Source organism: Pseudomonas sp. JH-2, from assembly GCF_036231725.1.
Taxonomy (GTDB): domain Bacteria; phylum Pseudomonadota; class Gammaproteobacteria; order Pseudomonadales; family Pseudomonadaceae; genus Pseudomonas; species Pseudomonas delhiensis.
This window is the reverse complement of record NZ_JAZAQP010000001.1, coordinates 114,113-224,941: the sequence shown is the minus strand read 5'-3', so window position 1 is coordinate 224,941 and position 110,829 is coordinate 114,113. Positions and strand designations below refer to the sequence as shown.

Genomic DNA, 110,829 nt, shown 5'->3' with positions numbered 1-110,829 from the left:
GCCTGGGCATGCTGGGCAACGCCGACCTGATGGACACGCCCTTCAGCGTTACCAGCTACACCGCGCAGACCATCGAGGCGCAGCAGGCGCGCAGCGTCGCCGACCTGCTGGTGGCCAACGACCCGTCGGTGCGCGTCATCGGCGGCCGCGGCGACCTGGTGGATACCTACGTCATCCGCGGCTTCGGGGTGAACAACGCCGACGTCGCCTTCAACGGCCTGTACGGCGTGCTGCCCTACTGGCGGGTGCCGATCGAGTTCGCCGAGCGCGTGGAGGTGCTCAAGGGCCCCACCGCCCTGCTCGGCGGCATGTCCCCCGGCGGCAGCGTCGGCGGCACCATCAACCTGGTGCCCAAGCGCGCCGAGGACCAGCCGCTGACCCGCGTCAGCCTGGACTGGACCGACCGCTCGCAGGTCGGCACGCACCTGGACATCGGCCGCCGCTTCGGCGAGGGCAACGCCTTCGGCGTGCGCTTCAACGGTGTGTACCGCAACGGCGACACCGCCATCGACCACCAGAGCCGCGAGTTCCCGCTGCTGGCCCTGGGCCTGGACTTCCGCGGCGAGCGCCTGCGCCTGTCCAGCGACCTGCTGTACCAGAAGGAAAGCCTGGAGGGCGTGGTGCGCCCGGTGATCACCGGCACCGCCACCAGCATCCCCCACGCACCGGACTCCAAGACCCGCTTCGGCCTGCGCGATTCCTACCTGGACCAGGAGGACTACTCGATCGTCAACCGCGGCGAGTACGACCTCAGCGACCACCTCACCGCCTTCGCCAGCGTCGGCGGACGGCAGAGCGACTACGAGACCATCGCCGCCAACAGCATCCTCAACGGCAACCAGGGCGACGTCATCAACAGCCTGGCGCGCCAACGCGCCGACCGCCGCACCTACTCCGGCGAGGCCGGGGTGCGCGGCGACTTCGACACCGGCCCCGTGCGCCACGACTGGACCCTCAGCGCCAACCGCCTGCACGAGCGCGTGGGCATGGTCTACGTGTTCACCGGCATGCAGCCGGGCAGCCTCTACGAGACCTCGCCGCACACGCCGATCCCGGACTTCTCCAGCCTCGACGGCAACATCCCGAAGACCAACGAAACCGACCTCTCCGGCGTGGCCCTGGCCGACAAGCTGTCGATCCTCGACGAGCGCGTGCAGTTCACCGCCGGCGTGCGCCGGCAGACGGTGCAGTCGAAGAACTACGCGCCGTCCAGCGGCGAGCGCACCAACAAGTACGACGAACACGCCTGGACACCGATGTTCAGCCTGCTGGTCAAGCCGCTGGACGAGCTGTCGCTGTACGCCAACTACATCCAGGGCCTGAGCCAGGGCGACACCCCGCCCTCCACCGCGGCCAACGCCGGCCAGGCGCTCGCACCGTACAAGGCCGAGCAGTACGAGGTCGGCGCCAAGTACGACCTGGGCGGCTTCACCACCACCCTGGCGCTGTTCGAGATCAAGAAGCCCAACGCCTTCCTCGACGCCGACAACGTGTTCCGCGCCGACGGCGAGCAACGCAACCGCGGCATCGAGCTGAGCCTGTTCGGCGAACTGACCGACGACCTGCGCGTGCTGGCCGGCGCCAGCTACATCAAGGCCGAGCAGAGCAAGACCGCCAGCCCAACCAGCGAAGGCAAGGACGCCCCCGGCGTGCCGCGGCGCCAGGCCAACCTGGGGCTGAGCTGGGACACCCCATTCGTCCAGGGGCTGACCCTCGACGGCCGCTGGATCTACACCGGCGCGGCCTACCTGGACACCACCAACGACCTCAAGGTGCCGCACTGGAACCGCGTCGACGTGGGCGCCAGCTATGCCTTCCAGGTCGCCGGCAAGCCGCTGGTGGCGCGGGCCAACCTGGAGAACCTGCTGGCCAAGGACTACTGGACCGCCTCCAACGGCTACATGACCGTCAGCTCGCCGCGCACCCTGTCGCTGTCGCTGACCGCGGACTTCTGAGGCGCCCATGACCGCGAAAGCCCTGCGCACCTGGTACCTGGTGCACAAGTGGACCAGCCTGGTGTCCACGCTGTTCCTGCTGCTGCTGTGCCTGACCGGCCTGCCGCTGATCTTCCACGAGGAGATCGAGCACACCCTGGAACCGCACCCCGAGCTGAAACCGCTGACCGCCGAGTCGCCGCGCATCGACTACGACGACGTGGTGGCCCGCGCCCTGGCCGCGCGCCCGGGCGAGGTGGTGCGTTTCGTGGTGTTCGACCCCGACGAGCCGCTGGGCGCGGTGATCACCGCGCCCACCCTGGTGCCGCCGCCGGACATCGGCCACGTGCAGCCGTTCGACGCGCGCACCGGCGAGTTCTTCGACCCGGAGCCGCCGCCCGGCGGCTTCATGTACCTGATGCTCAAGCTGCACACCGACCTGTTCATGGGCCTGCCCGGCTACCTGTTCCTCGGCTTCATGGGGCTGCTGCTGTTGGCCTCGCTGGTGTCCGGGGTGGTGGTCTACACGCCCTTCATGCGCAAGCTCGACTTCGCCGCGGTGCGCACCAGACGCAGCCGCCGGGTGAAGTGGCTGGACCTGCACAACATGCTGGGCATCGTCACCCTGGCCTGGGTGCTGGTGGTGGGGGCTACCGGGGTGATCAACACCCTGGCGCTGCCGATCCTCATGCTCTGGCGCAGCGACCAGCTGGCCGAGATGACCGCGCCCTACCGCGACGCGCCGCCCATGGCCGACAACGGCTCGCTGCACAAGGCGCTGCAGACCGCCCAGGCGGCGGCGCCGGACATGACCATGAGCTTCATCGGCTTCCCCGGCACCCAGTTCAGCAGCCAGCACCACTACGCGGTGTTCATGCACGGCGCCACGCCGCTGACCAAGCGCCTGCTCAAGCCGGCCCTGGTGGACGCGCAGACCGGCGAGCTGACCGACATCCGCGAGATGCCGCTGTACGTGAAGACGCTGTTCCTCTCGCAGCCGCTGCACTTCGGCGACTACGGCGGGCTGCCGCTGAAGATCGTCTGGACGCTGCTCGACCTGGTGGCCATCGTCGTGCTCGGCAGCGGCCTGTACCTGTGGTTCGCGCGGCGCAAGACCATGGAGAAACGCCTGGCCGACCTGCAGGCCGGGCACCTGGCCGCGGAGGGCGAGGCATGAAGCGCAACCTGTGGATGGTGTTCCGCTGGCCCCTGGCGCTGGCCGTGCTGAGCCTGGTGGGGCTGGTTTCCGCGCTGGTCGGCGACGGCCCCTGGGACGCGCTGTCCTGGTTCGCCCTGGGCGTTCCCCTGGTGGTGATCCTGGCGGCGCTGGCCCGCGCCCGCAGGCCGTCGCCATGAACCCGATCTACAGCGACCGCGCCCTGCGCCTGTGCGGCTACGCCGGGCTGCTGGCCGCGGTGTTCTGGATGATCGGCGACGCCGGCCTGCTCGGCGCCCGGGCCAACCTCGCCGACTACCCGCCGCTGCAGGACTACCTGTCGCGGATCAGCTTCGAAGGCCTGGACTACATGCTGCCCAACAGCGAGCCGCGCCTGGCCTTCGGCGCCCTGGTGGCGGTGCTGGCCATGCCGCTCTACCTGCTCGGCGCCTGGCACTGGTTCCTGGTCGCTCGCGGCCAGGGCTGGATGGCCTGGACGCTGTTCGCCCTGCTGGTCTGCGGCAACGCCTACTCGCCGCTGGGGCACGCCGCCTTCTACCACCTGGGGATGGTCTACAAGACCCTGCTGCTGGTGCCGGCGGACGCCCACCCGGCGCTGCTGGCGCTGGGCGAGCAGTTCCATCGCCTGCTGATGATCGCCTGGGTGGCGGCGGTGGGCGGCCTGGTGGCCGGGCTGGGCGTGCTCAGCCTGGCCATCGCCTGTGGGCGCACGCGCCTGCCGCGCAGCAGCGCGCTGCTGCTCAACCCGCTGAGCCTGGGCGCGCTGGGCCACTTCGCCCCCGCCGTGCTGGCGGAGCCGCTGGGCACCTGGCTGCGCGGCGCCGGCATCAACATCGGCTGGTTCGTCGCCTACGCCTTCTCCAGCCTGTGGTTCGCCCGGCGCGGGGCTCAGAGGCTGTAGGGCAGGCGCACGCCGACGTCGTCGGCGGGGAAATCCCGGGTGTTGCGGGTGACCAGCAGGCGCCCCTGCACCTCGGCGCTGGCCTTGATGATGGCGTCCGGCAGCTTCACCCGCAGGGCCTGGCGCACCGCCACGGCACGCTCGGCGACGGACGCATCGAGCGGCACCAGGGCGAAGCTGTCGAGGAAGGCGCGGGTGGCCGCGGCGGTGGCGGGCGTTGCGCCGATCATCACCTCCATCCAGGTGACGATGCTGATGGCCGGGTCATCGTGGCGGCGCAACTCGTCGCGGGCCTGTTCGTGGCCGTTGAGGTAGTCGATGAGGATGTTGGTATCGAACAGCGCCTTCACCATTCCTCGCGCACCTTCCGCTGGTAGGCCAGGCCGTCGCCGGCGCTGCCGTTCCACAGGCCGAAGGCGGCCTCGGCATCCTGCCGGCGGTGCCGGACCAGGTACTCGGCGACCGCCTCGCGGATCAGCGCGGCGCGCGATTGCTGCTGTTGCTCGCCCAGGGCATTGAGCGCTTCGAGGTGTTCGGCGGGGATGTCGACGAGGGTGCGCATGGCGTCCTCCATATGTGATATCGATAACATATATCACACATCCCCGATCGACCAAGCCTCCGTTTGTATCAGCGTTTGCCCAGCACCTGGCGGTGGAACAGCACGCAGACCACCACGAACACCAGCAGCCCCAGCCACTGCGCGGTGTCCTCGAAACCGGCGCCGACCAGCGCCAGGGGCGCGTCCTTGCCGCTGGTGCCGATCAGCGCGGCGAGCAGGATGCCCATCAGGCTCTCGCCGACGATCAGCCCGGAAGCCAGCAGCACGCCGCGGCGGCGCGGCAGCTCGGCGTACTTCTCCTCGTTCACCCCGGCGGCCTGGGCGCGCTTCTTCAGCGCGCTCTCCAGCAGCCAGGCGAGCACCGCGCCCACCACCAGCGTCATACCGATGGTCGGCGGCAGGTAGATGCCCAGGCCCACGGCCAGCACCGGCAGGCTGGCCTTGCCGGTGCGGCGCAGGAGCACGTCGACGAGGATCAGGGCGATGCCCAGGGCCACGCCGATGAGGATCATGTTCCAGTTCAGCGCGTCGTGGAAAATCCCGCTGGCGATGGCGGTCATCAGCGTCGCCTGGGGCGCGGCCAGGGCTGCGCCGGGGTCCATGCCTGCGCGCGGCAGGGCGTTGGGGAAGCCGTAGGCGTTGTACAGCAGCTCCAGCACCGGCGGGATCACCAGCGCGCCCACCAGGCAGCCGACGATCAGCGCCACCTGCTGGCGCCAGGGCGTGGCGCCGACCAGGTAGCCGGTCTTGAGATCCTGCAGGTTGTCGTTGGAGATGGCGGCGATGGCCAGCACCACCGCGGTGGTGAACAGCGCCAGGGCGATCGCCAGCTTGCCGCCCTCGCGGTCGAGGAAGTCGGCCTCCAGCGAGCCGACGCCGAGGATCAGCAGCGACACCAGGATCACCGCGATGATGCCGATGCCGGAGATCGGGCTGCTGGAAGAGCCCACCAGGCCGGCCATGTAGCCGCAGGCGGCGGCGATCAGGAAGCCGAAGAAGAAGGCGAACACCACGCAGGTGGCCACCAGGCCCCAGAAGGCGAAGCCGGCGAGGTCCGGCGCGGCCTGGCCGAGGAAGTAGGCGAAGACCACGAACAGCGCCACCAGCAGGACCGCGGCGATGGCCAGGATCCAGGCCGCCGGCATGTCGCGCTCGGTACGCAGGTCGCTGGCCTCGGCGCGCCCGCTGATGGCGCTGAGCGAGGCCCAGACGCCCTGCACCATGGGCTTGAACAGGGTGGCCAGGGTCCAGAGCGCGGCCACGCCTATGGTGCCGGCGCCGAGGAAGCGCACCTGGCTGCTCCACAGCTTGCTGGCCAGTTCCGGCAGGCCCTGCCCGGCGGCCAGGGTGCTGTTCACGGTGAGCAGCGGCACCGCCACGCCCCAGGCGATCACCACGCCGATGAGAATGGCGATGCCGGCGGTGATGCCCATCAGGTAGCCGGCGCCCACCAGCGCCAGGGAGAAGCCGGTGGACAGGCGGAACGCCGCCTGGCCCGCGGTGAGCCAGAAGCTGAAGCCCTCGGCCAGCAGCTTGAAACCGCTGCTGAACAGGCTGAACAGCGCCGCCACCACGCCGCCGGCGAGGATGTCGCGCAGGCCCGGCTTGCCGGCGTCGCCCGCCTGCGGGTGCTCCTCCTCATGGCTGCCGACGCGGAGGATCTCCGCCGCCGCCACGCCTTCGGGGTACGGCAGGCTGCTCTGCACCACCATCACCCGGCGCAGCGGGATGGTGTAGAGCACCCCGAGGATGCCGCCGATGGAGCAGATGGCCGCCGTCTGCCAGAACGGGAAGCCGGCCCAGTAGCCGATCATCAGCAGGCCGGGGAGGATGAAGATGATCGAGGACAGGGTGCCGGCGGCCGAGGCCTGGGTCTGCACCATGTTGTTCTCGAGGATGTTCGAGCCCGAGAAGTAGCGCAGCACCGCCATGGAGATCACCGCGGCGGGGATCGACGAGGCGAACGTCAGCCCGACCTTCAGGCCCAGGTAGACGTTGGAGGCAGTGAAGACGACGGTGATGAGGGCGCCGAGGATGAGCCCGCGCAGGGTCAGTTCGGCCAGGTTCGATTCGTCCGGAATCCGTTCGAGCATGGAAGGCAGTCTCTGGAAGTCGACCTGCCAAGCTTAGGCCAGAGCGGCGCGCGCGCCCACGTCGCGGAATGTCGCCCAGGCGACGACACCCGCTTTTCGTAGGAGCGAGCTTGCTCGCGAACCGCCCTGGCACGAGGCGGTTCACGCCCACCACGCCGAATGCCGCCCACGCAACGGCCCCCGCTTTTCGTAGGAGCGAGCTTGCTCGCGAACAGCTTCGGCATGAGGCGGTTCGCGAGCAAGCTCGCTCCTACAAGGGCAAGGGTTGGCGTGCGGGGGTCAGAACGGCTTGTCGCCAAGGATGGTCGCGCGGTGCATCACCCGGCGCTGCGGGCGATAGTCGTCCACCGCGTAGTGCTGGGTCACGCGGTTGTCCCAGAAGGCCACGTCGTTCTCGCGCCAGCGCCAGCGCACGGTGAACTCCGGGCGGGCGACGTGGGCGAACAGCAGGTCGAGGATGGCCCGGCTCTCGGCCGCCGACAGTTCGTTGATGCGGGTGGTGAAGCCGTCGCTGACGAACAGCGCCTTGCGCCCGGTGACCGGGTGGGTGCGGATCACCGGGTGCGAGCGCGGCGGGTTCTTCGCCCGCGCCTCTTCCAGGCGCGCCAGGTCGGCGTCGGTGGCGCCGAAGCGCTCCTGGGGGAAGGACTTGCTGATGTCGTGGGTGGCGGTCAGCCCGTCGAGCAGCGCCCGCAGCGGCCTGGACAGCGCCTCGAAGGCGGCGATGCCGCTGGCCCAGAGGGTGTCGCCGCCGTAGGGTGGCAACTGCTTGGCGGCCAGCACCGCGCCCAGCGCCGGGGTTTCCAGGAAGGTCACGTCGGTGTGCCAGATGGCGTTGTCGCGCACGTCGGTGACGGCGGTGTCGAGCACGATCACCTCGCGCTGCTCGGGCACACTGGGGTAGATCGGGTGGATGTGCAGGTCGCCGAAGCGCGCGGCGAAAGCGGCCTGCTGCTGCGGCGTCAGGGGCTGGTCGCGGAAGAACAGCACCTGGTGGGTGAGCAGGGCCTGCTCGATGGCCTGTTGCTGGGCGTCGTCCAGGCTCTGGCGCAGGTCGATGCCGGAGACCACGGCGCCGAGGGCGGGGCTGAGGGGTTCCAGGGTCAGGGTGGTCATTTCTTTTCTCTCTCGTGTTCTGTGTGGGAAGAGCACCCTCTCCCCAGCCCTCTCCCTGAAGGGAGAGGGGGCCGTTCGGTGTATCCGTCGAGCGCCGAGCTAGCCGGCGACTCCGATCAGTCCCCTCTCCCGCTTGCGGGAGAGGGTTAGGGAGAGGGGCTCTTGCTCTGGCTCTACAGCCCTACTCCCAGGAAGCGAACCGCCGCTGCAACCAGCGCAGGCTCACCTCGAACGCCAGCGCGATCCCAGCAATCAGCAAAATCCCCAGCACCACCACATCGGTCGCCAGGAACTGCGCCGCCGACTGCACCATGAAGCCCAGGCCGCGGTTGGCGGCGATCAGCTCGGCGGCCACCAGGGTCGACCAGCCCACGCCCAGGGCGATGCGCAGGCCGGTGAGCACTTCCGGCAGGGCGCTGGGCAGCACCACGTGGCGCACCACCTGCCAGCGGTTGGCGCCCAGGCAGCGCACCGCCTGGATGCGCGACTTGTCCACGCGGCGCACGCCGGCGGCGGTGGCGATCAGCAGCGGGGCGAACAGCGCCAGGTAGATCAGCAGCACCTTGGACAGCTCGCCGATGCCGAACCAGATGACGATCAGCGGCAGGTAGGCCAGCGGCGGGATCGGCCGGTAGAACTCCACCAGCGGGTCCAGCGCAGCGCCCACCAACGGGTTGAGGCCCATGAGGATGCCCAGGGGGATGGCGGTGAGCACCGCCGCGCCCAGGGCCAGCAGCACGCGCAGCAGGCTGGTGCCGATGTGCTGCCACAGCGTGGCGTCGACGTAGCCTTCGGCGAGCACCCGCTGCAGCGCTTCGTAGAGCTGCTCGGGGGCCGGCAGGAACAGCGTGTCGACCCAGCCGAAATGGGTGGCGAACCACCAGAGCGCGGCCAGCGCGGCTATGCTCCCGGCGGCGGCCCAGCGCCTCGCGTCGCGCGGGCGGGCAGGCTTGGCGCGACGGCTGGCAGGCAGCTTGGCGCTGAGGGTGTCAGTGGGCATGTTCGGCCTCCGGTTCTTCCAGGAACTCATCCAGCAGCGCCTGGCGCAGGCGGCCGAATTCAGGGTCGGCCTTGATCGAGCGCACCGGCTCGCCGGCCGCGTAGCGCCGCGCGAAGTCCGGGCGCAGGCGCTTGACGATGCGCGCCGGCGGGCCGTCCATGACCACCAGGTCGGTAGCCAGGAACAGCGCCTCGTCGACGCTGTGGGTGATCAGGAACAGGCCCTTGCCGGTCTTGCGCCACAGCTCCAGGGTCAGCACCTGCATGCGCTCGCGGGTCAGCGCGTCGAGGGCGCCGAAGGGCTCGTCGAGCAGCAGGAAGTCCGGCTCCACCGCCAGGGCGCGGGCCAGGCCGAGGCGCTGGCGCTGGCCGCCGGAAAGCTGCGAGACACGGTAATGCGCATGCTCCTGCAGGCCGACCAGGGCCAGCACCTCGCGGGCGCGGGCCTCGCGCTCGGCGCGGCCCAGGCCGCGGATGCGCAGGCCCAGGGCGACGTTGTCGAGAGCATCCAGCCAGGGCATCAGGGCGTCGTCCTGGAACACCACGCCGCGTTCGCCACCGGGGCCTTCGAGGGTCCGCCCGTCGATCTGCACGCGGCCACGGTCGGGCTTCTGGAAACCGGCGAGGACATTGAGCAGGGTGGACTTGCCGCAGCCCGAAGGGCCGAGCACCACCAGGGACTCGCCCTTGGCCACGTCCAGGGTCAGTTCATGCAGCACGCGCCGGGTCTGGCCATGCTGCTCGAAGGAGAGGCTCACCGCCTCGGCCGTCAAACGGCTCATGTTTCTGCCCTCCGTAGGGTAAGAAGGAATGCTGGGCGCTTCGCACGTTGCGCTCTTCGCTCTTCGTAGGAGCGAGCTTGCTCGCGAACCCGCTTCACACCACACCTTCCCCGTCATCCCCGCGAACGCGGGGATCCAGAGTCTCTGGGTTCCCGCGTTCGCGGGAATGACGAGGTGGAGGAAGGTGCCGGGCTGTTCGCGAGCAAGCTCGCTCCTACAGGGAGATCGAGCAGGCCGGCGCGATCAGCGCTGCCCCACCTGCACGCTCTCCGCCTGGCGCACGTACTCCGCGCTGACGTAGGGCGAGTAGTCCTTGAGCACCGAAGGCACGCGCTTCTGTTCCTTCAGGAAGGCCGCGGTCCCGGCGATGTCCTTGGCGGTGCCGCCACCGAGCAGGGCGCTGGAGAGCTGTTCCTTCGTCTCCGGGAAGGCGCTGCCGGCCAGCAGCTCGGGCACGTCCTCGGGGGCGGCGCCGGTCAGCCGGGCGATCTTCTTCGCCTGTTCGGAGTCGGCGGTCCACTGGGCCTTGTGGGCGTTGTAGTCGGCGAAGGAGTCGAGGGTCACGCGGGCGAACTTGGCCAGCACTTCCGGGTGCTTCTCGGCGAAGTCCTTGCGGGCCACCCAGACCTCGAAGGTCGGCGCGCCCCACTTGCCCACTTCCGCGGCATCGGTCAGCACCTTGCCGCTCTTCTTGATCTCGCCCAGGGCGGGCGACCAGACGAAGGCCCCGTCGATGTCGCCGCGACGCCAGGCGGCGGCGATCTCGGTGGGGTTGAGGTTGACGATCTTCACCTTGGTGGGGTCGATCTTCCAGTGCTTGAGCGCGCCCAGCAGGCTGTAGTGCGAGGTGGACACGAAGGGCGTGGCGATGGTCTTGCCGACCAGGTCCTCGGGCTTCTCGATCTTGCTGCCGTTGCGCACCACCAGGGCTTCCGCCGCATTGATCTGCGCGGTGACGATGAAGGCCACGATCGGCAGGCCGCGGGAGGTGGCGGCGGCCAGCGGGCTGGAACCGAGGTTGCCCAGCTGCACGTCGCCGGAGGCGATGGCGGCGACCACTTCCGGGCCGCTGTTGAAGCGGCGCCAGTCGAGCTTCTCGCCGATGGCTTTCTCGTAGGTGCCGTCGGCCTGCGGGACCTTGGTCGGGTCCACGCCGGTCTGGTAGCCGAGGGTGATGTCGGCCTGGGCGATGCCGGCGACGCCGGCCAGGGCGAGCGCGGCCAGCAGGCGGCGCGGGGCGAAGGTGCGTTTCATGGGGTGCTCCTGGAAATGCATTCGGGGCGGCCGGCCGGGCCGTGACGGGCCGCCCCTCGCGGGGCGGCGGGAAATTCGGCTCAGTTGCGCGCCAGGTCCGGCTGCCAGACCTGCACCGCATGGGCGTCCACCGGCTTGGGCAGCAGGCCCTGGGCGTAGAAGGCGTCGGCGATGCGCTGCTGCTCGTCGAGGCCGTCGGCGCGCACCGGCTGCACGTCGTAGCTGCGGCGGGCGTTGGCCTGCTCCACGGTGGCGGCGTCGAGGTTGCCCCACAGCGGGCCGAGCACCTTGGCCGCGTCGGCCGGGTGTTCCTTCACCCAGCGCCCGGTCTTCTGCAACTCGGCGAAGACCTGCTTGAGCACTTCCGGGTGGGCCTTGGCGTAGTCGCTGGAGGCCAGGTAGTAGCGCTGGTAGCTGGCCAGGCCCTGGCCGTCGGCGAGCACGCGGGCGTGCTGCTGGCGCTGGGCGCTGGCGACGTACGGGTCCCAGGTCACCCAGGCGTCGACCTTGTGGTTCTCGAAGGCGGCGCGGCCGTCGGCGGGGGTCAGGTAGGCCGGCTGGATGTCGGAGAATTTCAGGCCGGCCTTGGCCAGCGCGGCGATCAGCAGGTAGTGGCTGCCGGCGGCCTTGGTCACGGCCACGCGCTTGCCTTTCAGGTCGGCCAGGGATTTCAGCGGCGAATCCTCCGGCACCAGGATCGACTGCGCGGTGGGCGACGGGGTTTCGCGGGCGAAGTAGGTCAGCTGCGCGCCGGCGGCCTGGGCGAACACCGGCACGGTGTCGGCGACGTCGGCGGACAGGTCGACGTTGCCGACGTTGAGCGATTCGAGCAGCGGCAGGCCGCTGGGGAACTCATGCCAGCTCACCTTGATGCCCTGCTTGCCCAGCTCGCGCTCCAGGGTGCCCTGGGCCTTGACGATGGTCAGCAGGGTGGAGGACTTCTGGAAACCGATGCGCAGGGTGCCTTCGGCGTGCGCACCCAGGGCGCCCAGCAGGGCGGCGGAGGCGGCGAGGCCGACGGCGAAACGGCGCAGGAACGGGCTGCGGGACATGGGTACGGCTCCTCGGGTACGGGGCGGCCGCCTGCAGAGCGAGGACGGACCACGGGACTGGGGTCAGGTGTTCTAGGTGAGTCCGGTGGTCCGGTGAAGTGAAGATTACAGCTATAAAAAATCAGAAATAAATAATTTTTAGTTCTTAACTAATATCGCCCGGATTCATCCCGCCATCAGTGCGCAGCCCCCAGCAGCCGGGCCCTCACGCCTTCCGCACGGAGGCTCGCCTGGGCCGCCTGGCGGGCCACCGCCAGGGCCTGGGCGGCGAGGTTGGCGAAGTGGCTGGCGCGGCCGAAGGCCAGCGCCGCGCCCGCCTCGATGCCCTCGTCCAGTTGCAGGGCGGCCTGCTCGCTGAGCACCAGGCCCAGGCCGAGCAGCCGCGACAGTTCCGAGGCCTCGGGCAGGTCCAGGCTGTCCGCGGCCTGCAGCGCCAGGCCCAGGGCGACGTTGGCCTGCAGCAGTTGCGCCAGGCCGTCGCAGAGCACGCGCCTGGGCGTGGCCGCCAGGCCCGGCGGCAGCAGGATGTCTTCCGGGTGCAGGCGCAGGCCCTGGCAGAGGGCGCCGGCGCGCAGCGCAAGGCCCGCCCGGGCGCTGGGCAGCGCAGCCAGCAGGAAGTCGCCGCTGGGCGCGTGCCAGGCGCGCAACAGCAGCCAGTCGGCCGCCTCGGCGGTGAAGGCGTCCCACTGCGCGCCGTTGACGCGGAAGCCGCCGCGCACGTGTTCTTCCGCCCGCAGCCGCTGGCCGTCGTCCTCGCCCAGGGCGCCCCACAGCGGCTCGCGCAGCAGGCTCAGGTGCAGCAGGCGTTGCAGTTGTTCGCGGCTGCCGAGCAGGCGCACGCGGGTCAGTTGCAGGTGGTGCACGGCGAACAACCGGGCCAGGCCGCCGTCGCGTTCGCAGAGGTCGCGCAGAACCTGCAGGACCTCGCGCCAGGGGCTGCCGCCGCCCCCCAGCTGGGCCGGCAGCGACAGCCGCAGCAGCCCGGATTCGCGCAGGGCGCGGGCCCAGGCGGCGGGGCCGGCGACGGCGCTCTGGAGGAACGGCTCGGCAGGGGCCTGCCGGGACGGGGCGACGCTCATGGGCACCTCGGGACGACGGGATCAGTGCCTGGGCGAATGGCGCGCGGGGAGACTGAAGCGAAGGGGTTCGGCAGCGCTCCGTTGCGCCGCGCGCGAGGCGCGGCCGGGGCGGTACTTAGAACCATATCCAAGCGGTACGGCAAGGTTAAATAACTTTTTTGCCTTAGCTGAGAACCGTCAGGGCTGCCGCTGGCCGACGGTGAGGTCGGCGGGCAGGTGGCGGGCCACTTCGGCGGCGCCGCCGGACAGGCCGAAGTCGAACGCCGGGGTGACGTTCAGCGCCTTGGGCAGCACGCCTTCGCCATGGAAGAAGTCGGCGGCCTTCTGCAGGGTGGCGGCGATGCGCTCGTCGAACACGATGGGGCTGATGCGCGCCTCGCCCACCCAGCGGCGGGTGACTTCCCGGGGCATGTTCAGGTCCTTGGCCAGGGCCGCGGCGAACTCGTCCGGGTGCTGCAGCGCCCAGACCTGGGCGCGCGCCAGGCGCGTCAGCAGGTCGGTGATGGCGGCCTTCTTGGCGGCGATGGCGGCGTCGCTGGCCAGGGCATAGGAATAGCCGGTCATGATGCCCTCGCCGTTGTCGATCACCCGCGCCTGGTCGAGCAGCACGGCGCTGGAAGTGTAGGGCTCCCAGGGCACCCAGGCGTCCACCGAGCCGCGCACCAGGGCGGCGCGGCCGTCCACCGGGCCGAGGAAGGAGAAGGTCACGTCTTCCGGCTTGAGCCCGGCACGGCGCAGCGCGCCCAGGGCCATGAAGTGGCCCCAGCCGCCGCGGTTGACGGCGATGCGCTTGCCCTTGAGCTCGGCCACCGAGTGGATGGGCGAGTCCTTGCCCACCACCAGCGCCACGGTCGCCGGGTTGAAGTGCCAGGCGCCCACGGCCTTGAGCGGCGCGCCGGCGGCGTAGACGAAGAGGAACGGGATGTCGCCGGTGAAGCCGATGTCCAGGGCGCCGGCGTTCAGTGCTTCGAGCACCGGGGCGCCGGAGGGGAAGGCGGACAGCTCCAGCTTGTACGGCAGGTTCTCCAGTTCGCCGGAGGCGCGCAGCGAGGCGTAGCGGTCGCCCTTCACGTCGCCCAGGCGCAGGGTGACGGGTTCGGCGGCGCTGGCGGCACCGGCCAGCAGGGTCGCGGCCAGCAGGCCGGCAAGGACACGCAGGGTTCGTTTCATGGGGCAATCTCCAGGCGGCTCCGCACGGAAGCCGGGGGTTGTCTTGGGCTATCCGTTCCGCCGGTGCGGTCGCCGATATTGCCGTCGTTTCCTTCAGGTAATCCCGGGGGTTCAGGGGCTCAGCGCCGCCCTCCCCGCCGCGATCCATACGCTGTCTTTCTGCGGGGTGTGCACGCGCCCGCAGAGCACGTCGCGGTAATGCCGCTGCAAGGGATTGTGGCGGCTGAGGCCGTGGTTGCCGGTCAGCTCCAGGGCTTTCTCGACCACCGCCACCGCGTTTTCGGTGACGCCGACCTTGATCAGCCCCGACTCGCTGGCCGTCAGGCGGTCGCGGCAGGCGGCGTCGAGCAGCAGGCGGTTCTGCAGCAGCAGGCCGTCGATGCCGCCAAGCGCCTCCTGCACCCGCGGCAGGCTCGCCAGCGGCGCGCCGAGGCTGGCCGGCACGCGCTCGCACAGCCAGGTGACGAGCCAGTCGCGGGCGGCCCCGGCGATGCCGTCGTAGAGTGCGCCGAGCAGCGCCGCGCTGGCCTGGGCGAAGTCGCGCAGCACGGCTTCGTCCGGCGCCGGCGGCTGGTCGTGGGGATACAGGCCGACGGCGTGTTCCAGTGGCACCGGCACGTCCTCGAAAATCACTTCATGGCTGCCGGTGGCGCGCATGCCGAGGTGATCCCAGCTTTCCACCACGCGAATGCCGGGGCTGTCGCGGCGCACCAGCCAGGTGCCCACGCGCGGCGTCGGCTCGTCGCTGCGCGCCCACACCGCCAGCCAGGTCAGGCCGGGAATGCCGGTGGTGTAGAGCTTGTGCCCGGACAGCCTCCAGCCGTCGCCTTCGCGGCGGGCCACGGTCTGCGGCAGGCCGCCGCGCGAGGGTGAGCCCAGCTCCGGCTCCACCCGCAGGCTGTTGATCAGCGCGCCCTGCTCCAGCGCCTCGCGGGCTACGCGGCGCTTCAGCGCTTCGGGCCAGTCGGGGTTGTCGGCCAGGCGCCGCAAGTGCAGGTACTGCATGCACAGCACCAGCGCGGTGGAAGGTTCGCCACGGGCCACGGCGCCGACCACCCGGCGCAGTTCGCCGAGGCTGGCGCCGGGGCCGCCGAGCACCTGCGGCAGGGCCAGGCCGAGCAGGCCGTGGCGTTGCAGCAGGGCGAGGTTGGCGTGGGGGAAGTCGCCGCTGCGGTCGTAGGCCTCGGCGCCCTCGGCCAGTTGCCGGGTGAGCACCGGCAGCAGGTCGTTGAGCGCCAGCGGCGGGGTCTGCGGGACGGTCATGGATTCAGGCCGTGGCACGCCGGCGCTCGCGCTCGGCGACCTTGGCGCGGGTCAGCGGGATCAGCTCGCGGCCGTATTCCACGGCGTCGTTGAGCGGGTCGAAACCACGGATGAGGATGCTGCGCACGCCCAGGTCGTAGTAGGCCAGCAGCGCATCGGCGACCTGCTCCGGGGTGCCGACCAGGGCGGTGGAGTTGTGCCCGCCGCCAACCAGCTTGGCGATGCCGGTCCACAGCCGCTCGTCGACGCGGTCGCCCTGCTCCACCGCCTTGAGCAGGCGCTGGGCGCCGACGCTCTGCGGCTTGCCCTTGGGAAAACCGGCCTCGCCCAGGCGCTCGCCGGCGGTCGCGCGGATCGCCTCGGCCTTGGCCCAGGCCTCTTCCTCGGTGCGCCCGAGGATCGGCCGGAACGACAGGCTGAACTCCACTTCGCGGCCATTCTGCCGCGCCTGCTCGCGCACCGCGGCGATGGTCTCGGCGGCCTGGGCCAGGGGTTCGCCCCAGAGCATGAACACGTCGGCTTGCTTGCCGGCGACCTTCAGCGCCGCCTCCGAAGAGCCGCCGAAGTACACCGGGATGTGCGGCTTCTGCTGCGGGCGGATGGCCGAGAAGGCCTGTTCCACGCGGTAGTGCTCGCCGTGGAAGTCGAAGGGCTCGGCGCTGGTCCAGGTGCGCTTGAGCACCTCGATGAATTCCTCGCTGCGGGCGTAGCGCTGGTCGTGGTCGAGGTAGTCGCCGTCCTTGCGCTGGTCGGCGTCGCTGCCGCCGCTGATGATGTGCACCGCCAGGCGCCCGTCGAGCAGGTGCTCCAGGGTGGCCAGCTTGCGCGCGGCCAGGGTCGGCGCGACGAAGCCGGGGCGGTGCGCCAGCAGGAAGTTGATCTTCGAGGTGGCCAGGCCGGCGGTGGCGGCCACCAGGAAGCCGTCCGGCTGGTCCGACCAGTAGCCGACCAGGATGCGGTCGAAGCCGGCTTCCTCGTGGGCGCGGGCGAAGGCGGCGATGTACTGCTTGTCGAGGATCGGGCCGGCCGGGGCGAGGGTTTCCGAGGCCAGGCGGTGGCCGATCATGCCGAGGAACTGGATGCTCATGGTCTGTGTTCCGTGCTCAGTGGAAGGCTTTGGCGAAGGAGGTGTCGATCACGCTGGCGGTGTCGAAGGCCTTGGGCAGCGCGCCGGTCTGCACCAGGAAGTCGGCGGTGCCCTGGTAGTCGGCGGCGGCCTGGCTGTCCACCGGGCCGACGCTCATGCCGGCCTGGCCGATCCAGTGGCGCGACACCGCCTGGTCGAGGTTGGCCTTCTTCGCCCAGATGTCGGCGTACTGCTCCTTGTGCGCCTCGACCCAGGCCCGGGCCTTCTGCAGGCGGCCGAGGAAGTCGGCGATCTGCGCGCGCTTGGGCTCGATGGAGTCGGCGTTGGCGGCGATGCTCGACAGCCCCGGCATCAGGTCGCGGGCGGTGAGGATCGGCCGCGCGCCGGAGAACACGATCTGCTGCGAGATGTACGGCTCCCACACCGGGAAGGCGTCGATGCTGCCGCGCGGCAGGGCGGCGGCGGCGTCGATCGGCATCAGTTTCACGAAGTCCACGTAGTCCTTCGGCAGGCCGGCCTTCTCCAGCGCCCGCAGGGTCAGCTGCTGGCTCCAGGCGCCGGGCCAGTATGCGACCTTCTTGCCCTTGAGGTCGGCGATGGTCTTCACCGGCGAATCCTTGGGCACCAGCAGGGCGATGGTGTCGGGGTTCTGCCGCGACACGCCGATCAGCTTCACCGGCGCGCCCTTGGCGGCCAGGAAGATGAACCCGGAATCGCCGAGGAAGCCCAGGTCCAGCGCGCCGGCCTGCAGCCCTTCGGCCACTGGCGCGGCGGACTGGAAGTGCTTCCAGTCGACCGTGTAGGGCGCGCCTTCGAGCACGCCCGAAGCCTCCATGGAGGCGCGCACGTTGTAGTAGTTCTGGTCGCCCACGCGCAGCGTCGGCAGGTCGGCGGCCTGGGCCAGGGGGGCGCCCAGCACGAGCGCGGCGATGGCGGCGCGCAGTTGTCGGGTGAACTTCATCGAGGGTTCCTCAGCCGGCGCGGCGCAATTGCGGCAGGCGGGCGACGTGGTCGTGGATGGCGGGAATCAGGCCCTGGCCGTAGCGCACGGCGTCGCCGAGCGGGTCGAAACCACGGATCAGGAAGGTGGAAACGCCCAGGCGGTAGTACTCGCCGAGGGCGGCGGCGACCTGCTCGGGGGTACCGACCAGGGCGGTGGAGTTCCAGCGCGCGCCGGTCAGCCGGGCCACGCCGGTCCACAACCGGGTGTCGAGCACCTCACCCTGTTGCGCGGCGGCCAGCAGGCGCTGCGAGCCGACGTTCTCGGGCTGGTGGTCGTTGAGCGGCAGGCCCAGGCGCGCGCGGTTCTCGCGCACCTGTTCGAGCACTTCGGCGGCGCGCTTCCAGGCGGCTTCCTCGGTGTCCGCGACTATCGGCCGGAACGACACCGAGAAGCGCGGGTCGCGACCCTGGGCCTGGGCGGCGGCGCGCACGCGGCGGATGTGGCCGTCGACCGCGGCCAGCGGCTCGCCCCAGAGCATGTAGGTGTCGGCGTGCTTGGCGGCGACCTCGATGGCGGCGTCGGAGGAGCCGCTGAAGTAGATCGGGATGTGCGGTTGCTGCCGCGGGCGCACGGCCGGCGAGGCGCCCTGGAAGCGGTAGAACTCGCCGGCGAAGTCCACCGGGCCGGTGGCGGTCCAGATGCGCCGCAGGGCAGTGAGGTACTCGTCGGTGCGGGCGTAGCGGCGGTCGTGGTCGAGGTAGTCGCCGTCGCGGGCCAGGTCCTCGTCGTTGCCGCCGCTGACCACGTTGAGGGCCAGGCGGCCGTCGCTGAACTGGTCGAGGGTGGCCAGTTGGCGCGCGGCCAGCGGCGGTGCGATCACCCCGGGGCGGTAGGCCAGGAGGATGCCCAGGCGCCGGGTGGCGGCGGCCACGAAAGAGCTGACCACGGCGCCCTCGGCGGCATTGCTGAAGTAGCCCACCAGCACGCGGTCGAAACCGGCGTCCTCATGGGCCTGGGCGAAGCGCCGGACGAAACCGGCGTCCACCGCGTCCCCCAGCGGCTGATCCACCTCGGAACTCGGGGTGGCGGTGATCATGCCGAGAATTTCCACGCTCACTGTGTTGCCCTCGCCTGGGCCGCTGCATAAGGTCGGCGGCTTTCGTTATAAGAAAAACGTCTTGGTGGACGTTGTTCTTAGAAGCTATAGGCAAGCACTTCATGATGGAAATTCATTTTTTGCATATCCTAATATGCTAATTACGCATATTCAGGGTTGAGCAAGTTGCGCGAGGGGGTTTTCGCTTTTGTAGGAGCGAGCTTGCTCGCGAACGGAGTTTTCCGGTCATGCCGGTGTCAGGCATGAGAGCGCCCTCTCCCTAACCCTCTCCCTGAAGGGAGAGGGGACCGTTGGGCAGATGCTGATGCTCTGGAATCAGCCGGCAACACCTAAATCTGCCGGCCGAAACCTGGACTTTTCTCGGCACGGACTGCCCCCTCTCCCTTCAGGGAGAGGGCTGGGGAGAGGGGACGGAGTCAACCTGGGGCGACAGCGCTGCCGGGGGAGTCTGTTCGCGAGCAAGCTCGCTCCTACAGGGGGGGGTAAGTGAGCAGATTCGAAAAACTCACCCCACCCGCATATCCAACCCGTCAGCCACCGCATTCCCAAACAACCGCGCCGGCGCCTCCAGGTTGCCGAGCAGGCGCGGGCGCACCAGCCAGAGCTGGATCAGCGGCTGGAAGTCGTCCAGTTGCAGCACCCGCAGCTGTTCGCGGTAGCGGCTGCGCGCCAGGGCCGGCGCCGGCACCAGGCCCAGGCCGCGGCCCTCGGCGACCAGGCCCAGCTGCAGTTCGCTGCCGAAGGTCTCCAGGTTCAACTGCAGGCCCAGGCCCTGGTCGGCCAGGGCGCGCTGCAGGCCGGCGCGGAAACCGCAGCCGTCGGGGTTGAGCACCCAGCCGCGCTGGTAGCAGTCGAGCAGGCGGCGGGCTTGCAGGTCGCTGTCGCGCGCCGCCACCACGCACAGGTCCATGCGCCCCAGGGGCGTGGCGCCGAGGTCGTCGGGGAACACCTTGCTCGGCGGGAACAGCACCACCGCCGCATCCAGCTCGGCGTTCTCCAGGCGCGCCAGCAGGTGACTGCCCCAGCCGCTGCCGACCTGGGCACGCAGCTCCGGGTACTCGCCGGCCAGGCGTCGCAGCGCCTCCAGCAGCACCACCTCGCCGATGCTCTGCGGCACGCCCAGGCGCAGCACGCCGCAGGGGGCGGTGTCGCTGGCCACCAGTTCGCGCAGGCCGTCCACCTCGCGCAGCACCCGGCGGCACTGCTCGTATACCCGCAGGCCGGCCGCGGTGGGCTTGAGCGGCTTGGTGTTGCGGTCCAGCAGTTCCACGCCCAGGGCCTCCTCCAGGCTCTGCACCCGGCGGGTGATGGCCGACTGGGTCAGGCCCAGGCTCTCGGCGGCCTGGCTCAGGGAAGCGTTGCGGATCACCGCGACGAAGGCGTCGATGTCATCGATCTTCATGGGACTGGCACCAATTGCATTTCTCGCATATTAGCTTAGATTCAAAATGCATTTCAGGAATAAAAACGCGTTTGCTACCGTACAGCCAGAACCTTCCGGAGTGAATACGCCCGCATGTCCGCCTCCCTGCGTCTCGACCGCCTGCGCCAGTTCATCGGCAACCTGGCCAGCCTGCTCGACGGCCATCCCGACGAAGCCACCCTGCTCGCCCGCGCCCGCCCGCTGCTGGCCGAACTGGTGCGCCACGACGACTGGCTGCCCGAGGCCTGCGCCCAGCCCGACGCGCAGCGCTACCAGCAATACCTGCTGCACGCCGATTCGCAACAGCGCTTCTCGGTGGTCAGCTTCGTCTGGGGCCCGGGCCAGCGCACGCCGGTGCACGACCATCGCGTCTGGGGCCTGATCGGCATGCTGCGTGGCGCTGAGTATTCGCAGCCCTTCGCCTTCGCCGCCGACGGCAGCCTGCAGCCGGCCGGCGAGGCGGTGCGCCTGGAGCCCGGCGAGGTGGAGGCGGTGTCGCCGCGCATCGGCGACATCCACCAGGTCAGCAACGCCTTCGCCGACCGGCCCTCCATCAGCATCCACGTCTACGGCGCCAACATCGGCGCGGTGCGGCGTGCCGTCTATACCGCCGAAGGTGAGGAAAAGCCCTTCATCTCCGGCTATTCCAACAGCCAGTTGCCCAACATCTGGGACCTGTCGAAAGAGAACCCCGCATGAGCCAGATCGCCCGCCGTACCTTCCACGACATCCGCACCGCCCTCCTCGCCCGCCGCGAGCTGGCGCTGCTGGACGTGCGCGAGGAAGACCCCTTCGCCCAGGCGCACCCGCTGTTCGCCGCCAACGTGCCGCTGTCCAGGCTGGAACTGGAGGTCTACGCCCGCGTGCCGCGCCGCGATACGCCCGTCACCGTCTACGACGACGGCGAGGGCCTGGCCGAAGTCGCCGCACAGCGCCTGCTCGACCTGGGCTACAGCGACGTGGCCCTGCTCGACGGCGGCCTGGCCGGCTGGCGCGACGCCGGCGGCGAGCTGTTCAAGGACGTCAACGTGCCGAGCAAGGCCTTCGGCGAGCTGGTGGAGGCCGAGCGCCACACCCCGTCGCTGGCCGCCGAGGACGTGCAGGCGCTGCTCGACGCCAAGGCCGACGTGGTGGTGCTGGACGCCCGCCGCTTCGACGAATACCAGACCATGAGCATCCCCACCGGCATCAGCGTGCCCGGCGCCGAGCTGGTGCTGCGCGTCGCCGAGCTGGCGCCCAGCCCGGCCACCCGGGTGATCGTCAACTGCGCCGGGCGCACCCGCAGCATCATCGGCACCCAGTCGCTGGTGAACGCCGGCATCGCCAACCCGGTGTCGGCGCTGCGCAACGGCACCATCGGCTGGACGCTGGCCGGCCAGCGACTGGAGCACGGCCAGGCGCGGCGCTTCGGTGAGGTCTCCAGCGCCACCCGCGCAGCCGCCGCCCAGCGCGCCCGCGCCGTGGCCGACCGCGCCGGCGTGGCGCGCACCGACCTGGCCGGCCTGCGCCAGTGGCAGGCCGAGGCCGGGCGCACCACCTACCTGTTCGACGTGCGCACCCCGGAGGAATACGAGGCCGGCCACCTGCCCGGCTCGCGCTCCACCCCCGGCGGCCAGTTGGTGCAGGAGACCGACCACGTCGCCAGCGTGCGCGGCGCGCGCCTGGTGCTGCTGGACGACGACGGCGTGCGCGCCAACATGAGCGCCTCCTGGCTGGCCCAGATGGGCTGGGAGGTGGCGGTGCTGGACGGGCTGTCCACCGCCGACTTCGGCGAGAAGGGCGCCTGGGCCGCCCCGCTGCCGCCGCAGCCGCAGGCCGAAACCATCGCCCCGCAGACCCTCGCCGAGTGGCTGCGCGAGCCCGGCACCCGGGTGCTCGACTTCACCGCCAGCGCCAACTACGTGAAACGCCACATTCCCGGCGCCGCCTGGGCCCTGCGCAGCCAGTTGAAGGAAGCGCTGGCACAGCTGGGCGCGGCCGAGCGCTACGTGCTCACCTGCGGCAGCAGCCTGCTGGCGCGCTTCGCCGTACCGCAGGTGCAGGCGCTGAGCGGCAAGCCGGTGTTCCTGCTCGAAGGCGGCACCGTAGCCTGGGTCGCCGCCGGCCTGCCGACCGAGGAAGGCGAGCGCCTGCTGGCCGCGCCGCGCATCGACCGCTACCGCCGCCCCTACGAGGGCACCGACAACCCGCGCGAGGCCATGCAGGGCTACCTGGACTGGGAATTCGGCCTGGTCGAGCAGCTCGGCCGCGATGGCACCCACGGCTTTTTCGTCATCTGAGGCGCCGCCACTCATCGACGTCTGTCGGTGAGTGGCGAAAAAATGACCACCTGTCGGCTGGCCGCGAAAGTGATGGGAATTTTGACGTTCTGAGGTGTCTTAGCCTGCGGAGGTGCCACCATGAACGTCACCCACCGCTACGCCATCCACTACCGGCTGCGCGAGCAGCCGCGCCGGCTGATCCACGAGTGGTCCGAGGAGCCCAACGAGTTCCTCGCCCTGCTCCAGGTCCTGCTGCACCTGGCGCAGGAGACCGGCGAGGACCCCACCGGGCTGACCGACGCCCCCCTGGACCCCAACCTGATCCCCAACCTGCGGCACAGCGCCGATCGCGTGGGGGTCACCCGCGTGCGCATCGTCCCGATCAACTGAGCCGGTTCAGGCCACCTCGCGCCGCCGCCACTGCGGCAGGCTGATCAGCACCACCGCCCCGATGATCACCGCCATCGCCAGCGCCTCCGGCCAGCCGATGTGCTCGCCGGCGAACAGCACCCCGAGCAGCACGGCCACCGCCGGGTTGACGAAGGCATAGCTGGTGGCCGCCGCCGGGCGCACGTTGGCCAGCAGGTAGACGTAGGCGCTGAAGGCGATGATCGAACCGAACACCACCAGGTAGCCCAGCGCCAGCCAGCCGCGCAGGTCCGGCAGCTGCTGCAGGTGCTCGCCGGAAAGCTGGCTGCCGATCAGCAGCGCGGCGCCGCCCACCAGCATCTCCAGCGCACTGGCCATGGGCCCGGCCGGCAGGTCCAGGCGCCGGCTCCACACCGAACCGAAGGCCCAGGCCGCGGCGGCGAAGAGGATCAGCGCGGCGCCCGCCGGGCTGCCCTGCAGGTTGGAGCCGAGGTTGAGCAGCACGATGCCGCACAGCCCCAGGCCGATGCCACCCCACTCCAGCAGAGTGTTGCGCTGGCCGAACAGGCGCGCGAACACCAGGGTGAACAGCGGCACCGTGGCCACCGCCAGGGCGGCGACGCCCGAGGCCACGCCCCAGTGCTCGGCCACCGTCACCCCGCCGTTGCCGCAGCTGAGCAGGAGCACGCCGATGGCCCCCGCGTTCAGCCATTGCCGGCCGCTGGGCAACGGCGCGCCGCGGTACAGCGCCCAGGCCAGCAGCAGCGCGCCGGCAATGACGAAGCGGCAGCCGGCCATGAGCATCGGCGGCCAGCTTTCCACGCCGATGCGGATCACCAGGTAGGTCGAGCCCCAGATGAAGTAGAGGGCGAAGAAGGCAGCGATCAGCGTCAGCGAGACGCGGGCTTTGGGCATGGGCATGACGGACATGGCAGCGGGCTCGACAAGTGGGTCGTAGCGCCTCATTTTATTAAGTGCTCCTGTGCCCTATAAGGCACAGAGAACGCATTATCTGGCGTAACACTTTTCTTTCGACGGATTTTCACCAGGAAAGCCATCGATTCCACAGACGAGAAAAACCGATGGACAAATACGACCGCGCACTGCTCGCCGCCCTGCTGGAAAACGGCCGCCTGTCCTTCGCCGAACTGGCCCGGCGCATCAACCTCTCGCCGCCGGCGGTGGCCGACCGCGTGGCGCGCCTGGAGGCCGAGGGGGTGATCACCGGCTACCACGCCAGCGTAGACCTGACCAAGCTCGGCCGCCCGATCCAGTGCCTGATCGAACTGCGCCTGAACGACCACCGCGGCGCCCTGCAGCTGCAACGCCTGACGGAAATCCCCCAGGTGCTCGACTGCTACCGGGTGACCGGCGAATCCTGTGTGATGCTGCGGGTGACGGTGACCAGCACCGCGGAGCTGGAAGAGCTGATCGATCAACTGGCGCAGCATGGGGCGAGCAAGACTTCGCTGATCCTCTCGACCACGCTGGATGGGCGGGTGCATCCGGCGATGTTGCAGGGGGGGTAGAAAGAGGCTGCAAGCTGCAAGCTGCAAGCTGCAAGCGAGCAGGATGGGGGCTCTTCGTAGGAGCGAGCTTGCTCGCGAACAGTGCTTGCCGGCGGGCTTGGGAGTTGGGCTGTAGAGCGCCCTCTCCCTAACCCTCTCCCTGAAGGGAGAGGGGACCGTTCGGCGTGCTTGGCTGTCATGGAGTTAGCCGGCAGCACTAAGGTTCTCAGCTGAAACCATTTGTTCTCTCGGCACGGACTAGCCCCCTCTCCCTTCAGGGAGAGGGCTGGGGAGAGGGGACGGAGTCGACCTGAGACGATAGCGCTGCCGGGAGAGGCTGTTCGCGAGCAAGCTCGCTCCTACAAAAAACAAAACGCCCTTACCAGCCACGCAAAAAAAGAGGCGGCGCCGCTCGCACGGCACCGCCTTAAGTCACGGAGTTGCTGTTACATCGTGGGCCGGCCAGGGCCGCCCGATGTATTGGATTACTTTTCCACGATCGCGGTCACACCTTGCCCGCCCGCGGCGCAGATCGAGATCAGTCCGCGCCCTTTCCCGGCCGCGTCCAGCAGCTTGGCCAGGTTGGCGACGATGCGCCCGCCGGTGGCGGCGAAGGGGTGGCCGGCGGCCAGGGAGCTGCCCTTGACGTTGAGCTTGCCGCGGTCGATCGAGCCCAGCGGCGCGTCCAGGCCGAGGCGGGTCTTGCAGTATTCCGCGTCTTCCCAGGCCTTGAGGGTGCACAGCACCTGGGCGGCGAAGGCTTCGTGGATTTCGTAGTAGTCAAAGTCCTGCAGGCCCAGGCCGTTGCGCGCGAGCAGCCGCGGCACGGCGTAGACCGGCGCCATCAGCAGGCCCTCGGCGCCCTCGCCGACGAAGTTCACCGCCGCCGCCTCGCCATCGCGGAAGTACGCCAGGATCGGCAGGCCGCGCGCTTTCGCCCAGTCCTCGCTGGCCAGCAGCACCACCGAGGCGCCGTCGGTCAGCGGCGTGGAGTTGGCCGCCGTCAGGGTGCCGCGCGGGCCCTTCTCGAACACCGGCTTGAGGGTGCCAAGCTTCTCCAGGTTGATGTCCGGGCGCAGGTTCTGGTCGCGGGTCAGGCCTCGGAACGGCGTCATCAGGTCGTTCTGCCAGCCCTCGGCGTAGGCCGCGGCCAGCTTGATGTGGCTTTCGTAGGCGAGCCTGTCCTGCTCGTCGCGGGGGATCTGCCAGGTCTGCGCCATCAGCTCGCAGTGCTCGCCCATGGACAGCCCGGTGCGCGGCTCGCCGTTGCGCGGGATGTGCGGCATCAGGTGGCGTGGGCGGATCTTCAGCAGGCTCTTGAGCTTGTCGCCGTTGGACTTGCCGCGGTTGGCCTCCAGCAGGATGCGCCGCAGCCCCTCGTTGACGCCGATGGGCGCGTCGGAGGTGGTGTCCACGCCGCCGGCGATGCCGCACTCGATCTGCCCCAGGGCGATCTTGTTGGCCACCAGGATCGCCGCCTCAAGGCCCGTGTCGCAGGCCTGCTGGACGTCGTAGGCCGGGGTTTCCGCGGCCAGGCGGGTGCCCAGCACGCATTCGCGGGTCAGGTTGAAATCCCGCGAGTGCTTCAGCACCGCGCCGGCCACCACCTCGCCCAGGCGCTCGCCATGCAGGCTGTAGCGCTCGATCAGGCCGTCGAGGGCACTGGTGAGCATCTCCTGGTTGCTCGCCGTGGCGTAGACGGTATTGGAGCGGGCGAAGGGGATACGGTTGCCGCCGACGATGGCGACCCGTCGGGTCTGGGTCATGCAAGGCTCCTTGCGGGCTGAGCGGGTTGTGGCGCACAGGCTAACCTTAGCCGGTCCCGTCGCATTGGCCGCCCCGCCATGGCGCAGGTCAGCGCGGTCAATTGCGCGGAACCGGTGCCTGCGTAGAGTGGTCGGCACTTCGAGTATCCGTGCAGGAGCCCCCGTCCATGACCGATCGCTACATCGCCTTCGCCAACTCCAACGTCGGCCGCCGCCTGGTCGGCGCCTTCGGCCTGCCCGCGCCGGTACGCCTGGAACGCTGGAGCGCCGGGCGCACCCGGCCGGTGGACGGCGCCCTGCTGCTGGGTGGGGTGGGCAACCTGGGCGAGGCCGTGCTGGGCTTCAGCCAGCGCCTGACCGACGCCGTGTACGCCGCCGTGGAAGGCCAGTACGGCCTGCCGCGCTGGACCGCCGAGCACGGCCCGAAGCTCAAGGCCATGGTGTTCGACGCCAGCGGCCTGGCCGGCTTCGACCAGCTGATCGAACTGCGCAACTTCTTCCAGGGCGCCCTCAAGGGCCTGGACCTGTGCCCCCACGTGGTCATCCTCGGGCGCGCCCCGGAAACCCTGAAGGACCCGGTCGCCGCCAGCGTGCAGCGCAGCCTGGAAGGCTTCAGCCGTTCCCTGGGCAAGGAAATCCGCCGCGGCGGCAACGTGCAGCTGCTGTACGTCGGCAAGGGCGCCGAGGACCAGCTCGAAGGCGCCCTGCGCTTCTTCCTCTCGCCCAGGAGCGCCTACGTTTCCGGCCAGGTGATCCGCCTTTCGGCCTACGCCGGGCAGGTGCAGGACTGGAGCCGCCCGCTGGTGGGCAAGCGCGCCCTGGTCACGGGCGCCGCCCGCGGCATAGGCGCGGCCATCGCCGAAACCCTGGCCCGCGACGGCGCCGAGGTGGTGCTGCTCGACGTGCCGCCGGCCAAGGACGCCCTCGACGCCCTGGCCGCGCGCCTGGGCGGCCAGGGCGTGGCCCTGGACATCTGCGCGCCGGACGCCGGCGAGAAGCTGGTGGAAGCGCTGCCCGAGGGCGTCGACATCGTGGTGCACAACGCCGGCATCACCCGCGACAAGACGGTGGCGAAGATGAGCGAGGCGTTCTGGAGCTCGGTGATCGACGTCAACCTCAAGGCCCCGCAGGTGCTCACCCAGGCCCTGCTGGACGCCGGCAAGCTGCACGACGACGGCCGCGTGGTGCTGCTGGCCTCCATCAGCGGCATCGCCGGCAACCTCGGGCAGACCAACTACGCGGTGAGCAAGGCCGGCCTGATCGGCCTGGCCCAGGCCTGGGCCCCGGCGCTGGGCAAGAAGGGCATCAGCATCAACGCGGTGGCCCCGGGCTTCATCGAGACGCAGATGACCGCGGCCATCCCCCTGACCATCCGCGAGGCCGGCCGACGCATGAACTCCATGGGCCAGGGCGGCCTGCCCCAGGACGTGGCCGAGGCCGTGGCCTGGTTCGCCCAGCCGGGCAGCGGGGCGGTGAGTGGGCAGGTGTTGCGGGTTTGCGGGCAGAGTTTGCTTGGGGCGTGAGGGCCGGCTCTGCCGGGGGCGCGGATGAGTCCTACGTTATTTCCAGGTGACCTGGGTGTTTCGGTCGAACTCCGCCCCTCTCCCTAACCCTCTCCCTGAAGGGAGAGGGGACCGTTCGGAGCGCTTGGATACTCTGGAGTCAGCCGGCTAGCACAGAGGTTTCCGGCGGAAACCATCACCTTTCTCGGCACGGACTAGCCCCCTCTCCCTTCAGGGCGGGGCGCGCAGCCGAGGGCTGGGGAGAGGGCGCTCTTCAAGGCAAGCACCGAAACCACCGGCAGAACAGCGTTCGCGAGCAAGCTCGCTCCTACGAAGAGCAGGTTTCGGCCAGCGGCCTCATGCCTTCCCGCGCTTGCGGAACTCCACCGGCGTCTCCCCCACCCAGCGTTTGAAAGCTCGGTAGAAGGTACTCGGCTCGGAGAACCCAGTGCGCTCGACGATCACCTCGATGCGCTCGTCGGTCTTCAGCAGCAGTTCCTTGGCCAGGCGGCAGCGGTAGTCGGTGACCAGGTCGTTGAAGCGCACCCCGGCCATGGCCAGGCGTTCGCGCAGGCGCCGGGCCGGCATGTCCAGGCGCGCGGCCACCTGCTCCAGGGTGGCGCCGCCGTCCACCAGCAGCTCGCCGATCAGCTCGCGCACCTTGCGCACCAGGTCCAGGCGCTCCACTTCCGCCAGCTGCCGGCGCGCCAGCGATTCGTGCATGCGCAGCAGCTCCGGCGCGGCGTGGCGCGAGGGCTTGTCCAGCACCGCGGCGTCGAACTCCAGGGCGTAGCGCTCGGCGCCCAGGCGCACCGGGCAGCCATAGACCTGTCGATAACGTTCGGCGGGGGCGCCCTGCTCGTGCATCAGCTGCACCTCGCGGGGCCTGAAGTCGCCTTCGGTGAGCGCGTGGAACAGGCGGATCACCGCGCCGGCGAGCATTTCCGGGAAGTGCCGGTTGGTGCCGGCGCTGTGGCCGAGCAGCAGCACGGCGCGCTCGCCTTCCACTTCCAGGCGGGCGTTGAGGGTGTCGGAGAGCAGGCGCACGTAGCGCAGGGCGTGGCGCAGGCCTTCGCCGAAGGTGGCGCTGGAGAGGAACAGGTATTCCAGCAGCAGGCCGTGGAAGGCCGGCAGGTGCCCGGCCAGGTACAGGCCGACGTGTTCTTCGCCGCATTCCTCGGCGGCGGCCTTCCAGAACAGGTTCTGCGCGCTATGGGGGAAGCGCCCGGCCGGCAGGGCGCCCGGCGGCAGGCCAACCCGGGCGAGCACACGGTCGGGATCGCTGCCGCTGGCGCGCAGCGCGTCGATCACCGGGCGCATCAGCGCCACATCGTCGGTCAGATCGTGCATGGTATTTATTCTGGTTATCCATGAAGCGGGCCCATCTTAGGCAGCTTTCCCACCGCCTCTCAAGTAACACGCCATGGCAGCGGTCGATTTATCCACAAGCCCCATGCCAGAGCCGCCGATTGACCGGCCTGCCGGCAGGCCGCCCCGCCCCGGCCAATGCCCGGCCGGGCCCGGCGGCTAAGCTGAAGGTAATTCCGCTCAGGAGATTGTCGATGCCCAAAGACTGGCTGGACCTGTCCGCCCCACCCGCCCTGCCCGGCCTGTTCCTGCGCGCCGCCGTACGCCGCGGCCTGCGCGGCCGCAGCCTGCCCACCCGCGGCGTGCGCGCGCCGGTGATGGTCGATGCCCGGCACCTGGAGCGCTATCGCCAGGTGTGCGGCTTCAGGAACGACCACCTGCTGCCGCCGACCTACCCGCACATCCTCGCCTTCGGCCTGCAGATGGGCCTGCTCACCGACGCCCGCTTCCCCTTCCCGCTGCTGGGCCTGGTGCACCTGGAGAACCGTATCAGCGTATTGCGCCCGCTCGGCGGCCTGGGCCCGTTCCAGGCCAGCGTGCGGGTGGCCGACCTGCAGCCCCACGACAAGGGCGTGACCTTCAGCCTCGTCACCCAGCTGCACGACCAGCTCGGCCTGCTATGGGAAGGCGACAGCCGCATCCTGTTCCGCGGCATGCGCCTGGAAGGTACGCCGCCGGAGCGCCAGGAGCCGCCCGAACTGCCGCTGGAGCAGATCGACCACTGGCTGTGCCCGGCGGACATCGGCCGGCGCTACGCCCGGGTGGCCGGCGACTACAACCCCATCCACCTGTCGGCGGCCAGCGCCAGGCTGTTCGGCTTCCCCCGCGCCATCGCCCACGGCCTGTGGAACAAGGCGCGCAGCCTGGCGGCCCTGGGCGAGCGCCTGCCGGCGGCCGGCTACCAGGTGGAGGTGCGCTTCCAGAAGCCGGTGCTGCTGCCCTCCAGCGTCACCCTGCTGGCCAGCGAGGTGGCCCCGGCCGGGCAGTTCGCCCTGCGCGGGGCGGACGGCCTGCCGCACATGGCCGGCGCCTGGAAACCGCTCGACGCTTGATGCGGCGGCGCCGAAGCCGGAAGCTATGGGGCTCCCAAGGAGCCCCCGATGAACCTCGACGAACTCACCGCGCGCCTGCACGCGATCCGCGACCACAACCACTGGAAGCGCTTCCACAGCCCGAAGAACCTGGCCATGGCCGCCAGCGTGGAAATGGCCGAGCTGGTGGAAATCTTCCAGTGGCTGACCGAGGACGAGTCGCGCCGCCTGCCGGCCGACAAGCTCGCCCACGCCGGCCAGGAAGTCGGCGACATCGTCCTCTACCTGCTGCTGCTCTGCGCCGAACTGGGCCTGGACATGGACCAGGTGGTGCGCGCCAAGCTGGCCGACAGCGAAAGGCGCTTCGTGCATGGCTGACCGGCATTTCGACGAGCTGGCCACGCGCTTCGCCGAGAAGATCTACGGCGGCGCCAAGGGCGCCATCCGCCTGGCCGTACTGCAGGCCGACCTGGCCGAAGCGCTGCCCGAGCGCCCGCTGCGCGTGCTCGACATAGGCGCGGGCCTGGGCCACATGGCGCTGTGGCTGGCCGAGCGCGGCCACCAGGTGACCCTCGCCGAACCCGCCGCGCCCATGCTCGAAGGCGCCCGCCAGCGCTTCGCCGAGGCCGGCCGCGCGGCCACCTTCATCGAGGCGCCCTGGCAGGAGCTGCTAGGCCGCCTCGACGAACCCTACGACCTGGTGCTGTGCCACGCCGTGCTGGAATGGCTGGCCGAGCCCCAGGCCATCCTCCCCGTGCTGCACCAGCTGACCGCCCGCGACGGCTGGCTGTCGCTGGCCTTCTACAACCGCGACGCGCTCATCTACCGCAACCTGCTCAAGGGCCACTTCCGCAAGCTGCGCAAGCAGCGCTTCGCCGGCGAGGGCCAGAGCCTGACGCCGCAGCAGCCGCTGGACCCGCGCGAGCTGGAAGCGGCCATGGCCGCCAGCTGGAACATCGAGGCACGCAGCGGCGTGCGGGTGTTCCACGACTACATGCCGCAGGAGTTCCAGCACAAGGCCGAGCCCCTGGACCTGGTGGAAATGGAACTGGCCTACCGCCGCCACCCGGCCTTCGCCGGCCTGGGCCGCTACCTGCACTGGCTGTGCCGCCCGCGCGAATAGGTGCACAATCGCCGCATCACCGTCGTCGCCCGTGCCCCGGCGCGGGCGGGAGCCCCGCATGTCGCCACGCCTGATCCTGCTGCCGCTGCTCGCCGCACTCGCCGCCTGCCAAAGCCAGAACCCCTACACCAGCCAGTCGCTGCCGCCGCCCCCGGTGCCGGCCCAGGCCAGCGCCCCGGGCTTCGACCCCGGCGCCTACCCGGCCGCGCCACCGGACTACGGGCGCTACCGCTCGTGGAACTGGACCGGCGCGCCCAGCGGCGCCACCACCTATGGCAGCTCGCTGCAGGACGCGGTCAGCGAGGGCCTCGACCAGGTCGGCCTGCGCCCGGCGCGCCCCGGCGCCGCGCCGGACCTGCGGGTGAGCGCGCGGGTCAGCAGCGAGCAGCGCACCCGCCAGGTCACCGACTACTATGGCGGCGGCTACTACGGCGGCTGGAACGATCCCCGGTACGGCGCCTCCATCCCGGTGACGCGGACCTACGTGGTGCAGGTCAACGTGGTGCGCATCGAACTGTACGACGCCCATGACAACCACCCCGTCTGGGACGCCTCGGCCGAATACGAGCCCAGCGGCAACCAGAGCGAGCAGGCCCGGGGGCTGCGCGAGGCGGTGCGCAAGGCGTTGTCGGGCTACCCGCCGCACTGACCGGACACCGGCCGCGCCGTCCGGCTTTGTTGCCAGAAAACTGCGGAATAGGGCCGTTTCGAGACATTTCGGCACTTGCCTTTGCCGACACTCTGAGCTTCGATGAAGACTCTGTCTGGAGTATGCCGACCATGATCCGCCGCCTGCTGTTGCTGGGCCTGCTGCTGGGCCTCGCCGCCTGTGAGACCGTCAACCTCAACCGCGACTACGATTCCAGCCGCGACTTCGCCATGTACCGCAGCTGGGCCTGGGCGCAGCCGGCCTTCGAGTACCGCCCGGACGACCCGCGCATCAAGAGCGACCTCACCGAGCAGCGCATCCTCTCGGCGGTGGCCGACCAGCTCGACCAGCGCGGCCTGCGCCCGGCCCAGGCCGGCGCCGCGCCCGACGTGACGGTGCGCACCTACCTGATCGTCGACCAGCGCCAGGACCAGGTCACCACCTACACCGGCGGCTACTGGAACGGGTACTGGGGTGACTACTGGGGCGGCCCGGCGATGGCCGAGTCGCGCACCGTGACCTACAAGGTCGCCACCATCCAGGTCGACCTGCTAGACGGCAAGGACGGCAAGCTGGTGTGGCGCGGCAGCGGCGAGCAGATCATGCGCAGCAGCCCGCCGACCCCGGCCGAGCGCGAGGCGGCCATCCGCGAGACCGTGCAGAAGGTCCTCGCCCAGTACCCGCCGCGCGGATGAGCCTGCAGCACCGCCCGGTGGAAGCCGGCGACCTGGCCGAGGTGGCCGGCTTCGTGCGTGACGCCGACGAGCTCTTCTACGCCTACCCCAAGGCGCAATGGCCGTTCAGCGTCGAGCAACTGGCCGCCGCCGTGGCCGAACGCCGCGCCAGCACCCTGGCCCTGCTCGACGGCCGCGCCGCCGGCTTCGCCAACTTCTACCAGAGCCTGCCGGGCGAATACTGCGCCCTGGGCAACATGATGGTCGCGCCCTGGGCCCGCGGGCACGGCGTGGCGCGCTACCTGATCGGCGTCATGGAAGGCCTCGCCCGGCGCGACTACGCTGCGCCGCTGATGAAGATCTCCTGCTTCAACGACAACGCCGGCGGCCTGCTGCTGTACGCCGGCCTGGGCTACCGCCCGGTGGGCATCGTCGAGCGCCGGGCGCCGGGCGGCCGCCGCGTGGCCCTGGTGCAGATGGAGAAAGCCCTTGAACCCGCCTGACCCACAGCGCGTGCTGATCATCGTCAGCAGCGGCCCGAGCACCCCGGCGCGCTGCGCGGCGCCCTTCTACACCGCCACCCTGCTGGCCTGCATGGACGCCGAGGTGACCCTCTTCCTCAGCGGCGAGGGCGTGCAGCTGGCGCGCCAGGACGTGGTGGACAACCTCTACGCCGCCCCCGGCGGCGAGCCGCTCAGCCACTTCATCCAGCAGGCCAAGGAAGCCGGCGCGCGCCTGCTGATGTGCCGCGCCCCCGGCGTGCCCATCGACGAAAGCGCGCTGATCGACGAAGTCGACGAAATCGCCAGCGGCGGCGAGCTGGCGCGGATGATCCTCGAATACGACCGGGTGCTGACCCTGTGAAGCTGCACGGCCTGGACTTCCCCGACGACCTGCTCTACGCCCCGGACTACAACCTGTGGCTGCGCGAGGAGCCCGACGGCGCCGTGACCCTCGGCCTGAGCGCCTACGGCTGCGTGCTCTACGGGCAGATATTCGCCTTCACCCCCAAGCGCGACGGCTGGCACGTCGAGCGCGACCGCAGCTTCGGCGTGGTCGAGTTCGCCAAGGCCGCCTCCTCGGCGCGCAGCCCGCTGGCCGGCACCCTGCTGGTGAGCAACGAGGAAGTGCAGCGCCGCCCCGGCCTGATCAACCTCGACTGCTACGGCGAAGGCTGGATGGTGCGCCTGCGCCCGGACGACTGGGCCGCCGCGCGCACCGGCTTCGTCAGCGGCCAGGCGGCGCTGGACGCCTTCGCCGAACGCATGCGCCTGGACGCCTTCGACCCCCGGGGCGACGACGTCCAGGCCCTGCGCCGCGACTGAGCTTAAGCAAGCCGTAAGCATCGCCGGTCTAACCTGGGCGACCGCAAGCTCCCCCACAGAAGGAGTCCGCCATGCCCCGGCTTCCCGCCCTCGTCCTCGCTCTACTCGCCCTCTCCGGCTGCGCCGGGCAGAGCAGCTACAACCTCGGCGCCATCGAGTCGCCGGTGAAGGAATCCTTCGGCCTCGACGACCTCGAACGCCAGCCCATGATGGGCGCGCAGTTCCAGCAGCAGGGCGGCTTCTCGTCCCAGCAGCAGCGCCTGCTGATGGGCCCGTGAGCACGCTCTAGTCCACCCGGAAGCCCGCCAGCTGCTGCTGTTGCTCCACCGCCAGGCGGGCCAGTTCCAGGCTCGCGGCGGCGCTCTGTCCGGCGTTCTCCACCACGCTCTGGATGCTGTCGTTGAGCTGGGTGATGTTCTGGCTGATCTCGTGGGCCACCGCGGTCTGCTCCTCGGTGGCGGTGGAAATCTGCGCGTTGCCGTCGGCGATGCGGTCGATGGCGTTGGCGATGTGCCGCAGCGCCTCGCCGGACTCGCGCGAATGCCGCACGCTCTCCCCGGCCCGCTCGCGGGACTCCTGCATCACCCCCACGGCCTGGCGCGCGCCGTTCTGCAGCGCGTCGATCATGCCGCGGATCGACTCGGTGGCCTTCTGCGTATTGCTCGCCAGGCTGCGCACCTCGTCGGCCACCACGGCGAAACCGCGCCCGGCCTCGCCGGCCCGCGCCGCCTCGATGGCGGCGTTGAGCGCCAGCAGGTTGGTCTGCTCGGCGATGCTCTGGATCACCCCCAGCACGCTGCCGATCTCGTCGCTCTGGCTGTGCAGGCGGTCGATCACCCCGGCGCTCTCCTGCACCGCCTGGGACAGCCGCTCGATGGCCCCCAGGTTGGCCTCCACCAGCTCGGTGCCCTGGTGCGCCTCGCGGCGCACGTCCTCGGCCACCCGCGCCATGTCCAGGGCGTTCTCCGCCACCTGCTGCACCGCGGCGCTCATCTCGTGCACGGCGGTGGCGACCATGGCGGTCTGCTCGCCCTGGCCGTTGGCGGCATCGCTGACCTGGGCGCTGATGGCGCTCATCTGCTCCGAAGCGCTGGCCAGCTGCACGGAGGCGCCGCCCAGGTGGCGGATCAGCCGCTGGAAGTGCTCGAGCATGGTGTTGAAGGCCTGGGCGGTCTGCGCCAGCTCGTCGCGGCCCACGGCCTCGGCGCGCAGGCTCAGGTCGGAATTGCGCTGCACCGTGGCGATCACCCGGCTCAGCTGCTCCAGCGGGCGGTTGATGGAACGGCTGACCAGCAGGCTGAACAGCAGCATGCCGACCAGCACCACCACGGCGATGACCACGAAGCTGTGCTTCATCGCCTGGTAGCGCGCGGTGGAGGCCTGGTTCAGCGCATCGCCCTCGCGGACCTGCAGCTGCGCCAGCTCCTCCAGCGCATCCCCCAGCGGGTCGAAGGCCGCATACAGGCGCCGCACGAAGCTGCCGTCGCTCTCGCTGCGCAGGCTGCCGTCGGTCTGCCCCAGCAGCGCCTCCACCAGCTTGTCCACCTCGGCCATGCGCGCGCGGATACCGGCCACCATCTGCCGCTCGGCATCGGTCATCTTGCTGCCCTGGACGATGCTCCAGGAATCCGCGATGCGGGTACGCGCCTCGCCGATGGCGCCACGCAGCGCCTCCACGTCGACCACCCCGGCGCGGTACTTGTGCAGCGCATCCACCATGTTCACCGCATAGGCGTTGGAAATCAGGTTGAGCCGGTTCACCGGCCGCATGCGGTCGCTGAACAGCTCGTCGAAGTCATCATTGAGCTGGCCGGCGTTGTAGGCCGCCAGCGCCATCACCCCGGCCAGCACCAGCAGGGGCAGGAACGCCAGCGACAGCAGGCGGGTACGTACGCGGAACTGGTTGAGCATCGCATCTCTCCTGGGCTGCTCGAACTCGTGCGCGGACCACGCCACCGCGATCCGCTCGTCTCGGCGAATGGATCGGCCTTCCAGGGGAGAACTGGACCTGAGGGTCAAGTAGGAAACATCCCTCCAATTCGAGAGACGCTTCCCAGGAAAGGGCTGCTAGGGTGAAAGAAAGCCCACGCCCGGGAGGCCGGATGCTCCGCCAAGCCCTCGCCCTGCTCCTGCTGCTGGCCAGCCTCGGCGCCAGCGCCGACCAGCCGGCGCAACCCGGCTTCGTCTACCTCGACCAGGTCCTGAAGAACGCCCGCTACGAAGCGCGCTACTACAGCGGCGACAACTTCGTCGGCACCCGCATCGACGGCTACGAGAGCCCGCGGGTGATCCTCACGAAAGAAGCGGCCACGGCCCTGGCCGAAGTGGAACGCGACCTGGCCCTGAGCAGCCTGGCGCTGAAACTCTTCGACGGCTACCGCCCGCAACGCGCCGTGGCCCACTTCCAGCGCTGGGCCGCGGACCTGGCCGACACCCGCACCAAGGAGCGCTATTACCCGCAGCTGGACAAGGCGGCGCTGTTCCGCGACGGCTACATCGCCAAGAAATCAGCTCACTGCCGAGGCAGCACCGTGGACCTCACCCTGGTCGACGCCATGACCGGCCAGGAACTGGACATGGGCAGCCACTTCGACTTCTTCGGCCCCATCTCCCACCACGGCACCGGCCTGATCACCGTGCAACAGACACGCAACCGCGAAACCCTGCGCAGCGCCATGCAACGCCACGGCTTCGAGCCCTACGCCAACGAGTGGTGGCACTACACGCTGAAGCAGGAGCCCTACCCGAACACCGCCTTCGACTTCCCCGTGAAATAGCCTGCCGGCTTTTCGTAGGAGCGAGCTTGCTCGCGAATGGAGCTTGCCGGCGAGCGTGGGAGGTGGGCTTTAGAGCGCCCTCTCCCTAACCCTCGGCTGCGCGCCCCGCCCTGAAGGGAGAGCGGACCGTTCGGCGTGCTTGACTGTTATGGAGTTAGCCGGCAGCACTAAAGGTTCTCAGCTGAAACCATTTGTTCTCTCGGCACGGACTAGCCCCCTCTCCCTTCAGGGAGAGGGCTGGGGAGAGGGGACGGAGTCGACCTGAGACGATAGCGCTGCCGGGAGAGGCTGTTCGCGAGCAAGCTCGCTCCTACAAGAGCATGGCCAGCCCGCCCACCTCAGGAATAGGCTCAGCCCAAACCTGCAAACGGGAAGGCCCATGAGTACCACCAACCCACACGCCAGCGACCAAAGGACGCAAGACTGCAATCGCTTGCGAAACCTCCTTCTGGCCGGCGCCGAATCCGCTCCCACAGGGCACGCCGATTCAGCCTTCTTCGAGCACCTGCGCAACCGAATCAAGGAACAGAGGAAGAAGCCCGAACAACGACGATGAACCTGCGCACCAGCCCGAACGTCGAACGACAGCCCCTCAACCAGGAAACCCCATGACCCAGCCCCCCACCTTCGACGGCCAACGCTGGAGCAACGCCGAAGCCGACCGCATCGAACTGGCCGAAGCCAACCCGGACTGGCCCCGGCGCTTCGCCGAGGAAGCCGACGCCATCGCCGGCGCCCTGGCCCTGCCCGGCCTGAAGATCGAACACTTCGGCAGCACGGCGGTGCCCGGCCTGAAGGCCAAGCCGATCATCGACATCCTCCTGCTCCCCCCGCCGGGGGCCGACTGGCAAAGCCTGGTCGCCCCGCTGGAAGCCCTCGGCTACCAGTACTGGCGCGACAACCCGGCGCCGCAGCGGATGTTCTTCGTCAAGGGCATGCCGCCGCAGGGCCAAGGCCGCACCCACCACGTCCACGTGATGAACCTGGCCGACGCCGACCGCCACCTGATCTTCCGCAACTGGCTGCGCAACCATCCGCAGGACGCGGCCGAGTACAAACGCCTCAAGGAACAACTGGCAGAACGCTTCCCCACCGACCGCGAGGCCTACACGCAAGGCAAGGACGAACTGGTAGCGCGGACACTGGGCAAGGCACTGCGCGAACGGCAGATGAACGAGGCGGGCGGATCGGTACAGGGAGCCAGGACATAGGATGGGTGGAGCAGCGATACCCATGCGGCCGACGATGGGTATCGCTGCGCTCAACGCCATCCTACGCGGTGCAATACCCGCGGGTTCGCCACTAGAATCCAACCATCCCACAGGACTCGGTGAACCTCATGAAGAAATGGATTCTGCTGATTGCCCTCGCCCTGCTCGCCTGGCAGTACATGGACAACCCGTCCTGGCAAAACCATTTCTCCCGCTCAAAGCCGGCCCCGATGAGCGTCGCGGATGATGCCGACGAACCGACCACCGACCTGATGCCGCCGGCGGCAAACACCACACCCGCCAGCCCTGCTCTCGATGTCCGCTGCGATGGCCGCAAATACTGCTCGCAAATGACCTCCTGCGCCGAGGCCAAGGCGTTTCTGCGCAGCTGTCCGGGGATGAAGATGGATGGGGACGGCGATGGGACTCCCTGCGAGGAACAGTGGTGCAGGATGTAGTCTGATAAAAGGTTTGCAGTTTAATGGGGCAAGATCAGAATAGAAAAATAAATTCACCTTTTCCCTTTACCCGAGGAAGATCATGGAAAGAGCCACAGGAGTGAAAATTAGCCAGATAAGATTCAAGAACTTCAAGGCGCTAAGTAGTTTTTCGGTAAACCTAAATGAAGTAAACATCTTGGTCGGCGCAAACAACGCAGGAAAATCAACAATAATAAGTGCATTTAGAATACTTGATGTGGCGATTCGTAAAGCCAAGCGCCTAAAAGCAGAGAGAGTACCATTACCAAATGACAGCTTCGGCTATGGACATAGAATCCCTGAGAGCCAAGTCAGCGTCTCTCTTGAAAACGTAGCAACAAATTACAACAATGAAGATAGCAGTATCGAATTCCGACTAACAAATAAAAACAAACTATTCCTACACTTTCCCAACGAGGGAGGATGCATACTTTATTGGGAAAATGAAGGTGCAACCGCTCATACACCTTTAAAATTTAAAAAAGCTTTCCCAATATCTATCCAGGTTGTTCCAGTACTAGGACCACTGGAGCACGAGGAAGCTTATGTTACAGAGGAAACTGTCAGAACTTCATTAAACACACATAGAGCATGCAGGCATTTTAGGAACTACTGGCATTACTACAATGAGAATTGGGACGACTTTGCTGCAATGATATCATCCACATGGCCAGGGATGACGATGAGCAAACCAGAACTAGATTTAAAGAACAAGAAACTGAGTATGTTTGTTGCAGAAGACAGGATTGATCGTGAAGTATACTGGGCAGGATTTGGCTTCCAAATTTGGTGCCAGTTACTAACCCATTTATCTAGGGCCGAAAAAGCTAGTATTGTTGTCATCGACGAGCCAGAAATTTATCTACATCCAGACATACAGCGCCAATTGCTATCAATCCTCAGGAGTATAGACTCAGACGTTTTACTTGCGACACATTCAGTGGAAATAATGGGGGAGGCAGACCCATCGGAAATCCTACTTATAAACAAATCAATGCGCCATGCAAAAAGGTTAAAAGACATTGAAGGCGTGCAGGTTGCCATTAAAGAGCTAGGCTCTACTCAAAACATAACTTTAAGTCACTTGGCCAGAACAAAGAAAATTCTATTCATTGAGGGGATGACGGACTATAAAATTTTACGTCGATTCGCTAAAAATTTAGGCTACGATGACTTAGCGACTGGTAATGATTTAACTGCATTTGAGTCAGGTGGTTTTTCATCTTGGCAAAAAATCAAGTCCTTTGCTTGGGGATTGAAGAGCACTATAGATGCCAACATTAAAATCTTTGCCATTTATGACAGAGACTACTACTGCCCTGAAGAAATAGAATCAATACTAGCCGACCTAAAGTCCGAATTAACATTCGCTCACATCCATCAACAGAAAGAAATAGAAAATTACTTGCTAAACATCCCAGCATTAGACAGAACAGTACAAAAACAACTTGAGGTTCGAGAAAAGCGAACAGGAGAAAAAACCACAACCCCCAAAAGCCTAGAAGAATATCTAGAAGAAATAACTTCCCCTCTAAAAATTGATGCACAGTCTCAGTATATAGCTAGGAGACTGGCATTTTTTGAAGGAAGAAAAGAGGACGCCAGCACGGTAAGTCGAGATACAATAGAAAGTTTTGAAAGCTCTTGGTCAAATATTAATGACAGAATGCGTATCTGCCCCGGAAAAACAACCTTGAGGACTCTACGGGAAAACCTACAAAATGACTGCAAAATAAACTTAACAGACTTCCAAATCATTGATGAATTCAGAAGAGAGGAAATCCCCTTGGATCTGGTGAAGCTAATTGAAGAACTCGAAGAATTCCGAAAGATACGCAATTAAAATCTTACATCTCGAGGCGCAATCATCGGCCAAAATTGGACAAAAAAATGGGGCAGAGTTTCCCTACTCTACTTTGTAGGAAACGTAGTATCTCGTCCCCTTCAAGCCTAGCGCACAGAATCCAAGCCTCCTTCCTAAACCCCATCATCGGGACTGCTCTGCCCAGCGACAGGCAAGCTTTCTCCAGTCAGCAACCACCACCGATACTGCGGATAAAGCTCCCCAAGCCGCTCCAACTCCTCAGCACCAATGCGTGCTCTTCCCCGCTTGATGCTCTGCCAGCGCACGTAGTCCTTGCTGTTCACCTCAGCCAAATCCTTCAGACTCGTCTGCTCCAGCAAGAGCAGCGCTCTATCGGCCATGCCTTGCGCCATTAAAAAATCCCGTTATGGAGTATTGCCATAAGCACAGATTTATGGAAATAATCCATAAATCGTCGCGATCCCAAGTCCGATGAATACTGACGGAACAGGCGTTGAACTGGAAGAGTGCTGCCCAGGATCGGCTTGTTCCTGTCCCCTGAGTTTCCATCACGGAAGGAGACACCAATGCCCCATTTCGACACCTCCACCGCCCTCGCACTGCTGGGCAAGACAATCCAAGCGGACCTGACCTTGAAAGATGCGCCCTATCTTGAAAACTATCGCGGTCGCGTCGTTGGGGTGGCCCTGACCGTGGAGGATGAGCCCCCATACTTTCTAGTGCGCAATCCGGCTGAGCCGCAGCGTTTTCCGGAAGAACTGCTATGGAGCGATATCCACAGCCTGCAGGTAATCGACGACGAGGCGGTAGCCAGCGAAACCTGAAAGTTATCGCAGCGAAGACAGAAGCGGAGGGAAGTGGCGGAAGGCAGTGAGAGTCGAACTCACCCAGGAACGGCTGCCGTCCCCCACCGGGTTTGAAGCCCGGCCACGCCACCGGGCGTGATTGCCTTCCACATTGATTTACAAGGCTTTTTCGTCAGCTTCCGGTGCCGACTCCGGCGGAGTGTCGAAGCAGTGTCGAAAATCCCTGGACGGTCCGAACGCTAACACATCCTGAAGATGCCCTGGAGCGAGGCACGCATGGCGCATGGTCATCGCCAGTGTCGAATGGCCGAGAATCTTCTGGAGCGACAGGATGTTGCCACCGTTCATGATGAAGTGGCTAGCGAAGGGATGTCACAGGATGCCGCATTGATCCTCTGCAGGCATCCAGATAGGCTCCGGCGTGTTCATCACCGGCAGTAACGGAGTTACGCCTTTGACCGCTAAACGGATGTTCATCTGGCTCATCGTCCTGCTCTCCATTTCGCTCTACCTCTTCTGCCTCCAGCTACCGGCTTTCAACTTCAAGGGCTACGACCCGCTCTACGGGCGAGACCTACTGAAGTGGGGCTGGTGGGGGATCACCATGGGCCGCCCTGGCTGGCTGGGAAACCCCGCATTCATTGCCACTATCATTCTGCTCGTAGTCGGAAAACACGATTGGGCGCTCAAGGCGGCCATGGCCACCTGCGCGCTAGGCTCCAGCAGCTATTTCACCTTCGAATGGTGGTTCAACGAAGGTGGCCCCACGCCCATTCAGAGCTTCGGCCCAGGCTTTTACTTCTGGGAATTGAGCTTCGCGACCTTGCTTGGCGCCTGCTGGCTCAATTACAGGCTACGTCAATCCATCTCCCCACTACCCAGCAGTCCAACTTGAAAAGGACCGAATTCGGTCAACTGGATATGGCCGAAAGGCACCCGCCAGAGAGAGGCATCACGCTCCCAATGGGGCAGCCTTCAGGTTGTAGAAATCGACGTACAGGTCGTACCAGGAGGGGAGATTCATGAAGCTGTCGGTTACGAAGACTCGCGCAATCGACACGCAACCTCACTTGGAGTCCGGAAGCTTCCCGGTCTCGACAAAGTACTGATATTGGGCATCACCAGCACGCGCGGCCTGCTCCACGACCGCGAGCGGATCACCCGCGCCTTTCTTGGTCCTGGGCTTGGGCTTGCCGGTAGGCTTGGCCGCGGGCTGGCCAACAAGGTGCGTCACCATAAAATCCCTCCTGAAACGGGGATTGCAATATTTACCACGGTAAGCGCTGATGTTTTTTTGAGCAATCAAACCTACCTTGCCGAACACGGCCGGAAGCAAGCCTGAACGAGCCGATGCTGGCCAGCCTTCACGCTGCCCACAGCATCTACACTCGATAGGTCACTGCCTTCTCCAACCCGCTGGATTATCCGTGCCCGACCTCCTCTTGGAAGTGCTTTTCCACTCCCTGTGCTATCCGGTCGGGTGGCCGGTGGTGAAGTTGTTCACCCTGGGGCGCTATCCGCGTCGCCACACATATATGTCCGGCGAGTACGACGCCGAGTGGACAGCCGCCATTGGCCTCGCGGTGCTGGTGATCGCCATGATGGCGGCGCTCAGGCAGTTCGCTCTGCATTGACGCCCGCGTCCAGCGTCAACGCCGAATCCTCCCGAACCCTCCGCTCATTGCCAAATCGCCGGGTAAAGCCGATGCGGTCGAAGTACTCCAGCAACTGGATGCTGCGCTTGCGCCCTATGCCGATGCGGTCGCGGAAGGCGGCGGCGCGGATCAGGCCTTGTTCGGCGTGGAGTTGCAGGGCTTGTTGGGCCAGTTGGCGGATCGTTTCGTCGGGGTAGAACAGGTCTTTCACCACCTGGTGCAGTTGGCCGAGGCGGGCAAGTTTGCGCAGCAGCAGGCGCATGGCGGCTTCGTCGACTTGCAGTTCGCGGGCCAGGTCGCGGGTCCAGGGGGGGTCGTAGGCGCCGGCGAGCAGCAGCGGCCAGAGGCGTTGGCGCAGGGCTTCGTCTTCGGTGCCGAGTTGTACGCGGTGGTCCGGCAGGTGCAGCCAGGGGCCGCTGCTTTCCACGGCCTGGCTGGCCAGGGCCTGTTCCAGCAGGGCGATGAAGACCGGGCGTTCCAGTTGCGCGAAGGCGTAGCGGCGCAGGCGGTCGCGGTCGGGGCCGAGTTCGTCGGGCTGTTCGGCGTGGAAGCGGGCCAGGGCTTGCAGCAGCTGTTCGCCGAGGGCGCGCCAGCGTTCGCCGGTGAACAGGCGGGGGCCGCCACGGGTGGTGATTTCCACCAGTTCGGCGGGCAGCCGCCAGCTTTCGCGGGGGCGGTTGAACTGGCGCGCCAGCAGCTTGGGGTCGAGGCCGTTGTCGGCGTGTTCGAGCAGCACCGGCAGGGCCTGTTCCAGGCTTTCGCCGCGCAGGGCCTGGAGTTGCGCCAGGCGTTCGGGGCTGCGGCGGTTGCGCGCCGGGGCGAAGGGGTCGAGCACGCGGCCGCCGCCGAGGGTGCGTTGGGCGGACTGGTCGCGCAGCACCAGGCGGTCGCCGTGCACGGTTTGCACGGGAGCATTGAGTACGAGTTGGGCGAAGGCGTGTTCGCCCGGCGCCAGGCGTTCGTCTTCCAGCAGGGCGACGCGGCCGGTGACGTCCTGGGCGCCCAGGTGCACGTGCAGCGGCGTCCAGTGGGCCAGGGCGCGGGGTTCGCCGGGGAGCAGCTGCAGGTCGATGTCGATGCGGGTGGTGGGCGCGTGCAGTTCCGGCGCCAGCAGCCAGTCGCCGCGTTTGACCTGGTCCGGGCCGAGGCGGTCGCCGGCGAGGTTGACCGCCACCCGCTGGCCGGCGTGGGCCTGTTCGGCGGCGCGGTTCTGCGCGTGCAGGCCGCGCACGCGCACCGGGCGGCCGGCGTTGCCGAGGAGGAGTTCGTCGCCCACCTTCAGGCTGCCGGAGAAGGCCGTGCCGGTGACCACCAGGCCGGCGCCGCTGACGCTGAAGGCGCGGTCCACGGCCAGTCGGAAGCCGCCTTGGCTGGAGCGCTCATGGACCTCGCGGGCGGCCTTGGCCAGGGCCTGGCGCAGGGCGTCCACGCCCTCCCCCGTGACGCTGGAAACCGGGTAGATCGGCGCGCCGGCCAGCGGCCCCGCAGCCAGCAGGCTTTCCACTTCGGCGCAGGCCTCGGCCAGGCGCTGCGGGCTGACGCGGTCGGCCTTGGTCAGCGCCACCAGGGCGCGGGGGATGCCGAGCAGTTCGACGATGGCCAGGTGTTCGCGGGTCTGCGGCATCACGCCGTCGTCGGCGGCCACCACCAGCAGCACTAGGTCGATGCCGCTGGCGCCGGCCAGCATGTTGTGGACGAAGCGCTCGTGGCCGGGCACGTCGATGAAGCCGGTGAGGCTGCCGTCGCCCAGGTCGGCGTAGACGTAGCCGAGGTCGATGGTGATGCCGCGCTCGCGTTCGGCCGGGCGGCGGTCGCCTTCCACGCCGGTGAGGGCGCGCAGCAGGGCGGTCTTGCCGTGGTCGATGTGCCCGGCGGTTCCGACGATCAAGCCGCGCTCTCCGCCAGCAGGGGCAGTTGGGCGAGGAAGGCGGCCTCGTCGTCGAGCTGGCGCAGGTCGAGCCACAGGGTGTCGTCGTCGATGCGCCCGAGCACCGGGATGGGCAGGCCGCGCAGGCGCTCTTCCAGCTCGCGCAGGGCGCGGCCACGCAGGCGTTTGTTGCTCTGCGGGCGCAGCGCCAGGGCGGCGCTGGGCAGGCGTGCCACCGGCTGGGCGCCGCTGCCGATCATGCCCAGGGCGGCTTCCGCGGCCACCGCCCAGCCTGCGCCCAGTTGCGCGGCGAGCAGCGGCGCCAGGCGCGTGGCCTGGGCCTGGATGTCGGCCTGGGGCCGGCTGAGCAGGCGCAGGGTGGTGAGGCGTTCGGCCAGGCGGTCGGGGTCGCGGTACAGGCCGAGCACGGCTTCCAGCGCGGCGAGGGTCAGCTTGTCGACGCGCAGGGCGCGCTTGAGCGGGTTCTTCTTGATCCGCCCGATGAGTTCCCTGCTGCCGAGGATGAGCCCGGCCTGGGGGCCGCCGAGCAGTTTGTCGCCGCTGAAGGTGACGATGTCGGCGCCGTCCTTCAGGGCTTCCTGCACCGTCGGTTCCTTGGGCAGGCCCCAGCGGGTCAGGTCGACCAGGGTGCCGCTGCCCAGGTCTTCCAGCAGCGGCAGGCCGTGGGCGTGGGCGATGCCGGCGAGGTCGCGGGTGGCGACGCTGGCAGTGAAGCCCTGCACGCTGTAGTTGCTGGTGTGCACGCGCATCAGCAGGCCGCTGCGCGGGCCGATGGCGGCTTCGTAGTCCTTGGCGTGGGTACGGTTGGTGGTGCCGACCTCCACCAGCTTCACGCCGGCGCGGGCCATGATGTCGGGGATGCGGAAGGCGCCGCCGATCTCGATCAGCTCGCCGCGGGAGATGATGCCTTCCTTGCGCGCGCCCAGGCTGTTGAGCGCCAGCAGCACGGCGGCGGCGTTGTTGTTGACCACGGTGACCGCCTCGGCGCCGGTGAGCTCGCGGATCAGCCCGGTGATGAGGTCGTCGCGGTCGCCGCGCTTGCCGCTGGCCAGGTCGAACTCCAGGTTCAGCGGGTAGCGCGCGGCCAGGGTGATGGCTTCGATGGCCTCGTCCGGCAGCAGGGCGCGGCCGAGATTGGTGTGCAGCACGGTGCCGGTGAGGTTGAACACCCGGCGCACGCGGCTGGCGTGGTGCGCGGCCAGGCGTTCGCCGGCGCGGCCGGCGAGCACCGCTTCGCTCAGTTCGATGGCGGCGAGCTGGCCGTGGCGGGCCGGCTCGCGCAGTTCGTCGAGCAGGTCGCGCAGGGTGCCGAGCAGGGCTTCGCGGCCGTAGCGCTGTTGCAGGGGGGCGCAGGCCGGGCTGCGCAGCAGGCGGTCGATGGAGGGCAGGCGGGCGGAGGTCATGCGCGGTCCTGTCTGTCGTCACGGGGCGATTTGGCTGGGCGGCGGGCGATGGGCATCGTCGCGGGCTCCTCCACCCATCCTACGGGTGGGGGCCTGGTTGCAGTCTAGGTCAGTCGGAGCCGCCCGGGGACAACAGCAGGTTGGGCGCGCTGCGCAGGTAGCCCTCCTCGGCCAGGCGGACGTCCAGGGCCAGGCTGGCGAGGTCGTCGGCCTGGGGCTCGGCGGCTTCGTCGTGCTCCAGGTAGCACTGCTTGAGGTAGCTCTGGCAGTTGGGGCAGACCTCTGCGCGCAGCGGGGCGCGGATGACCTCGCGGCTGTCGTGCTGCTCCGACAGGTAGAACAGCCCCTTGCTCTGCCGGCAGTGGCTGCACTTGATGCGCACGTAGTGCCACTGGCAGGAGCACAGCGAGCAGGCCAGGTAGCGCAGGCCGTTGTACTTGCCGCGGTTGTGGATGACGCCGGCCACCGGCGGCGAGCCGCAGGCCGGGCAGAGGGTCTGTTCCTCGCGCTCGCTGAGCAGGCCTTCGGGCAGGCGCAGCAGCCAGTGGCTGAAGGCGACCTGCAGGGTGGCGCCGAGGAAGGGCACCAGGGCCGCCGGCAGCAGGTCGAACTGGCCGTTGAGCAGCGCCAGGGCCCAGGCCTTGCGCTGGCCGGCGTCGGCCTTGCGCAGCTGTTGCAGGGCGTTGGCGATGGGGCTGGCCGGGGTGGTGGCGAAGGCCTCCAGCAGCGGCTCGAGCAGGGCCAGCCAGGCGCCTTCGCGCACCAGCACCTCGAAGCCCAGCGGCGGCATGCCGTGTTCGACGCTGCGGCGCAGGGCGGCCTCGTCGGGCATGGGCAGCGTGGGCGGGGCGTCGAGCAGGTTCTGCTGGATGTCGCACAGCTCGGCCAGCAGGCTCAGGTAGTCGCCCAGGGGGTGGCCTTCGGCGAGCTGGCGCAGGCGCTGGCCGCGCTGGGCGAAGAGTTGCGCCGGGGGCAGCCTGAGGAACGGGGGGATGTTGGCGGCGGCTTCGATCTGGCCGGGTTCGAGGATTTGGCCTGGCACGCAGGACTCCTTTGCGATGGGCTTTGGAGAGGGGTTGAAGATCGTGCCCTGGGCTGGCGCGGGTTCCCTCTCCCTAGCCCTCTCCCTGAAGGGAGAGGGGATTGTTCGGTGCATGGGTTGGATTACTGTGCTCGTCCCATTGATGGGTATCGCTGCGCTCAACGCCATCCTGCGGGTGGTGCGGGGCGGTCAGTGGCCCTCGCCCTTGTCCACGCTCTTCAGCCAGGCGGCGTGGTGCTTGCGGGCCCAGGCGCGGCTGACCCAACCATAGAGCATCGCGCCCATGGAGCCCTTGACCCAGATGCCGGCGTAGATGTGCACGATGATGCTGCTGACCAGCACGAAGGCGGCGAAGGCGTGCAGCAGCGCGGCGAGGCGGATGACGTCGATGCCGAACCAGGCGCTGAAGTACTGGCGCCAGATCACGAAGCCGGTCACCAGCAGCACCAGCATGCACAGCAGCAGGGTCCAGAACAGCAGTTTCTGCCCGGCGTTGTAGCGGCCCACCGCGGGGAGATTCTCCTCGTGGTTGCCGATCACATCGCGCCACTGCTTCAGCCATTGCACGTCGCTGCGGTCGAGCAGGTTGTGGTGGGCGAAGCGCAGCACCAGACCGAGGAAGAACACGAACATCGCCAGCCCCAGGAAGGGGTGCAGGATGCGCGTCCAGGGCCCGCCGCCGAACAGCTGGCTGAGCCAGAACAGCGCCGGGTGGAACAGCGCCAGCCCCGACAGGCCGGCGAGGATGAAGAAGATCGCCACCAGCCAGTGGTTGCTGCGCTCGTTGGCGGTATAGCGTTGGATGTCTTTTTTCATGCTGCTCTCCCGGCCGCGCTCCCGGGGGAGCGCGGCGGTTCGTCATGGCCGCTCAGCGCGGGTCACGCGGGTCATAGCTGTGTACCGAGGGGTCGACCTTGTGCACCGGCGCTTCCGGCCCAGGCCCCGGCTCCTCGTCCTCTTCCGTGCGGTTGGGGCCGATGCGGGTGTAGTGGAAGAACCCGGCAAGCACCACCGCGCCCATGGCCAGCAGGCCCAGCGGCTTGGTGATGCCCTTCCACAGACTGACCATCGGGCTGATGGCCGGCTTGTCGGGCAGGCCGGCGTACAGCGAGGGCTGGTCGTTGTGGTGCAGCACGTACATCACGTGGGTGCCGCCCACCCCTTCGGGGTCGTACAGGCCGGCGTGCTCGAAGCCGCGCGACTTGAGGTCCTCGATGCGTTCGGCGGCGTGTTCCTTCATGGCGTCCTTGGTGCCGAAGACGATGGCCCCGGTCGGGCAGGTCTTCACGCAGGCCGGTTCCATGCCCACGCTGACGCGGTCGGAACACAGGGTGCACTTGTAGGCCTTGTGGTCCTTCTGCGAGATGCGCGGGATGTTGAACGGGCAGCCGGTGATGCAGTAGCCGCAGCCGATGCAGTGGTCCTGGTTGAAGTCGACGATGCCGTTGGCGTACTTCACGATCGCCCCCGGGCTCGGGCAGGCCTTCAGGCAGCCCGGCTCGGCGCAGTGCATGCAGCCGTCCTTGCGGATCAGCCATTCGAGGTTGCCGTTGGGGTTCTCGTGCTCGGTGAAGCGCATCACCGTCCAGGAGTCGGCCGTCAGGTCCAGCGGGTTGTCGTACACCCCATGGTTGTGGCCCACCTCGTCGCGCAGCTCGTTCCACTCCGAGCAGGCCACCTGGCAGGCCTTGCAGCCGATGCACTTGGACACGTCGATGAGCTTGGCCACCTCCTGCTGGTTGCGCACCGAGGGCATCGGCGTGGTGGTGGCCGAACGGGCATGGATGTCCTGCGTGCTCATGCCTCACCTCCGCTGATTTTCTCGACGTTGACCAGGAACGACTTGAACTCCGGCGTCTGCGTGTTGCCGTCGCCGACGAAGGGTGTCAGGGTGTTGGTCAGGTAGCCGTTGCGGGCCACCCCGGCGAAGCCCCAGTGCAGCGGGATGCCGACGTGGTGCACGGTCTTGCCGTCGACCTGCAGCGGGCGGATGCGCTTGGTCACCACCGCCACGGCCTTGATGTAGCCGCGGTTGGAGGAGACCTTCACGCGGTCGCCGGCCGCTATCCCCAGCTGCTTGGCCAGCGCCTCGCCGATCTCGACGAACTGTTCCGGCTGGGTGATCGCATTCAGGCGGCAGTGCTTGGTCCAGAAGTGGAAGTGTTCGGTGAGGCGGTAGGTGGTGGCCGCATAGGGGAACTCGTCGGCCTTGCCGAAGACTTCCATGTCGTTCTTGAACACCCGCGCGGCCGGGTTGCTGGTGGCCTTGGGGTTGTCCTTGTGCAGCGGGTTGATGCCGATGGGCGTCTCGAACGGCTCGTAGTGCTCGGGGAAGGGCCCCTCGGCCATCTTGTCCACGGCGAAGAAGCGCGCCACCCCCTCGGGGTTCATGATGAAGGGGTTCATGCCCGCTTCCGGCGGCACGTCGGCCTTGTAGTCGGGCACGTCGGTGCCGCCCCAGGCCGTGCCGTTCCACCACACCAGGCGTTTCTTCACCGGGTCCCACGGCTTGCCGGAAAGGTCGGCCGAGGCGCGGTTGTAGAGGATGCGCCGGTTGGCCGGCCAGGCCCAGGCCCAGCCGAGGGTCTGGCCCATGGCGTAGGGGTCGGCGTTGTCGCGGCGGGCCATCTGGTTGCCCTGGGCCGTCCAGGAACCGGCGAAGATCCAGCAGCCGCTGGCGGTGCTGCCGTCGTCGCGCAGCAGCGCGAAGCCGGGCAACTGCTCGCCGGCCTTGGCCAGGACCATGCCGTTCTTCGGGTCCACCAGGTCGGCCAGGGCCTTGCCGTTGAACTCCTTGGCCAGCTCTTCGGGGCTCGGGTCGTCCGGCCGCAGGTAGGGCCAGTCGAGGCCGAGGATGGCGTCGGGGAACTTGCCGCCCTCCTTCGCGTACAGCGTGCGCAGGCGATGGTACAGCCCGGCCATGATGGCGATGTCCGGGCGCGCCTGGCCCGGCGGCTCGCCGCCCTTCCAGTGCCACTGCAGCCAGCGCCCGGAGTTGACGATGGAGCCGTCCTCCTCGGCGAAGCAGGTGGTGGGCAGGCGGATCACCGTGGTCTGGATGGCCTGGGTGTCGACGTTGTTGAAGTCGCCGGCGTGGCGCCAGAACTCGGAGGTCTCGGTGGCCAGCGGGTCCATGATCACCAGCCACTTGAGCTTGGCCAGCGCGGCGCCGACCTTGCCCTTGTTGGGGAAGGAAGCGATGGGGTTGAAGCCCTGGCAGAAGTACCCGTTGACCTTGCCCTGGTACATCATGTCGAACACCCGCAGCACGTCGTAGCCGGCGCCGGGCATGTCGAGCTTGGGCAGCCAGTCGTAGCACCAGTTGTTCTCGGCCGTGGCGGCCTTGCCGAACCAGGACTTCATCAGGCTGACGTGGAACTTGCCGTAGTTCTGCCAGTAGGACAGCTGCCCCGGGCGCAGCGGCTTGGCGGTGCGCTTGGCGATGTAGGCGGCGTAGTCCTGCTCGGCGTCCATGGCCAGGGTGAGGTAGCCGGGCAGCGAGTTGGACAGCAGCCCCAGGTCGGTCAGGCCCTGGATGTTGGAGTGGCCGCGCAGCGCGTTCATGCCGCCGCCGGGCATGCCGATGTTGCCCAGCAGCAGCTGCACCATGGCGCCGGTGCGGATCATCTGCGCGCCCACCGAGTGCTGCGTCCAGCCCAGGGCGTACATGATGGTCATGACCTTGTCCGGCCGCGAGGTCTCGGCGATCTCGGCCCAGACCTTGAGCATCATGTCCTTGGGCGTGCCGCAGATGTTGCTGACCACGTCCGGCGTGTAGCGGCTGTAGTGCTGGCGCAGCAGGTTGAACACGCAGCGCGGGTGCTGCAGCGTGGGGTCGACCTTGGCGAAGCCGTCCTCGCCGCGCTCGTAGTTCCACGAGGACTTGTCCGGGTAGCTGCGCTTCTCGGCGTCGTAGCCGTTGAACAGGCCGTCCTCGAAGCCGAAGCCTTCCTGCACGATGAAGGCCGCGTCGGTGTAGTGCTCGACGTATTCCTTCTGGTACTTGCCGTTTTCGATCAGGTAGCTGATCAGCCCGCCGAGGAAGGCGATGTCCGTCCCCGTGCGGATGGGCGCGTAGTAGTCGGCCACCGAGGCCGAGCGGGTGAAGCGCGGGTCCACCACCAGCAGGCGCGCCTTGTTGTGCGCCTTGGCTTCGGTCACCCACTTGAAGCCGCAGGGGTGCGCCTCGGCCGCGTTGCCGCCCATGATGAGGATCAGATCGGCATTCTTGATGTCGGTCCAGTGGTTGGTCATGGCTCCACGGCCAAACGTCGGGGCAAGACTTGCCACCGTCGGGCCGTGTCAGACACGCGCTTGGTTATCGAACCCCAGGATGCCGAGGGAGCGCACCACCTTGTGGGTGATGTAGCCGGCTTCGTTGGAAGACGCCGAGGCGGCCAGGAAGCCGGTGGTCAGCCAGCGGTTCACCGTCTGGCCCTGGGCGTTCTTCTCGATGAAGTTGGCGTCGCGGTCGTCCTTCATCAGCCGGGCGATGCGGTCCAGCGCCTCGTCCCATTCGATGCGCTTCCATTCACTGGAACCCGGCTCGCGGATCTGCGGGTACTTCAGGCGGTTGGGGCTGTGGACGAAGTCGAGCAGGCCCGCGCCCTTCGGGCAGAGGGTGCCGCGGTTGACCGGATGGTCGCCGTCGCCCTCGATGTGGATGATGTTCTGGGTGACGTTCTTGGCCGCATCCCCCTGGCTGTACATGAGGATGCCGCAGCCTACCGAGCAGTAGGTGCAGGTGTTGCGGGTCTCGGTGGTGCGTTCGAGCTTGAAGTGGCGAATCTGTTCGGCGAAGGCTTCCGGTGGCGCCATGCCGAGGGCCGCAAGGCTGGATCCTCCAAGGCCGACGGCGGCGACCTTGAAGAATTGCCGACGGTTCATGTCCATCGTGCGTCTCCTGATCAGGCAAAGGGCGCCCAGTACCTGGCCAGGCGCCTCTGATTAAAAGATAGCCAACCTGGCGCATTGCGCCAGGCAGCGCCAGCAGGCGCGGCCGAGCACTCTGCCTGAAAAGGCCGAGCCGCTTCCCTGACCCAGGTCAGCCCGCGCAGGCCTGCTCAGCGGAAATAAAGCAGTACCTGCAAATCGGTACGCGAGGGGTAGGAACAGATCAATTGGCCGTCGTCGCCCAGGCAGGAGGGCTGCAGGTCCTGGTTGACGCTCTCGTGCAGGCCCAGCAGGAGCAGGCCCAGCAGCGCGGCGAGCAGGTAGTGGCGGTAGTGCCGCAGGTGCTTTCTTCTTGTGCCGTTCATGACAACCTCCCGCGGAAGCCGGTCAAGGAACCGGGGATGGCGAAAGCTGCCTTCCCGCTCTTTCCAGTGTGTGCCCGCCATGCCGGCTGTCAAGCGCGGCGGCTTGGCCCAAATGCCCGGCGCGGCCGTCAGCCGGGCCGTTCACCGGCGCCGCGCAACTTCCTATGGTGCCGTCATCGCCCTGCCGATGAGGCCAGCATGCACGCCACCGACGCCAGCCCCTACCCCCACCTGCTCGCCCCGCTCCAGGTCGGCCCGCTGCACCTGCGCAACCGCGTGGTCATGGGTTCCATGCACACCGGCCTGGAGGACCGCCTGTGGGACTTCGGCAAGCTCGCCGCCTACTACCGCGAGCGCGCCCGCGGCGGCGTGGGGCTGATCGTCACCGGCGGCTTCGCGCCCAACCGCGAGGGCTGGCTGCTGCCGCTGGGCAGCGACCTCACCAGCAGTCTGCAGGTGCCGGCGCACCGCCGCCTGACCCAGGCGGTGCACGCCGAGGGCGGGCGCATCCTGCTGCAGATCCTCCACGCCGGGCGCTACGGCTACCACCCGCTGGTGGTCTCGGCCTCGGCGCTCAAGTCGCCGATCAGCTGGTTCGCCCCGCGCGAGCTGTCCGAGCGCGGCATCGCCCGCACCATCGCCGCCTTCAGCCGCTGCGCGCGCCTGGCCCGCGCCGCCGGCTACGACGGCGTGGAAATCATGGGCAGCGAGGGCTACCTGCTGAACCAGTTCCTCTGCCCGCGCGGCAACCGCCGCCAGGACCGCTGGGGCGGCAGCCTGGAGAACCGCATGCGCCTGCCGCTGGAGATCGTCCGGCGCATCCGCCGCGCGCTGGGCGAGCGCTTCGTCATCGGCTACCGCCTGTCGCTGCTCGACCTGGTGGAAGGCGGCAACACCTGGGACGAGGTGCGCCAGGTGGCCCTGGCGCTGCAGGCGGCCGGCGTCGATGTGCTCAACAGCGGCTTCGGCTGGCACGAGTCGCGGGTGCCGACCATCGTCACCTCGGTGCCGCGGGCGGCCTTCGCCGAGGTGACCGCGCGCCTGCGCCGCGAGCTGCGCATCCCGCTGATCGCCAGCAACCGCATCAACACCCCGGAGGTGGCCGAGGCGCTGCTCGCCAGCGGCCAGGCCGACCTGGTCTCCCTGGCCCGGCCGCTGCTGGCCGACCCGCAGTTCGTGCAGAAGGCCGCCGCCGGCCAGCCCGGGCGCATCAACACCTGCATCGCCTGCAACCAGGCCTGCCTCGACCACGCCTTCGCCAACCGCCGCGCCAGTTGCCTGGTCAACCCGCGCGCCGCCCACGAGACCGAGCTGCGCTACCGCAGGGCGCGCCAGCCCAAGCGCATCGCCGTGATAGGCGCGGGGCCCGCCGGGCTCTCGGCGGCCTGCGTGGCGGCCGAGCGCGGCCACCGCGTGAGCCTGTTCGAGGCCAGCGGCGAGATCGGCGGGCAGTTCAACCTGGCCAGGCGCATCCCCGGCAAGGAAGAGTTCGGCGAAACCCTGCGCTACTTCGCCGGGCGTCTGGCCGAGCTGGGCGTGGACCTGCAACTGAACCGGCGCATCGCCCGCGGCGAGCTGCAGGGGCAGTTCGACGAGGTGATAGTCGCCACCGGCATCCGCCCGCGGGCACTGAAGCTGCCGGGCATCGGCCATCCCAGGGTGCTCGGCTACCTGGACGTGCTGAAGGGCGCGCCGGTGGGCAAGCGGGTGGCGCTGATCGGCGCCGGCGGCATCGGCTTCGACGTCGCCAGCTACCTGCTCGCCGAGGGCGAAGGCCCGCAGCCGCTGGGCCAGTGGCTGGGCGAATGGGGCATCGACCTGGACAACAGCACCCCCGGCGGCCTGCGCCAACCCACCCCGGCCGAGCCGAAGCGCCAGCTGTGGCTGCTGCAGCGCAAGCCGGGCACGCCCGGCGCCGGCCTGGGCAAGACCAGCGGCTGGGTGCACCGCGCCCACCTGAAGCACCACCAGGTGCGGATGCTGGGCGGCGTGGAATACCTGCGCATCGACGACGCCGGCCTGCACATCCGCGTGGACGGCCGCGAGCAGTGCCTGGAGGTGGACAACGTGGTGGTCTGCGCCGGCCAGGAACCGCTGCTGGAACTGCAACCCACCCAGGCGGCGGAGAACCTGCGCCACCACATCATCGGCGGCGCCCGCCTGGCGCGGGAGCTGGACGCCAAGCGGGCGATACGCGAGGGGGCGGAGTTGGCGGCGCGGTTGTGAGGGGGTGTGTTTCGTTGGGGGGGGTGGTGCTATTCCGAAGAGCGCCCTCTCCCTAACCCTCTCCCTGAAGGGAGAGGGGACCGTTCGGCGTGCTTGGCTGTTCTGGAGTCAGCCGGCCACACCAAAAGCTTCCGACGGAAACCTTACCTTCTCTCGGCACGGACAAGCCCCCTCTCCCTTCAGGGAGAGGGCTGGGGAGAGGGAACGCGCTCAAACCCAGCTCAAGAGCAACCGGAAAAACCCATTCGCGAGCAAGCTCGCTCCTACGAAAAGCAGCGACGCCTACAAGTGGCGTAGGGCGTATAACCGTTCGCGGTTATACGCCGCCTGACCTTGGCCCCAGGCATGCACGGCATTCAACCTCGAAGCACCAACCCGGTCACGGCGAAAACCCCATCGGCCAGGGCAGCTCCTCGGACTCCAGCAGCGCCTTGATCGCCCCCAGGTCCTTTTCCACCCACTGCGCGTCGCGCGCGAAGGTGGCGTCGTCCATCGCCGGCTGGCGCAGCAGGGTCAGCAGCAACTCGCAGCCGTCGCCGTTGGCGATCAGCCGCAGGGGGATGTGCACCGGTGGCGCGTCGTCCGGCAGCACGTCGTGGTCCAGCACGCCGAACGGGTTGCGTGGCGAGAAGCGCACCCGCAGCGGCCCCTGGGAGCTCTGCGCCAGCCACTGGTCGTCGTCCAGCGGCTCGATGGCGCTGCACAGGCCCGAGGCCCAGCGCGGGAAGTTGCGCGGTTCGGCGAGGAAGTCGTAGGCCACCTGCCAGGGGCGCTCGATGCGCACGGCCAGGGTACGGGAAGCGAAGGTGCCCATGGTTTCTCTCCAGCGAGGCGGGAGCGTTGCTCCGGTCTGGTGCATACTAGCCGGCTGTTCTTTTCGCTTCGACTGCCAAGGAGTACCCCATGCCCACGCCGCCCTGGTGGATGTTCGTCCTGCCGCTGATCGCCGGCGCCTGCCTGCCGCTGCAGGCGGGCATCAACGGCCAGTTGGCCAAGCAGGTGTCCAGCGTGCTGGCCGCCGCGCTGATCTCCTTTTTCGTCGGCACCCTCGGCCTGCTGGTGCTGACCCTGGCCAACCGCGAGTTCCCCGCCCTGCAGGCGCTGCGCTCTTTGCACTGGTGGCACTGGTGCGGCGGCTTCCTCGGCATGTTCTTCATCTTCATCGCCGCCTTCGCCGCGCCGCGGGTGGGCGCCCTGCTGTTCATGGTGCTGGTGCTGGCCGGCCAGCTGGGCATGGCCATGAGCCTGGACCACTTCGGCTGGGCCGGCTTCAAGGAGAACCCGGTCAGCGCCATGAAGCTCGCCGGCCTGGCCGCCATCGGCGTGGGCATCTGGCTGATCCGCAAGGGCTGAGCGCCATTTCGTCGAAAGCGCGCGCAATCCGCCGTCGAGGCCACTATGATTGCGCGCCCCGCAACGCACCGTGCCGCCGCCATGAGAAAACCGCCGCTGATCGCCGACGCCGACCTCGACCGCCTGGAAACCTGGGCCAAGTACAGCTCGGGCCTGTGCCGCGACTGCCATGCCAGCTGCTGCACCATGCCGGTGGAAGTGCGCATCGGCGACCTCATCCGCCTGGGCGTGGTGGACGAGTTCGAGCGCGAGGAGCCGGCGAAGAACATCGCCAAGCGCCTGAGCAAGGAAGGCCTGATCGAGCGCTTCAACCAGAAGAGCGGCATCTTCACCCTCACCCGCAGCAGCAACGGCGATTGCCTGTACCTGGACCGCAAGACGCGCCTGTGCACCGTCTACGCCAAGCGCCCGGACACCTGCCGCAACCACCCGCAGGTGGGCCCGCGCCCGGGCTACTGCGCCTACCGCAAGAAGCAGGCGTAGGACCGCGGGCGCCGCGGCCCCGCTATACTGCGGCGCTGTTCCGGAGCCCTGCATGAACCCACTGAGCGACGCCTGGCGCGATCGCCCGACCCACCGGCGGGTCTGGGCGCTGGCCGCGCCGATGATCCTGTCCAACGTATCCGTGCCGCTGGTGACCCTGGTCGACAGCGCGGTCATCGGCCACCTGCCCCATGCCCACCAGCTGGGCGCCGTGGCCGTGGGCGGCAGCCTGTACACCCTGCTGGTGGGCGTGCTCGGCTTCCTGCGCATGGGCACCACCGGCTTCGCCGCCCAGGCCGCCGGGCGCGACGACGGCGGCGCGCTGCGGCGCATCCTCGGCCAGGGCCTGCTGCTGGCGATGGGCCTGGCCTTGCTGCTGGGCCTGCTGGCGGTGCCGCTGACGCCCGTGGCCATGGGCCTGATGAACGCCTCGCCGGAACTCGACGGCCTGGCCCGGCAGTTCTTCCACATCCGCCTGTTCGGCCTGCCCGCGGCCCTGGCCAGCTATGCGCTGATCGGCTGGCTGCTGGGCACGCAGAACGCCCGCGGGCCGCTGGCCATCCTGCTGACCACCAACCTGGTGAACATCGCCCTGGAACTGCTCTTCGTGCTCGGCCTGGGCTGGGGCGTGGCCGGCGCCGCGCAGGCCTCGGTGATCGCCGAGTGGAGCGGCGCGCTGCTCGGCCTGTGGCTGGCCCGCGGCGCGCTGGGGCGCTTCCCCGGGGTGCCGGACTGGCGCCGCCTGCGCCGCTGGGCCAGCTGGGCGCCGCTGCTGATGGTCAACCGCGACATCTTCATCCGCAGCCTGGCGCTGCAGGGTGTGTTCTTCCTGGTGACCGTGCAGGGCGCGCGCCTGGGCGACGCCACGGTGGCGGCCAACGCCCTGCTGCTCAACGGCCTGATGATCACCTCCTACGCCCTCGACGGCCTGGCCCACGCGGTGGAGGCCCTGTGCGGCCATGCCATCGGCAGCGGCGACCGCCGCACGCTGCGCCGCTCGCTGGTGGTCGCCTGCGGCTGGTCGCTGCTGGCCAGCCTGGCCTTCGTGCTGTTCTTCGGCAGCGCCGGGCACCTGTTCATCGCCCTGCAGAGCGACATCCCCGAGGTGCGCGCGGTGGCCGACCAGTACCTGCCCTACCTCGCCGTGCTGCCGCTGATCGGCATGTGGAGCTACCTGCTCGACGGCCTGTTCATCGGCGCCACCCGCGCCCGCGAGATGCGCAACGCCATGCTCCTGGCCTGCGCCGTGAGCCTGCCGCTGGGCTGGCTGCTGCAGCCGCTGGGCAACCACGGGCTGTGGCTGGCGTTCCTGTGCTTCATGCTGCTGCGCGGGCTGATCCTGGCCCTCTACGCCTGGCGGCTGACGCGCCGCAACGCCTGGGTGGGCGTGCCCTCCACCTGACTGGCAGGCGCCGCCGCCGCGCTCTACAGTGCGAGGCGGCGCATTCGCGATCGCGCCTATGACAACGAAGCCGTGGCCGCGACCACGGCCCATGCCTGACAAGGACCCCACGACATGGCCTCAGCCCTGGTTGCCTACCTGCACTTCGTCTCCATCTTCGTGATGTTCGCCCTGCTGGTGCTGGAGCACCGCCTGTTCCAGCTGCCGCTGGACGCCAAGCGCGCCCGCAGCCTGGTGATCATCGACCTGGCCTACGGCGCCAGCGCCGGCGTCGTGCTGCTCAGCGGCATCGCCCGCACCCTGTGGTTCGCCAAGGGCCTGGACTACTACCTGCACAACGCCGCCTTCCATGCCCTGGTCGGCCTGTTCGTGCTGGTGGCGCTGCTGTCCATCTACCCGACCATGACCTTCCTCAACTGGCGCAACGCGCTCAAGGCCGGCCAGGCCCCGCAGGTCGGCGAGGCCCAGGGCCGGCGGGTGACCCTGGTGATCCGCATCGAGCTGCTGGCGATGCTGATCCTGCCGCTGCTGGCCAGCCTGATGGCCCACGGCATCGGCATGACCGGCAACTAGAGCAGCCGCGCCAGGCGCTCGCGCAGCGCCTCGCCGGTGGCCGGCGGCAGGCGCAGGTGGAAGCGCCCGCGCAGCACCTCGATCAGCTCGTCGACGTCGAGGATGCGCCGCTGCTCGGCGTTGCCCCGGGCATCGTGCCAGCCGAACTGGCCGTCGAGCAGGGTCAGGCGCATGCCGCCCTCGCTGAGCGCCACCCGCAGGCTCTTGCGGAACACGCTGTCGGGGTGGGTCGAGGTGTACCAGTTGCGCGGCAGGTAATCGACCCAGTACTGCGGTTGCAAGGTGAAGCGGTACAGCGCCTGCCAGCCGCTGGCGGTGTGCAGCGCCAGCTCCAGTTCGTCGCCGTCGTGGGGCGCGATGCGCCAGCCGCCGGGCAGTTCCTCGCCGATCACCAGCGGCAGCGGCCGTGGCGGGTTGGCGCCGCCGAAGCCGACGTCCGCCAGGTAGGGCCCCTCGTCCAGCTCGATGCGCAGCAGCAGGTGGCTCTGCTGGGTGCGCTCGACTTCCGCCGGCATGCCCCAGCGCACCTGCGCCACCAGCAGGCTGACGCGGTAGCCGAGGCTGGCCAGCAGGCGCGCGAACAGGCTGTTCAGCTCGAAGCAGTAGCCGCCGCGGCCGCACTCGACGACCTTGGCGAAGACCGCCTCCGGCTCGATGGCGACGGGCCGCTCCAGCAGCACGTCGAGGTTCTCGAAGGGCAAATGGTGCAGCGCGGCGTCGACCAGGCGCTCGAGCGTCTCCAGGGTCGCGGCCGGCGCCTGCGGCGGCAGGCCCAGGCGCGCCAGGCAGGCCTGCAATTGCTGCGGCGCGAAGGGGGTGAGCGGGGTCATGGGGTTTCTCCTTGGGTCATGGCGTGGGCCTCCAGGCGAAAGCCCGGTTGCCAGCCGAGCCGGTGGCGCGCCAGCGCGGTGCTGACTTCGCCGTCCTGCTCGGCCAGGTTGTAGCACCCGGGTGCGCCCCACTCCAGCGCCAGCAGCGCGGCGCGGGCGGCGTCGTCGACGTGCAGGGCCAGGCGCGGGTCGGGTTCGTCGAAGCCGGTGCCCGGGCCGTACAGGCGCCCGTAGCGCAGCACCAGGCCTTCCAGGGGCGCGGCGCCGAGCACGGCGTTCTCCAGCGCGGCGACGCCGCCGACGCTGATGGCGCGTGGGCCATCGGCCGCCAGGTCCAGCGGCTGCCGCTCGTGGTGCGGCAAGGGCCCCGGCGCATAGGCCCAGGCGATGCTCTGCGCCACCAGGCGCCGGGCCCCGGCGGCGCGGGCCGCGGCCACCAGGTTGGCGGTGCCTTCGCGGCGCACCCGGGCGTTGCGCAACGTGGCCTCGGCCATGCGCGCCGGGTCCAGGCCGGGCGGCAGGTCGGTGAGCTGGTGCATCACCCACTGCGGGCGGAACTCCAGCATGGCACTCTCCAGCGCCGCGCCATCGAAGATGTCCAGCACCAAGGCCTCGGCGCCGGCCGCGCGCAGGGCCTCGGCCCGGGCCGGGTCACGGCTGCTCGCCAGCACCCGGTAGCCGCGCGCCAGCAGCAGGGGCAGCAGGCGCCTGCCCACGGCGCCGGTGGCGCCGGCGAAGAAGATTCTCGTGCACATGTCCGCATCTCGTCTGGGGGTGGATGGGGCCACTCTAGGTGCGCCATGGCACAGTCGACAGAGCCAAGAATCGATCAACGGACTGGGACATGCTCGCGCGACCGATCCGCGCAGCGTCCCCGCGAATGCCACATTTCTCGTCTATAACGAAGGTTCCCGACTCCCCTCGCAACAAGGAAACGCCCATGAGCAAAGTCTTCGACGTCGCCGTGCTGGTCGGCAGCCTGCGCAAGGAATCCCTCAACCGCAAGGTGGCCCTGGCCCTGGCCGAGCGGGCCCCGGCGAACCTGAAGCTGGAGATCGTCGAGATCGGCCAGTTGCCGCTGTACAACGAGGACCTGGACGGCGACAACGCCCCGGCCAGCTATGCGCCCTTCCGCGAGCGCATCCGCCGCGCCGACGCGGTGCTGTTCGTCACCCCGGAATACAACCGCTCGGTGCCGGGGGCGCTGAAGAACGCCATCGACGTGGGTTCGCGCCCCTATGGCAAGAGCGCCTGGGGCGGCAAGCCGGGCGGGGTGGTCAGCGTCTCGCCGGGCGCCATCGGCGGCTTCGGCGCCAACCACGCGCTGCGCCAGTCGCTGGTGTTCCTCGACGTGCCCTGCATGCAGCAGCCGGAAACCTACCTGGGCGGCGCCGGCAACTTCTTCGACGCCGCCGGCAAGGCCAACGACCAGGTCGGGCCCTTCCTGCAGACCATCATCGACAGCTATGCCCGCTGGGTGGAGAAGATCGCCGGGGCCTGAATCGCGAATTGTAGGGGCCCTGCCCGCGATTCGCGCGCAGGGCGCGCTCCTACATTTGAATGGCGCGGGTGGAGCAGCGTAGGAGCGGACCTTGTCCGCGATCCGCGCCGATACGTCCGGCTATCGCGGACAAGGTCCTACGGGGAGGAATACCGCGCCTCCCGTTCCTACATGGGGAATGTGGGGCGGGGCGGCCTCCCCGCCCCTTCAATCTTCCTCGTAACGCGCCAGGCGCTGGCGCAGGCGGGCGTTGTCGGTGCGCAGCTGCTCCACCTCGTCGAGCAGGCGCAGGGCCAGGGCGATGCCTGGCCAGTCCACCTCGAACTCGCGCTGCAGGCGTACCGCGCGGCGCACCAGGGTCAGCGACTCGACGCTGAACAGCCAGGTGTCGCCACGCCGCTCCAGGGGCTCGACGATGCCCACCTCGACTATCTCCAGCAGCGTCTCGCGCGGCAACCGCGCGCCCTCGCAGAGCTCTTCCAGCTCCAGGCTCAGCAGTATCTCGCTCATGGCCGTTTACCCCACTGGCTGCGTGGATCGAAGGCCGCGCGGGCGGCCAGTTCTTCCCAGTGCTTGCGCGTCTCGCCCTCGGGCGCGCCCTTGGGCATCACCACCTTGAGCACCGCGTAGAGGTCGCCGGCGGCGTCCCCGCCCTTGCCGGCCAGGCCCTTGCCGCGGATGCGCAGGCGCTGGCCGTTCTGGCTGCCCGGCGGCACGCCCAGGGCGATGCGGCCGTTCAGGGTGGGCACCTCGATCTTCGCCCCCAGCGCCGCTTCCCAGGGCGCCAGCGGTACGCCGAGGACGAGGTCGCGGCCGTCGACGTCGAACAGCGGGTGCGGCGCCAGGCGGATGATCAGGTAGAGGTCGCCGGCCGGCGCGCCGCCCAGCCCCGCCGCGCCCTGCCCCTTCAGGCGGATGCGCTCGCCATCCACCACGCCGGGCGGGATGCGCACCTTCAGCGTCTTTTCCACGTCGGGCAGGCGCCGGCCCTGCTCGTCGTAGCTGGGCAGGCTGAAGCGGATCGGCTGCGGCTCGCCGGACTGGCTCTCCTCGAGGAACAGCGGCACCTCCAGCTCGATATCGCGGCCGCGCCTTTCCCGCCGGCGATGGGCCTGCGGGCCGGCATGGGCACCGAAGATCGATTCGAAGAAGTCGGAGAAGTCCTGCTCCTGGAAATGCTCGGCGCCCTCGAAGCCGCCGGACGGTTGCCAGCCCGGCGGTGCCTCGAAATGGCCGCCCTGCTGATACTGGCGCAACTGGTCGTACTCGGCGCGCTTCTCGGGGCTCTTGAGCACCTCGTAGGCCTCGGAGACTTCCTTGAAGTGCGCTTCGGCGTCCGGTTCCTTGCTGACGTCGGGGTGGTACTTGCGCGCCAGTTTGCGGTAGGCGGTCTTGATCGCCTTCTCGTCGGCGTCCGGCGCCACGCCCAGCGCCGCGTAGTAATCCTTGAAATCCATCGCCTTGCTGCTCCCGGGTCTGGAACTGCAAGCCTAGCCGCTGGCGCGGCAGTCGTCCGCTCGCGACGGCTGATCCGCGTCATGGCATAGTCATTTATCCACAATGCCAGCAGCGAACCAGGCCATGACCGAGCCCCTCGCCCTGCGCCTGGACCCAAGCCTGGCGCAGCCGATCTACCGCCAGCTCTACGAGCGCATCCGCGAGGCCATCGCCCGCGGCACCCTGCGCCCGGGCGAGCGGGTGCCGCCGGTGCGCGGCCTGGCCAGCGAGCTGGGCGTGGCCCGCGGCACCGTGGAACTGGCCTACCAGTTGCTGACCAGCGAAGGCTACCTGCTGGCCCGCGGCCCGGCGGGCACCGTGGTGTCGCCGCAACTGGCCGGGCGCAGCGCCGAACGCCCGGCGCGCCTGGCGCCCCAGGCCGAGCAGGTGTTCCCCGGGCTGATCGCCCACGGCCCGCAGGTGCTGCCGCTGCAGCTCGGCCTGCCGGCGCTGGACGCCTTCCCCCGCTCGCTCTGGTCGCGCCTGGCCGGGCGCCGCCTGCGCCATGGCACCAGTGTCGAGCTGGCCTACCCCGATCCCTGCGGCTACGCGCCACTGCGCGAGGCGCTGGCCGGTTACCTCAACGTGTCCCGCGGCATCGCCTGCGAACCGGCGCAGGTGCTGATATGCGCCGGCTACCAGGGCGCGCTGGACCTCGTCAGCCGCACCCTGCTGCAGCCAGGCGATGCCGTCTGGCACGAGGACCCCGGCTACCCGCGCGGGCGCCAGCTGATGGCCGCGTCCGGCGCAGCACCGGTGGCGGTGCCGGTGGACGCCGACGGCCTGTGCGTGGAGGAAGGCCTGCGCCGCGCGCCGGACGCCCGCTTCGCCCTGGTCACCCCTTCGCAGCAGAGCCCCACCGGCGTGGCCCTGAGCCTGCCGCGGCGCCTGGCCCTGCTGGACTGGGCGGCCCAGGCCGGGGCCTGGATAGTCGAGGACGACTACGACAGCGAGTACCGCTACGCCGGCTTCCCGCTGCCGGCGCTGAAGAGCCTCGACCGCCAGGGCCGCGTGCTCTACGCCGGGACCTTCAGCAAGGTGCTGTTCCCGGCCCTGCGCCTGGGCTACCTGGTGGTGCCCGAAGCGCTGCTGGCGCGCTTCGTGCGCAGCCAGCAGACCTTCGCCAACGGCTGCGCCGAGCTGCAGCAGGCGACGCTGTGCGATTTCATCAGCGAGGGCCACTTCGCCCGCCACCTCAAGCGCACCCGCACGCTCTACGCGCAGCGCCGGCAGTTGCTGCGCAGCGCGCTGGAGCGGCGCCTGGGCGAACGCATGCGCTTCGCCGAGCTGCCCGGCGGCCTGCACCTGATCGGCCGCATCGACGGCGACGACAAGGCCATCGCCGCCCGTGCCCGGGAAGCCGGCCTGGGCCTGCAGGCGTTGAACAATTGGTGCGTAGAGGCGAAGCGCGAACCGGCACTGGTGATGAGTTTCACCAATGTGAAGGACGAAAAGCAGGCAGCCGAATTGGCCAGGCGCGTGGCGGGGGTAATGGAAACGTAGGGCGTATAACCGTTCGCGGTTATACGCCGCTACACCTCACTTATCCCACGCGCCACGGCTGAGCTGGACACCCCAGGCCAGACCGCAGGCCAGCCCGGAAGCGGCTCCGAGGTTGAATCCAGTGCGCGCCTATGGCCAAGGTCAATCGGCGGATAACCGCGAACGGTTATTCGCCCTACGAAATCGCGGACAGAGTCCGCTCCTACGCTGCCCCACCTACCGTTCCTACTAGGAACACCGTCGTAGGATGGGTTGAGCGAAGCGATACCCATCACCACCGCCGCATGGGTTTCGCTCAACCCATCCTACGAAGAGCACTCCGTGCCGGTCAGGACGACAGGTACGCCGAGCGCGTCAGCCCCAGGCGCAGCGCGTCGAGGAACTGGGTGCGCTCGCGGGCGGTGAGCTTGGCCCCGGCCACCTTGTCGCGGTAGTGGGTCATCAGTTCCTCGGGCGACAGGTGCACGTAGCGCAGCATGTCCTCGATGGTGTCGTGGGTCTCGATGCCGGCGTGGTGGAAGCTGCCGTCGGCGTCCTGGTAGACGTTCACCGAGTCGGTGTCGCCGAACAGGTTGTGCATGTCGCCGAGGATTTCCTGGTAGGCGCCGACCAGGAACACGCCGATCAGGTAGTCCTCGCCTTCCTTCACGTCGTGCACCGGCAGGCTGGTCTCGATGCTCTGCTCGTCGACGTACTGGGTGATCTTGCCGTCGGAGTCGCAGGTCAGGTCCTGCAGCACCGCGCGGCGGTCCGGCTCCTCGCCCAGGCGGTGGATCGGCAGGATCGGCAGCACCTGGCCGATGGCCCAGGTGTCGGGCAGGCTCTGGAACACCGAGAAGTTGCAGATGTACTTGTCGGCGAGCTTGTCGTTGAGTTCGTCGAGCACCTGGCGGTGCGAGCGCTGGCGGGCCTTGAGCTGGTTGTGCAGGCGCCGGCAGATGGCGAAGTAGCACTGCTCGGCCAGGGCCTTCTGGGCCAGGCTGATCTTGCCCTCGGCGTACTGGCTGGCGGCGTCGCTCATGTAGTGGGTGGCGCGCCAGTAGGTCTCGGTGACCATCTCGGCGTCGGTCGGGCCCAGCAGGTCGGCCAGGTACTGGACGATCTCCGGCTGCTCGGCGCGGTCGGTGATCTTCGGCAGCTCGTCGTTGTGCCGCTCGACGTCGGTGACCTGGGTGATCAGCACCGCGTGGTGCGCGGTCAGCGCGCGGCCGCTCTCGGAGAAGATGTGCGGGTGCGGCAGGCCCTGGGCGTCGCAGAACTCCTTGAGCATGCCCACCACCACGCCGGCGTAGTCGTCGATGTCGTAGTTGATCGAGCTTGCGTTGCGCGAGTGGGTGCCGTCGTAGTCCACGCCCAGGCCGCCGCCGACGTCCACGTGGTCCACCGGCAGGCCGAGGGCGCGCAGTTCGCCGTAGTAGCGGATGGCTTCCTTGAAGCCGTGCTGGTAGTCGGCCAGGTTGGCGATCTGCGAGCCCATGTGGAAGTGCAGCAGGCGCACGCCCTGGTCCAGGCCGGCCTTGCGGAAGCGCTCGACCACCGACAGCAGCTGCGCGGCGGACAGGCCGAACTTGGCCTTCTCGCCGCCGGTGTCGGCCCACTTCGAGGACGCCAGCGAGGACAGCCGCACGCGCAGGCCGACCTGCGGCAGCACGCCGACGTGCTCGGCCTCCTCGATCACCAGCTGCACCTCGGACTCCTTCTCGATGACGATGAAGACGTTGTGCCCGAGCTTCTGCCCCATCAGCGCCAGCTTGATGAACTCGCGGTCCTTGTAGCCGTTGCAGACGATGGTCCCGCCCTTGGGCGCCAGCGCCAGCACCGCCATCAGCTCGGGCTTGGAACCGGCCTCAAGGCCAATGGAGACGTTCTGCGTGGCGATGATGCTTTCCACCACCGCTTCCTGCTGGTTGACCTTGATCGGGTACAGCGCGGTGTAGCGGCTGCCGTACTCCAGGCGCGCGATGTTGGCGTCGAAGGCGCCGGTCAGCTTGCGCACGCGGTCCTGCAGGATGTCCGGGAAGCGCACCAGCAGCGGCAGCGACAGGCCCGCCTCGCGCAACTGGCCGACCAGCGCGTGCAGGTCGATCGGCTGGGCGTCGGCACCCTGCGGGCGCACCTCGACGTTGCCGGCGTCGTTGATCGCGAAATAGCCGGCGCCCCAATGGCGGATACCGTAGATGCTGCGGCTGTCCGCCACCGTCCAGTTGCTGCCGTCGTCTTTGCGGGTCCGTCTTGCGGCCATGCGCGGGTGTCTCCTGAAAAGAAAGTCGAGCGCCCGGCGCGGGTAGCGCGCGGACGCAACAAGCCTATACGTCGGGTATGACGTTGCCGTGTTGACCGCCATCTCTGGCGGTAGTTTAGGAAAGCGTGGCGAACTCGCGAGCGCGGCGCATCTCCCATCTAGGGAACGGGCTGGCCGGCATGCCGGCGCCGTGCGCCGCTGCCTAACCCGTTCCCTGCAGGGGAGAGACGAATCAGCCGCCGGATTTCTTAGCCTTGAAGCCGCGCTTGGCCAACTCTTCGAGGAGCAGCTCGACGTGGTCGCCCTGGATCTCGATGATGCCGTCCTTCAGCGCGCCGCCGGTGCCGCAACGCTTCTTCAGCGCGCTGGCCAGTTCCTTGAGGGCGTCTTCGGCCAGGGGCACGCCGCTGACCGTGGTCACGGTCTTGCCGCCGCGGCCCTTGGTCTCGCGGCGCACGCGGGCGATGCCATCGCCGGCCGGGACCACGGACTGCTTGCAGGTGCAGGCGCCAATGGGCTGCTTGCAGTCCGGGCAATGCCGGCCCGCATCGGTGGAGTAGACGAGCCCGCCGAGGGCGGACAGGGAGGATGCTTTCTTGACCACCGGGCGTTTTCCCCAGGATTGGCCTCTAAGGGCCAGGTCAACGAATGATCGGCTGGCGCCGACCGCGACGCCCCACTCAGGCAGGGGCTGCGCATTCCCGCCGGAGGACCCGGGCGGAAAGGTCGCGCAATTTACCAGCATTGGAGGCAAATGCTAAGAGTGGAAATGCGTCATTGATCGGCGGATTGGCGACATGCCCCCATGGCCCCCTCAAAAAGCACCCTCACCCCGGCCCTCTCCCGCAAGCGGGAGAGGGCCGGGGTGAGGGGCTCTTCAGCTTTCCGCTTGCAGCCTGCCGCCTGCCGCTCAAGAAGCCAAATAAAGCCTCAAAGCCTGCAAAGAATCCGGACAGTACAAAGCCCCGGCGCCAGCCTCCTCCAAAGCCACCCCCGGCTCGACGAAGCGCGCCTCCAGCACCTCTTCCGGCTGCAGCTTCAGCGGCCCGTCCCAGGTGGCGGAGAACACCGCGCACCACAGGCGGTTGCCCGGCTCGTCGAAGAAGAAGGTGCCATGCTCGCGCAGCTCCACGCCGGCCACGCCCAGCTCTTCCTCCAGCTCGCGGCGGGCCGACAGGGCGTAGCTCTCGCTGGCCTGGACCATGCCGCCGGCGGCGGCGTCCCAGTAGCCCGGGTACACCGCCTTGCTCAGGCTGCGGCGGTGCACGCAGAGTTGCCCGGCGCCGTCGAACAGCAGGATGAAGGTGCCGCGGCCGATCAGCCCGCGCTCGCGCAGCTGGGCGCGCGGCAGCTCGCCCAGCAACTGGTCGCGCTCGTCTACCCAGGCGATCAGTTCCCGGTCCGAGGCCAGCCGGTGGGCGGCCTCGGCGGCGCTGACGAGGTCCATCAGCCCTGCGCCAGCAGTTGCCGCAGATCGATGATCGCGGCGTTGGCCCGGGAGATGTAGTTGGCCATCACCAGCGAGTGGTTGGCCAGCACGCCGAAGCCGCCGCCGTTGAGCACCATCGGGCTCCACAGCGGTTCCTGGGTGGCTTCCAGCTCGCGGATGATCTGCCGCACACTGACGGTGGCGTTCTTCTTCGCCAGCACATCGGCGAAGTCGACCTCGATGGCGCGCAGGATGTGCGACAGCGCCCAGGCCTGGCCGCGGGCCTCGTAGAACACATTGTCGATCTGCAGCCAGGGGGTTTCCTGCAGTTCCTCGTCGACCTGCGGCGCCTGCCCGGGGGCCAGCGGCGCGGCGGCATTGATGTTGGTGTTGAGCTTGACCCGGCCGACGCTGGCCGAGAGCCGCTGGGACATCGAGCCCAGGCGGGTGGAGACGTCGCCCAGCCAGTTGTTCAGGCTGTCGGCGCGGGCGTAGAACTGCGCGCTCGGCTGCTCGGCGGAAAGCCGCGCCAGGTAGCGGTCCAGGGACTTGATGCCCTCGGCGTACTCCGACTCGGAGGACGGCAGCGCCCAGCTTTTATTGTCGAAGTTGAAGCGCGGCTCGGCGCGGGCCAGGTCGGCGTCCTCGGTGGACTGCGACTGCGAGCGGGCGAAGTCCTTGCGCAGGGCGCGGGACAGGTCGCGGGTCTGCACCAGCACGCCGTATTCCCAGCTGGGCATGTTGTCCAGCCACAGGCCCGGCGGGAAGATGTCGTTGGACAGGTAGCCGCCCGGCTTGTTCAGCACAGTGCTGACCACTTCCTTGAGGGTTTCCACGGTGGTGTAGCCCACCACCATCTGCCGCCCGGCGCGCTCGGCGGCCTGCTGGGCGTGTTGCTGCACGGGGAACAGGTCCGGCTCGCGGCTCCAGTACCAGCCGACCAGGCCGGCAACCACCAGGTAGGCGCCCAGCAGCCCGCCCACCACGCGTGCCAGCCAGGGCCCGCCGAAGTAGGCGCGCACATCGTCAACCCTGTCGTCGACGCGCTCGCGCACCGAGCCGCCGCGATTTTTCCAGTTCCACATGGCAAAGTCCTTGGTTCGACTAACGGAAAGAGGTTGGACCGCCAGCCTCGCCACAGGTGCCGGACGATGCCGCGATCCAGGCGCACTAGCATGCCGCAGTCGGCGCCCTAAGGGCAGCCTACCCTCTGCATGGCACGCGTGGCGATCCTTGACCGACATCACTGGAATTGCCAGCGGCAAATGGTAGCATGATGCCATCATCGCTCCGGCGACTCTCGCCACCGCGTCAGCCCCCACAAGAAGCGCGCCATGACCGAGCACGACGATCCGACCCGTGATCGCTTGAAACACCATTTCGCCCAGCGGGTGATCCACCAGGCCCGGCACGTGCTGGAGATCTGGCAGCAGCTGAGCCGCTCGGAATGGACCGCCAGCGGCATGCTCGACCTGCGCGAGGCCGCCCTGCGCCTGCAGCGCTACGCCGAACGCTTCGAGCAGGCCGAACACGCCCAGCTGGCCGCCGCCATCGGCGCCGGGCTGGACGCCGTGGCGGAAAACCGCGGGCGCCTGTCCAGCGAGCTGATCAACGAGTTCGCCCAGCTGATGCTGCGCCTGTCGCGCACCGGCCTGCGACATGGCGACCAGCTCGAGCACACCCAGCTGCCGCCGCTGCGCAAGCCGGTCTACCTGGCCCTGCAGGACGCCGAGCGCGCCGAGCGCCTGGCCCAGCAGCTGGAGTTCTTCGGCGTCCACGCGCAGTTGTGCGAGAACGCCGCGGCCTTCCGCGCAGCCATGGCCGAGCGCCACCCGGCGGCGCTGCTGATGGAGGTCGACTTCGCTGGCGCAGGCCTCGGCCTGGCCCTGGCCGAGGAGGTGCAGGCGGGCCTGACGCACAAGCTGCCGGTGCTGTTCTTCAGCCACGAGGAAACCGACACCCCGACGCGCCTGGCCGCGGCCCGCGCCGGTGGCCAGGAGTTCTTCAGCGGCACCCTGGACGCCTCCGGGGTGCTGGAGAAGATCGAGCTGCTGACCCGCGTCGCCCACTACGACCCCTTCCGCGTGCTCATCGTCGACGACTCGCGGGCCCAGGCGGCGCACACCGAGATGGTCCTCAACGGCGCCGGCGTCGTCACCCGCGCGCTCACCGCGCCGCTGTCGGTGATGGCCGAGCTGGCCGAGTTCCAGCCCGACCTGATCATCCTCGACATGTACATGCCCGAATGCCTGGGCACCGAGCTGGCCAAGGTGATCCGCCAGCACGAGCGCCACGTCAGCGTGCCGATCATCTACCTGTCGGCCGAGGACGACCTGGACAAGCAGCTGGACGCCATGAGCGAGGGCGGCGACGACTTCCTCACCAAGCCGATCAAGCCGCGCCACCTGATCGCCACCGTGCGCAACCGCGCGGCGCGGGCGCGCAGCCTCAAGGCGCGCATGGTGCGCGACAGCCTCACCGGGCTGTACAACCACACCCACACCCTGCAGCTGCTGGAAGACGCCAGCTACCGCTCGCGCCGCGAGGGCCGCCCGCTGACCTTCGCCATGCTCGACATCGACCACTTCAAGAAGGTCAACGACAGCTACGGCCACCCCATGGGCGACCGGGTGATCAAGAGCCTGGCGCTGTTCCTCAAGCAGCGCCTGCGCAAGACCGACCACATCGGCCGCTACGGCGGCGAGGAATTCGCCGTGGTACTGCCGGACACCGACAGCACGGCGGCGCACAAGGTGCTGGAGGAAATCCGCCAGCGCTTCGCCGAGATCCGCTACCCGGCCAAGCCCGCCGACCTGGCCTGCACCTTCAGCTGCGGCATCGCCCAGCTGGGCCGGGACGAGGACGTCACCGTCCTGGCCCGGCGCGCCGACGAGGCGCTGTACCGCGCCAAGCACGGCGGACGCAACCGCGTCGAGGTGTTCGCCTGATCCCGCGGATCGGCGGATAACGCCGTAGGCGTTATCCGCCCTACGCCGGGGGTGGGCTCGGCGTAGGGCGCATAACCGTTCGCGGTTATCCGCCGCTTGACCTTAGCCATGCCCCGCTCGGTGATGGGCACGAAGCGCCCTTGAAGAGCGCGCCAGACTCAACCACGACGCCCCGTGGGATGGGTTGAGCGAAGCGATACCCATCGCGACTCCGCCCCCCACCGGCCCACACGCACGGCTTTTGGTAGGAGCGAGCAAGCTCGCTCCTACGAAGAGCATTTCGACGCAGCCGGCAAGCACTTGCGCGCCCGATTGCCGCAGGCCCGGGAACCCGGGCGGCGCGCGCCGGTCGCAGTGCGGTCGCTCACGTCTTGTCACAGCCGGCCCCGCCGGGGTGGCCAGGGGCCGGGCGCATTCGGCTATCATGCCGCCACCCAGAAAGCCCGCGAGAGTTCCATGCGCCGCCTGCTGACCCTGCTCCTGTTCCTGGTCGCCCTGCCCGCCACGGCCGGCCTGTTCGACAAACCGGCCCCCGCCGCCCCCGGCTTCGGCGCCACGGCGCCGGCCGACGGCAAGTTCCTCCCGGTGGCCGAGGCCTTCCGCCTGAGCGTCGAGGACAGCGACGCCCAGCAGGTGCTGCTGCGCTTCGTCAACGCCGAGGGCTACTACCTCTACCGCCACCGCATGAAGTTCCAGGTCGAGCCGGCCGAGGTCAGCCTCGGCGAGGTGCAGCTGCCGCCGGGCAAGGCCCACCACGACGACTACTTCGGCGACTCCCAGGTCTACTACGCCATCACCGACGTCAGGGTGCCGGTGAACAACCCGCGGAAGCTGCCCTACCGCCTCACCGTCACCTACCAGGGCTGTGCCGACAAGGGCCTGTGCTACGCCCCGGAAACCGCCCAGGTGCAGGTCTCCGCCAGCGGCGAGGCCAGCCTCGGCGCCAAGCCCGCCGCCGCGGCCGGGGCCGCCGTGGATTCCGGCGAGCCGGCGGTGGTCGACGACCTGCTGGCGCTGCTCAAGGGCGAAGGCAGCGGCAAGATCAAGAAGCTCGACCGCGGCCTGCTGATCGCCTTCCTCGCCGGCCTGACGCTGACCTTCACCCCCTGCGTGCTGCCGATGCTGCCGATCCTCTCCGGCGTGGTGCTGCGCGGGCGCCCGGGCGGCATGCGCGGCTTCACCCTGTCGCTGGCCTACGTGCTGCCGATGGCGGTGTGCTACGCCGTGCTCGGCGCGCTCATGGGGCTGTTCGGCGCCAGGCTCAACCTGCAGGCGATGCTGCAGTCGCCCTGGGTGCTGGTGCCCTTCGCGGCCTTCTTCGTGGCCTTCGCCATCGCCATGTTCGGCGTCTTCGAACTGCGCCTGCCGGGCTTCCTGCGCGAGCGCCTGGACCGCATGGCGGCCGACACCCGCGGCGGCTCCATCGCCGGCGCGGCCACCCTCGGCGTGCTTTCCAGCCTGCTGGTCTCGCCCTGCGTCTCGGCGCCCCTGGCCGGCCTGCTGCTGTACATCGGCAGCACCGGCGACGCCCTGGGCGGCGGCCTGCTGCTGTTCGCCCTGGGCCTGGGCATGGGCACCCCGCTGGTGATCTTCGGCGCCGGCGGCGGCGCCGTGCTGCCGAAATCCGGGGCCTGGATGACCGGCGTGCGCAACTTCTTCGGCGTGCTGCTGCTGGCGGTGGCCATCTGGCTGCTGGAACGGGTGCTCTCCGGCCCGGTGAGCCTGGCCCTGTGGGGCGCCCTGGCCGGCGGCGTGGCCATCGCCCTGGGCACCCTGGAGCTGGTGCGCAAGACGCCGCTGCAACGCGGCGCCCAGCTGCTGGGCCTGATGTTCCTGGTCTACGCCCTGGCCGCCTGGGCCGGTGCCCTGCGCGGCGAATCCGACCCGCTGCACCCGCTGGGCCGCTCCGAACCCTCCAGCCACGCCGGGCCGCCCAGCTCGACGCCCGGCCAGTGGCAGAACCTGACCACCCCGGCGCAGCTCGACGCCGCCCTGGCCGATGCCAGCGCCAATGGCCGCCCGGTGCTGCTGGACTGGTACGCCGACTGGTGCATCAGCTGCAAGATCATCGAGCGCCAGGTGCTGCCGGATGCCGACGTCCAGGCGCAACTGGCCGGCTACCGGCTGCTGCGCTTCGACATGACCGAGAGCACCGCCGAGCAGCGCGCCCTGCTCGACCGCTACAACCTGTTCGGCCCGCCGGCGCTGCTGCTGTTCGCCGCGGGCGGCCAGGAACACAGCGACCTGCGCATCGTCGGCGAGACCAACGCGGCCACCCTGGCCGCCCATCTGCGGCAGGCGGGCGCGCGCTAGAGCGCGCCTCATATTTCTGCAGCAATCATCAGGCAACATGCCGACATCTACTGCAAAACCGGCATGACTGGACAGTCACGACCGGTTTCCGGCATAGTCCCGGCCAATTTCCAATCCGCGCGACGAGAGAACAACAAGCCGATGGCCACCCTACTGGTCCTGCACGGGCCCAACCTGAACCTGCTCGGCACCCGCGAACCCGGCGTCTACGGCTCGGTCACCCTCGAGCAGATCAACCAGGACCTGGAGCGCCGCGCCCGCGAGGCCGGCCATCACCTGATGTACCTGCAGAGCAACGCCGAGTACGAACTGATCGAGCGCATCCATGCCGCCCGCGGCGAAGGCGTGGACTTCATCCTCATCAATCCGGCGGCTTTCACGCATACGAGTGTCGCCCTACGTGACGCGTTGCTCGCGGTGAGCATCCCATTCATCGAAGTGCACCTGTCCAACGTGCACAAACGTGAACCTTTCCGGCATCACTCCTACTTCTCCGACGTGGCGGTAGGGGTGATCTGCGGCCTGGGAGCCACAGGCTATCGCCTGGCCCTGGAATCCGCCCTCGAACAACTTGAACGCCCGTGACCATCACCTGGGAGTGCGAACGCTAATGGACATCCGTAAAGTCAAGAAACTGATCGAACTGCTCGAAGAATCCGGTATCGACGAGCTGGAAATCCGCGAAGGCGAAGAGTCGGTACGCATCAGCCGCCACAGCAAGGCCGCCGCCCAGCCGATCTACGCCGCCGCGCCGGCCTACGCCCCGGCTCCGGCCGCGGCGCCCGCCCCGGTCGCCGCCACCCCGGCCGCCGAAGCCGCGCCGGCCGCCGCCCAGCTGAACGGCAACGTCGTCCGCTCGCCGATGGTCGGTACCTTCTACCGTTCGCCGTCGCCGACCGCCGCGCCCTTCGTCGAAGTCGGCCAGAGCGTGAAGAAAGGCGACATCCTGTGCATCGTCGAAGCCATGAAGATGATGAACCACATCGAGGCTGAGACCAGCGGCGTCATCGGGCAGGTCCTGGTGGAAAGCGGCCAGCCGGTCGAATACGACCAGCCGCTGTTCACCATCGTCTAAGCCGCGGGGAACCTGCGATGTTGGATAAAGTACTGATCGCCAACCGCGGCGAAATTGCGCTGCGCATCCTGCGCGCCTGCAAGGAGCTGGGCATCAAGACGGTCGCGGTGCACTCCACCGCCGACCGCGAGCTGATGCACCTGTCCCTGGCCGACGAGGCCGTGTGCATCGGCCCGGCCCCGGCCGGGCAGTCCTACCTGCACATCCCGGCGATCATCGCCGCTGCCGAAGTCACCGGCGCCAACGGCATCCACCCGGGCTACGGCTTCCTCGCCGAGAACGCCGACTTCGCCGAACAGGTGGAGCGTTCCGGCTTCACCTTCATCGGCCCCAGCGCCGACGTGATCCGCCTGATGGGCGACAAGGTCTCGGCCAAGGACGCCATGAAGAAAGCCGGCGTGCCCACCGTGCCGGGCTCCGACGGCCCGCTGCCGGAAGACGAGGAGACCGCCCTGGCGATCGCCCGCGAGGTCGGCTACCCGGTGATCATCAAGGCCGCCGGTGGCGGTGGTGGTCGCGGCATGCGCGTGGTGCACCACGAGGAAGACCTGATCAAGTCGGCCAAGCTGACCCGCACCGAGGCCGGCGCCGCCTTCGGCAACTCCATGGTCTACCTGGAGAAGTTCCTGACCAACCCGCGTCACGTGGAAGTCCAGGTGCTCTCCGACGGCCAGGGCAACGCCATCCACCTGGGCGACCGCGACTGCTCGCTGCAACGCCGCCACCAGAAGGTCCTCGAAGAAGCGCCGGCACCGGGCATCGACGAGAAGGCCCGCGCGGAAGTCCTCGAGCGCTGCGTCCGCGCCTGCGTCGAGATCGGCTACCGTGGCGCCGGCACCTTCGAGTTCCTCTACGAGAACGGCCGCTTCTACTTCATCGAGATGAACACCCGCGTGCAGGTGGAGCATCCGGTATCGGAGATGGTCACCGGCATCGACATCGTCAAGGAAATGCTGCGCATCGCCTCCGGCCAGAAGCTCTCGGTCCGCCAGGAAGACGTGGTGATCCGTGGCCACGCCCTGGAATGCCGGATCAACGCCGAGGACCCGCGCACCTTCATGCCCAGCCCGGGCAAGGTGAAGCATTTCCACGCCCCCGGCGGCAACGGCGTGCGCGTCGACTCGCACCTGTACAGCGGCTACACCGTACCGCCGAACTACGATTCGCTGGTCGGCAAGCTGATCACCTACGGCAAGGACCGCGACGAAGCCATGGCGCGCATGCGCAATGCCCTGGACGAGCTGATCGTCGACGGCATCAAGACCAACATCGACCTGCACAAGGACCTGGTCCGCGACAAGGAATTCTGCAAGGGCGGCGTGAACATCCATTACCTGGAGAAGAAGCTGGGTATGGATAAGCACTAAGCAAGCTGCAAGCTGCAAGCTGCAAGCTGCAAGCTGCAAGCTGCAAGCGCTATCATGTGCGAACCCGAGGGAGCGGCCTGGCCGCTCCCTTGTTTTTTTCTTGCTGCTTGAAGCTTGTAGCTTGAAGCCTTTTCCGAAGGAAAACCTATGCCCTGGGTTCAAGTCCGCCTCGCCATCACCCCGGAGCAGGCGCCCACCTACGAGGACGCGCTGCTGGAAGTCGGCGCCGTCTCGGTGACCTTCATGGATGCCGAGGACCAGCCGATCTTCGAGCCGGACCTGGGCACCACCCCGCTGTGGACCCACACCCACCTGCTGGCCCTGTTCGAGGACGGCACCGACGAGGCCGCGCTGCTGGCGCACCTGCAGTTGCTGACCGGCGGCGAGCTGCCCCGGCACCAGGTCGAAGTGGTCGAGGATCAGGACTGGGAACGCAGCTGGATGGACAACTTCAAGCCGATGCGCTTCGGCCGCCGCCTGTGGATCGTGCCCAGCTGGCACGAGGCGCCGGAGCCGGACGCGGTGAACCTGCTACTCGACCCGGGCCTGGCCTTCGGCACCGGCACCCACCCGACCACCGCGCTGTGCCTGGAATGGCTGGACGGCCAGGAACTGGCCGGCGACACCGTGCTGGACTTCGGCTGCGGCTCCGGCATCCTCGCCATCGCCGCGCTGCTGCTGGGCGCCAGGCAGGCGCTGGGCACCGACATCGACCCGCAGGCCCTGGAGGCCTCGCGCGACAACGCCACGCGCAACGGCATCGACCCGGCGCTGTTCCCGGTCTACCTGCCGGCCGACCTGCCCGCCGGGCAGGCCGACGTGGTGGTGGCGAACATTCTCGCCGGTCCCCTGGTCTCACTGGCAGGCCAGCTGACTTCCCTGGTCAAGCCGGGCGGCCGCCTGGCCCTGTCGGGCATCCTCGCCGAACAGGCCGAGGAAGTCCGCGCCGCCTACGCCGACGCCTTCGAGCTGGACCCCACCGCCGAGCGCGAGGGCTGGGTACGCATCAGCGGCCGCCGCCGCTGAACCGCGGTGGCGGCCAACTGCCCGCACGCCGAGGCTTGAGTTAGACTAAGCGACCGTTTATCGCCGGACCGCCGCATGAGCGACAGTTTCATCACACAGTGCCCGCATTGCCTCACCAGTTTCCGCGTCAACCAGGCGCAGCTGGGTGCGGCCAATGGCGCTGTGCGCTGCGGCGCCTGCCTCAAGGTGTTCAACGCCCCGCAACACATGCTGGGCGGCACCGCGCAGCCCGCGGGCGAGCCTGCCCGGCCGCAGCCGCCGGCGCCACCTGTGGCACCGGTCGCAGCCCCCGCCGCACCTGTCGCCCCCGCCGTGCCGAGCGAGCCCCCGCGCCCCGTCCCGGCGCCCGGCATCGCCACCCTCGGCTGGCCGCTGGCGCCGCACAGCGCGCGGCCGTCCGCCGACAGCACGGTGGCCCCGGCCGCAACCCCTGCGCCCGCCCCCATTCAGGCAGCGCCGCCCGCCCCGGCAGCGGCCAGGCCGGCGGAAGAAGCCCCCGCCGCGGCCAAGCCCACCGACGATACCCTGTGGATCCACGACGATCTCGACCTGGACAGCCTCAATCTCGACGAAGAACTGGCCAAGCTCGACGAATTCGAGCTGTCCCAGGAATTCCGCGAGCTGCAGTCCGCGCCCAAGCCGGCCGAGGCCCTGCTGGGCAACCGCCCGGTGGTGCGCGACCCGCATGACGAACGCTGGGCCGAGGCCCTGCTGCGGGACGAGGAACGCCAGGCCGGCGAAGGCGGCCGCCAGGAACCGAGCCTGGGCCGCATCGACGCAGAACCCGAACAACCGCCGGTCGCGCCGCCCCAGGCGCAGCCGGCGCCAGCCGACGAGCCGGCCGTGGCCGCCGCGGCCGAAGAGGAAGACGACGACCTGCCGAGTTTCAGCGCCCGCCGCGACGACGAGCCGCTGGAAGAACCGGAGGCAGAAGCCGCCGGGCAGGACCAAGCGCCCGAGGTCGAGCCCCCGCTGGAGCTACGCGAAACGCCGCGCCTGGACACGCCGCTGGACGAGGAAGAGGACGACAGGGAACTGCGCCGTCCCGACCCGGGCCTGGGCGAGGCAGCCCTGCACGACCTCAGCGACGAACCCCTGCAGCTGGACTGGCAGAAGCCCAAGGGCCGCTGGGGCCGCCGCCTGCTCTGGCTGCTGCTGATCCTCCTGGCCCTGGCCGGCCTGGGCGGCCAGTACGTGGCCTACCACTTCGACGAACTGGCCCGCGAGGACGCCTACCGCCCCTGGTTCGCCGAACTCTGCCCGCAGCTGGGCTGCACCCTGCCCTCGAAGGTCGACGTCGAGCAGATCCGCAGCAGCAACCTGGTGGTGCGCAGCCACCCGGACTTCAGCGGCGCCCTGGTGGTGGACGCGATCATCTACAACCGCGCCAGCTTCTCGCAGCCCTTCCCGCTGCTGGAGCTGCGCTTCGCCGACCTCAACGGCCAGCTGATCGCCAGCCGCAGCTTCAAGCCCAGCGAGTACCTGGGCGGCGAGCTGGCCGGGCAGAGCGAGATGCCGCCGCAGACGCCCATCCACGTGTCGCTGGACATCCTCGACCCGGGCCCCAAGGCGGTCAACTACAGCCTCAGCTTCCATTCCCCGGAGTGACCCCCGCATAGCGCAGAACCCCGCGCGACGCCAGTTCCGCTCGTCTTCCAACCCCAGGCAATAAGCCGGCGGCTGTTCAGAATTTATCCAAAATCGCCTTTATCCGGTCATCGAGAGCGGGTATCATGCCCTCCCTTTTTTGCAAGCACCGGTGGCCTCTCGCCGACCCTCCCCGAGTCCTCGACCCGCGGGAGCGTTCAGCGATTACGCCCCATAACAGGGAAGCGATGTCGGTGGTTCGCATCGGCTCTTACACACTGCCCAACAGACTGATCCTGGCTCCCATGGCCGGCGTCACCGATCGCCCGTTCCGCCAGCTGTGCCGCCGCCTCGGCGCCGGCATGGTGGTCTCGGAGATGGTCACCAGCGACGTGCGCCTGTGGAACAGCCGCAAGTCGCGCCTGCGCCTGGTGCACGACGGCGAGGATCAGCCGCGTTCGGTGCAGATAGCCGGCGGCGACCCGCAGATGCTCGCCGAGGCCGCCCGCGCCAACGTCGAGCTGGGCGCGCAGATCATCGACATCAACATGGGCTGCCCGGCCAAGAAGGTGTGCAACAAGGCCGCCGGCTCCGCGCTGCTGCGCGACGAGAAGCTGGTGGCCGAGATCCTCGAGGCCGTGGTGGCCGCCGTCGAAGTGCCGGTGACGCTGAAGATCCGCACCGGCTGGGACCGCGACAACCGCAACGGCGTGAACGTCGCGCGCATCGCCGAGCAGTCGGGCATCCAGGCCCTGGCGGTGCACGGCCGCACCCGCGCCGACCTGTACACCGGCGAGGCCGAGTACGAAACCATCGCCGCGATCAAGCAGGCGGTGTCCATCCCGGTGTTCGCCAACGGCGACATCACCTCGCCGCAGAAGGCCCGCCAGGTGCTCCGGCACACCGGCGCCGACGCCTTGCTGATCGGCCGCGCCGCCCAGGGCCGGCCGTGGATATTCCGTGAGATCGAGCACTACCTGAGCACCGGCGAGACCTTGCCGGCGCCGTCCCTGGTCGAGGTCGAAAGCATCCTGCTGGAGCACCTCGCCGCCTTGCATGCCTTCTATGGGGAAGAGCTGGGTGTCCGCATCGCCCGCAAGCACGTGGGCTGGTACCTGGCGACGTTACCGGGGGCGGCGGAGTTCCGCGCCCAGTTCAATCGTTTGCAGAACACGGATGCACAGAGCGCCAGCGTCAGGCAGTTCTTCGCCGAGCGCCACGACAACGGAAAAGGGGTGGCCGCATGACAACGATGACCGAGACTTTAGTGAGTGGAATGACACCCGTGAGCGACAACGCGAACCTCAAACAGCACCTGAACACGCCGACGCAGGAAGGCCATACCCTGCGCGACAGCGTCGAGAAGGCACTGCGCAACTATTTCGCCCATCTCGATGGGCAGCCGGTCACGGACGTGTACAACATGGTGCTCTGCGAAGTGGAAGCACCGCTGCTGGAGACCGTGATGGACCACGTGAAGGGTAACCAGACCAAGGCCTCCGAGCTGCTCGGCCTGAACCGCGGCACCCTGCGCAAGAAACTCAAGCAGTACGACCTCCTTTAAGCGGCGGCAGGCTACAGGCCGCCGGCGGCAGGCAAGCCGCCCGGACCTGAAGCCTGCAGCTTGCAGCCTGCAGCCCTAGGAACCTGTAATGACCGACCAAACCACCCGTCTGCCCATCCGCCGCGCGCTGATCAGCGTCTCCGACAAGACCGGCGTCGTCGATTTCGCCCGCGAGCTGGTCGCCCTCGGCGTGGAGATCCTCTCCACCGGCGGCACCTACAAGCTGCTCAAGGACAACGCCATCGCCGCCGTGGAAGTGGCCGACTACACCGGCTTCCCGGAAATGATGGACGGCCGCGTCAAGACCCTGCACCCGAAGGTGCACGGCGGCATCCTCGGCCGTCGCGACATCGACGGCGCGGTGATGGCCGAGCACGGCATCAAGCCGATCGACCTGGTGGCGGTCAACCTGTACCCCTTCGAGGCCACCGTGGCCAAGCCCGACTGCGACCTGCCGACCGCCATCGAGAACATCGACATCGGCGGCCCGACCATGGTCCGCAGCGCGGCGAAGAACCACAAGGACGTCGCCATCGTGGTCAACGCCGGTGACTACGCCGGCGTGGTCGAGGCCCTGAAGGCCGGCGGCCTGACCTACGCGCAGCGCTTCGACCTGGCCCTGAAGGCCTTCGAGCACACCGCCGCCTACGACGGCATGATCGCCAACTACCTGGGCACCATCGACCAGGCCCGCGACAGCCTCTCCACCGAGGGCCGCGGCGCCTTCCCGCGCACCTTCAACAGCCAGTTCATCAAGGCCCAGGAGATGCGCTACGGCGAGAACCCGCACCAGAGCGCGGCCTTCTACGTCGAGGCGAAGAAGGGCGAGGCCAGCGTTTCCACCGCCGTGCAGCTGCAGGGCAAGGAACTGTCGTTCAACAACGTGGCCGACACCGACGCCGCGCTGGAATGCGTGAAGAGCTTCGTCAAGCCGGCCTGCGTCATCGTCAAGCACGCCAACCCGTGCGGCGTGGCCGTGGTCCCCGAGGACGAGGGCGGCATCCGCAAGGCCTATGACCTGGCCTACGCCACCGACACCGAGTCGGCCTTCGGCGGCATCATCGCCTTCAACCGCGAGCTGGACGGCGACACCGCCCAGGCCATCGTCGAGCGCCAGTTCGTCGAAGTCATCATCGCCCCGAAAGTCTCCGCCGCCGCCCGCGCGGTGGTCGCTGCCAAGGCCAACGTGCGCCTGCTGGAATGCGGCGAGTGGCCGGCCGAGCGCGCCCCGGGCTGGGACTTCAAGCGCGTCAACGGCGGCCTGCTGGTGCAGAGCCGCGACATCGGCATGATCACCGAGGCCGACCTGAAGATCGTCACCCAGCGCGCGCCCAGCGAGCAGGAAATCCACGACCTGATCTTCGCCTGGAAAGTGGCCAAGTTCGTCAAGTCCAACGCCATCGTCTACGCCAAGCACCGCCAGACCGTGGGCGTGGGCGCAGGCCAGATGAGCCGCGTGAACTCCGCGCGCATCGCCGCGATCAAGGCCGAGCACGCCGGCCTGGAAGTCAAAGGCGCGGTCATGGCCTCGGACGCCTTCTTCCCGTTCCGCGACGGCATCGACAACGCGGCCAAGGCCGGCATCACCGCGGTGATCCAGCCGGGCGGCTCGATGCGTGACAACGAAGTCATCGCGGCGGCCGACGAAGCCGGAATCGCGATGGTCTTCACCGGCATGCGCCATTTCAGACACTGAAGCGAGCTACAAGCCGCAAGCCGCAAGCCGCAAGCCAGGGCGCCCCGCTCTGCTTGCGGCTTGTAGCTTGTAGCTTGCAGCTCTCTCCGAAGGAGAGATTGATGAATGTTTTGATCATCGGCAGCGGCGGCCGTGAACACGCCCTGGCCTGGAAGGTCGCCCAGGACCCGCGGGTGGAGAAGGTCTTCGTCGCGCCGGGCAATGCCGGTACCGCCACCGAGCCCAAGTGCGAGAACGTCGCCATCGACGTGCTGGCCCTGGAGCAGCTGGCCGACTTCGCCGCGAAGAACGTGCAGCTGACCATCGTCGGCCCCGAGGCGCCGCTGGTCAAAGGCGTGGTCGACCTGTTCCGCTCGCGCGGCCTGGACATCTTCGGCCCGACCGCCGGCGCGGCGCAGCTGGAAGGCTCCAAGGCCTTCACCAAGGACTTCCTGGCCCGCCACCGGATCCCCACCGCCGCCTACCAGAACTTCACCGAGGTCGAGCCGGCCCTGGCCTACCTGCGCGAGCAGGGTGCGCCCATCGTGATCAAGGCCGACGGCCTGGCCGCGGGCAAGGGCGTGATCGTCGCCATGACCCTGGCCGAGGCCGAGGAAGCCGTGCGCGACATGCTCGCCGGCAACGCCTTCGGCGACGCCGGTTCGCGCGTGGTGATCGAGGAGTTCCTCGACGGCGAGGAAGCCAGCTTCATCGTCATGGTCGACGGCAAGAACGTGCTGCCCATGGCCACCAGCCAGGACCACAAGCGCGTCGGCGACGGCGACAGCGGCCCCAACACCGGCGGCATGGGCGCCTACTCCCCGGCCCCGGTGGTCACCCCCGAGGTGCACCAGCGGGTGATGGACGAAGTGATCTACCCGACCGTGCGCGGCATGGCCGAGGAAGGCAACGTCTACACCGGCTTCCTCTACGCCGGGCTGATGATCGACAAGAGCGGCGCGCCCAAGGTCATCGAGTTCAACTGCCGCTTCGGCGACCCCGAGACGCAGCCGATCATGGTGCGCCTGGAAAGCTCCCTGGTCCTGCTGGTCGAGGCCGCCCTGGCCAAGGCGCTGGACAAGGTCGAAGCCACCTGGGACCCGCGCCCCACCGTGGGCGTGGTACTGGCCGCCGGCGGCTACCCGGGCGACTACGCCAAGGGTGACGTCATCGAAGGCCTGGCCGAAGCCGCCAAGCTCGACGGCAAGGTGTTCCACGCCGGCACCGCGCTGAAGGACGGCCAGGTGGTCACCGCCGGCGGCCGCGTGCTCTGCGCCACCGCCATCGGCCCGAGCGTGTCCTCGGCGCAGCAGCAGGCCTACCGCCTGGCGGAGCAAATCCGCTGGAACGGCTGCTTCTACCGCAAGGACATCGGCTACCGCGCCATTGCCCGCGAACGCGGCGAAGGCTGAGCGGCCGGCGGGCGCGGGGCCTGAGCTGCCTTTGCGCCCGCTTTTCCGACCTGCGGTCGGCAGGCGGCCATGCGCGGGCCCGGGTGGATTCCGGGCCCGTCGGCACTTGGCTATAATCCGGCCACTCTCCACCGAAGGGAATTCGCCGTGCGCCGGCTCTGGAACGCCACAGGACTCCTAGTCTGCCTGCTGCTGACCGCCCTGCTCGCAGGCCCCGGCCTCGCCCAGGCGCAGGATGTCGGCGGCTGGTCGCAGCTGCACGACGGCGAAGGCCGCCTGCAGTTGCAGGACGTCCTCTCCGCACGCCTGCGCCCGCTGTTCAGCCCCCTCGACATCGAAGACCTGCACGCCCCCGCCGGCCCCGGCGCCATCTGGCTGCACTACCGCCTGCCGGCCAGCGACGCGCCGCGCCAGCTGCGCCTGTTCTCGCCGAGCCTGGACAGCCTGCAGCTCTACCTGCTGCACGGCCCGCAGCTGCTGGAAGAACGCCAGGCCGGCAACCTCTACCCCGGCCAGCGCCCGCTGCTCAACAGCGACATCCTGCTGCCGCTGCGCAGCAGCCCGGAAGTCCTCGACCTCTACCTGCGCCTGAGCTCCAGCCAGAGCCTGCGCCCCACCATCAGCCTGGAAAGCGCCGAATACCCCGCCGGCCAGCAGCGCCCGCTGCAGTTCGGCATCCTGCTCGGCTGCCTGGGCATGCTGCTGCTATACAACCTGGTGCGCTTCGCCTACAACCGCGTGCGCAGCGGCCTGTGGCTGGCCGGCGTGCACGCCGGGCTGCTGCTGGCCTGCCTGACGCTGTTCGGCCTGCTCAGCCCCTGGTACGGCACGCACCAGACCTGGCAGCCGCTGACCGCCCAGCTGGCCCTGCTGCTGGTGCTGTCCTGCGCCCTGGGCTACACCGCCAGCTTCTTCCACGGCCAGCCGCCGCGCCGGCCGCTGGGCCGCCTGCTGGCGCTGGGCAGCCTCGGCCTGCTGGGCTTCGGCGCGCTGCTGCACCTGGCCTTGGAGATTCCCACCAGCGACCTGCTCTACGGCCTGGTGGCGATCACCAGCCTGGGCATGTTCCTCGTCGCCGCCTACTACATGCGCCACGGCTACCGCCCGGCCCGCCTGTTCGTCATCGCCATGGGCGTGTTCGTCAGCGCCTGGCTGCTGAGCCTGCCGGCGCTGCTCGGCTACGTGCCGACGCACAGCGACTGGCTGGGCAGCGGCCTGCTCGGGCTGACCGCGGCGGTGGGCTTCCTGCTCAGCCTGGCCCTGGCCGAGCGCCAGCGCCAGCTGCAGCAGGAAAGCTTCGACGCCAGCCGCAAGCGCGCCGCCAGCAGCGCCGAACTCAAGGCCAAGGGCGAGTTCCTGGCCAAGATCAGCCACGAGATCCGCACCCCCATGAACGGCGTGCTGGGCATGACCGAGCTGCTGCTCGGCACCCCGCTGTCGGCCAAGCAGCGCGACTACGTGCAGACCATCCACAGCGCCGGCAACGAGCTGCTGGCGCTGATCAACGAGATCCTCGACATCTCCAAGCTGGAGTCCGGGCAGATCGAGCTGGACGAGGTGCAGTTCGACCTCGGCGCGCTGATCGAGGACTGCCTGGCGATCTTCCGGGTGCGCGCCGAGCAGCAGAAGATCGAACTGATCAGCTTCACCCAGCCGCAGGTGCCGCGGGTCATCAGCGGCGACCCCACGCGCCTGCGCCAGGTGCTGCTGAGCCTGCTGGACAACGCCTTCAAGCAGACCGAGGAAGGCGAGATCCTCCTGGTGGTGGCCCTCGACGGCCCGCCGGGCAAGACGCGCCTGCGCATCGCCGTGCAGGACAGCGGCCGCCCGCTGGACCCGAACGACCGCCAGGCGCTGCTCACCGCCGAGCTGCACAGCCGCGACTTCCTCTCCGCCACCCGCCTGAGCAGCCGCCTGGGCCTGGTGATCGCGCGCCAGCTGATCCAGCTGATGTCCGGCCAGCTGGGCATCGAGAGCGGCCTGGACAGCGGCGGCGACAGCGGCAACACCCTGTGGCTGAGCCTGCCGCTGGACCAGCAGATGCTCGAACACCCCACCGCCGACCTCGACAGCCCGCTGCAGGGCGCGCGCCTGCTGGTGGTGGACGACAACCAGACCTGCCGCAAGGTGGTGGTGCAGCAGTGCAGCGCCTGGGGCATGAACGTCAGCGCGGTCGCGTCCGGCAAGGAGGCCCTGGCCCTGCTGCGCACCAAGGCGCACCTGCGCGAGTACTTCGACGTGGTCCTGCTGGACCAGGACATGCCCGGCATGACCGGCATGCAGCTGGCGACCAAGATCCAGGAAGACCCCAACCTCAACCACGACATCCTGCTGATCATGCTCACCGGCATCAGCAACGCGCCGAGCAAGATCATCGCCCGCAACGCCGGGATCAAGCGCATCCTGGCCAAGCCGGTGGCCGGCTACACGCTCAAGGCCACCCTCGCCGACGAACTGGCCCAGCGCGGCCCCAGCGGCGTGACCAACTACCTGCCGGCGGCCACCGAACCCGCGCCGCTGAGCCCGCCCAGCGACTTCCGCGTGCTGGTGGCCGAGGACAACAGCATCTCCACCAAGGTCATCCGCGGCATGCTCGGCAAGCTCGACCTGCACCCGGACACCGCCAGCAACGGCGAGGAAGCCCTGGCCGCGATGAAGGCCACCCAGTACGACCTGGTGCTGATGGACTGCGAGATGCCGGTGCTCGACGGCTTCTCCGCCACCGAGCGCCTGCGCGCCTGGGAAGCCAGCGAACACCGCCCGCACACCCCGGTGGTGGCGCTCACCGCGCACATCCTCAGCGAACACAAGGAACGCGCCCGCCTGGTAGGCATGGACGGGCACATGGCCAAGCCGGTGGAACTGTCGCAACTGCGCGAGCTGGTGGCCTACTGGGTAGCCGAACGCGAACGCCGCCTGCGCCAGCAGAGCGACGCGGCACTACCGTCCTGACACCGGAATACCCCGTAGGGCGCATAACGCCTACGGCGTTATCCGCCATCGACCGCCCGCGCCCGGCCCATCGGCGGATAACCGCGAACGGTTATTCGCCCTACGGTTCCGTAGCATCACCCGACGCCAATCGCGGACAGAGTCCGCTCCTACAGCTCCAGGAACGCACGTCGTAGGGGCAACTGTCTTGCAGGCCGTGCCGAGGTTGCTCTTCGTAGGAGCGAGCTTGCTCGCGAACAGGCTCCGCTGCGGGGCTTATTCGCGAGCAAGCTCGCTCCTACGAGAAGCAGTGCCCGCCGGCAGGGTAGGAGCGGGCCCTGCCCGCGATTCGCGCGCAGGGCGCGCTCCTACAGGGGAATGGCATGGCTCGGGCAGCGTAGGACTTCGTCCGCGATTGGCCGCCCCCGAGCACCACCCGCCCCGGACGATTGCCACCGCGCAATGACCGCCCCCGCCGCGCCCGCTATGCTTCAGCCCCAAACAGAGGCCTCTCAGCCGGACGAGATTCCCCATGCATGTGCTGTTCAGCGTGTACCTGAAGATGCTGGTGCTCTACAGCCCCTTCTTCGTGCTTTCCTGCTTCATCAGCCTGAGCCGCGGCTTCGCCCCGCGCGACCGCAAGCGCATGGCCTGGCGCGTGGCCCTGGCGGCGCTGGTCGCCAGCGTGCTGCTGTACCTGTTCGGGCGCTACATCTTCACCCTCTTCGGCATCACCGCCGACGCCTTCCGCATCGGCGCCGGCAGCGTGCTGTTCATCTCCGCGCTGGGCATGGCCCAGGGCCGCTCGGCGGTGCAGAGCGACAACGTGCAGCAGGACGTCACCATCGTCCCGCTGACCATCCCCATCACCGTCGGCCCCGGCACCATCGGCGCGCTGCTGGTGATGGGCGTCGGCCAGCACTGGGAGGACAAACTGCTGGCGCTGCTGGCGATCTTCCTCGCCTGCCTCACCCTCGGCGCCACCCTCTACCTGTCCGACCGCATCGAACGGATGCTCGGCGAGCAGGGCCTGCAGATCGTCAGCCGGCTGATGGGCCTGTTCGTCTGCGCCCTGGCCGCGCAGATCATCATGACCGGGGTGCGCGGCTACTTCCTCCCCGCCGGCTGAGCGCGGCGCGCCCCATTTGGGGGCGATTCGCCCACGAAGCCCGCCGGCGCACCAAGATAGCGCCCCGGAAACCCTGACCGAAGCGGCAAAAAATCCCGCGCAAGCCTTCTGCCACAGGGCTTTGCGCTGTTTGGCACGGATGCTGCGATAGCCCTCCCGACCCGCAGGGGTCCCCTACCCACTTCGGGAGGCTGCACAGGCGACGGCCCAGAATCCGCGCGGCACCCTCCCCGGTCCAGGAAGCCAAGGAGGCTGCCGCGATGAAACGTCGTCCCCTGTTGAAAAGCACCCTGGCGGTGAGCGCGCTGCTGCTCACCGGCCTGTTCCCCTTCAGCTCCCAGGCCGCCGAGACCATCAAGGTCGGCATCCTGCATTCGCTGTCCGGCACCATGGCCATCTCCGAGACCTCGCTCAAGGACATGGCGCTGATGACCATCGACGAAATCAACGCCAAGGGCGGGGTGAACGGCAAGAAGCTGGAGCCGGTGGTGGTCGACCCGGCGTCGAACTGGCCGCTGTTCGCCGAGAAGGCCCGCCAGTTGCTGACCCAGGACAAGGTCGCGGTGGTCTTCGGCTGCTGGACCAGCGTGTCGCGCAAATCCGTGCTGCCGGTGTTCGAGGAACTCAACGGCCTGCTGTTCTACCCGGTGCAGTACGAGGGCGAGGAAATGTCGCCCAACGTCTTCTACACCGGCGCCGCGCCGAACCAGCAGGCCATCCCGGCGGTGGAATACCTGATGAGCGAGGACGGCGGCGCCGCCAAGCGCTTCTTCCTGCTGGGCACCGACTACGTCTACCCGCGCACCACCAACAAGATCCTGCGCGCCTTCCTGCACAGCAAGGGCGTGGCCGACAAGGACATCCAGGAGGTCTACACGCCCTTCGGCCACAGCGACTACCAGACCATAGTCGCCGACATCAAGAAGTTCTCCGCCGGCGGCAAGACCGCGGTGATCTCCACCGTCAACGGCGACTCCAACGTGCCCTTCTACAAGGAACTGGCCAACCAGGGCCTGGAAGCCACCGAGGTGCCGGTGGTGGCCTTCTCGGTGGGCGAGGAAGAGCTGCGCGGCATCGACACCAAGCCGCTGGTGGGCAACCTGGCCGCGTGGAACTACTTCGAGTCGGTGAAGAACCCGCAGAACGAGAAGTTCGTCGCCGACTGGAAGGCCTACGCCAAGGCGAAGAACCTGCCGAACTACGCCACCGCCGTGACCAACGACCCGATGGAGGCCACCTACGTCGGCATCCACATGTGGGCCCAGGCGGTGGAGAAGGCCGGCAGCACCGACGTCGACAAGGTCCGCGAGGCCATGGGCGGGCAGACCTTCAAGGCGCCCTCGGGCTTCACCCTGACCATGGACAAGACCAACCACCACCTGCACAAGCCGGTGATGATCGGCGAGATCCAGGACGACGGGCAGTTCAACGTGGTCTGGAAGACCCCCGAGCCGATCCGCGCCCAGCCGTGGAGCCCGTTCATCCCGGGCAACGACAAGAAGCCGGACTACGCGGTGAAGAGCAACTGAGCCGGCGCTCGCCAGAGCCCCTCTCTCCAGGAGAGGGGACGCCACGCCAACCTCACGCGCGACAGTGAGCTCCATGCTCCCGGTCGCGTGCCGTACGGCCCCCTCTCCCTTCAGGGAGAGGGCTGGGGAGAGGGTGCTCTAGCCCAAGCGCCAGCCTCTCAGGAACCACACCATGCCCACTGCCCTATACCGCCTGCTCCAGACCTGCGCCCTCGCGCTGGCCACCCTCCTCGCCCTGCCCGCCCTCGCCGGCCCCGCGCAGGACTTCGCCGCCGCCGACAATGCCGGCCGCGCCTCCCTGCTCGAAAGCTGGGCCGCCGCCCCCGAGGCCGAGCGCCTGCCGCTGCTCGAGACCATCCAGGCCGGCCGCTTCGCCGTCGACGCGCAGAACCACGCCTTCCTCCTCGGCGACGACAAGCAGTACCGCCCCGCCGAAGGCGACGCCGCCCCCGCCGGCGAGCCCGACAAGCTGCGCCTGAACAACCGCCTGCGCGGCCTGCTGAATACCGCGCTAGCCAGCCACCAACTGGTGGCGAAGGACCCGACGCTGCGCCTGGAAGCCGCGCGCCAGCTGCAGAAGACCGCCAAGCCCGCGCAACGCGACCTGCTCGCCCAGCGCAGCGAAGCCGAGACCGACGACAAGGTGAAGGCCGCCCTGCAGCTGGCCCTGGCCAACCTGCAACTGGCCGACGCCGACCCGCAGGTGCGCCTCTCCGCCGTGCGCCTGCTCGGCGAATCCGGCGACCCGCTGGCGCTGACGCGCCTGCAGAACCTGCTCGAGCCGGCCGTGGAAGCCGACGAGCAGGTGCGCACCGCCGCCGCCACCAGCCTGGCCCAGGTCAAGCGCCGGCTGCTGGTCGGCGACCTGCTCGGCCAGGCTTTCAGCGGCCTGTCCCTGGGCTCCATCCTGCTGCTGGCGGCCCTGGGCCTGGCCATCACCTACGGCCTGCTGGGCGTCATCAACATGGCCCACGGCGAGATGCTGATGCTCGGCGCCTACTCCACCTACGTGGTGCAGTCGCTGCTGCAGCGCTTCGCCCCCGGCCTGCTGGAGTACTACCCGCTGCTGGCGCTGCCGGTGGCCTTCGGCGTCACCGCGGCCATCGGCATGGCCCTGGAGCGCACGGTGATTCGCCACCTCTACGGCCGCCCACTGGAAACCCTGCTGGCCACCTGGGGCATCAGCCTGGTGCTGATCCAGCTGGTGCGCGTGCTGTTCGGCGCGCAGAACGTCGAGGTGGCCAACCCGGCCTGGCTGTCCGGCGGCATCCAGGTGCTGCCGAACCTGGTGCTGCCGTGGAACCGCATCGTCATCATCGGCTTCGCCCTGTTCGTGCTGGCGCTCACCTGGCTGCTGCTCAACCGCACGCGGCTGGGCCTGAACGTCCGCGCGGTGACGCAGAACCGCAACATGGCGGCCTGCTGCGGCGTGCCCACCGGGCGCGTGGACATGCTCGCCTTCGGCCTCGGCTCGGGCATCGCCGGGCTCGGCGGGGTGGCCCTGTCGCAGGTCGGCAACGTCGGCCCGGACCTGGGCCAGAGCTACATCATCGACTCCTTCCTGGTGGTGGTGCTGGGCGGCGTCGGCCAGCTCGCCGGCAGCGTCTGCGCGGCCTTCGGCCTGGGCGTGGCGAACAAGATCCTCGAACCGCAGATCGGCGCGGTGCTGGGCAAGATCCTGATCCTGGCGCTGATCATCCTGTTCATCCAGAAACGACCGCAGGGGCTCTTCGCTCTGAAAGGGAGGGTCATCGATTGAACCAGCTTCCAACCCTCGCTACGGCCGCTTTTCGTAGGAGCGAGCTTGCTCGCGAACAGCCCCCGCAGCGAATCCGTTCGCGAGCAAGCTCGCTCCTACAGGAAGCCGTGGAGGCTCGTCCATGAACCAGCCACTCACCGTGACGGCCGCGCAGAAGGCCGGCCCGCGAGTCACCGCCGGCATCGTCGGCGCCGCGCTCATCGCGCTGCTGATCCTGCCGCTGCTGCACCTGCTGCCCGAGGACAATGCCCTGCACCTGTCGGCCTACGGCCTGACGCTGACCGGCAAGATTCTCTGCTACGCCATAGTCGCCCTGGCCCTGGACCTGGTCTGGGGCTACGCCGGGCTGTTGTCCCTGGGCCACGGCCTGTTCTTCGCCCTGGGCGGCTACGCCATGGGCATGTACCTGATGCGCGAAGCCGCAGGCGACGGTCTGCCGGCGTTCATGACCTTCCTCTCCTGGAGCGAGCTGCCCTGGTACTGGGCCGGCACCCAGCACTTCCTCTGGGCCCTGTGCCTGGTGGTGCTGGCGCCGGGGCTGCTGGCCTTCGTATTCGGCTTCTTCGCCTTCCGCTCGCGGATCAAGGGCGTGTACTTCTCGATCATGACCCAGGCCCTGACCTTCGCCGGCATGCTGCTGTTCTTCCGCAACGAGACCGGCTTCGGCGGCAACAACGGCTTCACCAACTTCCGCAGCATCCTCGGCTTCCCGATCACCGCGCCGGGCACCCGCGCCGCGCTGTTCCTGGCCATCGTCCTGCTGCTGGCGGCGAGCCTGGCGCTGGGCTTCGCCCTGGCGCGGAGCAAGTTCGGCCGGGTGCTCACCGCGCTGCGCGACGCCGAGAACCGCCTGATGTTCTGCGGCTACGACCCGCGCGGCTACAAGCTGTTCGTCTGGACGCTGAGCGCGGTGATCTGCGGCCTGGCCGGCGCCCTGTTCGTGCCGCTGGTGGGCATCATCAACCCCAGCGAGATGTCGCCGACCAACTCCATCGAGGCCGCGGTGTGGGTGGCCCTGGGCGGGCGCGGCACGCTCATCGGCCCGCTGCTCGGCGCCGGCGTGGTGAACGGCGCCAAGAGCTGGTTCACCGTGGCCTTCCCGGAGTACTGGCTGTTCTTCCTCGGCGCCCTGTTCATCGTCGTCACCCTGTACCTGCCCCGGGGTATCCTGGGCCTGATCAAGCGGGAGAAAGCGCAATGAGAGCCGTGCCCCACCTGATGCTGGAACCGGCCTTCGACCCCAGCGGCACCAGCCGCGACGCCGTCGGCCTGGGCGCCAGCGCGCGCGAAGGCCTGGACGTGCGCCACGGCACCATCCTCACCCTGGAAGACATCAACGTCAGCTTCGACGGCTTCCGCGCCCTGCGCGACCTGACCCTGTACATCGGCGTCGGCGAGCTGCGCTGCATCATCGGCCCCAACGGCGCGGGCAAGACCACGCTGATGGACGTGATCACCGGCAAGACCCGCCCCGACAGTGGAAAGGCCTACTTCGGCGAAACCTACGACCTGCAGCGCATGAGCGAGGTGGAGATCGCCCAGGCCGGCATCGGCCGCAAGTTCCAGAAGCCCACGGTGTTCGAGGCGCTCTCGGTGTTCGAGAACCTGGAGCTGGCGCAGAAGGCCGACAAGTCGGTGTGGGCCAGCCTGCGGGCGAAGCTGTCCGGCGAGCAGAAGGACCGCATCGAGGAAGTGCTGGCCACCATCCGCCTCGGCGAGTCGCGGCGGCGCCCGGCGGGGCTGCTGTCCCACGGCCAGAAGCAGTTCCTGGAGATCGGCATGCTGCTGGTGCAGGAACCGCAACTGCTGCTGCTCGACGAACCGGTGGCGGGCATGACCGACGCCGAGACCGAGTTCACCGCCGAACTCTTCAGGTCCCTCGCCGGCCAGCACTCGCTGATGGTGGTGGAGCACGACATGGGCTTCGTCGGCAGCATCGCCGACCACGTCAGCGTGCTGCACCAGGGCCACGTGCTGGCCGAGGGTTCGCTGGAAGAAGTGCAGGCCAACGAACAGGTGATCGAAGTCTATCTGGGGCGCTGACGCGCCAGCTGCAAGCTGCAAGCTGCAAGCTGCAAGCTGCAAGCTGCAAGCTGCAAAACGAGGCTGACCGCTCTTTCTTGTGGCTTGAAGCTTGGGGCTTGAAGCTGCAGCAATCGAGGAATCCAACCGTGCTCCAAGTCCAACAGCTGCACCAATACTACGGCGGCAGCCACATCCTCCGTGGCCTGTCGTTCGACGCGAAGATCGGTGAAGTCACCTGTCTGCTCGGGCGCAATGGCGTGGGCAAGACCACCCTGCTGCGCTGCCTGATGGGGCTGGTGCCGGCGCGCGAAGGCAGCGTCAACTGGGAGGGCAAGGCCATCACGGCTTTCAAGCCGCACCAGCGGGTGCATGCCGGCATCGCCTACGTGCCCCAGGGGCGCGAGATCTTCCCGCGGCTGAGCGTGGAGGAGAACCTGCTGATGGGGCTTTCGCGCTTCGGCGCGAAAGAGGCCAAGGCGGTTCCCGAGTTCATCTACGAGCTGTTCCCGGTGCTGCGCGAGATGAAGCAGCGCCGCGGCGGCGACCTCTCCGGCGGCCAGCAGCAACAACTGGCCATCGGCCGCGCCCTGGCCAGCCGCCCGCGTCTGCTGATCCTCGACGAGCCCACCGAAGGCATCCAGCCCTCGGTGATCAAGGAGATCGGCGCGGTGATCCGCAAGCTCGCCGAGCGCGGCGACATGGCCATCCTGCTGGTGGAGCAGTTCTACGACTTCGCCGCCGAACTGGCCGACCAGTACCTGGTGATGGCCCGCGGCGAGATCGTCCAGCAGGGCCGTGGCGCGGACATGGAAGGCGAAGGGGTGCGCGGCCTGGTCGCCATCTGAGGGGCCGTCCGTGCCAACGGACACATCGATGCTCGCCGGCACCGTAGGGCGCATAACGCCTACGGCGTTATCCGCCATCGACCTTCCGCGCCCGGGCCATCGGCGGATAACCGCGAACGGTTATACGCCCTACGCTCCATGATGGCGCACGGCACTCGCCGATGCACCGCAATCGCGCCCATACCTGACCACCCGGACAACCCCGTCCCCCGTCGCGGGCCAGGCTTTCCACGCCCACGCACTATCCTGGCGCAGAAGGCACGCCAATTGCTCTATCCAGGGCAACCGCAGCCGAACCCGAGCCCCATGAACGCACCTGCCGCCCTCTTCCACCCCGCCTGGCACGCCGAGCTGGAGCTGGCCTACGCCCGCGTCGGCGACGGCACGCGGCCGGTGAAGCGGCGCCACCTGGGGCCGTTGCGGGTGCAGAAGCACCTCTACGCCGAGGGCCCGCAGGTCTGCCAGCACATCGTGGTGCACCCGCCCGGCGGCATCGCCGGGGGCGATACCCTGGCCCTGGACATCCACGCCGGCCCCGGCGCCTGGGCGCAGCTCACCAGCCCCGGCGCGGCCAAGTGGTACCGCGCCGCCACGCCGGCCAGCCAGCGCCTGCGCATCCGCGTCGAGCCCGGCGCCACCCTGGAATGGCTGCCCCAGGAAACCATCGTGTTCTCCGGCGCCCGGGCCGAGCTGCGCAGCGACATCGAGTTGCTCGGCGACGCCCGCCTGTTCTACTGGGACCTGGTCGCCCTCGGCCGCCCCGCCGCCGGCGAGCGCTTCGACCAGGGCCGCTTCGCCGCGCAGCTGGACATCCGCCGCGACGGCCAGCGCCTGTGGCACGAACGCCAGCGCATCGACGGCGGCGACCGCCTGCTGGACTCGCCCATCGGCCTGGCCGGGCAGCCGGTGATGGCCACCCTGATCGCCAGCGGGCAGATCGACGCCGAGCTGCTGGAAGCCTGCCGCGCGCTACCCTGCAGCGGGCGCGGCAACCTCACCCAGCTGCCCGGCCTGCTGGTCGCCCGCTGCCTGGCCGCCGAGGCGCTGCACGCCCGCGCCTGGCTCATCGAACTCTGGCGCCGGCTGCGGCCCGCGCTGCTCGGCCGCGAGGCCGTTCCCCCGAGAATCTGGAGCACCTGAGATGGACTTGACGCCCCGCGAGAAAGACAAGCTGCTGATCTTCACCGCCGGCCTGGTGGCCGAGCGGCGCCTGGCCCGCGGCCTGAAGCTGAACCACCCGGAAGCCATCGCGCTGATCTCCGCCGCCCTGCTCGAAGGCGCCCGCGACGGCCGCACCGTGGCCGAGCTGATGCACTACGGCACCACCCTGCTCAGCCGCGAGCAGGTGATGGAAGGGGTGCCGGAGATGATCCCGGAAATCCAGGTGGAGGCCACCTTCCCCGACGGCACCAAGCTGGTCACCGTGCACCAGCCCATCGCCTGACAGCCGGCACAGACCGGCGACCTTCGACTGAACCTGCCCAAGGAACCCCCATGCACATCCGCGATGCCCAGCCCGCCGACCTCGAAGCCCTGCGCGACATCTACAACGACGCCGTGCTCAACACCACCGCGATCTGGAACGAGGTCGCCATCGACCTCGACAACCGCCGCGCCTGGCTGGAACTGCGCGCCCAGCAGGGCTTCCCGGTGCTGGTGGCCGAGGACGCCGGCGAAATGGTCGGCTACGCCAGCTACGGCCCCTGGCGCGCCTTCGACGGCTTCCGCGAAACCGTCGAGCACTCGGTCTACGTGCGCGCCGACCAGCGCGGCAAGGGCGTGGGCCCGCAGCTGATGCAGGCGCTGATCGACCGCGCCCGGGCCCAGGGCCTGCACGTGATGGTGGCGGCCATCGAGAGCGGCAACGCCGCCTCCATCCGCCTGCACGAACGCCTGGGCTTCGCCGTCACCGGGCAGATGCCGCAGGTGGGCCAGAAGTTCGGCCGCTGGCTCGACCTGACCTTCATGCAACTGATCCTCGACCCTAGGAGCGCCCCATGATCCCTGGCGAATACGACGTCCAGCCCGGCGAGATCGAACTCAACGCCGGCCGCCGCACGCTCAGCCTGACGGTGGCCAACAGCGGCGACCGGCCGATCCAGGTCGGCTCGCACTACCACTTCTACGAGACCAACGACGCCCTGCGCTTCGACCGCGAAGCGGCCCGCGGCATGCGCCTGAACATCCCGGCCGGCACCGCGGTGCGCTTCGAACCGGGGCAGAGCCGCGAGGTGGAGTTGGTGGAGCTGGCTGGCGAGAGAAAGGTTTACGGCTTCGCTGGGCGAGTGATGGGCGCGCTTTGAGATTGATGCAAACAAGAGAACCCTCTCCCCCGCCCTCTCCCTGAAGGGAGAGGGAGCTGTCCGTGCCGGCTGACGCCAAGGTTTCATCCTGCACCGCACGGTCCCCTCTCCCTTCAGGGAGAGGGTTAGGGAGAGGGCGCGTGGTTGAGTCCCGTGTCGAAGGCTCAGGAAAAGTACCGAATGCCCCTGGCCGCCAAGGAGCCGCAATGAAGATCAGCAGACAAGCCTACGCCGACATGTTCGGCCCCACCGTCGGCGACCGCGTGCGCCTGGCCGACACCGAGCTGTGGATCGAGGTGGAGCAGGACTTCACCGTCTACGGCGAGGAGGTGAAGTTCGGCGGCGGCAAGGTCATCCGCGACGGCATGGGCCAGGGCCAACTGCCGGCCGCCGAGGTGGTCGACACCGTCATCACCAACGCGCTGATCCTCGACCACTGGGGCATCGTCAAGGCCGACGTGGGCTTGAAGGACGGGCGCGTCAAAGCCATCGGCAAGGCCGGCAACCCGGACATCCAGCCCGGCGTCAGCATCGCCCTCGGCGCCAGCACCGAGGTGATCGCCGGCGAGGGCATGATCCTCACCGCCGGCGGCATCGACACGCACATCCACTTCATCTGCCCGCAGCAGATCGAAGAGGCGCTGATGAGCGGGGTGACCACCATGATCGGCGGCGGCACCGGGCCGGCCACCGGCACCAACGCCACCACCTGCACCTCCGGGCCCTGGCACCTGGCGCGCATGCTCCAGGCCGCCGACGCCTTCCCGATGAACATCGGCTTCACCGGCAAGGGCAACGCCAGCCTGCCGCTGCCGCTGGAGGAACAGGTGCGCGCCGGGGCCATCGGCCTGAAGCTGCACGAGGACTGGGGCACCACCCCGGCGGCGATCGACAACTGCCTGGGCGTGGCCGACCGCTACGACGTGCAGGTGGCCATCCACACCGACACCCTCAACGAATCCGGCTTCGTCGAAACCACCCTGGCCGCCTTCGCCGGCCGCACCATCCACACCTACCACACCGAGGGCGCCGGCGGCGGCCACGCGCCGGACATCATCCGCGCCTGCGGCTTCGCCAACGTGCTGCCCAGCTCCACCAACCCGACGCGGCCCTTCACCCGCAACACCATCGACGAGCACCTGGACATGCTCATGGTCTGCCACCACCTGGACCCGAGCATCGCCGAGGACGTGGCCTTCGCCGAGTCGCGCATCCGCCGCGAGACCATCGCCGCCGAGGACATCCTCCACGACCTGGGCGCCTTCAGCATGATCAGCTCCGACAGCCAGGCCATGGGCCGCGTCGGCGAGGTCATCACGCGCACCTGGCAGACCGCCGACAAGATGAAGAAGCAGCGCGGCGCCCTGCCCGGCGACGGCGCGCGCAACGACAACTTCCGCGCCAGGCGCTACATCGCCAAATACACGATCAACCCGGCGATCACCCATGGCGTCAGCCACGAGGTGGGCAGCATCGAGGTGGGCAAGCTGGCCGACCTGGTGCTCTGGCGCCCGGCCTTCTTCGGCGTGAAGCCGAGCCTGATCCTCAAGGGCGGCGCCATCGCGGCGAGCCTGATGGGCGACGCCAACGCCTCCATCCCCACCCCGCAGCCGGTGCACTACCGGCCGATGTTCGCAAGCTTTGGCGGCAGCCACCACGCCACCAGCCTGACCTTCCTCAGCCAGGCCGCCTGGGAGGCCGGCCTGCACGCGCGCCTGGGCCTGCACAAGGCCATCGGCGTGGTGCAGGGCTGCCGCACGCTGCGCAAGACCGACCTGATCCACAACGCCTACCTGCCGCACATCGAGGTCGACCCGCAGAACTACCAGGTGCGCGCCGACGGCCAGCTGCTGTGGTGCGAACCGGCCGAGGTGCTGCCCATGGCGCAGCGTTATTTCCTGTTCTGAAACGCGGCCTGGCTGCAGGTATCCCCGGGGCCCTGCGCACGATTCGCACGCAGGGCGTGCTCCTACAATGTGCCCAACCGTAGGGCGAATAACCGTTCGCGGTTATCCGCCGTCGGCCATGCCACCGGGACGTCCGGCGTGATCGGTAAATCCAATCGCGGACGGAGTCCGCTCCTACACAGCCCCACCGCGCCATCCCCTGTGGGAGAAACGCCGTCGTAGGATGGGTTGAGCGAAGCGATACCCATCGCCACGGCAACATGGGTTTCGCTCAACCCATCCGACGAAGAGCACTCCGGCATGCTAGGCGCGCGCCTACAGGTCGCTGAAATCCCCCGGGAAAATTCAGAAGACCGCCCCCAGCGGACGCGCTTCGCATTTCCCCCGGGAGTCCACCCCCTACGCTGGCAGGGCCTCTGTGCCCGCTAGAACAACAAGGACTCCCGATGAAACGACTGACCGCCGCCCTGGCCCTGGCATTGGGCTTCTGCGCCTGCGCCCAGGCCGCCGCCCCCGCGCCCATCACCCTGGGCCTCAACTACCCCCGCACCGGCAGCTACCAGAACGAAGGGCGCGACCAGATGCGCGGCGCCCTGCTGGCCATCGACGAGATCAACGCCAACGGCGGCGTGCTCGGCCGCTCGCTGCGGCTGTCCAGCCACGACAGCGCCTCGCGCTCGAAGAAGGCCGTGGCCAACGTCGACAAGCTGGCCGACGAGGGCGCCGCCATGCTCTTCGGCGGCGCCTCCAGCGCCGTGGCCATCGCCGCCGGCAAGCGCGCCGCCGAGCGCGGGCTGCTGTACTTCGGCGCCGTCACCTACTCCAACGACACCACCGGCAAGGACGGCCACCGCTACATGTTCCGCGAGGGCATCAGCGCCTGGATGAGCGCGCGGGTGCTGGGCCAGTACCTGGCGCAGAAGCACCCGGGCAGCCGCTACTTCTACGTCACCTCCGACTACACCTGGGGCCACACCACAGAAGCCTCGCTACGCCAGGCCACCGGCACCCAGGACGGCGCCCAGCACCCCGGGCGGCGCATTCCCTTCCCCGCCGTCGGCCTTGCGCACTACCGCGACAGCCTGGCCCAGGCGACCGCCAGCGACGTCCAGGTGCTGGTCCTGGTGCTGTTCGGCCGCGACCTGGTGCGGGCCATGCAGGTGGCCCACGACCTCGGCCTGACCAGACGCATGCAGGTAGTCGCGCCCAACCTCACCCTGAACGTGATAGAGCAGGCCGGGCCGAGCGTGATGGAGGGCGTGGTCGGCACCGAGCCCTGGACCTGGCGCGTACCGGAACTGGAGAACAGCGCCCGCGGCAAGGCCTTCGTCAGCGACTACGTGAAGCGCTACCAGAAGTACCCGTCCAGCTCCGCCGCCTCGGCCTACGGCATCGTCTACCAGTGGGCGGACGCCGCCAGGCGCGCCAACAGCCTGGACAGCGAGGCGCTGATCAGGGCGCTGGAAGGCCACCGCTACGCCCTGCTCAAGGGCGAGCAGTACTGGCGCGCGTTCGACCACCAGAACGTGCAGCGCATCTATGCGGTGAAGGTGAAGCCGCGCAGCGAGGTGCTGAAGGACCCGCTGAAGCAGGACTACTTCGAGATCATCCACCAGCTCGACGGCGACCTGGCCGCGCCGAGCCTGGAGGAATGGCGGGAAGAAAGGCGCGCCGCCGGCAAGCCCCCGCTGCTGCAGTGAGGCCCCTCAGCGCAGCTGGCTGTCCTTGCTGCCGCGCCGGTTGTAGCCGGCGAAGGCCGCCTGCTCCTGGTCGTGGGCGGCCTGGCAGTTCACGCACAGGCGCACGCCGGGCACGGCCTGGCGCCGCGCCTCGGGGATGGGCGCATCGCACTCCTCGCAATGCGTCAGGCTCTCGCCGCGGGGCAACTGGCTGCGCGCCCGGGCGACGGCGTCCTCGATGGTGCTGTCGATCTGTTCCTGCACGGCGCCGTCGTTCGCCCAACCACTGGCCATGGCAACCTCCGATCAAACTTTGTACAGATTGCAGATATGGACGCCCCGGCGGCCGATTGCAAGGGCAACGGCTGCGCGAAAAGGTGGCGGGGTGCGCTGAAAAGCCCCTTCCCCGGGCGCCGCGCAACGAGAACAATAGCGCGCTTTCCCGTCATGGATGTTCCCCGATGCGAATCCTCCCGTCCCGTCTCCGCCACTGCCTGCCGCTGGCGCTCTGCGCCCTGCTCGGCGCCCAGGCCCAGGCCTCCGGGGCCACCAGCGTCGAAGCCGACCTGGTCGACGCCAACCGCTACCTGCTGCTCTACAGCGCCACCGCCGACGAACGCTTCCTCGAACGCCTGGACGCCACCGGCAAGCACCTGCAGGCCGCCCTCGGGCAGCGCCAGGACGCCGCGGCGCTGCGCGCGCTCTGGGCCAGCTACGAGCAGGGCCGGCAACAGATGCTGGCCGAGCACGCCGCCCGCAAGCTCGACCAGAATGGCGAGATGGCCCGCAGCCTGAAGCTGGCCGAGCCCCTGGACGCCTACCTGCAGGCCCACCCGCTGGCCGCACCGGGCCTGGCCGACGACCTGCGCAGCCGCGCCCTGCTCACCGCCCGCCTGGCCAACCTGCAGAAGGTCGACGGCCCGCGCGCCGAGGCCGAGGCGGCGAACGTCAAGGCCCTGGACGAACGCATCCAGCAGCGCATCGACGCCCTGGCGCAAAGCAACCCCGCCCTGCACGACGAACTGGACAAGCGCTGGCGCTACCTGCAGGTCAGCCAGCGCAATGGCCAGCAACTGCTCTACCCCTTCAACGCGCAGATCGAGGCCATGCTCGGCAAGCTGGCCGGCGCCTGACCGGGGCCGGCCGTCCCGGCCGGAGTCGGTCTACCGCAGACTCGGAATCGTCCGATAGGCGGCACCGGATGGGCCACCCAAGAATGGCGGCCCCATCGCCAGGAGCCGCCCCATGCACCGCCTCGTCCTTTCCCTGCTGCTGAGCCTGCTCGTCACCCTGCCCGGCGTGGCCCGGGCCGACGACCTCGACGCCACCCTGCAGGCCGCGCAGCGCTACCTGCTGCTCTACAGCGCCACTGGCGACGAACGTTTCCTCAAGCGCCTGCAACGGCTCGACGAGACCTTCCACGCCCAGGTCGCCGAACAGCGCAACGGCGAGACGCTCCAGGACATCTGGTCGCTCTACGGCGAAACGGTGGAACGCGTGGAAAGCGGCTACGAACAGAGCGGCCCGGCGCTGCGCGAGGCCCTCGCCCAGGCCCTGGAGGTCTCGGCGCTGCTACAGGAGTTCCGCGTGCAGCTTCCGCCGCCGGGCGAAGCGAGCCTGGCGGACAACCTGCAGCGCCTGGCGCTGCTCAAGGCCAAGCGCGCCAACCACAAGCTGCTGGGGGCGGACGACGGGAGCCTGGACGAGCAGGTCGCCGACCTGCGCGAAGCCATCGGGGCCCAGTTCACCAGCCTGCCGGACACCCCCGAGGGCGAGGCCATGCGCGCCCGCTGGCGCTACCTGCAGCTGACCGAGCGGCCGGCCGGCACCCTGCTCTACCCGTTCAACGCCCAGGTCGAGTACCTGCTGCACAAGCTCGAAGAGGGCCGGGAAGGCTAGGCCCTATTCCTTCACTTCCATGTATTCCCTGGCGAAGATCTGGTACTCCTCCGGCAGGGTGTACTTCTTCGCCAGCTCCGAGGCGGTCAGGTCGGAGGCGTCCACGCCGCGCTGCTCGCGCAGGCAGTCGTAGGTGGCCTTGATGGCGGCGAAGTAGGCGGCATGGCCGTCCACCACGATGCGCACGCCGAGCTTGGCCAGGCGCTTGTCGTCGTGCAGCTTCGGGTTGCCGTAGGACACCAGCATCAGCGGCACGCTCAGGTGGCGGGCGATGGCCTCCAGGTGCTCGAAGTCGCGGATGCCGACCATGCAGATGCCGTCGGCGCCGGCGGCCTGGTAGGCCAGGGTGCGGCGGATCACGTCGTCCACCTCGATCACCTCGGCGTTGGTCCGGGCGATGATCGCCATCTCCTGGTCCACCCGCGCCTCCAGCGCCGCGCGGATCTTGCCCACGCCCTCCTCCACCGGGATCAGGTCGGTGGACTTGCGGCCGAACTGCGCCGGCAGCAGGGTGTCCTCGATGGTCAGCGCGGCGACGCCGGCGCGCTCCAGCTCGACGATGGTGCGCATCACGTTCAGCGCGTTGCCGTAGCCGTGGTCGGCGTCGGCGATCACCGGCAGGCGCGCGACGCGGCCGATGCGGGTGGCCTGCTCGACGAACTCGCTGAGGGTGATGAGGGCGAAGTCGGGCGCCGCGAGCACTTGTAGCGAAGCTACAGAACCACCCAGGATGCCGACCTCGAAGCCGAGGTCACCGGCGATGCGCGCCGACATCGGGTCGAACACCGATGCCGTGTGGTAGCAGGAGGAAGAGTTCAGCAACGCCCGGAAACTCTGGCGTAGCTCGTGGTGGGAGGCTCTGTGCATGGTGGGATCCAACTGCGACCTGGAGGTGGGAAGGGGCTCTGCGGAATCAGCGAACTCATGTAGCAAAACTACAGGATGGCAAATGTAGCAAAACTACAAAGCCTTCCCAAGCACTCTATCGCCTTCACCGTCCAGCGGCACATGAGCCGATAGTCGAGCAGCGCCATGCGCACTCGCGTAAACTGCGCGGCCGTTTTTTCGCCGGACCTTTCCGCCATGCTGCACTCCACTGACGCCCGCGCCCTGGGCATCGACTTCGGCACCTCCAACTCCACCGTCGGCTGGTGGCGCCCGGGGACGGAACCGCTGATCGCACTGGAAGACGGCAAGATCACCCTGCCCTCGGTGGTCTTCTTCAACACCGAGGAGCGCCGCCCGGTCTACGGCCGCCTGGCCCTGGCCGAATACCTGGAAGGCTACGAGGGGCGCCTGATGCGCTCGCTGAAGAGCCTGCTCGGCTCGCCCCTGCTCAAGAGCGAGACCACGGTGCTGGGCAGCGCCCTGCCGTTCAAGGACCTGCTCGGGCTGTTCATCGGCGAGCTGAAGCGGCGCGCCGAGGCCGTCGCCGGCCGCGAGTTCGAGGCCGTGGTGCTGGGCCGCCCGGTGTTCTTCGTCGACGACGACGCCGAGGCCGACCGCGAGGCCCAGGACACCCTGGTGGCAGTGGCGCGCAAGCTCGGCTTCAAGGACATTTCCTTCCAGTACGAGCCCCTGGCCGCGGCCTTCGACTACGAGCGCGGCATCGCGCGCGAGGAGCTGGTGCTGATCGTCGACATCGGCGGCGGCACCTCGGACTTCTCCCTGGTGCGCCTGGCCCCGGAGCGCCGCGAGCAGGCCGAGCGCCAGGCCGACATCCTGGCCACCGGCGGCGTGCACATCGGCGGCACCGACTTCGACAAGCAGCTCAGCCTGCAGGGCGTGATGCCGCTGTTCGGCTACGGCAGCCGGATGAAGTCCGACGCGCTGATGCCCACCAGCTACCACCTGAACCTGGCCACCTGGCACACCATCAACGCGGTGTACGCGCAGAAGTCGCAGCTGGCGCTGAAGAACATGCGCTACGACATCGTCGACGGCACCGGCATCGACCGCCTGTTCCGCCTCATCGAGCAGCGCGCCGGGCACTGGCTGGCGATGCAGGTGGAGGCCAGCAAGATCGAGCTGAGCGACAGCCAGCGCCGCGACATCGACCTGGCGCGCATCGAGCCGGGCCTGGTGGCCGAGCTGACCCGCGAGCTGTTCGAGGGCGCCATCGAGCCGCAGCTGGAACGCGTACGCGCCGGCATCACCCGCCTGCTGGGCGACGCCGACCTCGACCCGGCGCGGGTCGACACCGTGTTCTTCACCGGCGGCTCCAGCGGCGTGCCAGCCCTGCGCCAGAGCGTGGCGGCCATGCTGCCCAACGCCCGCCACGTCGACGGCGACCGTTTCGGCGGCATCGGCAGCGGCCTGGCCATCGAGGCGAAGAAGCGCTACGGCTGAGGCGCCAGGGTTTCTTCTACGCACGCCCTCAACCGTAGGGCGGATAACCGTTCGCGGTTATCCGCCGTTTAGCCATCGGCCGGGGGCAGTCGGCTGCTGCTTTTCGTAGGAGCGAGCTTGCTCGCGAAGGGTGCTCACAGGTGGCACAGGCGCGCAGGATCAACTCCGCTCCCTCTCCCTAACCCTCTCCCTGAAGGGAGAGGGGACCGTTCGGAGTGCTTGGATACTCTGGAGTCAGCTGGATATAGTGGCGTCCGGCTGAGACCTTGCTTTCAGCCGGCACGGACAAGCCCCCTCTCCCTTCAGGGAGAGGGCTGGGGAGAGGGTACGGAGGTCGGTTCAACGCCAGTGCATCCGGGAGCCCCCTTCGCAAACCACCACACAAGCCCGCGCCTCCACCCCCACCAATTTTTCGAACTCCCGCCCCAGGCCCCGACTCGAAACTGGACCACCCACAGGTCCGATCCGACAAGGAGGCCCCATGTACCGGCAAGCCCTGCTGACCGCCACCGCCCTGGCCCTGCTCGCGGGCTGTTCCCATGAATCCACCCGGGTGCAGAACCCGGTCAACCTGGTGACCTACCGCGACGAGCCGCTGGTGCGCGACGTGCACGACGGCATGAGCAGGGACGAGGTGCTGCGTGTCGGCGGCCCGCCTTCCAGCACCCAGGCGCGGGCGTACAAGGCCGGTAGCTGCAACAGCTACATCCTCAACCGGGAAGGCCGCGAGCAGCCCTACTACGTGACCTTCGACGACCAGGGCAGGGTCGACGGGAGCGGCTTCCTGAGCTGCTCCGAGCGCGACCGCCACGACCGCGACGCGCACCCCTGAGGCCCCCCGGCGGCGTTTAGCTGAGCGCCGCCACCAGTTCCGCCTTGGTCATCCGCCAGCGCCCGCGCACACCGGCGCGGGCCGCGCGCGCCAGCAGTTCCTTGCGCGTCATGCCCAGCAGCTTGGCGGTGGCCGGCTTGCTGCGCCGGGCGAGCCTGGCCAGGGCGTCCACCTCCTCCGGGCTGAGGCCCAGCTTCCCGTAATGCGCCTGAACGTGCGCCCGCTGTTTCTCGTGGCGTGCCGAGTGGCCCTGCGTACCGTTGCGCGGCATGGCAATCTCCTTCTGCGGGAGGGGAACAGAGCAATGGACCAGGTGCCGCGGAAAATATTCAGGCGATATCGATGCCGTCTATCATGCGAGCAGGAAAACAGGAGAGGACCTCATGAAACACCACATCGTCGAACTGCCCGCCTTCAGCGTGGTGGGCCTGGAATACCGCGGCGACGGCCAGGAGGGCGGCATCGGCCAGCTCTGGCAGCGCTTCCTGCCGCGCGAGGGCGAAGTCGCCGCGCGGGCCGACGACCGCAGCGCCTATGGCATCTGCGCCCAGGCCGCCGGCGGCGTCTTCCACTACATCGCCGGGCTGCCGGTGGCCCAGGGCGCCGCGGTGCCCGAGGGCATGGTGAAGTTCGAGGTGCCGGCGCAGAAGTACGCGGTGTTCACCCACGTCGGGCCGGTGGAAGGCATCGCCGACAGCTTCCAGCGCATCCATGCCGAACTGCTGCCCCAGCGCGGGCTGGAGCCGCGCCAGGCGCCGGCCTTCGAGCGCTACACCGAGCGCTTCCACGGGCCGGACGACGCCGCCTCGGAAACCGACCTGTACATCCCGGTCTACTGACTCAGCGCTTCGGTGCCCGGGCTGGCTGCTTCATCTGCGCCAGCAGGGCGGCGCACTGGTTGTCGTCGTTCTTGCTCGGCGCTATCAGCGCCAGCAGCCCGGCCGCCGGCCCCACCGCCACGCCCAGGGCCACCATGCCGGCGCCGCGGGCGATCAGCGGGCCGGCGTGCACCCCGGCCTTCGGGTTCTTGAAGGTGCCCTGCACGTAGAGCGGCGAGCGCAGCGAGAACAGCCGCACGCCCTTGCTGTGGGGGATGATGTCCAGGTCCAGCTGCTCGGTGGCGAAGTTGCTGGTGCCCTCGACATTGATGATGGCGTTCTCCGTATCGAAGGCGAAGATCCGCGGCTGGGCCAGGCCCTTGGCGATGCCGACGTCGGCCGCCGCGCAGTTGATCTTCACATCGTCGTCGCCGAACAGCTTGGCCACCAGGTAGTTGCCGACGTTGAGCCCGGCGATCTCCATCAGCCCCTTGCTGATCCGCCCGTCGTTGACCAGCAGCTTGATCTCGCCGTCGGCGCCGCCGAGGATGGCCGCCACCGAGTTGCCGGTGCCGCTCAGCGCGGCGTCGCCGTTGAGTTCGCCGAAGCTGGTCTGCATCGGCGCGAAGCTGGGGAACAGCTGCTTGAGCTTGAAGCCGCGGGCCTGCAGCTGCACCCGGCTCTGCAGCGGCGTCTTGCCGCCGTCCAGGCGGATCTGCGCGGTCAGGCTGCCGCCGGCCACGCCGAAGCGCAGCGGGTCCAGGCGCAGCAGGCCGTCCTCCAGGCGCAGGTGGGTCTGCAGGTCGCTGATGGGCAGCTTGTCGCTGTGGACGATGCGCTTGCCGGCGAACGCCACGTCGGCGTCCATGGCGCGCCAGCGCTCGGTGCGGAATGCCTCCACCGGCAGCACCTTGTCCGCCGGCTGGCGGGTGCTCTGGCCGCGCGCCTGCTTCTGCGCGTTGGTGTCGGCGCCGATCAGCGGGCCCAGGTCGACCATGCGCAGTTGCTCGGAGGTCAGCTTGCCGCTGAGTTTCGGCCGCGGCTGGCCGTTGACGAAGGTCAGGCTGCCGTGCAGGTCGCTTTCGCCGACCTTGCCGTTGAAGTTCTGGTATTCGAAGCGCGCCCCGGCGGGGTCGTGCAGTTGCGCGCGCAGGCGGCCGTCGGTGGTGTAGGCCGGGGTATCGGGGAGAGTCACGCCGGTCAGCGGGTAGAGGTTGGCCATGCTGTTGCCGGCCAGCTTCAGGCGCAGGTCCAGGGCCCCCAGGTGCAGCGGGTCGGTGAGGGTGCCGACCACCGCCGCGCGGGTGTCGCCCACCTTCACCTCCGCCTGCAGCGGGAAGGGCCGGCTGGCGTCCTCCAGGGCCAGCACGCCGCCGACCTTGCCCTCGCCGGCCAGCGCCAGGCCCTTGTAGGTGCCGCGCACCTTCCAGCCGAACACGTAGTCCTGGGTGGCCGCCGCCTGCTCGCCGCCCAGCGCCTTGCCGGCCAGCTGGGCGAAGGGCACCGGCTTGCCGAGGCTGTCCACCAGCACTTCCAGGCGCGTCTTCAGTGTCTGGTCGTCGAAGCCCACGCGGCCCTTGTCGAAGCCGATCTCGCCGATGGCCAGCGACCAGGGCGTGGGCTGCTCGGCCTCGCCCTCCTCCTTGGCCGGCAGGGTGAAGGCCCAGTTGGCGCGGCCGTCGGCCAGGCGCAGCAGGTCGGCGCTGGGCTGCGTCAGGCGTACCTGCGGGATCACCACCTGGTGCCACAGCAGCGGCAGCGGCGAGAGGCGGAACTCCACGTGCTTGAGGCTGGCGAACTCGGCCGCGCGGGTCTTGCCCACCGCCCAGTCGGGGTTGCCCAGGGTGATGTCGCTGGCGGCGAAGTGCGGCCAGGGCACCCAGGCGCGCCAGCCGCCCTCCTCCGGCTCGCGCTGCCAGAGCACCTGCAGCTCGCCGTTGATGGCGAAGGGGCGGCCGATGGCGGCGGAGACCTTGTCGTTGATCAATGGCCGCACGCGGTTCCAGTCGAAGGTGGCGATGAACGCCAGCGCCGCCACCAGCAGGGTGAGCAGGCCGGCAAGGCTGAACAGGCAGATTTTCGCGCCGCGCGTCATGCAGAACTCCTTGTCTCCGCGTCGGTTGGGTGCGCCCAGGCAGGCTCTTCTATCGGGTTGGACCGCAAGGCCCCGGCGAAATGCCGGAAAAATCGCCGGGCCGGAAAATCGAACGGCTCCCCACGATGACACCCCCAAGGATGCGCGAAGCCAGCCCCGGCGTCATTCGTGCCGCCCCGGGACAGGCGCAACCGCTCTGGCACGCGGCTCGGCGAGGCGCCGGGCCGCCTGCGACGATAGCCCTGGCCTTTCGTGCCGGTAGATTTATCTAATCGACAGATATGAACAATCACGTCGATACACTCCATCGAGGCCATTGATAGAAGTCAATATTCAAAATCAACTTATTGTTCCTAAAGGATTAAATCAAACATCATCGACATCGATAGCGACCATTACCCGGCTTCGTTTTTAAATCGATAATCCAGATTGGATACTGGCTCCGTGTCCAGAACAACACCCCTTTCCTCCAGGAGCCAAACATCATGAAACGCACCCTCACCTTCGGTTTCGCCCTTTCCCTGATCGCCGCCAACCTCGCTTTCGCCGCCCCGGCCAGCGTTTCCGCCCAGGCTCCGGCGCAAGTGGCCGAGAGCGGTTCTTCCCACAGCGTCGACCGTCTGCACCAGCAAATGCAGGCCCGCGTCGCCGAGAACGGCAGCGGCCAGACCATCGAACGCCTGCACAAGCAACTGAGCGAGCAGGTCCGCGTTTCGGAGAACGGCAGCAGCCAGACCATCGATCGCCTGCACCAGCAGATGGGTGAAGAGGCCCGCGTCGCCGAGAATGGCAGCAGCCGCACCATCGACCGCCTGCACCAGCAGATGGGTGAAGAGGCTCGCGTAGCCGAGAACGGCAGCTCCAACACCATCGACCGCCTGCACAAGCAGATGGGTGAAGAAGCCCGCGTCGCCGAGAACGGCAGCAGCCGCACCATCGACCGCCTGCACCAGCAGATGGGCGAAGAGGCTCGCGTAGCCGAGAACGGCAGCTCCAACACCATCGATCGCCTGCACAAGCAGATGGGTAGCGAGGAAGCCCGCGTGGCCGAAAACGGCAGCAGCCACACCATCGACCGTCTGCACGGCGCCATGAGCGTTGCCGAATCCGGTGGCGACACCGTCTTCAACGCCCACTTCCGTCAGGTCTGAAGCAACGCGCAGTACACCGCAAGGTGAAAGAAAAGCCCGGCACTCGCCGGGCTTTCTCATTTCTGCGGGTCAGCTCGCCTGGTCGGGCGAGCCGTCGGAGCGGCCGATGCTCGGCGGGGCTTCCACCACCAGCTCTTCCGGCACCTCTTCCACCCGCGGGTCGAGGGTGGCGGCCATGGGGCTGACGGTGTCGGGCATGGCCACGTGGTGCAGCGGCGCCTCGTCGACGCGGTGGATGCCGGTGACGCGCCGGGGCTGCACCCAGAAGATCAGCACCAGCGCATAGGCCGACACCAGCATGTAGAACATGCCCGGGCCGAAGTGGCTCATCAGCGCGCCGGCGAACAGCGGGCCGATGCACGCGCCCACCCCGTAGGTGGTCAGCAGCATGGCCGAGAGCGCCACGCGCCGCGGCTGCTCGACGTGGTCGTTGGCCAGGGCCACCGCCAGCGGGTAGAGGGTGAACAGCAACATGCCGGTGACGAAGCCGTTGGCCAGCAGCGCCCAGTAGGGCAGCTGGATCAACCCCCACATCGGCGCGGCGGCCACGCACAGCAGCAGCGCGTTGCCGCGGATCAGCCAGCTGCGGTTGACGCGGTCCGACAGCCAGCCCAGCGGCCACTGGGCGCAGAAGCCGGCGACGATGCACATGCCGACGAACAGGCTCGACTGCGAGGTGTCCAGCCCGTTGCGGTTGGCGTACACCGGCGCCAGGCCGTAGAAGGCGCCGACCATCAGGCCGGCGACGAAGATGGTGCCCAGCGACTGCGGCACGCGCTTCCAGAAGAAGCCGATCTCCAGCGGCGCCGCCACCAGCTTGGCCGGGTGCACCCGGCGCGTCAGCGCCAGCGGGATCAGGCAGGCGGAGAAGCAGATGGCCACCAGCAGCAACGGCTTGTAGTCCAGCGCCGGGCTCGCCGCCAGCAGGCCCTGGCCCAGCACCAGGCCGAGGTCCACCGCGACCATGTAGCCGGCGAACACCTTGCCGCGCTGGTGGCCTTCGGCCTGCTCGTTGAGCCAGCTCTCGATCACCATGTACTGGTTCATCATCACCGCGCCCATCACGAAGCGCAGCGCCACCCAGACCGCCAGGGTGTCCACCAGCGCGTGCAGCAGCACGATCACCGTGGCCAGGCCGGCGCAGGCCACGTAGGAACGGATGTGGCCGAAGCCGGCGATCAGCTTGTGGCCGAACTTGCCGCCGCAGACCAGGCCGAAGTAGTAGGCCGCCATCAGGCCGCCGACCCACAGGTCGCCGGCGCCCTCGGAGGTCAGGCGCAGGCCCATGTAGGTGGTGAACAGGCCGGAGCCGGCCAGCATCAGGAGGGTGGCGGTGTAGAGCGCGGGGAAGGTGACGAGCGGGCTGAACATGGGGCTACCTCGCCGGGCGGCATGGCGCCCGGCGGACAAGAGGGGTGATCGTTCATGGCGGCCGGCATCCGCGGGCGCACCTGTGCGACCACCACCGCGCGAAACCCGGCCGGTGCCACACCGGAAAGCCCGGCGCAGAAGCCGCGCATTATCCACGCCGGCATCGCCCGCCGCCATTGGCCGCGACGTCCGGCAGCCGCGGAACCGTCCGGCGCAGAGGCGCTCGAATGGAAAAACGCCGGGAGGTTGCCATGAACGTGAAGGACCCGCAGGAATTCCTGCTCTGGTGCACACTGCTCAACTACGCCGTGCTGCTGCTCTGGTTCGGCGCCTTCAGCCTGGCCCACGAGGGCCTGTACCGCCTGCACAGGCACTGGTTCGACCTGGGCCGGGAAGCCTTCGACGTCCTGCACTACGGCGGCATGGCCGTCTACAAGATCGGCATCCTGCTGTTCAACCTGGTGCCGCTGCTGGCGCTGTGGATAACCGGGGGCTGAACGGCCCCCGGAAGGGCGCCTCGTTTCTGGCGTCAGATTTTTCTCGCTTCTTCCTACGGTTTCGCCAAGCCCTGCCGATAAGCCACCGGCGTGGTCCGCCCCGCCATGGCCTCAACAAGAACAATCTCCGAATGGCCTGATTTTTCCGAACCTTTCCTGGAGATCGTCAATGCATAGCTGGATATCCAACCTGAGCGTGAACCTCAAGTTGGCCCTCGGCTTCGGCGTGGTCCTGGCGTTTACCGCCATCCTCGCCGTGGTCAGCTGGGTCGGCCTGGGCTCGCTGATCGACCGCAGCAACTGGATGAGCGACATCACCGAGCTCAATTCCCGGCTCACCAAGCTGCGCATCACCCGCCTGCAATACATGATCGCCGACGGCGGCGAGCAGGAAGCCGGCGCCGTCATGAGCGCCCTGGGCGAATTCAAGGCGCACCGGCAGAAGCTGCGCGGCTACTTCGTCAGCCCCGAGAACGTGCGCATGCTCGACCAACTGGGCGGCGTCATCGCCGACTACGAGAAATCCCTGGCCGCCATGCGCAGCGGCTACCAGAACGCCAACGCCACCCGCCGCGCCCTGGAGGCCGACGCCGCCCGCGCCGGCGAGCTGACCGCGCAGCTCCAGGAAGACGTGCTCAAGGCCCCCGCCGACGAAGCGCGCTCCATCCGCTACCAGGCCATCAGCCACACCCGCGAGGACCTTCTGCAGGCCCGCTACGACGTGCGCGACTACCTGGCCACGGCCCTGGCCCGCGATGGCGACGACGTCACCCGCCACCTGGACGAAAGCCTCGCCAGCCTGCCGGCGCTGGAAAGCGCCCTCGGCCCCGACCAGGCCGCCCGCGTGCAGCAACTGGGCACCGCGCTGCGCGGCTACCGCGAAGGCGTGCAGGCCCTGCGGGCGAACATGGCCGCCATCGTCCAGGCGCGCAAGGAAATGACCACCCAGGGCCAGGACATCGTCAAACTCAGCGAGGCCCTCTACCAGCTGCAGCTGAACCGCCGCGACGTCGAAAGCGCCCGCGCCCGCAACCTGCAGGTGCTCTTCACCCTGCTGGCCCTGGTGCTGGGCGGCCTGGCTGCGGTGGTCATCACCCGGCAGATCACCCGCCCGCTGCACGCCACCATGGAAGTGGTCGACCGAATCGCCGCCGGCGACCTGTCCCGCGACATCCAGGTCGAGCGCCGCGACGAGCTCGGCCGCCTGCAACAGAGCATGCAGCGCATGAGCCACAGCCTGCGCGACCTGATCGGCGGCATCCGCGATGGCGTGACGCAGATCGCCAGCGCCGCCGAAGAGCTTTCGGCGGTCACCGAGCAGACCAGCGCCGGCGCCAACAGCCAGAAGGTGGAAACCGACCAGGTGGCCACCGCCATGCACGAAATGTCCGCCACCGTGCAGGAAGTGGCGCGCAACGCCGAGCAGGCCTCCCAGGCCGCCTCCGCCGCCGACCGCGAGGCCCACGACGGCGACCGCGTGGTGAACCAGGCCGTGGAACAGATCGAGCGCCTGGCCGGGGAAGTGGAACGCTCCGCCGACGCCATGCAGCGCCTGGAACAGGAAAGCGAGAAGATCGGCAAGGTCATGGACGTGATCAAGTCGGTGGCCGAGCAGACCAACCTGCTGGCCCTCAACGCCGCCATCGAGGCCGCCCGCGCCGGCGAGGCGGGCCGCGGCTTCGCCGTGGTGGCCGACGAGGTGCGCGCCCTGGCCCAGCGCACCCAGCAGTCCACCGAGGAGATCGAGGCCCTGGTCGCCGGCCTGCAGAGCGGCACCCGCCAGGTCTCCAGCGCCATGCTCGGCAGCCGCGAACTGACCGCCAGCAGCGTGG

At 68.7% G+C, this 110,829-nt stretch carries 107 protein-coding genes, 1 tRNA gene and 2 pseudogenes (2 of these 110 only partly in view); 66 read left to right on the top strand and 44 right to left on the bottom strand.

Annotated elements, in window-relative coordinates; genetic code table 11:
* The 4 genes in view from VV867_RS01010 to VV867_RS00995 are tightly spaced (at most 7 nt apart) and all read left to right on the top strand, a layout consistent with a single transcriptional unit that may run on beyond the window.
* Positions 1-1,955, top strand: the 3' portion of a protein-coding gene (locus tag VV867_RS01010; RefSeq protein ID WP_328565407.1) for a TonB-dependent receptor. Its footprint begins 466 nt before the window's first position; 1,955 of the gene's 2,421 nt are visible here — the last part of the coding sequence; its start codon lies off the left edge, out of view; the stop codon is at positions 1,953-1,955.
* A 7-nt stretch (positions 1,956-1,962) separates the two neighbouring features.
* Positions 1,963-3,111, top strand: a complete 1,149-nt coding sequence (locus VV867_RS01005) for a PepSY-associated TM helix domain-containing protein (protein WP_328565406.1) — start codon at positions 1,963-1,965, stop codon at positions 3,109-3,111.
* Positions 3,108-3,290: a hypothetical protein gene (locus VV867_RS01000; protein ID WP_328565405.1), complete on the top strand. Its 183-nt coding sequence runs from the start codon at positions 3,108-3,110 to the stop codon at positions 3,288-3,290. The genes VV867_RS01005 and VV867_RS01000 overlap by 4 nt, the downstream gene beginning before the upstream one ends.
* The gene (locus VV867_RS00995; RefSeq protein ID WP_328565404.1) at positions 3,287-4,012 is read left to right on the top strand and encodes a DUF6796 family protein; all 726 of its coding nucleotides are present in this window, start codon (positions 3,287-3,289) and stop codon (positions 4,010-4,012) included. The genes VV867_RS01000 and VV867_RS00995 overlap by 4 nt, the downstream gene beginning before the upstream one ends.
* Here VV867_RS00995 and VV867_RS00990 read toward each other — a convergent pair.
* The 15 genes from VV867_RS00990 to VV867_RS00920 all read right to left on the bottom strand — a co-directional run bounded on the left by VV867_RS00990 (position 4,000) and on the right by VV867_RS00920 (position 19,931).
* A complete protein-coding gene (locus VV867_RS00990; RefSeq protein ID WP_109932612.1) occupies positions 4,000-4,365 on the bottom strand; it encodes a type II toxin-antitoxin system VapC family toxin in 366 nt (121 codons plus the stop codon). The genes VV867_RS00995 and VV867_RS00990 overlap by 13 nt on opposite strands.
* Positions 4,359-4,574, bottom strand: coding sequence for a CopG family transcriptional regulator (locus VV867_RS00985; protein ID WP_089390284.1), 216 nt, complete (start codon positions 4,572-4,574; stop codon positions 4,359-4,361). Before VV867_RS00985 ends, VV867_RS00990 begins: the two co-directional genes overlap by 7 nt.
* Before the next feature lie 68 nt (positions 4,575-4,642).
* A complete protein-coding gene (locus tag VV867_RS00980) occupies positions 4,643-6,667 on the bottom strand; it encodes an OPT family oligopeptide transporter (RefSeq protein WP_109932610.1) in 2,025 nt (674 codons plus the stop codon).
* Between the two features lie 279 nt (positions 6,668-6,946).
* Complete coding sequence (gene tauD / locus VV867_RS00975; RefSeq protein ID WP_275628517.1) at positions 6,947-7,783, bottom strand: taurine dioxygenase; 837 nt, start codon at positions 7,781-7,783, stop codon at positions 6,947-6,949.
* Positions 7,784-7,964: 181 nt separating this feature from the next.
* Entirely contained in the window at positions 7,965-8,783 is an 819-nt protein-coding gene (locus VV867_RS00970; RefSeq protein WP_109932606.1) for an ABC transporter permease subunit, read from the bottom strand.
* Positions 8,773-9,564, bottom strand: coding sequence for a taurine ABC transporter ATP-binding protein (locus VV867_RS00965; protein ID WP_109932604.1), 792 nt, complete (start codon positions 9,562-9,564; stop codon positions 8,773-8,775). The genes VV867_RS00970 and VV867_RS00965 overlap by 11 nt, the downstream gene beginning before the upstream one ends.
* A 243-nt stretch (positions 9,565-9,807) precedes the next feature.
* Complete coding sequence (tauA, locus tag VV867_RS00960) at positions 9,808-10,818, bottom strand: taurine ABC transporter substrate-binding protein (RefSeq protein ID WP_109932602.1); 1,011 nt, start codon at positions 10,816-10,818, stop codon at positions 9,808-9,810.
* A gap of 80 nt (positions 10,819-10,898) precedes the next feature.
* Positions 10,899-11,870, bottom strand: a complete 972-nt coding sequence (locus VV867_RS00955; protein WP_275628514.1) for an aliphatic sulfonate ABC transporter substrate-binding protein — start codon at positions 11,868-11,870, stop codon at positions 10,899-10,901.
* 176 nt (positions 11,871-12,046) lie between these two features.
* Entirely contained in the window at positions 12,047-12,949 is a 903-nt protein-coding gene (locus VV867_RS00950) for an acyl-CoA dehydrogenase family protein (RefSeq protein WP_275628513.1), read from the bottom strand.
* Between the two features lie 177 nt (positions 12,950-13,126).
* A complete protein-coding gene (locus VV867_RS00945) occupies positions 13,127-14,119 on the bottom strand; it encodes an ABC transporter substrate-binding protein (protein ID WP_275628512.1) in 993 nt (330 codons plus the stop codon).
* Between the two features lie 111 nt (positions 14,120-14,230).
* On the bottom strand, positions 14,231-15,382 hold the full coding sequence (locus VV867_RS00940; protein ID WP_328565403.1) for an acyl-CoA dehydrogenase family protein: 1,152 nt from the start codon (positions 15,380-15,382) through the stop codon (positions 14,231-14,233).
* A gap of 4 nt (positions 15,383-15,386) precedes the next feature.
* Entirely contained in the window at positions 15,387-16,469 is a 1,083-nt protein-coding gene (locus VV867_RS00935) for an LLM class flavin-dependent oxidoreductase (protein WP_328565402.1), read from the bottom strand.
* A gap of 16 nt (positions 16,470-16,485) precedes the next feature.
* On the bottom strand, positions 16,486-17,430 hold the full coding sequence (locus VV867_RS00930; RefSeq protein WP_328565401.1) for an ABC transporter substrate-binding protein: 945 nt from the start codon (positions 17,428-17,430) through the stop codon (positions 16,486-16,488).
* A 10-nt stretch (positions 17,431-17,440) separates the two neighbouring features.
* Entirely contained in the window at positions 17,441-18,508 is a 1,068-nt protein-coding gene (locus tag VV867_RS00925; protein WP_328565400.1) for an LLM class flavin-dependent oxidoreductase, read from the bottom strand.
* A gap of 526 nt (positions 18,509-19,034) precedes the next feature.
* A complete protein-coding gene (locus tag VV867_RS00920; protein WP_275628508.1) occupies positions 19,035-19,931 on the bottom strand; it encodes a LysR family transcriptional regulator in 897 nt (298 codons plus the stop codon).
* A gap of 114 nt (positions 19,932-20,045) precedes the next feature.
* Here VV867_RS00920 and VV867_RS00915 point away from each other — a divergent pair, with 114 nt between their 5' ends.
* The 3 genes from VV867_RS00915 to VV867_RS00905 all read left to right on the top strand — a co-directional run bounded on the left by VV867_RS00915 (position 20,046) and on the right by VV867_RS00905 (position 22,603).
* Complete coding sequence (locus VV867_RS00915) at positions 20,046-20,651, top strand: 3-mercaptopropionate dioxygenase (protein WP_328565399.1); 606 nt, start codon at positions 20,046-20,048, stop codon at positions 20,649-20,651.
* Positions 20,648-22,231 (top strand): rhodanese homology domain-containing protein, encoded by a 1,584-nt coding sequence (locus VV867_RS00910; RefSeq protein ID WP_328565398.1) that lies wholly within the window; start codon positions 20,648-20,650, stop codon positions 22,229-22,231. Before VV867_RS00915 ends, VV867_RS00910 begins: the two co-directional genes overlap by 4 nt.
* A gap of 120 nt (positions 22,232-22,351) precedes the next feature.
* A complete protein-coding gene (locus VV867_RS00905; protein WP_089390137.1) occupies positions 22,352-22,603 on the top strand; it encodes a hypothetical protein in 252 nt (83 codons plus the stop codon).
* A gap of 6 nt (positions 22,604-22,609) precedes the next feature.
* Here the strand turns inward: VV867_RS00905 and yedA are convergent, their stop codons facing one another.
* The gene (gene yedA / locus VV867_RS00900) at positions 22,610-23,497 is read right to left on the bottom strand and encodes a drug/metabolite exporter YedA (RefSeq protein WP_328565457.1); all 888 of its coding nucleotides are present in this window, start codon (positions 23,495-23,497) and stop codon (positions 22,610-22,612) included.
* A gap of 167 nt (positions 23,498-23,664) precedes the next feature.
* On the opposite strand from yedA, the gene VV867_RS00895 reads away from it, so the two are divergent.
* Positions 23,665-24,111, top strand: a complete 447-nt coding sequence (locus tag VV867_RS00895; protein WP_089390136.1) for an Lrp/AsnC family transcriptional regulator — start codon at positions 23,665-23,667, stop codon at positions 24,109-24,111.
* Positions 24,112-24,575: 464 nt separating this feature from the next.
* Here VV867_RS00895 and VV867_RS00890 read toward each other — a convergent pair whose 3' ends face one another.
* On the bottom strand, positions 24,576-25,856 hold the full coding sequence (locus VV867_RS00890) for an acetyl-CoA C-acetyltransferase (RefSeq protein ID WP_328565397.1): 1,281 nt from the start codon (positions 25,854-25,856) through the stop codon (positions 24,576-24,578).
* Positions 25,857-26,023: 167 nt separating this feature from the next.
* Between VV867_RS00890 and VV867_RS00885 the strand changes: the two genes are divergently transcribed.
* Positions 26,024-27,379, top strand: coding sequence for a 3-oxoacyl-ACP reductase (locus tag VV867_RS00885; protein ID WP_109933645.1), 1,356 nt, complete (start codon positions 26,024-26,026; stop codon positions 27,377-27,379).
* Positions 27,380-27,715: 336 nt separating this feature from the next.
* Here VV867_RS00885 and VV867_RS00880 read toward each other — a convergent pair whose 3' ends face one another.
* Positions 27,716-28,708 carry an AraC family transcriptional regulator gene (locus tag VV867_RS00880; protein ID WP_109933644.1) on the bottom strand — a complete coding sequence of 331 codons (993 nt, stop codon included), beginning with the start codon at positions 28,706-28,708 and terminating at the stop codon, positions 27,716-27,718.
* Between the two features lie 212 nt (positions 28,709-28,920).
* On the opposite strand from VV867_RS00880, the gene VV867_RS00875 reads away from it, so the two are divergent.
* The 9 genes from VV867_RS00875 (at position 28,921) to VV867_RS00835 (ending at position 33,806) form a co-directional block, all read left to right on the top strand.
* Positions 28,921-29,778 carry a MaoC family dehydratase gene (locus VV867_RS00875; protein WP_328565396.1) on the top strand — a complete coding sequence of 286 codons (858 nt, stop codon included), beginning with the start codon at positions 28,921-28,923 and terminating at the stop codon, positions 29,776-29,778.
* Positions 29,779-29,826: 48 nt separating this feature from the next.
* Positions 29,827-30,135, top strand: coding sequence for a MazG-like family protein (locus VV867_RS00870; protein WP_328565395.1), 309 nt, complete (start codon positions 29,827-29,829; stop codon positions 30,133-30,135).
* Entirely contained in the window at positions 30,128-30,880 is a 753-nt protein-coding gene (locus VV867_RS00865) for a methyltransferase (protein WP_328565394.1), read from the top strand. Before VV867_RS00870 ends, VV867_RS00865 begins: the two co-directional genes overlap by 8 nt.
* 58 nt (positions 30,881-30,938) lie before the next feature.
* Positions 30,939-31,529, top strand: coding sequence for a DUF4136 domain-containing protein (locus tag VV867_RS00860; RefSeq protein WP_328565393.1), 591 nt, complete (start codon positions 30,939-30,941; stop codon positions 31,527-31,529).
* A 131-nt stretch (positions 31,530-31,660) separates the two neighbouring features.
* On the top strand, positions 31,661-32,224 hold the full coding sequence (locus tag VV867_RS00855) for a DUF4136 domain-containing protein (protein ID WP_328565392.1): 564 nt from the start codon (positions 31,661-31,663) through the stop codon (positions 32,222-32,224).
* Complete coding sequence (locus VV867_RS00850) at positions 32,221-32,706, top strand: GNAT family N-acetyltransferase (protein ID WP_328565391.1); 486 nt, start codon at positions 32,221-32,223, stop codon at positions 32,704-32,706. The genes VV867_RS00855 and VV867_RS00850 overlap by 4 nt, the downstream gene beginning before the upstream one ends.
* A complete protein-coding gene (locus tag VV867_RS00845; protein WP_109936200.1) occupies positions 32,693-33,067 on the top strand; it encodes a DsrE family protein in 375 nt (124 codons plus the stop codon). Before VV867_RS00850 ends, VV867_RS00845 begins: the two co-directional genes overlap by 14 nt.
* Positions 33,064-33,528 (top strand): glycine cleavage system protein H, encoded by a 465-nt coding sequence (locus VV867_RS00840; RefSeq protein ID WP_328565390.1) that lies wholly within the window; start codon positions 33,064-33,066, stop codon positions 33,526-33,528. Before VV867_RS00845 ends, VV867_RS00840 begins: the two co-directional genes overlap by 4 nt.
* A gap of 71 nt (positions 33,529-33,599) precedes the next feature.
* Positions 33,600-33,806: a hypothetical protein gene (locus VV867_RS00835; protein WP_275628500.1), complete on the top strand. Its 207-nt coding sequence runs from the start codon at positions 33,600-33,602 to the stop codon at positions 33,804-33,806.
* Positions 33,807-33,813: 7 nt separating this feature from the next.
* On the opposite strand, the gene VV867_RS00830 is transcribed toward VV867_RS00835, so the two are convergent.
* Complete coding sequence (locus VV867_RS00830) at positions 33,814-35,439, bottom strand: methyl-accepting chemotaxis protein (protein WP_328565389.1); 1,626 nt, start codon at positions 35,437-35,439, stop codon at positions 33,814-33,816.
* 191 nt (positions 35,440-35,630) lie between these two features.
* On the opposite strand from VV867_RS00830, the gene VV867_RS00825 reads away from it, so the two are divergent.
* The 5 genes from VV867_RS00825 to VV867_RS00805 all read left to right on the top strand — a co-directional run bounded on the left by VV867_RS00825 (position 35,631) and on the right by VV867_RS00805 (position 39,838).
* Complete coding sequence (locus VV867_RS00825) at positions 35,631-36,305, top strand: M15 family metallopeptidase (protein WP_328565388.1); 675 nt, start codon at positions 35,631-35,633, stop codon at positions 36,303-36,305.
* Between the two features lie 379 nt (positions 36,306-36,684).
* Complete coding sequence (locus tag VV867_RS00820) at positions 36,685-36,861, top strand: hypothetical protein (RefSeq protein ID WP_328565387.1); 177 nt, start codon at positions 36,685-36,687, stop codon at positions 36,859-36,861.
* 52 nt (positions 36,862-36,913) lie between these two features.
* Positions 36,914-37,516: a GrpB family protein gene (locus VV867_RS00815; protein ID WP_328565386.1), complete on the top strand. Its 603-nt coding sequence runs from the start codon at positions 36,914-36,916 to the stop codon at positions 37,514-37,516.
* Between the two features lie 128 nt (positions 37,517-37,644).
* Positions 37,645-37,974: an excalibur calcium-binding domain-containing protein gene (locus tag VV867_RS00810; protein ID WP_328565385.1), complete on the top strand. Its 330-nt coding sequence runs from the start codon at positions 37,645-37,647 to the stop codon at positions 37,972-37,974.
* 82 nt (positions 37,975-38,056) lie between these two features.
* Positions 38,057-39,838, top strand: coding sequence for an ATP-dependent nuclease (locus VV867_RS00805; RefSeq protein ID WP_328565384.1), 1,782 nt, complete (start codon positions 38,057-38,059; stop codon positions 39,836-39,838).
* 134 nt (positions 39,839-39,972) lie between these two features.
* Here VV867_RS00805 and VV867_RS00800 read toward each other — a convergent pair whose 3' ends face one another.
* Complete coding sequence (locus tag VV867_RS00800; protein WP_328565383.1) at positions 39,973-40,212, bottom strand: DNA-binding protein; 240 nt, start codon at positions 40,210-40,212, stop codon at positions 39,973-39,975.
* Positions 40,213-40,386: 174 nt separating this feature from the next.
* On the opposite strand from VV867_RS00800, the gene VV867_RS00795 reads away from it, so the two are divergent.
* Positions 40,387-40,644: a hypothetical protein gene (locus VV867_RS00795; RefSeq protein ID WP_328565382.1), complete on the top strand. Its 258-nt coding sequence runs from the start codon at positions 40,387-40,389 to the stop codon at positions 40,642-40,644.
* Between the two features lie 34 nt (positions 40,645-40,678).
* Here VV867_RS00795 and VV867_RS00790 read toward each other — a convergent pair.
* Both VV867_RS00790 and VV867_RS00785 read right to left on the bottom strand, forming a co-directional pair.
* Positions 40,679-40,774 (bottom strand) — tRNA-Sec (locus tag VV867_RS00790).
* A gap of 8 nt (positions 40,775-40,782) precedes the next feature.
* Positions 40,783-40,998 (bottom strand): annotated as a pseudogene (locus VV867_RS00785) (phage integrase); the annotation flags it as partial.
* Positions 40,999-41,047: 49 nt separating this feature from the next.
* Between VV867_RS00785 and VV867_RS00780 the strand changes: the two are divergent.
* A complete protein-coding gene (locus VV867_RS00780) occupies positions 41,048-41,521 on the top strand; it encodes a hypothetical protein (protein ID WP_328565459.1) in 474 nt (157 codons plus the stop codon).
* A 171-nt stretch (positions 41,522-41,692) separates the two neighbouring features.
* Here the strand turns inward: VV867_RS00780 and VV867_RS00775 are convergent, their stop codons facing one another.
* Positions 41,693-41,950 carry a hypothetical protein gene (locus VV867_RS00775; protein WP_328565381.1) on the bottom strand — a complete coding sequence of 86 codons (258 nt, stop codon included), beginning with the start codon at positions 41,948-41,950 and terminating at the stop codon, positions 41,693-41,695.
* A 103-nt stretch (positions 41,951-42,053) separates the two neighbouring features.
* Between VV867_RS00775 and VV867_RS00770 the strand changes: the two genes are divergently transcribed.
* On the top strand, positions 42,054-42,260 hold the full coding sequence (locus VV867_RS00770) for a hypothetical protein (protein WP_328565380.1): 207 nt from the start codon (positions 42,054-42,056) through the stop codon (positions 42,258-42,260).
* Here the strand turns inward: VV867_RS00770 and selB are convergent.
* From selB to VV867_RS00735, 7 genes are all read right to left on the bottom strand, one after another.
* Complete coding sequence (selB, locus tag VV867_RS00765; protein ID WP_328565379.1) at positions 42,238-44,169, bottom strand: selenocysteine-specific translation elongation factor; 1,932 nt, start codon at positions 44,167-44,169, stop codon at positions 42,238-42,240. The genes VV867_RS00770 and selB overlap by 23 nt on opposite strands.
* Entirely contained in the window at positions 44,166-45,572 is a 1,407-nt protein-coding gene (gene selA / locus VV867_RS00760; protein WP_328565378.1) for an L-seryl-tRNA(Sec) selenium transferase, read from the bottom strand. Before selA ends, selB begins: the two co-directional genes overlap by 4 nt.
* A 109-nt stretch (positions 45,573-45,681) precedes the next feature.
* Positions 45,682-46,614 carry a formate dehydrogenase accessory protein FdhE gene (fdhE, locus tag VV867_RS00755; protein ID WP_109936182.1) on the bottom strand — a complete coding sequence of 311 codons (933 nt, stop codon included), beginning with the start codon at positions 46,612-46,614 and terminating at the stop codon, positions 45,682-45,684.
* Positions 46,615-46,803: 189 nt separating this feature from the next.
* On the bottom strand, positions 46,804-47,430 hold the full coding sequence (locus VV867_RS00750) for a formate dehydrogenase subunit gamma (protein WP_275628493.1): 627 nt from the start codon (positions 47,428-47,430) through the stop codon (positions 46,804-46,806).
* Between the two features lie 52 nt (positions 47,431-47,482).
* Positions 47,483-48,415, bottom strand: coding sequence for a formate dehydrogenase subunit beta (gene fdxH, locus VV867_RS00745; protein WP_109936180.1), 933 nt, complete (start codon positions 48,413-48,415; stop codon positions 47,483-47,485).
* Positions 48,412-51,507, bottom strand: a complete 3,096-nt coding sequence (gene fdnG / locus VV867_RS00740; protein ID WP_328565377.1) for a formate dehydrogenase-N subunit alpha — start codon at positions 51,505-51,507, stop codon at positions 48,412-48,414. Before fdnG ends, fdxH begins: the two co-directional genes overlap by 4 nt.
* Positions 51,508-51,677: 170 nt before the next feature.
* Positions 51,678-51,872 (bottom strand): hypothetical protein, encoded by a 195-nt coding sequence (locus VV867_RS00735; protein ID WP_328565376.1) that lies wholly within the window; start codon positions 51,870-51,872, stop codon positions 51,678-51,680.
* A gap of 198 nt (positions 51,873-52,070) precedes the next feature.
* Between VV867_RS00735 and VV867_RS00730 the strand changes: the two genes are divergently transcribed.
* A complete protein-coding gene (locus VV867_RS00730) occupies positions 52,071-54,098 on the top strand; it encodes an NADPH-dependent 2,4-dienoyl-CoA reductase (protein WP_328565375.1) in 2,028 nt (675 codons plus the stop codon).
* A gap of 379 nt (positions 54,099-54,477) precedes the next feature.
* Here the strand turns inward: VV867_RS00730 and VV867_RS00725 are convergent, their stop codons facing one another.
* Entirely contained in the window at positions 54,478-54,912 is a 435-nt protein-coding gene (locus VV867_RS00725; protein WP_328565374.1) for an SRPBCC family protein, read from the bottom strand.
* 89 nt (positions 54,913-55,001) lie between these two features.
* Here VV867_RS00725 and VV867_RS00720 point away from each other — a divergent pair, with 89 nt between their 5' ends.
* The 4 genes from VV867_RS00720 (at position 55,002) to VV867_RS00705 (ending at position 57,909) form a co-directional block, all read left to right on the top strand.
* Entirely contained in the window at positions 55,002-55,451 is a 450-nt protein-coding gene (locus VV867_RS00720; RefSeq protein ID WP_109936174.1) for a DMT family transporter, read from the top strand.
* Positions 55,452-55,532: 81 nt separating this feature from the next.
* Positions 55,533-55,934 (top strand): YkgJ family cysteine cluster protein, encoded by a 402-nt coding sequence (locus VV867_RS00715; RefSeq protein ID WP_275628490.1) that lies wholly within the window; start codon positions 55,533-55,535, stop codon positions 55,932-55,934.
* Positions 55,935-55,986: 52 nt separating this feature from the next.
* Entirely contained in the window at positions 55,987-57,336 is a 1,350-nt protein-coding gene (locus VV867_RS00710) for an MATE family efflux transporter (RefSeq protein WP_328565373.1), read from the top strand.
* A gap of 114 nt (positions 57,337-57,450) precedes the next feature.
* Positions 57,451-57,909, top strand: a complete 459-nt coding sequence (locus tag VV867_RS00705) for a DUF2214 family protein (protein WP_328565372.1) — start codon at positions 57,451-57,453, stop codon at positions 57,907-57,909.
* On the opposite strand, the gene VV867_RS00700 is transcribed toward VV867_RS00705, so the two are convergent.
* Together VV867_RS00700 and VV867_RS00695 are read right to left on the bottom strand one after the other, a co-directional pair.
* A complete protein-coding gene (locus VV867_RS00700) occupies positions 57,906-58,739 on the bottom strand; it encodes an arylamine N-acetyltransferase family protein (RefSeq protein ID WP_328565371.1) in 834 nt (277 codons plus the stop codon). The genes VV867_RS00705 and VV867_RS00700 overlap by 4 nt on opposite strands.
* Positions 58,736-59,494: an NAD-dependent epimerase/dehydratase family protein gene (locus tag VV867_RS00695; protein ID WP_328565370.1), complete on the bottom strand. Its 759-nt coding sequence runs from the start codon at positions 59,492-59,494 to the stop codon at positions 58,736-58,738. Before VV867_RS00695 ends, VV867_RS00700 begins: the two co-directional genes overlap by 4 nt.
* 185 nt (positions 59,495-59,679) lie before the next feature.
* Here VV867_RS00695 and VV867_RS00690 point away from each other — a divergent pair, with 185 nt between their 5' ends.
* Entirely contained in the window at positions 59,680-60,240 is a 561-nt protein-coding gene (locus VV867_RS00690; RefSeq protein WP_109936169.1) for an NADPH-dependent FMN reductase, read from the top strand.
* 207 nt (positions 60,241-60,447) lie between these two features.
* Here the strand turns inward: VV867_RS00690 and VV867_RS00685 are convergent, their stop codons facing one another.
* Together VV867_RS00685 and cbpA are read right to left on the bottom strand one after the other, a co-directional pair.
* On the bottom strand, positions 60,448-60,750 hold the full coding sequence (locus VV867_RS00685) for a chaperone modulator CbpM (RefSeq protein WP_109936168.1): 303 nt from the start codon (positions 60,748-60,750) through the stop codon (positions 60,448-60,450).
* Entirely contained in the window at positions 60,747-61,697 is a 951-nt protein-coding gene (cbpA, locus tag VV867_RS00680) for a curved DNA-binding protein (protein WP_109936167.1), read from the bottom strand. The genes VV867_RS00685 and cbpA overlap by 4 nt, the downstream gene beginning before the upstream one ends.
* Before the next feature lie 124 nt (positions 61,698-61,821).
* On the opposite strand from cbpA, the gene pdxR reads away from it, so the two are divergent.
* Entirely contained in the window at positions 61,822-63,240 is a 1,419-nt protein-coding gene (gene pdxR, locus VV867_RS00675) for a MocR-like pyridoxine biosynthesis transcription factor PdxR (RefSeq protein WP_328565369.1), read from the top strand.
* A gap of 328 nt (positions 63,241-63,568) precedes the next feature.
* On the opposite strand, the gene speA is transcribed toward pdxR, so the two are convergent.
* The 4 genes from speA to VV867_RS00655 form a co-directional block, all read right to left on the bottom strand.
* Positions 63,569-65,482, bottom strand: a complete 1,914-nt coding sequence (gene speA, locus VV867_RS00670; RefSeq protein WP_109936165.1) for an arginine decarboxylase — start codon at positions 65,480-65,482, stop codon at positions 63,569-63,571.
* A gap of 232 nt (positions 65,483-65,714) precedes the next feature.
* Positions 65,715-66,086 (bottom strand): translation initiation factor Sui1, encoded by a 372-nt coding sequence (locus VV867_RS00665; protein ID WP_109936164.1) that lies wholly within the window; start codon positions 66,084-66,086, stop codon positions 65,715-65,717.
* A gap of 306 nt (positions 66,087-66,392) precedes the next feature.
* Positions 66,393-66,929, bottom strand: coding sequence for an NUDIX hydrolase (locus VV867_RS00660; RefSeq protein ID WP_275628485.1), 537 nt, complete (start codon positions 66,927-66,929; stop codon positions 66,393-66,395).
* The gene (locus VV867_RS00655; RefSeq protein ID WP_109936162.1) at positions 66,929-67,996 is read right to left on the bottom strand and encodes a DUF2333 family protein; all 1,068 of its coding nucleotides are present in this window, start codon (positions 67,994-67,996) and stop codon (positions 66,929-66,931) included. Before VV867_RS00655 ends, VV867_RS00660 begins: the two co-directional genes overlap by 1 nt.
* A gap of 249 nt (positions 67,997-68,245) precedes the next feature.
* Here VV867_RS00655 and VV867_RS00650 point away from each other — a divergent pair, with 249 nt between their 5' ends.
* The 24 genes from VV867_RS00650 to VV867_RS00535 all read left to right on the top strand — a co-directional run bounded on the left by VV867_RS00650 (position 68,246) and on the right by VV867_RS00535 (position 98,006).
* On the top strand, positions 68,246-69,859 hold the full coding sequence (locus VV867_RS00650) for a GGDEF domain-containing response regulator (RefSeq protein WP_109936161.1): 1,614 nt from the start codon (positions 68,246-68,248) through the stop codon (positions 69,857-69,859).
* Positions 69,860-70,315: 456 nt separating this feature from the next.
* On the top strand, positions 70,316-72,172 hold the full coding sequence (dsbD, locus tag VV867_RS00645; protein WP_328565368.1) for a protein-disulfide reductase DsbD: 1,857 nt from the start codon (positions 70,316-70,318) through the stop codon (positions 72,170-72,172).
* A gap of 141 nt (positions 72,173-72,313) precedes the next feature.
* Positions 72,314-72,757, top strand: coding sequence for a type II 3-dehydroquinate dehydratase (gene aroQ, locus VV867_RS00640; RefSeq protein WP_009613296.1), 444 nt, complete (start codon positions 72,314-72,316; stop codon positions 72,755-72,757).
* A gap of 25 nt (positions 72,758-72,782) precedes the next feature.
* On the top strand, positions 72,783-73,247 hold the full coding sequence (accB, locus tag VV867_RS00635) for an acetyl-CoA carboxylase biotin carboxyl carrier protein (RefSeq protein WP_328565367.1): 465 nt from the start codon (positions 72,783-72,785) through the stop codon (positions 73,245-73,247).
* A 17-nt stretch (positions 73,248-73,264) separates the two neighbouring features.
* A complete protein-coding gene (gene accC / locus VV867_RS00630; RefSeq protein WP_328565366.1) occupies positions 73,265-74,614 on the top strand; it encodes an acetyl-CoA carboxylase biotin carboxylase subunit in 1,350 nt (449 codons plus the stop codon).
* 147 nt (positions 74,615-74,761) lie between these two features.
* Positions 74,762-75,640, top strand: coding sequence for a 50S ribosomal protein L11 methyltransferase (gene prmA / locus VV867_RS00625; RefSeq protein ID WP_109936157.1), 879 nt, complete (start codon positions 74,762-74,764; stop codon positions 75,638-75,640).
* A gap of 75 nt (positions 75,641-75,715) precedes the next feature.
* Positions 75,716-77,248 carry a DUF3426 domain-containing protein gene (locus VV867_RS00620; RefSeq protein WP_328565365.1) on the top strand — a complete coding sequence of 511 codons (1,533 nt, stop codon included), beginning with the start codon at positions 75,716-75,718 and terminating at the stop codon, positions 77,246-77,248.
* Positions 77,249-77,475: 227 nt separating this feature from the next.
* Positions 77,476-78,474, top strand: coding sequence for a tRNA dihydrouridine synthase DusB (gene dusB / locus VV867_RS00615; protein ID WP_275628478.1), 999 nt, complete (start codon positions 77,476-77,478; stop codon positions 78,472-78,474).
* Positions 78,471-78,791 carry a DNA-binding transcriptional regulator Fis gene (fis, locus tag VV867_RS00610; RefSeq protein WP_009613305.1) on the top strand — a complete coding sequence of 107 codons (321 nt, stop codon included), beginning with the start codon at positions 78,471-78,473 and terminating at the stop codon, positions 78,789-78,791. The genes dusB and fis overlap by 4 nt, the downstream gene beginning before the upstream one ends.
* Positions 78,792-78,879: 88 nt before the next feature.
* A complete protein-coding gene (gene purH / locus VV867_RS00605; RefSeq protein WP_109932481.1) occupies positions 78,880-80,487 on the top strand; it encodes a bifunctional phosphoribosylaminoimidazolecarboxamide formyltransferase/IMP cyclohydrolase in 1,608 nt (535 codons plus the stop codon).
* 101 nt (positions 80,488-80,588) lie between these two features.
* Positions 80,589-81,878, top strand: a complete 1,290-nt coding sequence (purD, locus tag VV867_RS00600; protein ID WP_328565364.1) for a phosphoribosylamine--glycine ligase — start codon at positions 80,589-80,591, stop codon at positions 81,876-81,878.
* 147 nt (positions 81,879-82,025) lie between these two features.
* Complete coding sequence (locus VV867_RS00595) at positions 82,026-84,830, top strand: hybrid sensor histidine kinase/response regulator (RefSeq protein WP_328565363.1); 2,805 nt, start codon at positions 82,026-82,028, stop codon at positions 84,828-84,830.
* A 511-nt stretch (positions 84,831-85,341) separates the two neighbouring features.
* Positions 85,342-85,938 carry a MarC family protein gene (locus VV867_RS00590; RefSeq protein ID WP_328565362.1) on the top strand — a complete coding sequence of 199 codons (597 nt, stop codon included), beginning with the start codon at positions 85,342-85,344 and terminating at the stop codon, positions 85,936-85,938.
* Positions 85,939-86,198: 260 nt separating this feature from the next.
* Positions 86,199-87,467, top strand: a complete 1,269-nt coding sequence (urtA, locus tag VV867_RS00585; protein WP_109933130.1) for an urea ABC transporter substrate-binding protein — start codon at positions 86,199-86,201, stop codon at positions 87,465-87,467.
* Positions 87,468-87,639: 172 nt separating this feature from the next.
* A complete protein-coding gene (gene urtB / locus VV867_RS00580) occupies positions 87,640-89,226 on the top strand; it encodes an urea ABC transporter permease subunit UrtB (RefSeq protein WP_328565361.1) in 1,587 nt (528 codons plus the stop codon).
* A 121-nt stretch (positions 89,227-89,347) separates the two neighbouring features.
* Positions 89,348-90,427, top strand: a complete 1,080-nt coding sequence (gene urtC, locus VV867_RS00575; RefSeq protein WP_328565360.1) for an urea ABC transporter permease subunit UrtC — start codon at positions 89,348-89,350, stop codon at positions 90,425-90,427.
* The gene (urtD, locus tag VV867_RS00570) at positions 90,424-91,269 is read left to right on the top strand and encodes an urea ABC transporter ATP-binding protein UrtD (protein WP_109934712.1); all 846 of its coding nucleotides are present in this window, start codon (positions 90,424-90,426) and stop codon (positions 91,267-91,269) included. Before urtC ends, urtD begins: the two co-directional genes overlap by 4 nt.
* Positions 91,270-91,397: 128 nt before the next feature.
* A complete protein-coding gene (gene urtE, locus VV867_RS00565) occupies positions 91,398-92,096 on the top strand; it encodes an urea ABC transporter ATP-binding subunit UrtE (protein WP_328565359.1) in 699 nt (232 codons plus the stop codon).
* Between the two features lie 306 nt (positions 92,097-92,402).
* Complete coding sequence (locus VV867_RS00560) at positions 92,403-93,236, top strand: urease accessory protein UreD (RefSeq protein ID WP_109934710.1); 834 nt, start codon at positions 92,403-92,405, stop codon at positions 93,234-93,236.
* A 1-nt stretch (position 93,237) separates the two neighbouring features.
* Complete coding sequence (locus VV867_RS00555) at positions 93,238-93,540, top strand: urease subunit gamma (RefSeq protein WP_043268703.1); 303 nt, start codon at positions 93,238-93,240, stop codon at positions 93,538-93,540.
* Between the two features lie 50 nt (positions 93,541-93,590).
* Entirely contained in the window at positions 93,591-94,097 is a 507-nt protein-coding gene (locus VV867_RS00550; protein ID WP_328565358.1) for a GNAT family N-acetyltransferase, read from the top strand.
* A complete protein-coding gene (locus VV867_RS00545; RefSeq protein WP_328565357.1) occupies positions 94,094-94,399 on the top strand; it encodes an urease subunit beta in 306 nt (101 codons plus the stop codon). Before VV867_RS00550 ends, VV867_RS00545 begins: the two co-directional genes overlap by 4 nt.
* A gap of 206 nt (positions 94,400-94,605) precedes the next feature.
* Positions 94,606-96,306: an urease subunit alpha gene (gene ureC / locus VV867_RS00540; protein ID WP_328565356.1), complete on the top strand. Its 1,701-nt coding sequence runs from the start codon at positions 94,606-94,608 to the stop codon at positions 96,304-96,306.
* A 446-nt stretch (positions 96,307-96,752) separates the two neighbouring features.
* Positions 96,753-98,006 carry an ABC transporter substrate-binding protein gene (locus VV867_RS00535; protein WP_328565355.1) on the top strand — a complete coding sequence of 418 codons (1,254 nt, stop codon included), beginning with the start codon at positions 96,753-96,755 and terminating at the stop codon, positions 98,004-98,006.
* 6 nt (positions 98,007-98,012) lie between these two features.
* Here the strand turns inward: VV867_RS00535 and VV867_RS00530 are convergent, their stop codons facing one another.
* Complete coding sequence (locus VV867_RS00530) at positions 98,013-98,279, bottom strand: DksA/TraR family C4-type zinc finger protein (RefSeq protein ID WP_328565354.1); 267 nt, start codon at positions 98,277-98,279, stop codon at positions 98,013-98,015.
* A gap of 167 nt (positions 98,280-98,446) precedes the next feature.
* On the opposite strand from VV867_RS00530, the gene VV867_RS00525 reads away from it, so the two are divergent.
* Together VV867_RS00525 and VV867_RS00520 are read left to right on the top strand one after the other, a co-directional pair.
* Complete coding sequence (locus VV867_RS00525) at positions 98,447-99,118, top strand: hypothetical protein (protein ID WP_109934704.1); 672 nt, start codon at positions 98,447-98,449, stop codon at positions 99,116-99,118.
* A gap of 112 nt (positions 99,119-99,230) precedes the next feature.
* Positions 99,231-99,884 carry a hypothetical protein gene (locus VV867_RS00520; protein ID WP_109934703.1) on the top strand — a complete coding sequence of 218 codons (654 nt, stop codon included), beginning with the start codon at positions 99,231-99,233 and terminating at the stop codon, positions 99,882-99,884.
* Positions 99,885-99,887: 3 nt separating this feature from the next.
* Here VV867_RS00520 and VV867_RS00515 read toward each other — a convergent pair whose 3' ends face one another.
* Positions 99,888-100,751, bottom strand: coding sequence for an isocitrate lyase/PEP mutase family protein (locus VV867_RS00515; protein WP_009613347.1), 864 nt, complete (start codon positions 100,749-100,751; stop codon positions 99,888-99,890).
* A gap of 216 nt (positions 100,752-100,967) precedes the next feature.
* On the opposite strand from VV867_RS00515, the gene VV867_RS00510 reads away from it, so the two are divergent.
* On the top strand, positions 100,968-102,233 hold the full coding sequence (locus VV867_RS00510; RefSeq protein ID WP_328565353.1) for an Hsp70 family protein: 1,266 nt from the start codon (positions 100,968-100,970) through the stop codon (positions 102,231-102,233).
* A 481-nt stretch (positions 102,234-102,714) separates the two neighbouring features.
* Positions 102,715-103,065, top strand: coding sequence for an osmotically-inducible lipoprotein OsmE (gene osmE, locus VV867_RS00505; RefSeq protein ID WP_275628469.1), 351 nt, complete (start codon positions 102,715-102,717; stop codon positions 103,063-103,065).
* Positions 103,066-103,081: 16 nt separating this feature from the next.
* Here the strand turns inward: osmE and VV867_RS00500 are convergent, their stop codons facing one another.
* Positions 103,082-103,336: a hypothetical protein gene (locus tag VV867_RS00500; RefSeq protein ID WP_089390068.1), complete on the bottom strand. Its 255-nt coding sequence runs from the start codon at positions 103,334-103,336 to the stop codon at positions 103,082-103,084.
* Between the two features lie 112 nt (positions 103,337-103,448).
* On the opposite strand from VV867_RS00500, the gene VV867_RS00495 reads away from it, so the two are divergent.
* On the top strand, positions 103,449-103,904 hold the full coding sequence (locus VV867_RS00495) for a GyrI-like domain-containing protein (protein WP_328565352.1): 456 nt from the start codon (positions 103,449-103,451) through the stop codon (positions 103,902-103,904).
* A gap of 1 nt (position 103,905) precedes the next feature.
* Here VV867_RS00495 and VV867_RS00490 read toward each other — a convergent pair whose 3' ends face one another.
* Positions 103,906-105,978: an AsmA family protein gene (locus VV867_RS00490; protein ID WP_328565351.1), complete on the bottom strand. Its 2,073-nt coding sequence runs from the start codon at positions 105,976-105,978 to the stop codon at positions 103,906-103,908.
* 485 nt (positions 105,979-106,463) lie between these two features.
* Between VV867_RS00490 and VV867_RS31105 the strand changes: the two genes are divergently transcribed.
* The gene (locus tag VV867_RS31105) at positions 106,464-107,129 is read left to right on the top strand and encodes a phage infection protein (protein WP_109936009.1); all 666 of its coding nucleotides are present in this window, start codon (positions 106,464-106,466) and stop codon (positions 107,127-107,129) included.
* A gap of 69 nt (positions 107,130-107,198) precedes the next feature.
* On the opposite strand, the gene VV867_RS00480 is transcribed toward VV867_RS31105, so the two are convergent.
* Positions 107,199-108,500, bottom strand: a complete 1,302-nt coding sequence (locus tag VV867_RS00480; RefSeq protein ID WP_109936010.1) for an MFS transporter — start codon at positions 108,498-108,500, stop codon at positions 107,199-107,201.
* Between the two features lie 251 nt (positions 108,501-108,751).
* Between VV867_RS00480 and VV867_RS00475 the strand changes: the two genes are divergently transcribed.
* From VV867_RS00475 to VV867_RS31095, 3 genes and pseudogenes are all read left to right on the top strand, one after another.
* On the top strand, positions 108,752-108,997 hold the full coding sequence (locus VV867_RS00475; protein ID WP_089390281.1) for a DUF6868 family protein: 246 nt from the start codon (positions 108,752-108,754) through the stop codon (positions 108,995-108,997).
* 169 nt (positions 108,998-109,166) lie between these two features.
* Positions 109,167-110,183 (top strand): annotated as a pseudogene (locus VV867_RS31100) (methyl-accepting chemotaxis protein); the annotation flags it as partial.
* 30 nt (positions 110,184-110,213) lie between these two features.
* Positions 110,214-110,829: the 5' portion of a methyl-accepting chemotaxis protein gene (locus tag VV867_RS31095; RefSeq protein WP_442964994.1), read on the top strand. Its footprint extends 257 nt past the window's final position; the window shows 616 of its 873 coding nt (coding positions 1-616); its start codon is at positions 110,214-110,216; the stop codon falls past the right edge of the window.

Coding starts and splice junctions, on each gene's coding strand:
- VV867_RS01005 (WP_328565406.1), top strand. CDS start 1,963: ATGACCGCGAAAGCCCTGCGCACCTGGTACCTGGTGCACAAGTGGACC.
- VV867_RS01000 (WP_328565405.1), top strand. CDS start 3,108: ATGAAGCGCAACCTGTGGATGGTGTTCCGCTGGCCCCTGGCGCTGGCC.
- VV867_RS00995 (WP_328565404.1), top strand. CDS start 3,287: ATGAACCCGATCTACAGCGACCGCGCCCTGCGCCTGTGCGGCTACGCC.
- VV867_RS00990 (WP_109932612.1), bottom strand. CDS start 4,365: ATGGTGAAGGCGCTGTTCGATACCAACATCCTCATCGACTACCTCAAC.
- VV867_RS00985 (WP_089390284.1), bottom strand. CDS start 4,574: ATGCGCACCCTCGTCGACATCCCCGCCGAACACCTCGAAGCGCTCAAT.
- VV867_RS00980 (WP_109932610.1), bottom strand. CDS start 6,667: ATGCTCGAACGGATTCCGGACGAATCGAACCTGGCCGAACTGACCCTG.
- tauD (WP_275628517.1), bottom strand. CDS start 7,783: ATGACCACCCTGACCCTGGAACCCCTCAGCCCCGCCCTCGGCGCCGTG.
- VV867_RS00970 (WP_109932606.1), bottom strand. CDS start 8,783: ATGCCCACTGACACCCTCAGCGCCAAGCTGCCTGCCAGCCGTCGCGCC.
- VV867_RS00965 (WP_109932604.1), bottom strand. CDS start 9,564: ATGAGCCGTTTGACGGCCGAGGCGGTGAGCCTCTCCTTCGAGCAGCAT.
- tauA (WP_109932602.1), bottom strand. CDS start 10,818: ATGAAACGCACCTTCGCCCCGCGCCGCCTGCTGGCCGCGCTCGCCCTG.
- VV867_RS00955 (WP_275628514.1), bottom strand. CDS start 11,870: ATGTCCCGCAGCCCGTTCCTGCGCCGTTTCGCCGTCGGCCTCGCCGCC.
- VV867_RS00950 (WP_275628513.1), bottom strand. CDS start 12,949: ATGAGCGTCGCCCCGTCCCGGCAGGCCCCTGCCGAGCCGTTCCTCCAG.
- VV867_RS00945 (WP_275628512.1), bottom strand. CDS start 14,119: ATGAAACGAACCCTGCGTGTCCTTGCCGGCCTGCTGGCCGCGACCCTG.
- VV867_RS00940 (WP_328565403.1), bottom strand. CDS start 15,382: ATGACCGTCCCGCAGACCCCGCCGCTGGCGCTCAACGACCTGCTGCCG.
- VV867_RS00935 (WP_328565402.1), bottom strand. CDS start 16,469: ATGAGCATCCAGTTCCTCGGCATGATCGGCCACCGCCTGGCCTCGGAA.
- VV867_RS00930 (WP_328565401.1), bottom strand. CDS start 17,430: ATGAAGTTCACCCGACAACTGCGCGCCGCCATCGCCGCGCTCGTGCTG.
- VV867_RS00925 (WP_328565400.1), bottom strand. CDS start 18,508: ATGATCACCGCCACCCCGAGTTCCGAGGTGGATCAGCCGCTGGGGGAC.
- VV867_RS00920 (WP_275628508.1), bottom strand. CDS start 19,931: ATGAAGATCGATGACATCGACGCCTTCGTCGCGGTGATCCGCAACGCT.
- VV867_RS00915 (WP_328565399.1), top strand. CDS start 20,046: ATGTCCGCCTCCCTGCGTCTCGACCGCCTGCGCCAGTTCATCGGCAAC.
- VV867_RS00910 (WP_328565398.1), top strand. CDS start 20,648: ATGAGCCAGATCGCCCGCCGTACCTTCCACGACATCCGCACCGCCCTC.
- VV867_RS00905 (WP_089390137.1), top strand. CDS start 22,352: ATGAACGTCACCCACCGCTACGCCATCCACTACCGGCTGCGCGAGCAG.
- yedA (WP_328565457.1), bottom strand. CDS start 23,497: ATGCCCAAAGCCCGCGTCTCGCTGACGCTGATCGCTGCCTTCTTCGCC.
- VV867_RS00895 (WP_089390136.1), top strand. CDS start 23,665: ATGGACAAATACGACCGCGCACTGCTCGCCGCCCTGCTGGAAAACGGC.
- VV867_RS00890 (WP_328565397.1), bottom strand. CDS start 25,856: ATGACCCAGACCCGACGGGTCGCCATCGTCGGCGGCAACCGTATCCCC.
- VV867_RS00885 (WP_109933645.1), top strand. CDS start 26,024: ATGACCGATCGCTACATCGCCTTCGCCAACTCCAACGTCGGCCGCCGC.
- VV867_RS00880 (WP_109933644.1), bottom strand. CDS start 28,708: ATGCACGATCTGACCGACGATGTGGCGCTGATGCGCCCGGTGATCGAC.
- VV867_RS00875 (WP_328565396.1), top strand. CDS start 28,921: ATGCCCAAAGACTGGCTGGACCTGTCCGCCCCACCCGCCCTGCCCGGC.
- VV867_RS00870 (WP_328565395.1), top strand. CDS start 29,827: ATGAACCTCGACGAACTCACCGCGCGCCTGCACGCGATCCGCGACCAC.
- VV867_RS00865 (WP_328565394.1), top strand. CDS start 30,128: ATGGCTGACCGGCATTTCGACGAGCTGGCCACGCGCTTCGCCGAGAAG.
- VV867_RS00860 (WP_328565393.1), top strand. CDS start 30,939: ATGTCGCCACGCCTGATCCTGCTGCCGCTGCTCGCCGCACTCGCCGCC.
- VV867_RS00855 (WP_328565392.1), top strand. CDS start 31,661: ATGATCCGCCGCCTGCTGTTGCTGGGCCTGCTGCTGGGCCTCGCCGCC.
- VV867_RS00850 (WP_328565391.1), top strand. CDS start 32,221: ATGAGCCTGCAGCACCGCCCGGTGGAAGCCGGCGACCTGGCCGAGGTG.
- VV867_RS00835 (WP_275628500.1), top strand. CDS start 33,600: ATGCCCCGGCTTCCCGCCCTCGTCCTCGCTCTACTCGCCCTCTCCGGC.
- VV867_RS00830 (WP_328565389.1), bottom strand. CDS start 35,439: ATGCTCAACCAGTTCCGCGTACGTACCCGCCTGCTGTCGCTGGCGTTC.
- VV867_RS00825 (WP_328565388.1), top strand. CDS start 35,631: ATGCTCCGCCAAGCCCTCGCCCTGCTCCTGCTGCTGGCCAGCCTCGGC.
- VV867_RS00820 (WP_328565387.1), top strand. CDS start 36,685: ATGAGTACCACCAACCCACACGCCAGCGACCAAAGGACGCAAGACTGC.
- VV867_RS00815 (WP_328565386.1), top strand. CDS start 36,914: ATGACCCAGCCCCCCACCTTCGACGGCCAACGCTGGAGCAACGCCGAA.
- VV867_RS00810 (WP_328565385.1), top strand. CDS start 37,645: ATGAAGAAATGGATTCTGCTGATTGCCCTCGCCCTGCTCGCCTGGCAG.
- VV867_RS00805 (WP_328565384.1), top strand. CDS start 38,057: ATGGAAAGAGCCACAGGAGTGAAAATTAGCCAGATAAGATTCAAGAAC.
- VV867_RS00800 (WP_328565383.1), bottom strand. CDS start 40,212: ATGGCGCAAGGCATGGCCGATAGAGCGCTGCTCTTGCTGGAGCAGACG.
- VV867_RS00795 (WP_328565382.1), top strand. CDS start 40,387: ATGCCCCATTTCGACACCTCCACCGCCCTCGCACTGCTGGGCAAGACA.
- selA (WP_328565378.1), bottom strand. CDS start 45,572: ATGACCTCCGCCCGCCTGCCCTCCATCGACCGCCTGCTGCGCAGCCCG.
- VV867_RS00750 (WP_275628493.1), bottom strand. CDS start 47,430: ATGAAAAAAGACATCCAACGCTATACCGCCAACGAGCGCAGCAACCAC.
- fdxH (WP_109936180.1), bottom strand. CDS start 48,415: ATGAGCACGCAGGACATCCATGCCCGTTCGGCCACCACCACGCCGATG.
- VV867_RS00735 (WP_328565376.1), bottom strand. CDS start 51,872: ATGAACGGCACAAGAAGAAAGCACCTGCGGCACTACCGCCACTACCTG.
- VV867_RS00730 (WP_328565375.1), top strand. CDS start 52,071: ATGCACGCCACCGACGCCAGCCCCTACCCCCACCTGCTCGCCCCGCTC.
- VV867_RS00725 (WP_328565374.1), bottom strand. CDS start 54,912: ATGGGCACCTTCGCTTCCCGTACCCTGGCCGTGCGCATCGAGCGCCCC.
- VV867_RS00720 (WP_109936174.1), top strand. CDS start 55,002: ATGCCCACGCCGCCCTGGTGGATGTTCGTCCTGCCGCTGATCGCCGGC.
- VV867_RS00715 (WP_275628490.1), top strand. CDS start 55,533: ATGAGAAAACCGCCGCTGATCGCCGACGCCGACCTCGACCGCCTGGAA.
- VV867_RS00710 (WP_328565373.1), top strand. CDS start 55,987: ATGAACCCACTGAGCGACGCCTGGCGCGATCGCCCGACCCACCGGCGG.
- VV867_RS00705 (WP_328565372.1), top strand. CDS start 57,451: ATGGCCTCAGCCCTGGTTGCCTACCTGCACTTCGTCTCCATCTTCGTG.
- VV867_RS00700 (WP_328565371.1), bottom strand. CDS start 58,739: ATGACCCCGCTCACCCCCTTCGCGCCGCAGCAATTGCAGGCCTGCCTG.
- VV867_RS00695 (WP_328565370.1), bottom strand. CDS start 59,494: ATGTGCACGAGAATCTTCTTCGCCGGCGCCACCGGCGCCGTGGGCAGG.
- VV867_RS00690 (WP_109936169.1), top strand. CDS start 59,680: ATGAGCAAAGTCTTCGACGTCGCCGTGCTGGTCGGCAGCCTGCGCAAG.
- VV867_RS00685 (WP_109936168.1), bottom strand. CDS start 60,750: ATGAGCGAGATACTGCTGAGCCTGGAGCTGGAAGAGCTCTGCGAGGGC.
- cbpA (WP_109936167.1), bottom strand. CDS start 61,697: ATGGATTTCAAGGATTACTACGCGGCGCTGGGCGTGGCGCCGGACGCC.
- pdxR (WP_328565369.1), top strand. CDS start 61,822: ATGACCGAGCCCCTCGCCCTGCGCCTGGACCCAAGCCTGGCGCAGCCG.
- speA (WP_109936165.1), bottom strand. CDS start 65,482: ATGGCCGCAAGACGGACCCGCAAAGACGACGGCAGCAACTGGACGGTG.
- VV867_RS00660 (WP_275628485.1), bottom strand. CDS start 66,929: ATGGACCTCGTCAGCGCCGCCGAGGCCGCCCACCGGCTGGCCTCGGAC.
- VV867_RS00655 (WP_109936162.1), bottom strand. CDS start 67,996: ATGTGGAACTGGAAAAATCGCGGCGGCTCGGTGCGCGAGCGCGTCGAC.
- VV867_RS00650 (WP_109936161.1), top strand. CDS start 68,246: ATGACCGAGCACGACGATCCGACCCGTGATCGCTTGAAACACCATTTC.
- dsbD (WP_328565368.1), top strand. CDS start 70,316: ATGCGCCGCCTGCTGACCCTGCTCCTGTTCCTGGTCGCCCTGCCCGCC.
- aroQ (WP_009613296.1), top strand. CDS start 72,314: ATGGCCACCCTACTGGTCCTGCACGGGCCCAACCTGAACCTGCTCGGC.
- accB (WP_328565367.1), top strand. CDS start 72,783: ATGGACATCCGTAAAGTCAAGAAACTGATCGAACTGCTCGAAGAATCC.
- accC (WP_328565366.1), top strand. CDS start 73,265: ATGTTGGATAAAGTACTGATCGCCAACCGCGGCGAAATTGCGCTGCGC.
- prmA (WP_109936157.1), top strand. CDS start 74,762: ATGCCCTGGGTTCAAGTCCGCCTCGCCATCACCCCGGAGCAGGCGCCC.
- VV867_RS00620 (WP_328565365.1), top strand. CDS start 75,716: ATGAGCGACAGTTTCATCACACAGTGCCCGCATTGCCTCACCAGTTTC.
- dusB (WP_275628478.1), top strand. CDS start 77,476: ATGTCGGTGGTTCGCATCGGCTCTTACACACTGCCCAACAGACTGATC.
- fis (WP_009613305.1), top strand. CDS start 78,471: ATGACAACGATGACCGAGACTTTAGTGAGTGGAATGACACCCGTGAGC.
- purH (WP_109932481.1), top strand. CDS start 78,880: ATGACCGACCAAACCACCCGTCTGCCCATCCGCCGCGCGCTGATCAGC.
- purD (WP_328565364.1), top strand. CDS start 80,589: ATGAATGTTTTGATCATCGGCAGCGGCGGCCGTGAACACGCCCTGGCC.
- VV867_RS00590 (WP_328565362.1), top strand. CDS start 85,342: ATGCATGTGCTGTTCAGCGTGTACCTGAAGATGCTGGTGCTCTACAGC.
- urtA (WP_109933130.1), top strand. CDS start 86,199: ATGAAACGTCGTCCCCTGTTGAAAAGCACCCTGGCGGTGAGCGCGCTG.
- urtB (WP_328565361.1), top strand. CDS start 87,640: ATGCCCACTGCCCTATACCGCCTGCTCCAGACCTGCGCCCTCGCGCTG.
- urtC (WP_328565360.1), top strand. CDS start 89,348: ATGAACCAGCCACTCACCGTGACGGCCGCGCAGAAGGCCGGCCCGCGA.
- urtD (WP_109934712.1), top strand. CDS start 90,424: ATGAGAGCCGTGCCCCACCTGATGCTGGAACCGGCCTTCGACCCCAGC.
- VV867_RS00560 (WP_109934710.1), top strand. CDS start 92,403: ATGAACGCACCTGCCGCCCTCTTCCACCCCGCCTGGCACGCCGAGCTG.
- VV867_RS00555 (WP_043268703.1), top strand. CDS start 93,238: ATGGACTTGACGCCCCGCGAGAAAGACAAGCTGCTGATCTTCACCGCC.
- VV867_RS00550 (WP_328565358.1), top strand. CDS start 93,591: ATGCACATCCGCGATGCCCAGCCCGCCGACCTCGAAGCCCTGCGCGAC.
- VV867_RS00545 (WP_328565357.1), top strand. CDS start 94,094: ATGATCCCTGGCGAATACGACGTCCAGCCCGGCGAGATCGAACTCAAC.
- ureC (WP_328565356.1), top strand. CDS start 94,606: ATGAAGATCAGCAGACAAGCCTACGCCGACATGTTCGGCCCCACCGTC.
- VV867_RS00535 (WP_328565355.1), top strand. CDS start 96,753: ATGAAACGACTGACCGCCGCCCTGGCCCTGGCATTGGGCTTCTGCGCC.
- VV867_RS00530 (WP_328565354.1), bottom strand. CDS start 98,279: ATGGCCAGTGGTTGGGCGAACGACGGCGCCGTGCAGGAACAGATCGAC.
- VV867_RS00525 (WP_109934704.1), top strand. CDS start 98,447: ATGCGAATCCTCCCGTCCCGTCTCCGCCACTGCCTGCCGCTGGCGCTC.
- VV867_RS00520 (WP_109934703.1), top strand. CDS start 99,231: ATGCACCGCCTCGTCCTTTCCCTGCTGCTGAGCCTGCTCGTCACCCTG.
- VV867_RS00515 (WP_009613347.1), bottom strand. CDS start 100,751: ATGCACAGAGCCTCCCACCACGAGCTACGCCAGAGTTTCCGGGCGTTG.
- VV867_RS00510 (WP_328565353.1), top strand. CDS start 100,968: ATGCTGCACTCCACTGACGCCCGCGCCCTGGGCATCGACTTCGGCACC.
- osmE (WP_275628469.1), top strand. CDS start 102,715: ATGTACCGGCAAGCCCTGCTGACCGCCACCGCCCTGGCCCTGCTCGCG.
- VV867_RS00500 (WP_089390068.1), bottom strand. CDS start 103,336: ATGCCGCGCAACGGTACGCAGGGCCACTCGGCACGCCACGAGAAACAG.
- VV867_RS00495 (WP_328565352.1), top strand. CDS start 103,449: ATGAAACACCACATCGTCGAACTGCCCGCCTTCAGCGTGGTGGGCCTG.
- VV867_RS00490 (WP_328565351.1), bottom strand. CDS start 105,978: ATGACGCGCGGCGCGAAAATCTGCCTGTTCAGCCTTGCCGGCCTGCTC.
- VV867_RS31105 (WP_109936009.1), top strand. CDS start 106,464: ATGAAACGCACCCTCACCTTCGGTTTCGCCCTTTCCCTGATCGCCGCC.
- VV867_RS00480 (WP_109936010.1), bottom strand. CDS start 108,500: ATGTTCAGCCCGCTCGTCACCTTCCCCGCGCTCTACACCGCCACCCTC.
- VV867_RS00475 (WP_089390281.1), top strand. CDS start 108,752: ATGAACGTGAAGGACCCGCAGGAATTCCTGCTCTGGTGCACACTGCTC.